We start from the raw sequence: 115,343 nt of genomic DNA on the forward strand, positions 1-115,343 counted from the left end.
TTGAAGATAATGATTGTAAGCTCTATCAAAGACAATAATGCTGAATTCTGGCAGATTTAGGTATTTCAGAAAATTTTTATCGTGCAGTTTGGCTTCGCTAATTTTTACAAATGTTGAAGTTTGTGAATGAGCATCGATAAGCATATGAACTTTTAAGCCACCTTTCTTCTTGCATTCGCCTTTTTGGTTGCGTCCAGCTCCTTTCATCACTTGAGAAAATAGGCTGATTGTACTGGAATCAAATATGAAAAGTTTATCAAATGAAATATTATCAATTCGGCTGACCGACAAAAGAGGTTCAAAGTGTTTGAGCAATAAAAAATAATATTCTTTAAAAAATTCATTGTCTCTTTCCCGGAGACCATTGTCAGCAGTACTTTTTGCAGGAGAATTATCAAACCCTAAATGGTTTAGTTTTCCATGCATTGCCAACATTCCATCGCAAATTTTTCCCATAGAATTACAACGACTAAAAACTCTGAAAAGCATCGTTACAAGTTGTGTTCAAGCACAAAAAGACTTGTAATATCGGTCTGTTTGATGCTTTTTTGCAAGAATCTCAAATTTGATTTTGGGAATAAAATCAATCAATTGTTTAAAATCGGCTGACCGACAAACTTTTTTCAATATCTTTGGAACTCATGTTTTTTTGATTTGGTAACCAAAAGATATGAAAAAAAAGGACTTACTGTTAAAAGTAGCCCTTTATCTTGAATTTATTTAGTCGGTTAGTAGTGATTTAAAATCTATATTCAATGACAAAAAAAGCAATCTGGATAGTCGATGATGATGCCATTTACCAAATTATTGTAAATAAAATAATTCAAAGGTCCGAAATATTTTCGAGGGTATCGTCATTCAAAAATGGAAAAGAAGCAATTGACTATCTTCATTTTGCTGTAGAAAAGAATGCTGCCCTTCCGGATATCATTTTATTGGATATTAATATGCCAATAATGGACGGCTGGGAATTTATGGAAGAAATAAGACTGATAAAACCTTTATTTGATAAACAAATCATTGTGTATATCGTGAGTTCCTCCATTGCAGTTGAAGATAAAAACAAATCTAAATCATATGAAAATATTCTAGGATACCTGTCTAAGCCTATCACTACTAATGATTTATTATTGATTTCTTTAAATGATTAAAAACACGAAGTAGTCTATTAAGTAAGTCGAAAGTTTAACAGTCGTAAAGTCAAAAGAATTAACTTTAAGTAAAACGACTTTAAATCAAATTGTTACATAATTTTATCCTGATTTTAAAACACGACATTATACCATGGTTATTACTTAAAAGGCGAAAAATCAAGATTTTTCAGATGATTCCGTGGCTGGCATCAAATGAATTCTTTTTTTATTTCCTCTAACGTTTTAGTAGTAAAAATTAATTGATTGATAATTTTCTCTCTCAAAAGATCAATATCGTCGCAATCAAAATAGTTCGCCCACGAAGTCAGATTGAATAAATTCCGGATCTGCTTGATACGTTTAGTGGTTTCAAAACTGGTTCTCAAGATCGCTTTTTTATCATACTTTGGATTATTTCTGTGTTGATAATGGACCGTTTTCTTTAGATAATTTGCTTCTAAATAATAGAGTTCTTCTGCAGCATTATCTGGATAAAAACGATTCCAAGAAGCATAACCCAATTTAATTTTAAAAATTGTTTCTGGTTCTAAAGGTTCTAATCGCCATTTACTATTAGCTAATCGTCCCCAATGATTGGACAACCGATACATTCCCGTTTTAGTATAATAATATTTACTGCCCGATTTGCTGTCATACTGAATTTTCAGTCCATTTATAGCATCAATAGAAATCTCATCAAATACACAAAAAGTGTTTTTGAAAGAATTAGGGTTGGGACGAAAAAAATTTTTCATGATGCAAAGGTAATCAGATCAATTCAAAACTTACACAACAAGAAGTTACTTGACTTGCATAATCGTAAAAAACGATTTTGATCCAGACAACAGCGAAATTGTTGTTCCTGCTGCCGCTCCAAAAAAGATTTTATCCCCTGCATTTAACTTTACTAACGTACTTGTTTTTCTGGTTGGGGGAGATACATTCACATTTACAGTAAGCACAGAAATATTTATACTGTCAAATATTTCCTCCGCTTCTAGAGTGTTTGTGCCGCTGCGTTGCACAAAGATCGCTACTCCAACTCCCGTAGTCGCGACAAGTGTAGTCAATTCATATTGCACATACACATTATAAATCCCATTTTGAGGTGCTGTAAATTGGTAAGTAGTTGTGTTGTAATCACTATTTTCATCAAATTCCTCAGTGCTAAAAGGAATCGTTTTATAAGCTGTAGCGCTTATTGTCGTACCAAGATTTATTGTACCGCTTGCAGACCCTTTTACAAAAGACTTGATATGACTGTCATAAATTTGTTTTGAAGTGACTCTCTTGACAACTCCCTTATAATTAATTACCAGAATAGAGTCTTTGGCGGCCTCTAACCCAGTACCTAAAGTGGTTGCTCTCACTCTTAAATCCCCATTGACATCTAACTGTGATGTGGGAGTTGTTGTTCCTATACCTATTTGGGCATGTGTAAGAAATGAACTAAAAACTAAAAAACCAACTATATATTTTTTCATATTAATGTATTTTAAACGTTACGTTTTGTGGATTTACCCATCTAAACTTATATTTTTTTTTAAGATGTATAACCCAGCTGGGATTAATAAAAAATTCCTTATAATTTCAATAAAAGATTAATTTTTATCTATAAAAAGCTAACTATAAAAACTATTTTACCAGGATAAATTCACTTCTTCTATTGGTCTGATGTTCTAATTCTGTGCAGATGATACCATCAGCGCATATGTTTATCAACTGATTTTCGCCATACCCTTCTGCGGTCAGGCGAGAAGGATGAATTCCGTTCTTGATTAACCATTCCATAGATGATTGAGCCCTTCGTTCCGATAATTTCTGGTTATAGGAATGACTTTGTCTGCTGTCCGTATGAGAGCGAATATCAATTTTCATATTCGGATTTTGTTCCATAGCATCTAAAATTTTTGATAATTCTAACATTGCATCAGGGCGAACAGTGAACTTATCTAAATCAAAATAGATCATTTTAATATTTAAAGCTTTAGCTAAATCATCTCCTGCTTTGAGTTTTTTGATTGTTTTATCTAAAACTATAGGTACGATTGTTTTTCCGTTGTCGTTAGCGACACTTACTGTTACTTCATCTGTGTTATATTCTGTTTTCACAATCTTGATGTAAAATATAGCCTCACAATCCACCTGTCCAAAATCAAAATAACCTTCAGCATTTGTTATTATTTCTTTTCCTAATTTATAATTACTGTCTGATAAACTCACTTTTGCCCCTGCAATTGGGGATCCTGTTTCTTTGTCGGTTACTGCTACTACTAGAAATTGCTCACAGGGATATTCTATTTTTTTAATTTCTTTTAACATGTAAATATCATCTCCACCTTGTCCTCCCGCTCTATTAGAAGTGACATATCCTATTTTAGTTGAAGTGTCGATAATCAAAGAAAAATCATCTTGTGGACTGTTCAAAGGCTCCCCAACATTTAACACGTTCTTAAAAATACCTTCTTTAGAAGCTTTGGCTACAAAAATATCCAGTCCGCCCAATCCGGGATGCCCATCTGAAGCAAAGTAAAGTTCATTATCAGCGGTAAGAAAAGGGAAGGTTTCTCTTCCTTCAGTATTGATCTCTTTGCCTAAATTTATGGGCGTTCCAAAAGTATCGTCTTCATTAATACTAACTTTAAAAAGATCTGATTGCCCTAATGTACCCGGCATATCAGAGGAGAAATAGAGCGTCTTTTCATCTGGACTTAGCGCAGGATGGGCAACACTATAATTCGCATCATTAAAAGGTAACTCCGTAATTGCAGTCCATTCATTAGCTACAAATGAGGCTTTGTAAATCTTTAACAAAGTTGTTTTATTGGTATTTTCCCCTACTTTATGATTCAAAAAATTATTTCTTGTGAAGTAAACGGTTTGTCCATCCTTAGTAAATACAGCGGTAGATTCATGGAATTTCGAATTCAACTTTTTAGAAAATAATTTTGCTCCAGTAAGAGTTCCATCCGGATTTTTATCCGACTGATACAGATTTGTATATCCTTCTCCTGTCCAAGAATATTTTCTATTCACAAGTCCATTTTTAAATCTTGCCGAGCCAAAAACTATTTTATCTCCAAAAAAAGAACTCCCATAATCCGAATATTCGGAATTGATTCCGGCATTCTGCATAGTATAGCGCCCTGAATTTTTCTTGATAATTAATAGGTAATCTTTCTGGCTGGCGGCAAGTTTTGCCCTAGTATCATTGCCATTTAGTTGATTGAATTTGGTCATCATAGCATCGGCTTTAGCATATTCTTTCTTCGATTTTAAAGATTGTGCATACCGATAATAGTATTCCGGAGCGACATTTTCTGTCAAGACAAATAGCTCCCCATACCATTTGGCTGCGCTTTTTAACTCTGCATTAAAATAGAACGAATTTCCCAGTTTTTGCAACATGTCTGCTGTTTTGTATCCTTTATCAAAAAGCCGTTCGTATGTTTTTATAGCATCAACATAGGCAAAATTTTCATATTCCTTTTCTGCTTTTTCCAAGGCCATCTTTTGTGAATAGCCATTCAATGAAACAATCATTAATAAGATATAAATACTATTTTTTTTCATGGTGTCTCTTTTTAGAAAAATCTTGGTGTTAATTTTTTATCTACGCTTTTAAAAATTTCAAAACGTAAAAATATTTCGTGAGATCCTGAATTATAATTGGCTAATTGGGTGGTTTCAAAATCATATCCATACCCAATAAATAAGCCATCACTTATTTGAAAACCTGCCATTGCAGTTAATGCTGCATCAATTCGCCATGCTGCTCCCAAAACAAATTTTTCATTGAATAAAAAATTAGCAGACAGATCCATTTGCAAAGGCGCACCCGCAACTATCTTAGATAAAAAAGACGGTTTAAATTGTACACTCGGGGTTAAATCAAAGACATACCCCCCTATCAAATAGTAATGCATTTTAGTACTTTCAGATGCAGATTTAGTATCGTTATAATGTTGTACTTCTATAAAATTAGGAATTGAAGCCCCTACATAAAATTTATCCGAATAATAAAAAATACCAGCTCCAATATTTGGAGAAAACTGATTGTTGATGTTATTTTGAAATTGGGGATCAGTCAAATCAAATCGATCTAATTTTGTGTAATCTACATTTAACAAATTAGCCGTAGCTTTTAATCCAAGGGATAGTTTATAGGTATCCGAAGTTTGAATAGTATACGACATATCCGCGGATATCGCAGTTTGATCAGCGGGTCCAATTTTATCATTTACAAAGGAGAGTCCTATCCCTAAATTAGTGTTTTCTATAGGAGCATTAATAGACGCGGCATTCGTTATAGGAGCTCCTTCAAATCCCACCCATTGCGTTCTATGCAATCCAAAAATACTTATTGCACCCCGACTACCCGCATAGGCAGGATTGATGTTTGTGGTGTTATACATGTACTGGGTGTATTGAGCATCCTGTTGCGCAAAACTCGAGATAGTAACGAACAGTAAACTAATTATTATACCTTTTGTTTTCATAATCTTTATTTGTTTATTCCAGTAAACTAAAATAGTTGTTCAGAAGTTTTTAAATTAGTTTCTACTCAGTTGTAGATACCCGGTTTTATCAATTCCAATCCCGTTTAAGTCAACATATTTAATGATATAAAAGTAAGTGCCACTGGGCAAACCATTGCTTTCTTTGATGGATACCCTTCCTTCAGAAAATCCCTTAAACGATTTACTATCATTATCATACCCCTGTATGTCATACACCTTAATTCCCCAGCGATTATAAATCTCAACTGTATTGTTTGGGAAACAATCAATGCCTTTAATTAAAAAGAAGTCGTTTAAACCATCCCCATTTGGTGACACTGCATTAAAAACGATTAGGATACATCCCTTCACACCAAGTACAATGGCATCATCCTCGAAAGGATTACTCTCGTGTGACAAATCTTGTACTATTGTCCCTAATGGGCTTGTTCCATAAGCTATAGTCTGATCCGTTACAAATCCTCTAATTAGATCTTGTTGTGTCAAAGTATAAATACCCACAAATGCAGTACTATTAGTCTCACCTACCGACAAACGTATTGGTCCACCTACAATAGTAATTCCAAGCATAATATCTGATAACGTAACTGAATTAAGGGTTACATTTCCCATATTCATTACTGTGTATGAATACCTTATTGTTTCTCCTACTTGGGCAAAACCATCTCCATTACGATCTTCAAACACACCCCTTTGTGTTAAAGTAATACTTGGATTTTCTTTTAACAAAATCACCGTTGGTGTATCATTGGTCATCGTGGTTCCTGATACATCCCTTACCGCGTTCCCTCTTGGATCTTGTCCTGTGGCCAAAGCACTGTTGGTGACTTGTCCTGCATCAACATCGGATTGGGTGATCGTGTAGGTGCCTTTAACTGTGCTGTTGCTCGCTCCAGGTGCTAATGTAGCAATCGGATTGTTGCTGATCGTTAATCCAACCATGGGATCGGTGATTACTATATTTGTTAGGGTTGTGTTTCCCGTATTGGTAACAGCAAATGTGTACGTGATAACATCGCCTACGCGTCCGGTTCCTGAAACGATTCCGGTTTTTACCAAAGCAATGCTTGGACTGGATGCTACTGGCGTTACCGTTGGTGTATCATTGGTCATCGTGGTTCCTGATACATCCCTTACCGCGTTCCCTCTTGGATCTTGTCCCGTGGCCAAAGCACTGTTGGTGACTTGTCCTGCATCTACATCGGATTGGGTGATTGTGTAGGTGCCTTTAACGGTGCTGTTGCTCGCTCCTGGTGCCAATGTAGCAATCGGATTGTTGCTGATCGTTAATCCAACCATTGGATCTGTGATTACAATATTCGTGATTGTTGTATTTCCGGTATTGGTCACGGCAAATGTGTACGTGATGACATCTCCTATACTTCCAGTTCCTGAAACGGTTCCGGTTTTTACCAAAGCAATGCTTGGACTGGATGCTACTGGTGTTACCGTTGGTGTATCATTGGTCATCGTGGTTCCTGATACATCCCTTACCGCGTTCCCTTTTGGATCTTGTCCTGTGGCCAAAGCACTGTTGGTGACTTGTCCTGCATCTACATCGGATTGGGTGATTGTGTATGTTCCTTTAACGGTGCTGTTGCTCGCTCCTGGTGCCAATGTAGCAATCGGATTGTTGCTGATCGTTAATCCAACCATTGGATCTGTGATTACAATATTCGTGATTGTTGTATTTCCGGTATTGGTCACGGCAAATGTGTACGTGATGACATCTCCTATACTTCCAGTTCCTGAAACGGTTCCGGTTTTTACCAAAGCAATGCTTGGACTTGGTGTCAAAGGAGTTACTGTACAAGTAAGACATCTTGGATCTACTGGACATGTGGTACATGGCGTTGGATCTGTTGAAGTACCGGTTACGTTAGCACCAGTAGGAGGAGTTCCAACAACAGTCGCTAAATTATATACTACCGCTGCATCAATATCAGATTGTGAAATAGTGTGTATTCCGGTAAACGTTGTGCTGTCAGACGCCCCAGCTGCTAATGTTGCTAGAGGTCCTCCAGTTATGACTGCATTAGGATCGGTTACGGTTATCGCACTAAGATCAGTATCGCCCGTGTTGGTCACTACGAAAGCATAAGTGATGGTATCACCAATATTTGTAATTCCATCGCCATTGTTATCTAAATACGTTCCTTTCTTAGTAATAGAAATTGATGAGACAGAACATAACAAAGTCCCACCATCACTATTTGTTGTATTTACAAATGCTCCATAAACATTTATATTGTTTATAGCACTAGCGAGCGATCCTACACTTATCTTGATTGCATCAAAAGGTAAAGTTGCTTGAAATCCGACATTATAAAAACCGGTTCCAGAACCCACAGGAGGTATCGTAATGAGTAATTTAAGTAGTTGAGAACCTCCTTTAGCTTCCTGCAGCTGACCATCTAAATAAGTGGATAGCGTTAATGATTGAAATAAATCCAATTCGATTAAATTATTCAGGTCTTTGATGGTGAATCCAGCAAAAGTACCTACTGGATACGTAAATAATTGATCCGCTACTGCTATAGCGGCGGACGAAATAACTCCCGCTGTTACTCTGATTTCAGCAAAATCAGTACTGTCAGGAGTTAACACATTATTAGTATTATTAACCGCACAAGCCACACAAGCTACTCCATCAATACCGGTATTATCCCCATCTATAATGACAGGAAAGTCAGGATTAGTCCAAACATAAGTAGTATCACATGCTACTGTGGGTGGACAAAAATTTTCGAATACGGCACTATAAATTTTAGTGGTTCCAAGAGAAACTAAAGCGGTATTAATCAATGTAATTTTGACTTCATCAAAAGGTAATGCAGTAACAAACCCTATTGTTTTTCTACTTCCCCCAACCAAAAGATTAGTTCCTACAGACACCAAAGCCGAATTACCTGTTTTGGATTCTTGCAACACCCCATTTAAATACGTAGTCAATACAACTGCATTCAGCACATTGATATCTAATAAAACAGTATTTTCTATATCAAAACCAGCAAAAGAACCGGCAGGATAATCTGTTATTTGATCTTTAATTGAAATACTTCCTGCAGATCCAACACTGGCAGTTAAATTAATTTGAGCAAAATTTAAAAGATCTGCGTCAATCAGGTTTTCGGAATCACTAACGGAGCAAAAGGCACAAACTAATCCATCAATACCAGTATTTATAGCATTTACAAATACAGGATACGTTGGAGAAGTAACTGCAACCGGGGTATTACAGGGTAATGCAGGACCTGCACAAAAATTTTCGAAAACAGCATTATAGACCCTTGTTGTCCCTAAGGTGACACCTGCTGTTTGATTGATAATAATTTGTACTTCATCAAAAGATTGAGTTGTTATAAAACCTATTTTGTAGCGACCTGAACCATTCAGCAATACAGCATTTACTGCTAGGCTATTTGCTAAAAATTGCTCGCTTACAATCCCATTCAAATACGTTTTTATCTCAATATTTGCTAATGTGGCAATACTTAGTAAATTAGAATTTTCTATTTCAAAACCAGTATAAGTGCCTGCTGGGTAATCAACAACCTGATCTTTGACGGCTAAGCTTCCGGAACCCAACACACTCAAAAGTAAATTAATTGATGCAAAATCAGTCGTACTCGCCGTTATCACATTCCCTGCATTGGAAACACTGCCAATACTTAAACCCGAAACTCCTGTATGGCCGTTTTCTATTGTTGTTGGGAATAATGGATAATTCATCGCCGTAGGAGCATTACAATCTAATTGAGGGCCTGCACAATAATTCACAATAACGGGGTAATATACAGCAGTTGAAGCTGAAACACTTAACAGACTACCTATTGAGATTTCGATAGCATCAAAAGATTGATTAGAATTGAATCCCACTAAGAAATTACCCGGATTAGACAGTAAATTTAGGCTTACGAGTGCTGAACCGGTGTGAGTTTCTTTTAAAACGCCTCCAAGATAGGTTTTAATTGAAATTCCGTTTAGTAAATCCAATGATAATAAACCTCCAGATGGAGCAATTCTATATCCGGCAAAAGTACCACTAGCATAAGTCGAATTTCCATCTGTTACTCTCAAATTATGAGTAACCCCGGCACCTAAAGTAGTGCTGGCTGTTGCAAAATTAGTCAAATCAGCATCAATGAGTGCCGAAACATTTGAAATAACGCAACCCAAAAGAGGATTACACACACCAGCTGAGGATGAACTTGTTGTAAGGCCATTAAATGTAGCTGACACTAAAGGTATTGGATCTACAGTATTACACTGTCCATATATATTTGGTTTACTTAATGCTGAAAAGAAGAGTAGAAAGAATAGTATTCTAAAAAAATAAGTACTTTTAAACATAACTGTATCGATTAAATAAAACTTAAAAATGGTATTGGATTAATTTATACTTTTTAACGAAGCTAAAAAGACTTAAAAGTAATTAGGTATTAGCGTTTTAACTGCCTCTAGTATGAAAATTAAATACTGCTACAAAACGTAATTAATGTATCTTCGCATAGGAAATATTTGGTTCATGATGAAAAAATAAAATTGAAAATTCACCCTTTTTTCAGACTTGAAAAGTTTTTTTTATATAATATTTTTTTACTACAAATAAAATTTTATTGTTATTTTCGCCATTCATTCTTCAGTAAAGTAAGAAATAACTTTATTTAAATTTGTTAAAAAAAATGTTTTTTTTTAACACTTATTAAAAGCCCAAAACTAAGATTTAACAAAGCTATAAGGCCTCTACTTCTTGTAGTATTAAAGCGATTTTATTGTAGAATTACTACTACATCATGTAGGTATTCTAAAAAATAGTGAGTACGTTTGAAAAAAGATATAAAACCTTTTCAAAAAAAATGAAACGATCCTCTCCTATTTATTATTTTTTTAATTGTATCCTATTAACGCTGTTATCAAATAGTAGTTTTAGTCAAAATAATTTCACTTATCGCTGGTATAGCTCGGATAACAATGAATTACCCCAAAGTAGCGTCAAAACTATTGTATCTGATAAATATGATTTTATATGGTTAAGCACTGAGAATGGTTTGGTACGCTATGATGGAAATCAATTTTTAACTTTTAATTCAGCTAACACTAAATTAAAGGGAAGTCGGTTTGGAGATATTTTAGGAAATGTCAAAAAGGATAGTTTATATGCTTTTAATGAAGATAAAAAAGAATTAATCCTCATTCATAATAGACGAATACAAATAATAAATAATAAAAAGGTTAAACATAATAGCGAAAAAAACGGGAAAGTGTTTTTCCCTCACGGAGGACTCCCTTCTTTAAAAACTGTAGGATTTAAAGATCAATTATATGTAGAATTATCGAACAACAACACGTATTACTTAAATACTACAGCAATTGAATTACGCGATTCTAAAATGAAACGCATTTTTAAAATTCCGTATACAAATAAATCTGTTTTAAATTTTTTCACTCTTGATGATACGCTGTATTATTTGAAAGAAAATGGAGACTATGATTTTATTTCCAATAACAAAATTTACTCCGGAAAACTAAATTCAATTCTTAAAGAAAATTTTAAAATTTACTGGAATACCACTGCAAATCAAGTTTTTTTGTATGCTAAAAATAAAATTTACCGATTAACGGCGCAAAATAAGCGTTTATCAGCTGAATGTATCGCTGAATTTAAAGATTTTGATTACAGTAATATTATTTCTGTTTTTCATGACCCCAAAAACTTAAAACTATTCCTTGGCAGCAGTACTAACGGACTTTGTATAATTACGTTCTCTAGTTTTAAATCCGTAAAGAAAAATCCGCTAAAAGCAGAACTGTACTATTCCAGTCTGCCTTTTACAAAAAACACTATCATTACAAATGAGGGACTAATCCTAAACTCGACAAAAATAATTGATAGCATACCTTTTATTAGTGGGAAGTACTTTAATGCTAAAACAACTATGACCAAGGATGCTTCTGGCGGAATTTGGATTGTACATAAGAAAAATCTGTATCGGTACTCCAAGGAATCAAATTACAAAAAATACAAACAGTATACTTTTGATCAGGAAATAAAAGTGATTTATACAGACTTGGATAATACTATTTGGGTAAGTTTACGACGGGAGGAAGGAAATAAAGCCAAACTTTATGTGATCGCAAACGAAGACAATCAAAAACCGAAATTATTACTTAGTCTTAACGTAAACATTAATTATATAGCCCAAAACGAACATAAAACTGTTTATCTAGGAACCGACAAAGGACTCTTTCAATATGACTGTAGAACTTATTTGTTGGACCTTATAAAAAACACAGCCCAATTAAACGTGCGAAGTATTTTTATAGACCGCGATAAAAAAATATGGATTACAACTTATGAGCAAGGTTTTTTTCTGTCTGAAAATAACACCCTACACACGTTTCCTAAAGATCAAAACAAATATCTAAATTCATCCCACTGTATCGTTGAAGACAAAAAAGGTTTTTTTTGGATCAGTACAAATAAAGGTCTTTTTCAGGCTTCAAAGAAATCATTACTTCAATATACGCAGGATAAAACAACTACGATCTATTACCATTTTTATAATAAAACAAATGGTTTCTTGACCAATGAGTTTAATGGAGGCTGCCAACCTTGCGGAAATTATCTCGAAAATGATTCTATCACTTTTCCTTCTATTAACGGGATGGTTTTTTTTAATCCTAACACAATAGAACCCATTCTTCCAGACAAAACCTTATTCATAGATGAAGTTATTATCGATCATAAAAGCACTTATTTTAAAGATACAATTGTCTTACAGAATAATTTTGAAAGAGTAACTTTTTTTATTGATTCCCCTTATTACGGAAACCCCTATAATCTAAATTTAGAAGCCAGACTTAATGGGGTAAACAAAAGTCTCTGGGAAAAAATAAGCGCTAATAAACGTATTTCGTACACCGCTTTACCGCCAGGAGAATATACATTGGTCATAAGACATCTTCCGGGTTTTAATTCAAAATACCATTATAAAAAAATAACGCTGATCGTATTAGCTGCTTTTTATCAGACCTTATGGTTTAAAGCCCTTATGTATTTTATAGGCCTTGCGATAATTTTCTATTTATCAAGAATCCGCTTCTTGTACATAAAAAATAAAAATAAAGAATTAGAGCAAATAATTGTAGCCAGAACCCAAAAATTAGCAACCGTAATTACAGCATTAGAGATTTCAAAAACCAATCTGACACAAGAAATTCTTCAACAAAAAAGGTTAATAGAAACAATAAGCCATGACATCAAGAGCCCATTAAAATACCTCGTTCTAACAGTCCATCATCTGTATAAAGATTTAGATAAAATGAACAGTATATCCCTTCAAGAACAGGCTAAATCAGCTTATAAATCGTCATTTCAATTGTATGTTTATGTTGAAAATCTCGTGAAATACTCCAAAATATTTATTGAAGACAAAAAATTAGAAGAAAATAGTTATTCCTTATATGATTTGGTTGCTATAGAAATTCAGCTTTTTGAAAAAATGGCATTGTCTGAAAATACAATCATAATTAATAGCGTGAATAGAACCGAATCCTTAAAAACGAACAAAAAAATAGTATCTATAATTATTCATAATCTTTTTGACAATGCGTTAAAAAACACCACAAACGGTACTATCGAATTACGATCCGAGACTAAGGGTAAAAAACTCTCTTTCAGCATAAAAGATAACGGAATTGGGATGGATAAAGAACTAATTGATTACTACACGACTCTTTATGAAAAACAAACTCTACAAAAAGAAATTTCCAGAAATTATGGACAGGGTTTACCCATGATTATCGAATTACTTGGTATAATTGAGGGAGAAATAAAAATTACTAGTCCACCTGACAGTGGAACAAGCATCGAAATAATTATTGATACAATCTAATTTTTATTGATTTTAAAAACATCGATCAAGGCAACAACATTCTTAATTTTAAGTTTTTCGAAAACTCGGTTTTTATACGTACTAACAGTTGACATTTGAATTTTCAACGTATTAGAAATCTCTAGATTACCCAATCCTTCAACTAATAATCCTGCAATCTCAAATTCTCTTTTAGACAATTTTTCTAGGGGATTCAATGGTGTTTTATTTAGTGCGGAAGCTACTATTTTGTTCATTACGGCATCCGTAATGTATTTTCCGTTTTCTAAAATAGACAGAACAACCTGAACAATTTTTTTTTCGCTACTCAATTTATTCAAATAGCCGTTAGCCCCGGAAATAATATACCGACAAGCATATAGATCTTCTTCATAAGCTGAAAAAATAAGTATTTTAATATTAGGTCGTATCAACCTGATATCATGGATCATATCTGTCTTTTTAGAACCAGGAATATTTATGTCCAAAATAACCAAATCAAAATAATTTTCTTTTAAAATTAAAATTGTTTCTAAAAAATTTTCAGCGTTAAATATTTTTAAATTTTCAATCTCTTGTTTTAAAACAATAGAAATTCCAGTTCTTACAACCAAGTGATCATCAACTAATAGAATTTTATAGGGCATAATTTGTTTAACTTTTATATTAAACTAATTTATTTACGAAAACAATTTAGTATAAAATTATTTTTTTTGTTTAAACACTGAAATACAATATTTTAAGTTAGTAAACAGTTACAAAGATAGCTTAATTTATCTTAAAATCTAAAATACTTCTGCCTTGAGCTCTTTCCTAAAAACTACTACTATTGTTAAAAATAATAGAAATAAATGACTTATCGTCAATTAAAATACTAATATTATAAATCTTAAAATAAAATTTTAATACTATTGTCACTTTTTTAATAAATTAAAACAACTACTATTAACCGATATTTTTAAAAAAAAAAGTAATAAACTAAAATAAATAGATGAAATATAAAATTCTGCTTTCAAAAAATCCTTTAATATCTAAAAAAACAAATATCTCACCAAGTGCTCTTTTATAAGCCTCACCCCGTAATTACACAAAAAAAAGCCGCTAAAAAACCGAAATATATCGGTTTTTTAGCGGCTTTTTTTTTAACTTATTTTTACAAAGTAGCCATGTCGATTACAAAACGATACCGGACATCTCCCTTTGTCATTCGGTCATACGCTTCATGTATATTTTTGATATCAATCATTTCTATTTCAGAAACAATATCATGTTCCGCACAATAATCTAACATTTCCTGAGTTTCAGGCAAGCCTCCTATAAGTGAACCTGCAAGACTTCTTCGTCCGCCTATGAGACTAAAAGCTTGAATTTCATAAGGTGTTGGTGGTACGCCCACACAAATATGCACGCCGTTTACTCTCAATAATGACAAATACAAATTTAAGTCGTGTGGCGCAGAAACAGTATCCAGAATAAAGTCAAAAGAACCAGCTACACTTTCGAGTTGTTTAGCATCTTTAGTAACGATAAAATTATGTGCTCCTAATTTTCTGGCATCGGCTTCTTTATTTGCTGATGTACTTAAAACGGTAACTTCAGCTCCAAAAGAAACTCCAAATTTAACCGCCATATGTCCCAAACCTCCCAAACCAAGAACGGCTAATTTATGCCCTTTCCCAACTTTCCAATGTCTCAATGGAGAATAGGTTGTGATTCCGGCACATAATAAAGGCGCTACAGCAGCCAAAGGCAATTTATCTGAAACTTGCAAAACAAAATCTTCGTGTACTACAATGGTGTTCGAATACCCACCATAAGTAGGTGTTTTTCCGTCTTGTCCCAAAGCATTATAGGTGTCTGTTCTTCCTTTCAAACAAAATTGCTCTAATCCCTCTTTACAGTTTTCACAACTTTTACAAGAGTCTACTAGGCAACCTGTCCCTGCTATGTCCCCTATTTTAAACTTCTTTACGTGGCTTCCTACCTTTACCACTTTACCTACAATCTCATGTCCCGGAACCATTGGGTAGATCGATCCTCCCCAATCGTCTTTGATTTGGTGCAAATCACTGTGACAAACGCCACAAAACTCAATGTCGAATTGTACGTCATGTGGTCCTACTTCTCTTCTTTCGAAATCCCAAGGTGCTAAATCTGTCTTGGCATCTTGAACTGCGTATCCTTTTGTAGCTATCATTTTCTTTATTTTCATTAAAATTATTAAATTTATCTTGAAAAATAAGTTGTCAAAATGTTAAATAAATCGAAAGAAATTATAAATGTCTCCTCCAGAAAAGAATACCTTGTAGTAATTGGATAGCCAATAATGCTTTAAGTCGATAGTTTTATTTATTTTTAAGTTTTTTTAATCGACATCCATCAAAGCACAATCTTATAAAAATCACACTCGATACTATCGGCCTTATCATTTTGGTTACTATCCAATAATCATGACATTGCTGGCCTTCGGTATTTATTTTAGTTGTACCAAAAAAGATTCTTTAATATGAATATTTATTAGTGCACTCTTTGTAATGCTTTTTTGCTTAACCTTTATGTTGCGCTAACATTATGCGTTGACCTTACAAAACCGAACTGTCCATTTAGAACTTCGGTACCGTTATTTTTCTTTTACTGAAAAAAGATTGGAAGATTTTGAATTTCAATTAAATATCTATCAACTGTTTGCGTTGCATTTTGTCTCAGATTATTAATTTCCAGCGTTAACACAAAGAGCACAGAATGAAAATCTTTCGGCAAAGGAAATTAAAAAAACGACCAGGCACTGGAAAGCGGCTGATAAAAGAGTTTAAAATTCTAAAAATAATAAGACTAATTTATCCAATCTAACAATTTCGAATTTTGTTTCTTTGTGGTGAAAAGAAAACAATAAAACTGAATTCAAAACCTAAAATGGCAGAATATTATCTAGATACTGAATACAAATACATTACTTACGAGGAAAAAGAAGTCAATTTTAAGGAATTTGAATGCTGTACTTTTACCAATTGTAATTTCTCCCAATGCGTTTTTGTGGCGGTTACTTTCATTGATTGCACCTTCAATGATTGCACTTTTAGTAATGCCAAAATAAATTATGTTGCCTTTAGAACCGTAACTTTTAATCGGTGTGAAATCAAAGATGTCAATTTTGCCATGTGCGATAAATTAATTTTCGAAATCGCTTTTAAGGATTGTATTTTGGATTTCTCTAAATTTTATACGTTAAATATAAAAGGAACCTCCTTCTCCAATTGCAGTCTTATTGCAGTCGATTTTATGAGCACTGATTTGACCACAGTTGTTTTTGAAAACTGCGATTTATACCGTTCTGAGTTTGCAAAAGCAATTGCCAATAAAGCTGATTTTAGAACCAGCTATAATTATACAATTGATCCCCAAACTACAAAATTAAAAAAAGCCATTTTCGCTTTAGAAGGTGTGAAGGGATTGCTATACAAACATGAAATCATAGTTAAGTAGTAATTATAAAATTATTATTCCGTATTCTATAGTAATGATTCTATTAATTTATTGGGCAAAATCAGTATCGTAGGTAACCACCAATAAAGTTTGATTTTTCTCCTGAGTCAATTTATTGAAAACATCAAAAACCAAGTCACTGTTTTTCTTGTCTAAATTCCCTGTAGGCTCATCCCTATTATAATGAACGGATCATTCATCAAAGCACGTGCAATTGCCACGCGCTACTTCTATCCACTACTTAATTGATTAGGCATTTTCAAAGCTTGGTCTTCCATGTTCAGTGTTTTCAAATGTTCCATAGCGTAATGCTCTTATGCTGTATCTGTATCTTTGGCTAATTTCATCCCCGGAAGCATTACATTTTTCAACACATTATATTCTGCCAATAAGTAATGAAACTGAAGCATATAACCAATTTTTTCATTTCGGATTACTGCTAATTCTTTGTCGGTTTCCCCCGTACTAAGTTCGTTATGAATTATTCTGTTGTACTTCATCACCTCTTAGTTCAAATAGTGAATACCCTTTATTGATAGGTCGTCCGGCGATACTAATTACTTTTTGCAGTGTATCATTTACGGTAGCATAAACCGTGTACTATCCATCTGCTTTTATAACTCCCGATGCGTGCACAATTTCCATAACTTCTGCTACTGAGGGTTTAATTGCTGCTACTTTATTTTTAGAACAAGAAGCCAAGTGATCACTAATACATTAAATATGGATGGTAAATTCAAACCCATTTCGCTTCTTATTTAACTTTAAAGTTGTTGCAAATTAGTTCTATAAATAAACGACAATATCTATTTTGAAAGACCATTATTGCTTATCGCAAATTATCAACTAAAAAGCGTTGTTCAATAAGCAATCTGTGGTGATTAGAGCTTTTTTTCCATTCTGTAGTCTTCCATTTTATACCCGAATTCTAGTTCAATATCTTCTTCGGCAACAATTTCAAACCCTATTTTTTTATAAAAAGACAATGCGTTGTTGAATTTATTTACGTTCAAAGAGACCGCAACCGAATTATTTTCTCTAGCCAAATTTTCAATTGTATCAATCAGTAACTTCCCTGCTCCTTTTCCCTGTGCTTCAGGAAGCAAATAAATCTTGTGCAGCCGCGTTAGGTTTTGATCTAAATAATTGTGTGAATAGGAGGCAAAACCAAGGCAAAATTCATCCTGATGTACCAAAAGAAAACGATGTCCTTTTTGGATCAAATTTTCAAGTAATGTGTGCTCTGAATAAAAGAGTTCAAGCATATAGTCAATCTGCTCTTTTGACAATATGGCTCCATAGGTTTGAGGCCAAGTTTTATAGGCAATCTCCTGAATGGTTTTTAAATCTTTCGTAGTAGCTTCTGCTATTGTTACCATTCTGTTTTTTAGTAATATAATTAAATCACATCGGTTTTTGGAATAAAAATATAAAATTTAGCTCCTACATTTGGCTTTCCTTTTACTTGTATAAAACCATTGTGGTTGTCTAAAATTCTGCTGCAAATAGCCAGTCCCAGTCCGGTTCCTGAATATTTAGAATCAGTTTCCAAGCGCTTGAACAAAAGAAATATTTTTTCGGCATATTCCTGTTTGAAGCCTATTCCGTTATCAGTAACAACAATCTTATAATAATCCTCTTTATTGCTTATTTTATACTCACGGACTTCTTTATCCGTAATGTTTTTCGAGGTGACACTGATTTCAGGAGCACTATCTTCCTTACTGTATTTAAGTGAATTGGAAATCAAATTTATGAAGAGCTGTTTAATTTGAAAAGGTATTGCGGTAATGGTTGGTAATTTACCTATTTGAATTTCGGCTTTTTTCTCTTCAATGTTTGATGATAAATCCTGGAGTATTTCGCCCAAAACTACATTCAAATCCGTTGTTACAAAAACTTTATCGCCTTTTATGGTTCTGGAATAATTGACTAAATCAATTAATAACGTTTGCATTCTGTTAGCTGCCACACGTACTTTAGAAAAATATTCCTTCCCTTGTCTTGAAATCAAGTCCAATTCTTTTTCTTCCAGTCTGGAAATGAACATTTGAATCTTACGAAGCGGTTCTTGCAAATCATGACTTACAATGTTATTAAAAGCTTCCAGTTCTGTATTAATATATTTTAGTTCTTTATTATTTTCTTCTAATTCAAGTGTCTTTTTATACTGATTAGTGATGTCATAATTTACTCCAATTTTTATTAAATCTCCTTTTCCATTAGTAGTAAAACTTCCAACACCCATAATATATTTGACATCACCGCTTGGTGTTAAAAACCGGAATATCATAGAGGTCGACTGGTGGTTTATCAAAGAATCCTGGTGTACTTTAGTTACATATTCTAAATCATCGGGATGTATGTATGGAATCGAATTTTCTATATTAGGTTCGAAAGCTTTAGGCTCAACTCCCATTAAACGGAATAAATTATCTGAAAAAGTATACTTTTTTGTTTCTATATTAACCATCCAATGTCCAAAACCTGCTGTTTTTTCTGCAGCGTTGTAAGATTCGTTTAGTAAATTTAAGGCGTCATTTGCTTTTTTGAGTTCGTCAATATCAACATTCATTTTTTGAAAGGAAAGCAATAAAATCAAAAGCGAGAGGATGACTAATAGAAAAGCCGTAATTAAGGAGTCCTGCAATTCAAATTGATGGTTATCATTTTGAAATTTTGTTTTTCTACTTTCCGAAAATATAATTTCAGTCACAAAGGATTTCATTTCTTCAGTGACTTTACTACTTTCGAGTAACTTTGCATTTAAATCAATCGGGCCGGAATTTTTACTTTTAGCAATAATGTAGGTTTGTCTGAATAACTTAAAGCGGTAATCGATGATTTTTTCGAGCTGTTCAATATCTTTATTTCTCAAAGCGTTATTAGCGGTCAACTCTTTTAACTTTTTGATGCTTTCCTCTATTTTTCCTCTGCTCAAAAACCGATTTTCAATATAGCTGTCCTCTTTTGTTATGATGAAACTCCGCAAACTCGTTTCGTAAATACTGATAATAGACAAAAGTTTCTCTAATTCGATTTGGGTTTCATTTGAATTTGCAATTAATTCAACTGTTGAATCCAGTTTTTCCATTTGAGAATAAAACATCGATGCAATATAACAAACCACAACGATTGCGATGGTCAAAGCTATTTTAAATACTTGAGAATTTTTATAGATTGTTAAAATTTTCATTTATTCTTTTTTATATGCTAAAGAAAAAAGTTTCTATGTTGAGTCCTGAAGAATGAAATTGCCAATTCATGTGTACTACTTCCTTGATTACTTTTTTCAACTTTATAAAGTCATTTGGCTTTTTAATATAAATATTGGCTCCTTTAATAAAAGTATCTTCAATATCTTTCTCTGAGGAAGAAGTAGAATATATCGCAATTGAAACCTCTTTAAAGCGGCTGTTGGCTCTAATCTCATTCAAACAATCCAGTCCTGTTTTTCCGGGCATATTCAAATCCAGAAATAAAACATGGGGCAACTTACTTAATGGATTTTCTAAATAATCCATCAGGTCTTTACCATCTTTAAACAGCGTTAAATCATTATTCATTTTGAGTTCTTGCAAAGCTTCACTAAAAAAAGTGCGATCATCTTCATCATCATCAGCCAGAAGAATATGCATTGAATCTTGGTGTGCAATCATAAAATAGGGAATTATTTTTTAAATTTTATTTATTCTTTGTTTGATAATTTCCTTCTTTTACCTACAATTCTTTTAAACAAGGAAGGAGTTAATCCGGTTACTTTTTTAAATTGCGTAGACAAATAGGCTACACTGCTATAGTTTAACTCATACGAAATCTCCGTTAAAGTCAGTTTCTCTTCAATTATTAATTTTTTTGCTCTTTCAATCTTTTGAATAATAATAAAATTCTCAATAGAGGTATGGGTATATTCAGAAAAAACATTAGTGATATAACCGTATCTGAAGTTCAGTTTGTCTGCTAAATATTGAGATATCGTTACGTCCGGAAATTTATCTTTATCGTACACTATTTCTATAATAGCATCTTTAATTTTTTGAATTAATTGTGCTTTTGGATTATTGATAATTTGAATCCCATATTTTTTTAAAACATCCTGAAGTGCGTTCAAATCCTCTTCTGAAATAGCATCCACAATTTCAATTTGCCCTAAGTCTAAAAGTTGATAATTAATCTCTAATTTTTCTAATTGCTCTTGCAATATAGCCCTGCAAGCTATGTTTCCATCATAATTAAAATTGAGCTTCATAGCAATAGATAATTGTTAGAATTAAATTTAAAAACATAAATATAAATCAAAAAATATGAATTTACAGCAAAAAAAAGTAGTTTAGAATTAAAACAGCACTCTTTAAAAAGAAATAAAACACAAATTACTGATTACTAGTGTAATTACGCGAATATAAATTTATTTACAATAAAAATATAAACACAAAAATAGATTTTATCCATGGATTGTTTCACTATTTCCATAATTTGTTATAACATTTTCCTCAAATTCCAACCATTCTCTCCATCGTTTTTCAACATCGATTCCTACCCCATATTTACGTGCATAGGTTATAAAAGTGGTATAATGTCCTGCTTCACTTTCCATTAAATTCCTATAAAAAACAGCTAATTCTTCATCGTTGATATTCTCTGAAAGCACCTTGAAACGCTCACAGCTTCTGGCCTCTATCATAGCTGAAAACAATAACCGTTCCACTAAAGCAGAAATCCTGTTTCCGGTAGCGTTTTTTTTCATGTACAGATACAGTTCATTGACATAATCATCCTTACGCTCGCGTCCCAACTTTAGGCCGCGTTTGATGATAATGTTATGTACTTGCTCAAAATGATCAATTTCTTCTTTGGCCAAAGCCAATAAATCCTTCACTAGATCCTGATGCTCGGAGTTATTGGTGATTATTGTGATCGCATTTGTGGCTGCTTTCTGTTCGCACCAAGCGTGATCTGTGAGGATTTCCTCAATATTTTTTTCTACAATATTGACCCATCTGGGATCTGTTGGTAATTTTAATCGTAGTACGGACATTTTTTTAGTCTTAAAGTTAGAAAGTCTTAAAGTTAGAAAGTCATAAAGTTAGAAAGTCATAAAGCCGAAAGTCAAAAACTAAGACAGAATATTAAATTCTAATCAAGGACTTTCGACTTTCGACTTTAAAAACTTTAAGACGTATTTTTTAGTATACGAAGATAGCTCTTTCGCTCATCATTTCGTTTACTTTATTGGCTACTTCTTCGATAATGTTTTCATCCGTATGGTTCATTAATACCCGGTCTATTAATGCCACAATGGTTTCCATATCTTCCTCAACCAGACCACGAGTGGTAATAGCTGGCGTTCCTACACGAATACCTGAGGTTACAAATGGTGATTTATCATCAAAAGGTACCATGTTTTTATTCACAGTAATTTCTGCTTTTACCAATGCATTTTCAGCATCTTTTCCAGAAATATTTTTATTTCTTAAATCAATAAGCATCATGTGATTGTCTGTGCCGCCAGAAATAATTTCGTACCCTCTTTTTACAAAAGCATCAGCCATAGCATTAGCATTTTTTTGCAATTGTAACGCATAGGTAAAAAATTCATCTTTCAAAGCTTCGCCAAACGCGACTGCTTTTGCAGCAATAATATGCATTAACGGACCACCTTGATTTCCTGGGAAAACGGCCAAGTCTAATAAGGAAGACATCATTCTGATTTCTCCTTTTGGAGTGGTTAAACCAAATGGATTTTCGAAATCTTTACCCATCAAAATTAATCCTCCACGAGGGCCACGCAATGTTTTGTGAGTTGTGGTAGTTACAATATGGCAATGGGGCAATGGATCATTCATCAAGCCTTTGGCGATTAGCCCAGCAGGGTGAGAAATATCTGCCAATAAAATAGCGCCAACACTATCAGCAATTACTCTGAATCGCTCAAAATCCATATCACGAGAATAAGCCGAAGCGCCTGCAATGATTAGTTTTGGTTGCTCTTTAGTGGCTATTTCTTGAATCTTATCGTAATTTAACCGTCCCGTTTCTTTGTCAACACCATAAAAAGACGGAGTATACAAACGACCAGAGAAGTTTACAGGAGAACCATGCGTTAAGTGCCCACCATGAGACAAGTCAAAACCTAAAATTTTATCTCCTGGTTTAATACAAGCGTGGTAAACCGCTGTATTGGCTTGAGAACCAGAATGTGGCTGTACATTTGCATATGCAGCACCAAATAATTCTTTAGCTCGATCAATAGCAATTTGTTCCACAACATCAACTACTTCACAACCGCCGTAGTATCTTTTGCCGGGATACCCTTCAGCATATTTGTTAGTTAAAACAGACCCAGCTGCTTCCATTACTTCATCACTTACGAAGTTTTCCGAAGCGATAAGTTCTAATCCGTGAATTTGTCTTTCTTGTTCTTCCAGAATAAGGTCGAAAATTTGTTCGTCGCGTTGCATTTCTTTGATTTTCGTTAATTTTGATGCAAAAATACAAAAAAACGTTTGGTTAATAGTTAGATTATAATATATTTGATGAGTAATTTTTTAACAAAATAATTAACAAAATATGCCGATAACAGCTAACGATACCAATAGAAAGTCCTGGCTAGAAGTACCATTCAATAATGATTTTCCCATTCAAAATATTCCTTTTGGTGTTTTTTTAACCAAAGAAAACATCGTAACAGTTGGAACTAGAATTGGAGATTTTGCAATCGATTTGGGAGCTTTACAACAATTAAATTATTTTGAAGGGATAGAACTGACCGATGATATGTTCATGCAGGATACCTTGAATGATTTTATATCTGATGGTCAAAAAACATGGCGTTTAGTACGAAACCGAATTGCGGAGCTTTTCGATATAACCAATTCAAAATTACAAGACAATCCAAAAGACCGTGATATTGTAATTTTTAAAATGGAAGATGTCGAAATGCAGTTGCCCGTTTTAATTGGTGATTACACGGACTTTTACTCCAGTAAAGAACATGCCACAAATGTCGGGAAGATGTTTCGCGACCCTGAAAATGCATTACTTCCCAATTGGCTTCATATTCCTGTTGGATATCACGGCAGAAGTTCTACGATCGTTCCTTCTGGAATACCTGTGCACAGGCCTATGGGACAAACTTTACCTACTGGGGAAACCACACCAGTTTTTGGTTCTTCCCGGTCTGTTGATTTTGAACTCGAAACCGCTTTTATAACAACAGATGTTAATATTATGGGAGAGAATATTTCTGTAAGCGAAGCAGAAGATTATATTTTCGGAATGGTTTTATTGAATGATTGGAGTGCTCGTGATATTCAAAAATGGGAATACGTGCCGCTAGGCCCCTTTTTAGCAAAAAACTTTGCCACTTCTATTTCACCCTGGATTGTTACCATGGATGCTTTGGAACCCTTTAGAACAAGGGGACCCAAACAAGAACCAACGCCACTTCCCTATCTGCAACAAAAAGGAAAACATTCTTTTGACATTAATTTAGAAGTAGCCATTCAACCTGAAAAATCAGAAGCAACTGTGATTTCACGTTCGAATTTCAAATATATGTATTGGACCATGAGCCAGCAATTAGCACACCATACCTCTAATGGTTGCCGAGTAAATTCTGGCGACATGATGGGTTCAGGCACCATTTCGGGCCCTACACCAGACAGTTACGGTTCCATGTTAGAACTATCATGGGGCGGAAAAAATCCCATCAAGTTAAAGGATGGAACTGAACGTAAATTCATTAATGATAATGATACTGTTATTATGAAAGGATATTGTCTAAACGGACGAGTACGTATTGGCTTTGGTGAAGTTTCCAGCAAACTGCTCCCTCCTTTTGTTCGCAAATAAAAAATAAAATACTCTATCAAAAACCTAACAATTGTACGCTTTTTGTTGGGTTTTTTATAGCTTTTTTTTAAGCTTTAAACTAAAAACCAAAAAAACCGCTTAAAATAAACTGCCGGAACAACACCATTATTTAATACTAAACCACAGGAAAAAAATCATCTTTTTATTCTCTTTTTTTGTACTACTCTCTTCACGTATCGTAAAGCAAACCCAAAACTTGTTAAGCTCCGGAAATTACGATCAGGCAATTGATAATGCGATTTCGAATTTGAATACCAATAAAGGCAAAAAAAGCAAGCAGGAATATGTTTACCTGCTAGATGATGCTAAATTTTAAAGGTTTTGATTATGTTTCGGTTTACACTAAAAACGAAACAAATATGATTATTCCGGTTCGTCTTCAAAATGATTTGTTGGACTTCAGCACATTGGAATTAAACACTAAATGGACTGATTACCTCAGCAACAAACAAAAAGGAATTGGGTATGATTATGGAATGGCAATCCATTTTAGATAAATTTATATTTCGTCAGCACAAATTAAAGAAAGAGAAATTGTAAAATAACGCATCATCAAAGACGGTGTCAAGAAACTGATTGATACTACTGGGAAAGAAGTTTTAGACTAAAAAGGAAAAGTGGTTACGGTGGATAACCTCAAAACTATAAATGCCTCTTACAAAGGAGACCGACTCGCCACTGATGATAATTATTCTTATTTTGACAGAAGTCCAATTCCTTTTCCTAGTAGCGAACAAATGGTTTATGATACCGGAAAAGATTTAAAACCTAAAATTAGAGAAATCATCAACCAAAACGAGTTTAGAAACTGATGTTCTCAGGACTTTACGATTCGATAAACGCCTTGACACTTATACCTGTAAATGCGTTTTTCTTGGATTAAAAAAAAACAACAATCCATTAAAATTTTGTTACAAAAGACAAAATTAGCGCTGTGTTATCAAAATATGTGTACTTTTGTACTAATGAATAAATTAAGTTTACATATCATTTCTTTGTTACGGACAAACAGTCGTTCTACTTCTCCCGAAGTACGGATACTATCAATATAGTACCCAAAAGCTGTTTCGTATCTTTATTCATTTTATTTTTTTGTTTTGAAATCATCGCCATTTTCCACTGGATCAATCTATCCACAAATTAAAACTAAGGCATCATTAGTGTACTTTAATCCATTTTATCGTACTGCCCTGAACCGTTTTGATAAAATAATAGATTTTAGAAAAAATGCATTTCAAAAAAGACCCCTAAATCATTTTATAACTCAAAATCCAGCTTTTGAAATGAACATTTCTATCATAACAACTCAGGAAGAACATTATAAGTATTCGCAGGAAATATGCGAAACCATAGAATTATCCGCACTATTGAGAGGCACAGGAATTGCTAAAAGAACTCCTGAATACATCCAAAAAAAAATGGAAAACAAAGATGCTGTTATCGCATTAATCGATGGAAAATTTGCTGGTTTTTGTTATATCGAAAGTTGGGAACACGGTAAATATGTGGCCCATTCGGGATTAATTGTTCATCCTGAATATAGAAATTTAGGTTTGGCAAAAAAAATAAAATCATTTGTTTTTGACTATTCTTTAGAGAAATATCCGAATGCCAAAATATTCGGAATTACAACTGGACTAGCCGTTATGAAAATCAATTCTGATTTAGGTTACAAACCAGTTCCCTTTTCGGAATTGACGACTGACCCTACCTTTTGGGCCGGTTGTAAAACCTGTACCAATTATGAAATTCTAAAAAGTAAAGACAACAAAATGTGTTTATGCACCGGAATGTTGTTTGATCCAAAAGAAAAGCTAAAACATCCGCCAAAACATCCATTTAACATAAGAGTTCTCAATAGATTAAAATCAATTAAACAAGCGCTTTTCTTAAAAAAATAATCCCCTCCCCAGCCCTCCCCGAAGGGGAAGGAGCCGAAGAGAAAAATAAAATAATCATAACAAAAAATTCCCCTTTGCCAGTTTCGGCTTCCCCGCCTTCGGAGGGGCTGGGGGGAAGAAAAAACAATAATTATGAAAAAAGTTGTATTAGCTTTTAGCGGAGGATTAGATACCTCATATTGCCTAAAATATTTAAAAAACGAAAAAGGATATGAAGTTCATACCGTTCTTATAAATACAGGCGGATTTGATGATGCCGAACTAGCTGCTATTGAAGAAAGAGCCTACGAATTAGGAAGTGCGCAACATGCAAATCTTACCATCGTTGATAAATATTATGACAAAGCCATTAAATATTTGATTTATGGAAATGTATTAAAAAACAATACCTATCCATTATCAGTGAGTGCCGAACGTGTTTTTCAAGCAATTGAAGCGATTAAATATGCAAAATCTGTGGGTGCCGAAGCGATTGCCCACGGAAGTACTGGTGCAGGAAATGATCAAATCCGTTTTGATTTAATTTTCCAAACCATTGCTCCCGAAATTGAAATCATAACTCCTATTAGAGATTTAAAATTATCAAGACAAGAAGAAGTTGATTACTTGGCTAAAAATGGAGTTCATTATTCTTGGGAAAAAGCACAATATTCCATTAATAAAGGATTATGGGGAACCAGCGTAGGTGGTAAAGAAACATTGACCTCAAATCAAACTTTGCCAAGTGAAGCGTACCCTTCTCAACTGCAAAAAACTGGAGAAGAAAAAGTGACTCTACAATTTGAAAAAGGACAATTAGTAGGCATCAACGGGACATTGGATACCCCAACAAAAAACATCGTTGCCTTAGAAAAACTGGCAAATGCATATGCTATAGGTAGAGACACGCACGTGGGCGACACCATTATCGGAATTAAAGGAAGAGTTGGTTTTGAAGCCGCTGCACCTTTAATCATCATCAAAGCACACCATTTGTTAGAGAAACATACGCTAGGTAAATGGCAACAATACTGGAAAGAACAACTGGGAAACTGGTACGGAATGTTGTTTCATGAAGGACAATTTCTAGATCCTGTGATGAGAAACATCGAGGCATTTCTGGAAGATACCCAAACCACAGTTAACGGAACTGTTATCGTTTCTCTAAAACCATATCACTTTACATTGGACGGTATTGAATCTGAAAATGATTTAATGAATACCACGTTTGGTCAATACGGAGAAATGAACAACGCATGGACCTCAGACGATGCCAAAGGATTTATAAAAATTCTGGGAAATGCCCAAAACATATTTTCATCAGTAAACAAACTAACCCATGATTAATATTGGAATAATTGGCGGTTCAGGTTACACTGCGGGAGAACTCATCAGAATATTGATGTTTCATCCCAATGCTACACTTGATTTTGTTTACAGCACGACAAACGCCGGAAAACCACTTCATGTCGCGCATCACGATTTAATGGGTGATATCGAAATGAATTTTACCGATACTGTAAATCCAAATGTGAATGTAGTTTTCTTATGTTTAGGACACGGTAAATCAAAATCGTTTTTAGAGAACAATCAATTTGCGAGTCATACCAAAATTATCGATTTAGGAAATGATTTCAGATTAACAAAAGATGCAGCTTTTGATAGTAAAACTTTTGTTTACGGTTTGCCTGAATTGAATAAAGCGGTTATCAAAAACGCTCAATTTATCGCTAATCCAGGTTGTTTTGCGACAGCAATTCAACTAGCATTATTGCCATTGACCAAAAATGAAATGCTTACGACTGATGTTCATATCAATGCCACAACCGGAAGCACGGGAGCTGGAGTCTCGCCTTCGGCAACAACACATTTTAGTTGGAGATCTAACAATATGTCACATTATAAAGCTTTTGAACACCAACATTTAGGCGAAATAAACCAAAGTGTCAACCAATTGCAGGCGGATTATACCAGTGAATTGATTTTTGTTCCCAACAGAGGGGATTTTGCCAGAGGGATTTTCGCAACATTATACACTACAATCGAAGAAAGTCTAGAAGATATAGTTTCAAAATATGAAGCTTTTTACAAAGACCACCCTTTTGTAACAGTTACAACCACTGAAATTAACATGAAACAAGTAGTTCAAACAAACAAATGTATTATTAGTTTAATGAAAAAAGGAAACCGGTTATTGATTACTTCAGTAATTGATAATTTGACAAAAGGAGCCTCAGGTCAAGCCGTACAAAACATGAATCTACTATTTGGACTGGATGAAACCACAGGTTTACATTTGAAACCAAGCGGTTTCTAGAGGTTTATTTGGTTAATCGTTAATTCGGTTAATCGATTAAACAAATAACCAATTAACCGATTAAACTTAAAAAAAATGAACTTATTTGACGTTTACCCATTATACAACATCACACCTGTAAAAGCACTAGATTGCACTATTACAGATAAAAAAGGAGTAGAATATTTAGATTTATATGGCGGTCATGGGGTAATTTCCATTGGACACACCCAACCGGAATATGTTGCCAAATTAAAAAATCAATTGGATAATATTGGTTTTTATTCGAATGCGATTCAGAATCCATTGCAAGTAGAATTAGCAGAGAAATTAGGAAAACTCTCCGGATTAGAAGACTACGATTTATTCTTGTGCAGTTCTGGAGCTGAAGCCAATGAAAACGCTTTGAAATTAGCCTCTTTTCACAACAATAAAACAAGAGTAATCGCTTTTGATAACTCTTTTCACGGAAGAACTTCGGCAGCAGTTGCGGTAACAGATAACAAAAAAATTATTGCTCCAATCAATGCACAACAAATCGTTACTTTTTTGCCATTGAATAGCATCGAGTTGGTAGAAAACGAACTAAAAAAAGGAGATGTTTCTTCTGTTATAATTGAAGGAATTCAAGGAGTTGGAGGTTTAGACCAAGGTACAACTGAATTTTTCCAGGCTTTAGAAAAAATATGTGCAGCATACGATGCCGTTTTAATTTTGGATGAAGTGCAATCAGGATACGGAAGAAGCGGAAAGTTTTTTGCACACCTACATCATGATATCAAAGCAGATATTATTTGTCTGGCCAAAGGAATGGGTAACGGATTTCCTATTGGCGGAATCTTGATTTCTCCAAAATTCACAGCGAGTTATGGATTATTGGGAACTACTTTCGGTGGAAACCATTTGGCTTGCGCCGCTGGAATTGCTGTTTTGGATGTGATTGAAAGCCAAAAATTAATGGATAATGTAAATGACGTTTACGCCTATTTTTTAGAAGCAATTAAACAAGTTCCTGAAGTTATCCAAGTAAAAGGAAGGGGATTAATGCTAGGAGTAGAATTTGATTTTGACGTAAGTGCACTTCGTAAAAAAATGATTATAGACAAGCATATTTTTACCGGAAATGCGAACAATAAAAACTTATTAAGAATCCTTCCTCCATTGACAATCAAGAAAGAAGCAATTGATACTTTTATTGTAGCTTTACAAGAAACATTGGCAGAATTGAAATGATTTTTTAAACATATAAGTCATCTAACCTCTTAAACTTTGGTGCCTTATATGTTTATATTTTTTTAAAATAGTAAACCAAAAACTAATGAACCACGTATTAGCAATAGAAAAACGAAATGCCGTTTTAAGCCATATGGCTAAACTTCTTGAACTAGAAAGAGCCAACCTTAAAACGGTGAATCAACAGGATATCAATAATTATTCTGGGGATGATTTGGCTATGGAAAAACGTTTACTCGTTGATGACGCCAAAATTGACGGTATGATTTTGTCCCTGCAACAATTAACCAGTCAGGAAGATCCTATTGGCGTAGAACGTTTTAATTTCGACCATGAAAACGGAATGAAAATCATCAATAAAACAGCGGCTTTTGGAACCATAATGATTATTTATGAATCCAGACCCGATGTTACTGTTGAAGCTGGCGGAATCGCTTTTAAATCCGGAAATAAAATTCTATTGAAAGGCGGAAAAGAATCTTTGCAATCCAACTTGAAAATTGTGGAATTGTGGCATCAGGCTTTAATAACAAACAATGTATCAAAGGAATGGGTGGAATATTTGAATTACAATCGGGAAGAAACACAAACGTTTTTAGAAAAACCAACGCAAAAAGTGGACTTAATCGTTCCTCGTGGTGGCGAGAACTTAATCGCTTTTGTAAAAAAACACGCTACTTGTCCCGTAATAATTAGTGGTCGAGGTAATAATTTTGTGTATGTAAATGCTGATGCAGATTTAGAACAAGCACTTGCTATTATAATTAACGGAAAAACCTCAAATATTTCGGTTTGCAATGCTTTGGATAAAGTTTTAATTGATACAAATCTTGAAAACTGGGAAGCTTTTGCAAAAAAAATAACTACCGAATTACAACAAAGAAACGTTACGATTTTGGGAGATGAAAGCATTTCCAGAGCAACAGCTGTTCCTCAGATTGAATCGGATTTAATTTGGTATGAAGAGTTTTTAGATTATAAAATTGTTATTGGAACAACGAATTCGGATCAAGAAGCGATTGACAAAATAAATAAATATTGTGGTGGACATTCCGCTTCGATAATCACAAAAAATGATGCAATTGCCCAGGAATTCATGGAAAATATAGATACGGCGGCCGTATATCAAAACGCCTCTACCCGATTCACGGATGGAGGACAGTTTGGTTTAGGTGGCGAATTGGCGATAAGCACGGACAAATTACACCAACGTGGGCCAATGGGCTTGCAACATCTAGTTACTAATAAGTGGTATATTTACGGAAATGGACAAATCAGGTAAAAATTAGTAGAGACAAGTTGCGACTTGTCTAAACAAAAAATAAAAATGGCCAAAAAAAGAATTTTATTAAAGTTAGGAAGCAATACATTAACCAAAGAAACCAATCACATTTCGAGAGGAAAGATTGAAGATATTGGAATGCAAATAGCAGTTTTACAAGACGAGTACGAGTTTATCATTGTGAGTTCGGGCGCGATTGCTGCGGCCAAACAATTTGTAAAACTGGACAACCACGACAAAGATGTTTTTGTAAAACAAGCACTAGCTTCGATTGGTCAGCCACATTTAATGCGGATTTATCATGAAAATTTCCGCGATTTAGGATTGCTGATTTCGCAATGTTTACTTTCTTATTCTGATTTTGAAAAAGAACAATCTAAAGTAAATATCGTAAACACCATCAATGTGTTAGTCAAAAATAATTACATCCCAATTATCAATGAAAATGATACCGTGGCAACGGATGAGATTCGGTTTGGTGATAATGATAAATTAGCTGCTCTAACAGCCGTTTTATTAAATGTTGACCTTCTGATTATCGCCACCAATACGAATGGGATTTATACCAAAGCATCCATCCATGATGCCGTTCCTGAAACCATTTCTTTGGTAACTGATTTAAAAGTATTGGAAAAAGAAATCGGCGATTCAAAATCCTCACACGGAACTGGCGGAATGCAGTCTAAAATTGAAGCATCGGCAATCGCCAAAGCCGCTACTATCGAAACCTGGATTGTAAATGGCTTGGAAGACAATTTTATTTTGAAAGCTTTAAAAAACGAAATACCATTTACTAAAATTGTATAAATGTTGATGCGGTTAATCGTTAATTCGGTTAATTTATTAAACACACGAGCAAAGCGAACTGACGAAGTAAATAACCGATTAAACAAATTAAGATAATGAACTACATATCCATACAAAACATAGATTCGCTCGACGAATGGGTGAAACAAGCCTTAAAAATCAAAAAAAAACCACTTAAAAATAAAAAACTGGGTAAGAACAAAACCTTAGGAATGTTGTTTTTTAATTCCAGTTTAAGAACACGTTTGAGTACACAAAAAGCAGCTTTAAATTTGGGAATGAACGTCATGGTAATGAATTTCACCAGCGAAGGTTGGACATTAGAATTTGAAGATGGAGCCATCATGAACTCCGGTGCTTCGGAACATATTAAAGAAGCGGCTGCAGTAGTTTCTCAATATTGCGATATAATTGCCATCAGGGCTTTTGCCGGATTGGTAGACAAAGAAAAAGACAATGCCGAAACCGTTCTTATGGGTTTCTTAAAATACGCCACGGTACCGGTTGTCAATATGGAAAGTGCTACAGGACATCCATTACAATCACTAGCCGATGCAATTACAATGGCTGAACACAAAACGGAACACCGTCCAAAAGTAGTTTTGACTTGGGCACCACATCCTAAAGCTTTACCTCAAGCGGTACCCAATTCCTTTGTGGAAATGATGCAATTACAAGAGGCTGATTTTGTAATTACGCATCCTGAAGGCTACGAATTGAATCCTGAAATCACGAAAGACTCCAAGATTGAATACGACCAAGACAAAGCTTTCGAAAACGCCGATTTTATCTATGCCAAAAACTGGAGCAATTATAACGAGTATGGTCAGATTACAAATTCCGACCCAAATTGGACCGTAACGACCGACAAAATGAAACTGACCAACAACGCTAAATTTATGCACTGTTTGCCAGTAAGACGTAACGTAATTGTAACGGATGAAGTGATTGACAGCGAAAATTCAATTGTTATCGAACAAGCCAATAATAGAACCTATGCCGCGCAATTAGTGTTGCAGAAGATTTTAGAAAGTGGAAAATAGAGAAAAGATTTTTAAAATATTAAAAATGAGTCCAAAACCCAAAACCCATAACCTAAAATCCCTTTCAATCATAAAAATTGGTGGAAATATTATTGACAACCCAACGGAATTAGCACAATTTTTATCCGATTTTTCTAAGATTGAAGGCTATAAAGTACTCGTTCATGGTGGTGGAAAATCAGCTACCAAAATGGCTGAAAGTATTGGTTTAATTCCTCAAATGATTGATGGAAGACGCATCACCGATGCCGCTATGCTTGATGTAGTTGTGATGATTTATGCAGGTCAGATCAACAAAAATATTGTTGCCCAATTACAATCAAAATTAACCAATGCGATGGGGTTCTCTGGTGCTGATGGAAATTTAATTCAATCGGATAAAAGAAACCATCCTACAATCAATTATGGTTTTGTGGGCGATGTAAAAAAAGTGAATACGGAATTGTTGGAAACATTGCTTTCAACTGGAATAGTTCCTGTATTTTGCGCGATAACACACGATGGAAAAGGACAATTATTAAACACGAATGCCGATACCATTGCCAGTGAATTGGCGATTGCTTTATCGGAAGTTTTTGATGTCACTTTGAATTATTGCTTCGAAAAACCCGGCGTTTTATATGATGCCGAAGATGATTCTTCCGTAATCGAGAACATAAATCAAGAGTTGTATTCTAAATTAAAAGTCGAAGGCGCCATACATTCTGGCATGATCCCGAAATTAGACAACTGTTTCAACAGTTTATCCAAGGGAGTTCAAAAAATAAAAATTGGTCATCACCGAATGTTGAAAGATTCAAAGGCAATTTGCACACGCATCAAATTATAAAAAAAGTTGAACACAAATTTCACAGATTTGCACAAAATTTTTTATTTCAATTAAAAAAAAATCTGTGAATCCGTGGCTAAAATAAGTATGAAAAATATAGAAATCCTTACACAAGAAGCCATTTCGCTATTAAAAGCACTGATTGAAACGCCTTCATTTTCAAGTGAAGAAGACCAAACTGCACTTTTAATCGAAAATTGGTTTACACAAAATAGTATTCCTTTCGAAAGAGAGAATAACAATATTTGGGCTTTCAATAAACATTTTGATACCACCAAACCTACGCTATTACTCAATTCGCACCACGATACTGTAAAACCAAACCAAGGTTATACTAATGATCCATTTGAAGCTATCGTAAAAGACGGCAAATTATTTGGACTGGGAAGCAATGATGCGGGAGGTTGTCTGGTTTCACTTTTAGCCACTTTTGTACATTTTTATTTGAATGAAAATCTGCCTTACAATATTGTGATAGTCGCTTCGGCCGAAGAAGAAAGCAGTGGAAAAAATGGATTAAACAGCGTATTGAAACATTTACCGGAACTTGAATGTGCCATTGTTGGAGAACCTACTTTGATGCAATTGGCCGTAGCCGAAAAAGGATTATTGGTACTCGATGTCATCGTAAAAGGCACTGCAAGTCACGCTGCACACAACAATCCTGACAATCCTATTTACAATGCGATACCCGTTATCGAATGGTTTAACAGCTATCAATTCGAAAAAATATCGGAGGTTTTAGGTCCTGTAAAAATGACCGTAACACAAGTCACTGCAGGTAAACAACACAACGTAGTTCCCGCCGAATGTCATTTGGTTGTCGATATCAGAGTGAATGATCGATATAATAATCAAGAAATATTAGATATTGTAAAAAAACTTTTGACTGCCGAAGTCAATCCCCGTTCGATGCATTTAAATGCGTCATCAATTCCTGTTGCACACGAATTAGTACAAGCCGGAATCGCATTGGGAAGAACCACGTACGGCTCGCCTACCCTTTCGGATCAATCGGTTTTGAGTTGTCAATCCTTGAAATTAGGACCTGGTGAAACCCTGCGGTCACACTCGGCAGACGAATTTATATTTATAAACGAAATAGAAGAAGGAATTCAATTGTATATCAAAATACTAACTGATTTTTTTAAATAATAATTATAATCTGAAGGGACAAGTCGCGACTTGTCCCTACGAAAAAAAAATAAAAATCATGAAACTTTGGGAAAAAGGAATACCAACAGATAAACAAATAGAACATTTCACCGTTGGTAACGACAGAGAACTGGATTTAGTGCTGGCAAAATACGATGCTTTAGGTTCTATAGCACATGCAAAAATGCTGAGACAAATTGGTCTTCTAACAGACTCCGAAACCGTTTCTCTGGTTTTGGCTTTGGAAGAAATTATAAGAGACGTTGAAAACGGTAAATTCGAAATCGAAGACAGTTTCGAGGACGTACATTCTAAAATCGAGTATCTATTAACGGTAAAATTAGGCGATGCCGGAAAAAAAATTCATACTGCTCGTTCTCGTAACGACCAAGTTTTGGTAGACGTTAATTTGTATCTAAAAGACGTGGTTAAAGAACTAAAGCAACAAGTAAAAAGTCTTTTTGATTTGCTAATGGAGTCGGCCGAAAAACATCAAAATATTTTATTGCCAGGATATACTCACCTTCAAATTGCGATGCCTTCTTCTTTTGGAATGTGGTTTTCTGCTTACGCCGAAACCTTAATTGATGATGTAACGATGCTGAATGCCGCTTTGAAAATTGTAGACCAAAATCCATTAGGTTCGGCCGCAGGTTACGGAAGTTCGTTTCCTATCGATAGAACATTTACAACAGAGGAATTAGGATTTGAGACCTTAAAATTCAATTCGGTTGCCGCACAAATGAGCCGTGGAAAATCAGAAAAAACAGTTGCTTTCGCCATGAGTAGTGTAGCAGCTACTCTAGCTAAATTTTCTATGGATGTTTGTTTGTATATGAGTCAGAATTTTGATTTCATCACTTTGCCTGCCCATCTTACAACAGGCTCGAGTATCATGCCGCATAAGAAAAATCCGGATGTTTTTGAATTGATTCGTGGAAAATGCAACAAGATTCAAGCATTGCCATACGAAATTACTTTAATTACCAACAACCTTCCTAGTGGTTATCACAGAGATTTACAATTATTGAAAGAAGGTTTATTTCCAGCAATTCAAAACCTGAAAGCATGTTTAGATATCGCTATTTTTGCGATTAAAGACATTAAAGTCAAAGAACACATTTTAGACGATAAAAAATACGATTATTTGTTTACGGTAGATTCCTTAAACGAAATGGTTGTTGCAGGAATGCCTTTTAGAGATGCGTATAAAGCCGTTGCTGAGCAATTAGAAAATGGTACTTTTCAATCTCCAAAAGAAACTAAACATACGCATGAAGGAAGTATTAATAATTTGTGTTTAACAGAAATTAAAGAAAAAATGACTAGAGCCTATTAAAAGCATTAACGTCATCATATCAAAAAGCACTATAAATAACAGTGTTTTTTTACTTGTAACTTCAGCATGAAACTAAATTTAAAGCGTTGGATTTATAGAATCAAAATATAGTTTGACAACTTGTTTGGTCCGGCAAATAAATTCAATTTCTAAAAATTAAAACTTGATTATATTTAAAAAAAAGTTTTTCAACTTGTAAAATTTACGACTGCGTTTATCTAATGCTCCCCTTTATTTGCGTTCTAAAATATAAGTAGCAAAATAAACTTTGCTGTCTGTTATTCTATTTTTAATAATAAAATCGGTTTTGCTTAAAATTACGTTTAAGATTGTATCATTATACTTTCTAGATATTTCCATCAAAATCCTTTCACCTTCATAAAAATCAAATCTTTTATTGATTTTAGTAATGTAAACTTGTTGCGCTTTGGTACTAACCAAAAAGCTTTTGGCAATTCCTTCTCTCTCCTTATATTCGGATTGATGTTTGAAAAATTTTAAATCAAAATTAGCTCCTAGTTCTTTATTTATTCTCTCTAATAGATTTAGATTGAAGGCGGCAGTAATTCCTTGACTATCATTGTAAGCTGGAAGCACAATGGAGGCCGGTTTAATTAAATCAACACCTAAGAACAATTTATCCTTCTTTTGTAAATTATCACTTAACTTCAACATAAAATTGGTAGCGACCTCATCAGACATATTTCCAATATTTGACCCTAAAAACAGAATCACTTTAGGTTTACGATTTTCTTTTAATAATTCTAAAACCTCAAAATAATCACCTTGTTTTGTACTGATAGAAAGGGATGGCATTTCTTTATTCAAATCTTTCTCTAAGTTGTCTAATGCATTTTGAGAAATATCAATAGGCATATAATCAAACTTATAATTTAATCGGTTTAATTCTCGTAAGAGCTCTTTAGTTTTTAAACCATCTCCAGCACCTAATTCTATCAACTCAAAATAGGTGTCACGATTCAGTTGTAAAGCGTCAATAATAGACTGACTTTTTGTTTTAAAAATTTCATGTTCTGCCCGTGTTACATAATATTCCGGTAAATGCATGATTTTAACAAATAGGGCATCGCCTTTCTTATCATAAAAATATTTTGATGGCAATGACTTTTTAATATTGCTTAATCCTTCATCAATTTCTTTTTTAAAATAATCAACAGTAATGCTGTCGTTCATAATTTTCTTTATCGTTTTTGCTTCAGTCATCTCTATTTGATTTAATATTTCTAATTTTAATGTGTTAGTACTTAATCAGTTCTCGTGTATGTTAATTGTTGATCCTTTGTTCGTAATTATATTTTTAAAAAATGTAAAAACTATACTGCAGTATAAAAAGCTAAAAGGTAAAGCCATAATGATTAATAAATTGCTAACACCATTTAGGAGTTCACCGGTTCCCAGAGCAGTAAGTCCAAGAGCTGTAGAAGTGATTATAAGTCCCCAGCCCAGTTTATGACTCTTAGAAGGATTTTCAGTTTCATTATCGCTAAACATTCCCAAAACAAATATTGCCGAATCAATAGAATTGATAATAGAAATAAGCACCAATAATCCTGCAACAAAAAAGGTAATAGAGTAAAACGGAAAATGCTCTAGAAAAACAAATAATGAAATGAAAACATTATCAAACTGCGTTTTATCCCCTAAAGCAATAATCTCAAAAGCTGAGTTTGCAAATATCGAAAACCATATAATAGTTGCGATTGTTGGAATAAAAATTGTTGTAATTAAAAACTCTTTTATCGTTCTACCTTTAGATATTCTTGCGATAAATATTCCGGTAAATGGTACCCAAGCTAACCAAAAAGCCCAATAAAAAACGGTCCATTCTTCTGTAAAACTTGGAGCAGTTTTGTAACTTCCAAGTGACAAACTCATTTCTACAAAATGAATAACATAATTATAAAAAGCAGCGGCACTTTGATACAAAAAAGTTTTAAAATTCAGAAACAAACCAATAAACAACATAAGTATAATAGAAAATGTGAAGTCGAAATCAGCTAAAAATTTAATAACCTTGTTTAATCCTGTCAATGCCGAATATGTAGAAACAATTCCGATAAGAACGACCATTAACAATAAAAAATTTGTTCCATAATTTACTTTAAAAGCATATTCAATACCATTTACAACTTGCGCAGTTCCTAATCCTAATGAAGCTACAACACCAGTTATTGTGATCAATACAATGAATATTGTAGCGATGAATTTTACGGTTTTATTTTTAGTATAAGGAACTATGGCATCCAATAAATTGGGCGTTTTTTTCACATAAAGATTATATGCCACAATTAAACCAAACAAACTATACATGGCCCAAGGCGTGAAACCCCAATGAAAAAAAGTATATTGCAAAGCAGTAACCTTACCATTTACTGTTGCAACGGGAGGATTGTTTAAATAGTAAGTTGGCTCTTGCACTGCACGTAACAATAATCCTGAACCCATGCCCGTGCTATATAATAGGGCAACCCAACTGAAATACGAGAAAGCGGGTTTTTCATTACCTAAACGTTGCTTTCGCAAAGGCATAAACAAAATAACCAGTGCTGCGATAACGCTTATCAATCCCACCCACAAATAATAAGTACTAAAAAGAGATAATAAAACTTTGTTCACATTGTTCCAAACTTGCGTTAAAAAAGTGGGAGCAAATAAACCAGTAAGAAAGAAGAATAAGCCAAATAACGCTCCATAAAATAGCAAGCTGCTTTGACTTGAATGATCATATAATTTTTTAATCAAAACTTTATTCTTTAGTGATTAATTTCAAATTTTCTAGCATAGTGGGTATAAGTTCACTAACAGTAGGATGCAGGTGAATGACATCTCTTAAAACCGTGTAAGGCTGTTTAGCATACATTAAATTAGTAATTCCGCTAATAATTTCATCACCACCAACACCTAAAACACAAGCTCCTAAAAACTGATTTGTTTCTGCATCAATTATCGCTTCCATAAATCCTTTAGTTTCTCCTTTTTCTTTGGCCCGACCTATTTTATCCATCGATCTATGCCCAATTAAAACAGAAAAACCTTTCTCCTTAGCTTCCCCTTTTGTCATACCTACTCTTCCTAATGGTGGATCAATAAATAATCCATAAGTAATAATTCTGTCACTAATTTTACGTTTTTTAGCTCCCAGAACATAGTCTTCTACAATTTGGAAATCATTATATGAAGTATGAGTAAACGCTCCTTTTCCGTTGCAATCTCCTATCGCAAAAATACCTTCTACATTAGTTCTACAATAATTATCAATTGTAATGTATCCTTTCTCATCACAAATAATTGAAGTTTTTTTTAAATATAATGTATCTGTATTTGGTAACCGACCTACAGCCAGCAGTAAATGGGAACCACTAATTTCTTTATTTGCTCCATTTATCTGTACTGAAATTAGTTTATCATTTTGAGATACACTTACTTCTTTGGCATTAAATTCTATCGCTATTTGTTCTTCTTGCAAAATTTCGGCAATAGCGTTGCTTACATTTTCATCTTCCTTGCTAATAAGTCGATCACCGCTTTCAATGATGGTTACTTTGCTACCAAAACGCTTAAACATCTGACCAAATTCTAATCCTATGTAGCTTCCGCCAATGATTATTAAGTGCTCCGGTAGCTTTGTCAACTGTAAAATATCGACATTGGTTAAATAATCTACCTTCAAATACTCTTTAGGAATAATCGCTCTTGCTCCCACATTTATAAAGATTTGTTTTGCAGTAATTTTACAATCATCAACTTCAATTTGATAATTTGAAATAAAGTTAGCTTCACCCCTAAAAAGAGTAATTTTATCATTTTCAGCAATACTTTTCTCAATACCTTCTCGTGAAGCGTTCACTAAAATCTCTTTTCTTGCTTTTATTTTCTCAAGATTGGCTTTTGCACCAGCTGGAATTTCGACCCCCATTTCTTCACCGTGTAAGCTATCCCATATTCGCCGTGCACTTGCAACATACGCTTTTGTAGGAACACAACCTGTATTAACACAAGTTCCACCAATAAAACTTTTTTCTATTAGTGCAACTGTTCCTTTTTTAGAAAGGCTAAAAGCCAAAGGTACTCCCGCTTGCCCGCTGCCAATAATGATGAAATCAAACTCTTTCATAAGTTTATTTTAAGTAAAAAATTTATTCTTCGATTGTGACATTTTTCCAAAATGCTAGGTGCTCTTTTATTCCCATAGCTGCCTCTTTTGGTTCCTTATAGCACCAAGCAGCATTTTCACCTATTTCATCGTCAACTTTTACGGTGTAATAAGAAGCCGTCCCTTTCCATGGGCAAGTTGAATGGTGATTCGTTTCTGTAAAACAATCCCAATTCACGCTTGTAAAAGGAAAATAGTAATTTCCTTCAACGACCACAGTTTCTTGACTTTCAGCGATCACTACTTTGTTAAATATTGCTTTCATACTATTGATATTTAATTATTTTGCTAGTCGCAATCCGCTAAATTGCCAACGCATGTCTGGCGGGAAAAAATTACGATATGTTTTCCTGCTATGTCCCTCGGGCGTTGCAACTGAACCGCCGCGAAGAATCATTTGATTTATCATAAACTTACCATTGTATTCGCCTAACGCGCCCGGTAATTTACTGAATCCCGGATAAGCTAAATAAGCGCTGTTTGTCCATTCCCATAGTTGCCCCCACTTAAATTTATCACTTGCGATTTCCCATTCAAATTCGGTTGGTAAACGGCAACCCTTCCATTCGCTAAAGGCAAAAGCTTCATAGAAACTAAGGTGCATTACCGGTAAATCTAGATCTAATTTCTCTAAACCATTCAAAGTATAGTTCCACCATTCCTTATCTATTTTATGCCAATACAATGGCGCTTCAATCTTATTGCTATTTATCCAACTCCAGCCGTCATCGTGCCAAAAATTAAAGTTTATATAACCTCCAGCCATAATAAAATCTAAATATTCACGATTTGAAACTAGCTTTGCACTTATTCCAAAATCACCAACATAAACTTTGTGACGACCCAATTCATTATCAAAACAAAAACCATTTCCTTGATGCCCTATTTCATATAAGCCTGCATTAATGGAGATAAAATCGTCTGCTTGAGTTTCAAGTTTAGTTTTCAAACTATCTTGATAGATGGGCAAAGTAGGTTGGTTTCCAAAAATATACTTAATGTCATATACTAAAAGTTCTTGATGCTGCTCCTCATGATTTATTCCGATTTCTACTATAGCTAAAATAACTTCACTTGGAATAGTATTTAAAAAAGTAACCATAGAATCAGTAACGTACTTTCTATAGCTGTAAACTTCAGCTACAGAAGGCCTAGACATTAAACCTCTTGACGGGCGTAAAACCCGTTTTCCTACATTATTGTAATAGCTGTTGAACATAAAATGATAGTCTTCATTGTAGAGAACGTAATTTGTATCATATTTTGTAAGTACAAACTCTTCCCAAAACCAAGTAGAATGAGCTAAATGCCATTTTGGAGGCGATACAAATTCACTGGCTTGAAGAGAATAATCTTCAATATATAAAGGTTTACAAAGTTGCTCTGAATTTTCTCTGATTCTTAAAAAACGATCTATCATACTGAGTTAACTTATCTATTAAATTTATTTCACAAGTTACTCAATTGACTTTGCACAAAAGTTACATTATTAAAGTCATTTATTATATAATTATGATCAAATTTTATGGATTACTGAGTGTGAATTATTATCAGCGATGATTCTGTCGTGTGAATTTAACATGAACTTTTCAAGAATTGAAAGCGCTGTATCATGCAAATAATTATCTAAATGGATTGGAGTAATCAGGATTAGAAATATAATTTTTTAAGAATAATTGAAATAAAAATCGTGAGTGGAGTAGATGAAAAACGAATCTAAAATAATTCACATCGGGTAAAACTCTTCGATTTAGAATTTTAAAATGCCACGAACTCCCTTAAAATACTATATTAAGGGAATTCATGGCAAATTGTGTAACTTACAATAAAATTATACTTTAGCTTTCAACGATTCAGCGTCAATATCGCTATGGGAAACATTATAAATAGCTTTTCCGTCTTTTATTAAAATCAATTGTGGAGATTGATGGGTCACGCCAAAACGATTCGCAATTTCATTAGAAATATCACGATGCGTTATTAAATCTAAAAAATAAGGCGTAACTTTATCTGAACTATTGAACTCATTTTCAAACTGTTTTAGCGCCATTCTACTTATACTGCATCGCGCACTGTGTTTGAAAATGGCTACCGGTTTTTCATTTGAAATAGCGATAATTTCATCCAGTTGTACCAAATCAGTTAATTCATTCCAGTTGATTTTTTTTTCTTTAAAATCCTTGTTGTCTGAACTATTAAAAATATTTTTGAAAAAACTCATAATTGTCTTTTTTTAAGACATTTTGACTTTAAAGTATGATACCAATCATAAATTTTCTGTCAATTTGTCTGTATTATTGTATTGGAATATATATTGAATATAATTCGTAAAGTTAAGTAAAAGCTACAAAACAATGTACCATCATGAACATAAATAAATTCACCATCAAATCCCAGGAAGCCATTCAGCTTTCGCAACAATTGGCACAAAGCTATGGGCAACAACAAATAGAAAATGAACATATTTTTAAAGCTATTTTTGAAGTCGACGAAAATGTGGCACCTTTTATTTTAAAAAAACTGAATGTAAATGTGCCCTTGTTTCTTCAAATATTAAACAGTACAATCCAGAGTTTCCCAAAAGTTTCTGGTAGCGAAATTATGCTTTCCAGAACTGCAAACACCACGTTGAACGAAGCCGAAATTATTGCCAAAAAAATGAATGATGAATTCGTTTCTGTGGAGCATTTAATTTTAGCAATTTTTGATTCTAAAACTAAGGCTGCCCAAATCTTAAAAGACCAAGGCGTGACCGGAAAAGGGTTGAAAGCTGCTATCGAAGAATTGCGAAAAGGAGAAAGAGTGACTTCTGCCTCTGCTGAAGAAACCTATAATTCCTTAAATAAATATGCCAAAAATCTTAATGAATTAGCTCGAGCAGGGAAACTCGATCCAGTAATTGGTCGTGACGAGGAAATACGCAGGGTATTACAAATTCTAACCCGAAGAACTAAAAACAACCCAATGCTCGTGGGAGAACCAGGAGTGGGAAAAACCGCCATTGCTGAAGGATTGGCACACCGAATTGTAGATGGAGATGTTCCAGATAATTTGAAAGATAAAATCGTTTACTCGCTTGATATGGGAGCTTTGATTGCTGGCGCCAAATACAAAGGAGAATTTGAAGAACGATTAAAATCCGTGGTGAAAGAAGTGACTTCTGCCGAAGGCGATATAGTTTTATTCATTGACGAAATCCATACCCTTGTAGGAGCCGGCGGTGGCGAAGGCGCTATGGATGCGGCTAATATTCTGAAACCGGCTTTGGCTCGTGGAGAACTTCGTGCCATTGGAGCCACAACATTGGACGAATATCAAAAATATTTTGAAAAAGACAAAGCGCTCGAAAGACGTTTCCAAAAAATTGTGGTCGAAGAACCGGATACCGAAAGTGCTATTTCTATTTTGCGCGGAATTAAAGAAAAATACGAAACGCATCATAAAGTCCAAATCAAAGACGATGCTATTATTGCCGCTGTCGAACTATCGCAACGGTATATTACCAACCGTTTTCTTCCAGATAAAGCCATCGATTTAATGGATGAAGCCGCTTCAAAACTACGTATGGAAATCAATTCGAAACCCGAAGAACTGGATGTTTTGGATCGAAAAATCATGCAATTGGAAATTGAAATTGAAGCCATTAAACGAGAAAAAGACGAAAGCAAACTTAAAATTTTGGGAATGGATTTGGCCAATCTCAAAGAAGATCGCAACGAAATCTACGCCAAATGGAAATCAGAGAAAGACGTTGTCGATAATATTCAAGCCGTAAAAACGGAGATTGAAGACTTTAAATACGAAGCTGAACGTGCAGAACGTGAAGGCGATTATGGAAAAGTAGCTGAAATTCGGTATGGTAAAATCAAAGAAGCACAAGAACGTTTAGCCATTTTACTCAAGGAATTACAAGAAAACCAATCCGGAACTTCGTTGATAAAAGAAGAAGTCACTCGTGAGGACATTGCCGAAGTAGTGGCTAAATGGACCGGAATTCCAGTAATGAAAATGCTTCAGGGCGAACGAGAAAAACTACTGAAACTGGAAGATGAATTGCATCACAGAGTCGTAGGACAGGAAGAAGCCATTGAAGCCGTAAGTGATGCCGTACGCAGAAGCCGCGCGGGATTGCAGGACATGAAAAAACCGGTAGGAACCTTTCTTTTCCTTGGAACTACGGGAGTTGGTAAAACCGAATTGGCGAAAGCATTGGCCGAATACCTGTTTGACGATGAAAATGCGATGACCCGTATTGACATGAGTGAATATCAAGAACGCCACAGCGTAAGTCGTTTGGTGGGTGCGCCGCCGGGATATGTAGGTTATGATGAAGGCGGACAATTGACCGAAGCCGTGCGTAGAAAACCGTATTCTGTAATCTTATTGGATGAGATTGAAAAAGCCCATCCGGATACGTTTAATATCTTGCTACAAGTTTTGGATGAAGGACGTTTGACAGATAACAAAGGGCGTTTAGCCGATTTTAAAAACACGATTATCATCATGACTTCAAATATGGGAAGTCAAATTATTCAGGAAAAATTTGAAAATCTAAAAGGAAGTGTGGAAGCGGCAACCGAATTGGCCAAGATAGAAGTTCTAGGGTTGCTAAAACAAACGGTGCGTCCTGAATTTATCAATCGTATTGATGAAATCGTAATGTTCACGCCATTGACTACTAAAAATATAGCTCAAATTGTAGGTTTACAGCTAAAAAGCGTAAGCAAAATGTTGGCACAACAAGGCATCACGATGGACGCGACTCCGGAAGCTATTGCCTACTTATCAGAGAAAGGATACGATCCACAATTTGGAGCCAGACCCGTGAAAAGAGTGATTCAAAGAGACGTGCTCAGTGAATTATCCAAAGAAATTCTATCCGGAAAAATAACAACCGACAGCATTGTGTTGATAGATGCTTTTGATGGAAAACTGGTTTTTAGAAATCAAAGTGAGTGAGTTTCTTAAGTTTCTAGAAACATTTAAACTTATGAAAACACTGGTCGAAAGGCTAGTGTTTTTTTATACTTTACAGTTTTTTTGAAGTAAACCCGCTGATTTAATTGCTATTTTATAATTATTCTCCAAAAAAAGTAAAAACGACATTCCAACTTTAATTTATACCTGCAACTTCACAAGTTGGAAAGTGTACAATTGGAAAATTACACGAATTGGCTATAAAACAGAGTTTGTTTGCTTTTTTATGCAAGCTAAGTGCCTCTTCTACTTTTTCTTTGTTAGTAATACGAACTTTTGGATTCAGTTTAATCACAATAAAGCGCCCGCTACCGTCGTCCGAAACCTCCAGAGTTGCCTCTGCCTCGTCCGTATAGGTTATCACGTCGATACCCTTTTGTTTACAAACATACAAGTAAGACATCATGTGACAGGATACCACGCTACTCAATAACAGGTCTTCAGGATTGTACAAAGCAGGATCTCCTTTGAAAGCTTTAGCAGCCGAAACATTTAAAACAGCCTTACCATCAATAGTTATGGTATGACTTTTAGTATACGTCGCCGCTTCCTTCTTGGAAAAAAGCCAATCTAATTTAGCTTTAAATACATGTTTGAATTCCATTCTTATTTTTATTTCAAATGTAATTAAAAACAGTATCGCTACTACAGAAAGATTTTGGGTGAATATTAACTAAAAATTTACCTGTTTTATAAATAGAGTAAATCAAAAAGTAGTAGCTTCGCATCACTAAACAATCAATATGCGCAGATTAGATTTGGGTACAACAATACCAAAATCCGCGCTGTAAAAAACAATCAAAATGGCATCAGGTTTTTTCGCACTATTAGATGATATCGCAGCAATCATGGATGATGTTGCAGTAATGAGTAAAATTGCAGCCAAAAAAACGGCTGGTATTTTAGGTGATGATTTAGCCGTAAATGCCGAGAAAGCTTCCGGATTTATTTCGTCAAGAGAACTCCCCGTATTATGGGCAATTACAAAAGGTTCTTTCCTAAATAAAGTAATCATTTTACCCATCGCCTTTCTACTGAGTGCCTTTTTACCGGTAGCTGTTATCATAATTTTAGTACTTGGCGGACTTTATTTAGCTTACGAAGGCGCCGAAAAAATATACGAATACTTCTTCCCGCACGAACATGCAAAACACGAAATTTTAATGGAACTGTTGACCGAGGAACAAATTTTAGCTTTCGAAAAAGAAAAAATCAAATCAGCTATAGTAACCGATTTTATTTTATCAGTAGAAATCGTAATTATTGCATTGGGAACTGTAATTGGTAAACCCATTTCATCACAAATAATGGTAGTTTCCATCATTGCAATCATAGCAACCGTTGGTGTTTACGGCATTGTGGCCCTAATTGTCCGAATGGATGAAGCAGGTTTAAAACTGATGCAACTGAGTTCCAAAGAGAAAAGTTTTTCAAAAACGTTAGGAAATATTCTGGTACAAGCCTTGCCAAAAGTCATCAAAAGTTTATCCGTAATAGGTACAATCGCTTTATTATTAGTGGCTGGCGGCATATTTGTACATGAAATTCCGTTCCTGCACGACATACTACCACAAATACCGTCCATAATAACTGAATTTATAATCGGCCTTGTATTTGGTGCTATTGTCTTGGGAATTGTAACCCTGTTTAAAAAGATAATTGGCAAAAAGTAAAGACACTTTAGTCTCACTCATGAATATCAACAAAAACTGACTACTATAAATTTGTAACGGCAAGAGCAGAACACTTGCTTGCACAGAAAGTGATCTAAAGAACTGCACCAAAGAATTAAAGAATACCAATATACTAAAACAACTTATATATTCTGTGAATTGGAATCATCACACCTTGCTTTAAGATCACATTTTTGTCTGTAACACCCCAAACCGTTGTGTCAACTATTTTTTTTGATTCGTTATCCTCAAAGTAAATTTTAATTTTTGAATGTTCTAAATTACCCAATGCTAAAGCCCTGTTGATCTCACTTATTCTAGTTTTTATTTCGTCAACATCGTTAAGGACGTCTGTTTGTGGAAATTTAAGAAGAGTTATGTCTTCTTTATCGATGATTTTGAATTCTTCTTTCATAATTGTAAAAATTTAATAAATACTAAATTACAGTATTTTGGTAAAGTAAAAACTTGACCCCTTTTATTCGCTGTAATACTACCTACAAAAATAAAACCTCCTTGTTTTGTTAGTGCCAATTTTATATTAATTTTTTCTATGGCTCAAAATCTGGATGTTTAAAGTAAATGTTCTCTATATCCATGTACAAATTCTTTAAAAGTAAGTGTAAATCTAAAAAAACCAATAAATATGAACAACGACTAATTAAAATCCTAAAAAAAACACATTATCTCTATTTTCTACTCTTTATAAAATTCACTATTTTTGCAGTCTAAAATTTTAGTCATGCCAAACAAGAAATACAAAATAGCAGTCATCCAATTAAACCTTAATGATATTGCCGAAAACAATCTAAAAAAATGTTTAAGTTGGGTTCGTGATGCAGCAAATCAAGGTGCCGAAGTCATTTCGTTGCCAGAATTATATAGCAGTCATTATTTTTGTCAAAGTGAAGATGTAGATAACTTTGCTTTAGCAGAACCTTTGTATAGTACTTCTTTTATCGCTTTTAGTGCTTTGGCAAAAGAATTAGGAGTAGTAATTATTGTTCCTTTCTTCGAAAAAAGAATGGCAGGAATCTACCACAATAGCGCCTACATTATTGATACCGATGGTTCAGAGGCAGGATTATACCGCAAAATGCACATTCCGGACGATCCTCATTTTTATGAAAAATTCTATTTCACCCCCGGTGATTTGGGCTTTAAAACGATTCCAACTAAAAAAGGAAAAGTTGGAACGCTGATTTGTTGGGATCAATGGTATCCGGAAGCAGCTCGTTTGACGGCTCTACAAGGTGCTGAAGTATTGTTTTACCCAACCGCAATTGGATGGCATCCACAAGAAAAAGAACAATACGGCGAAAACCAACATGGCGCTTGGATGAGTGTGATGAAGGGACATGCGGTTGCGAATGGCGTTTATGTTGCTGCTGCAAATAGAATTGGCTTAGAACAGTACTTGCCTGATACGGCGGGAATTCAGTTTTGGGGATCTTCATTTATTGCTGGACCACAAGGCGAAATTTTGGCGCAAGCCTCACACGACAAAGAAGAAATCCTGATTGCTGAAGTAGATTTAGACTTACAGGAAAATGTGCGTCAGAACTGGCCATTTTTCAGAGACAGAAGAATTGATGCTTTTGGTGATATTACAAAAAGAGCCATCGACTAAATCGTCATTATATAATTAAAAAATCCCTGCTAAGAAATTATTCTAAGCAGGGATTTTATTTAAAACTTCTACTTTTAATTTAAATCTGGTTGAAATATTTTAACGGTACCGTCACCTTCACTGCTCACCACTACTAAACTTCTTTTGGTTGGACTTTTCGAAGCTGGAATAAAAAGTAAACCTTCTGGTGCATCACCTGTTTTTAAAATCTGTAAAAATTTTGGAGTTGCTGGAATAGTGACATCATACACCATAAGAGCATCTGCTCTTTCCAATCCAACGAAAAGAATAGTTTTTTGTCCCATTTTAGCAACAACAACTGATTCTGGTTCTACTGATTTATCATCACTTCGATTGTCATCATAGACACCAAACTCCTGCACTTTCTTGTCTAATTCATTTTTACTATCATAAACCATTTCTCCTGTGTTTCCATTCCAAATAGAGAACGAACGGGCTCCAAAAGAAACTAATTCATCAAAATCACCATCGCCATCCGTATCACCCATTTTGGTATTGATATTCAATCTTCCCATACTTGCCTCAGCTTTTAAAGCCGCCGCATTAGGAAACGCTAATGGATCCAGAACAACCGAAGAGCTGCTAATTCTTTTTACATCAACAAAAGCACTATATTCTCTAGCATCTCCTTCATTTGCAGTAACAAAATAAGGAATATTATTTATTTCAAAATTACTAATTGCATCGGGTTGAAACATTCCTTTAACTTTCCATGTATTAGCCAAAACACCTCCATCTTTATCACTAATATCAATAGCGTTTTCGGCAAGATTGTAGTCTTTAAAACCTAAAGGAAAAATCGTAGTGATCGTTTTGGTTGCCAAATCAATTTTAGCTACTCCGTTATTTTCCTGTAAAGTTACCCAAGCCGTTTTTGAATCAGCAGAAATCGTGATGTATTCCGGTTCAATATCTGAGGCAAAATTATTAGTTGGACTTGCAATTCTGAATCCTTTGGTTTTCAATGTACTCAATTGATTGCTAAAACTTCCGAAATTTAAAGTCGTCACTGCATAATTATTATTGACTGCGATAATCGAAACAGAACCGTCGGGATCTATAGAATACGTATCATTTGGCTCACCTTCATTGGCAGTCATGATATAATTTCCGTCAGGAGAGAAAGTAATCATATCCGGTAAAGCACCAACCGTAATTTCTTTGATGACACTGTACTTAGCCGTATCAAAAACGACCACCTTTCCTGCATCTTGCTTATTTGGTTTTGCTTCTAATGCAACTGCTAATTTGCCATTAAAAGTTGCAACGCTATTTGAAGTTCCATTAAACGGCGTTAAATCGATACTTGCTACAAAAACCGGACTTGATGGATTAGATAAGTCGATAACATCAATTCTATTCGTATTACTGTTGTTTACGGTAAATAACTTTTTAGAAACCTCATCATACGAACTTATTTCAGCAGCTCCAGCACCACCAATCACAATTGAACCAATTTCTTTGAAAGTGGCAGCGTTTTCATTGATCACCAACTCAGGAGATCCCTCTTTATCAGAGTCCTTTTCGCAACTTGACAATATCATAATTGCCGCTAATAGTGTAATCCCATATTTCTTCATAAGTGTATTTTTAATTTTTATCAAAAATAACTAGCTGAAGACCAACAAGAATTAACTAAATATTATATAATCATTACCAAAACTATTCTTATAAATTTATGAAATATCGGAAATGAATGGTTGCAAACTATTTTAAAATCCTACTGAATGTTTATATTTGCAGACTTTAAAATTAGATACGCTGTATGACTACAAATAATAGAAGATTTCCAGCTGAATGGGAAAAGCAACAAGGTATTTTACTTTGTTTTCCGCATAACGGTAAAGACTGGCCTGGGAAATACGAGACTGTTCAATGGGCTTTTGTAGAATTCATTAAAAAAGCAGCTTCTTTTGAGCAAGTCTTTTTAGTAGTTGCTGATGAAAACCAAAAAGAGAAAGTCAATATGATGCTGGAAACAGCTCATGTTGTGCTAACAAATGTTTCCTACATCATTCATAAAACCAACAGAAGTTGGATGCGTGATTCAGGTCCGATAATTGTCAAAAACGGAGCCGAAAGAGAAGCTTTGAACTTTAATTTTAATGGTTGGGCAAAATATAAAAACATTCAATTAGATAAATTTGTTCCTGCCAAAGTGGGAGAATTTCTGAATATTCCTATTACTCAAGTTTTATACAAAGGAAAACCGGTAATTTTAGAAGGCGGTGCGATTGATACTAACGGAAGAGGAACTTTATTGACTTCAGAAGAATGCTTGATGCATCCGGATATTCAGGTTCGGAATCCCAATTTCACTAAAGCCGATTACGAAGCCGTCTTCAAGGAATATCTTGGGATAACCAATGTAATTTGGTTAGGCAATGGAATTGAAGGTGATGATACGCACGGCCATATTGATGATTTATGCCGATTTGTGAATGAAGATACTATTGTGACTATTGTAGAAACAGATCCAACGGATAATAATTACAAACCGTTGCAAGACAATTTAAAACGCTTGCAAAATGCCAAACTAGAAAATGGAAAATCACCTATAATTGTGACTCTACCAATGCCAAAACGGCTGGAATTTGATGGCTTGCGATTGCCTGCCAGTTATGCCAATTTTCTGATTTTGAACAATTGTGTTTTGATACCTACTTTTAACGACAGTAACGACCGAAAAGCATTGAACATCCTTGCAGAATGTTTTCCTGATCGAGAAATCATTGGGATCAGTGCTACTGATTTTATTTGGGGTTTTGGAACATTGCATTGCCTAAGCCAGCAAATTCCTGAGTAAATTTAGAATAGAAAAATATAACACATAAAAAAGACTTGTGGATCTAATTCCTACAAGTCTTTTCTTTTTTTAATATTTTATGACTATTTATGTAATAACCATGGTATAATGTCGTATTTTAAAATCAGGATAAAATTATATAACAATCTGATTTAAAGCTGTTTTAATTAAAGTTAATTCTTTTGACTTTACGACTTTTAAACTTTCGACTTACTTATCTCTTGTAAACGGTATTTTTTGTCCATCAGGAATCAACATATCAAATCCCATTAGACTGTCATTAAATTCAAATTTAAGTCCCGCAAGTTTCGATGCAAACGTATTTTTTCCAGTTGGCTCCACGGAAAAGCTTGGATAATTGGTAATCAAAACATTTAACAACCCATTTTTCTCTGAAAAAACAATTTTTACAGGCGCCATTGATGTAGAAAAAGTTCCTAAATACCCATCCAGAATCACATCTTTTTCAATCAATCCTTTGTCTGCTGTCCAGGTGTTATTTGCTGTGTTGCTGTCCGGTAAAACATGATCCGGATCTAGTGTGATACTTTCGATTTCTTCCTTCGAATTGTGTTTAAAAGACCACGCTTTATTTTTTTGCCAAACTTCTACCGGCAATTGAACGCGCGTTATTTCTCCGCTTTTCGTTTTTACGTCTAAACTTACCGGCATAGCCATTTTTTCGAAGTTTTCAATCGAAATTACAACTCCTTGTTTTGGGTCGTTTTTCACGTATTTGATTGAATTAATCCCTTGGTCTAAACGCCAATTGTATTGAAACCAACCACGCCAGAACCAACTCAAATCTTCTCCAGCAACATTTTCTATTGTTCGAAAGAAATCGTCCGGTTGCGGATGTTTGTATGCCCAACGCTCAATATAAGTTTTCAAAGCCAGATCAAATCGTTCCGGCCCAAGAACTTGCTCTCTTAAAATCACTAATCCTGAACTTGGTTTCGAATACGCCAAAAGACCTATATTAGACTCTTTCATGTTATCCGGAGAACTCATTATGGTTTCCAGATTTGGACTCGTGTACACTTCCGCCCTTTGATGCATATCCGCACGCGGCTCTTTATATTCCCCATTATTAAAATCTACTGAACTCAATGAATTAATAAAAGTATTAAAACCCTCATCCATCCAAGCGAACAGTCTTTCATTGGAACCCACAATCATAGGAAACCAAATGTGTCCGAATTCATGATCTGTAACACCCCATAAATCTGCTCCTTTTGACTCCCAGCTACAAAAAACAATTCCAGGATATTCCATTCCGCCTTCATTTCCGGCAACATTTGTAGCCGCTGGATACGGATATTCTAACCATCTTTTTGAATAATTTTCTATAGTAGCCTTTGTATATTCTGTGGAACGTCCCCATGCGGCATCTCCGGCACTTTCTATCGGATAAACGGAAATTGCCAATGATTTTTTACCGCTAGGTAAATTGATTTTTGCTGCGTCTAAAATAAATGCTGCTGAAGAGGACCAAGAGAAATCACGGGCATTTGTGATTTTGTAATTCCACGTTTTAGTAGTTGCAGTAATCATTTTTGATGAATTTTTAACTTCGGCAGCAGTACGGATAAAAACTGTTTTATCACTTTGTTTTGCTTGCGCTAAACGCTTTTGCTCTTCGGTAGAATAGACTGTGGCAGAATTCAGTAAATCGCCGGAAGCCACCACAATATGATTGGATGGTGCTGTAATACTGACATCAAAATCACCATATTCTAAATAAAATTCCGACGCTCCAAGATACGGATTCGTATTCCAGCCTCGTACATCATCATACACACACATACGCGGATACCACTGTGCTATGGTAAAAATTTTTCCATTTTTAGTTTCTAAAACTCCCATTCTGTCTGACCCTTCAAAAGGAGCTATAAACGAAAAGTCGATTTTTATTTTAACTGAACCGCCTTTGGCATTTAATACTTGCGGGAGAAATACCTGCATTCTAGTATCCGTAATAATGTACTTAACTTCTACTTCAGTAGATTTTCCTTTTACAGTAGTAATTACTTTGACTGATTTTATTTTATGTCCGCCATCAAAAATTTGGCCTTGAGCCCCATTTCTACTTCCTGTAATTGGGACAACTGCATTTCCTCGGGAATCCGCTTTGAATAAATTCTGGTCTACATTCATCCAAACGAAAGCCATTTTATCCGGACTGTTGTTCGTATAGGTGATGATTCCTGTGCCAGAAATTTCGTTGTTTTTTTCATCCAGTTTTGCCGTTAATTTATAATCAGCGCTATTTTGCCAATATTCAGCTCCAGGCTGACCACTCGCAGATCGTGCACTTGTTCCGTTTTTGGAATAAAAAAACGGAGCAAAAGCATCGTGATAATCGTAGTTAGAAACTGCATTACCGGATGCATTTGCTGGGGTTTGCTGTGCCCAAATAGATGTAAATCCCAATAATAAAGCCAAATGCAGCATGACTCCGAGGCGAATTTTTTTCATTTTCTAATTGTTTATATCACAAATTAATGAAAAAAAAGAGGATTATGAACTATTGAGATCGAATTGATTCCATTTTAAATCAATAAAATCATGCATAAAGCGTATCAGAATTAAAAATTATAAAATATATTTACCCCAGAAAACCATTTTTAAAGTAATCCGGAAAAATAATTTTGACAACTCTAATTAAAAACTCGAATCTCACTGCCGAAATTAAACATTTTGGAGCTGAATTAATTTCTTTAAAAACAAACCACGATAGAGAATACATCTGGGAAGGAAATCCGGTATTTTGGGGCAAGCACGCTCCTGTTTTATTCCCAATTGTTGGGACTTTAAAAAATAATTCCTTTCACTGTAATGCAATGGAATATTATTTATCGCGACACGGTTTTGCCAGAAATATGGAGTTTGAATTGATTAATGCAACAGAAAACAGTGCTGTTTTCTCCTTACACTCTTCTGAAGAAACTTTAAAAGCATATCCGTTTGACTTTGAATTGCAAATCATTTACACATTACACGGGCATAATTTATCGATTGCATATAAAGTAATCAACAACGGAAAAACTGCAATGCCGTTTGCTATTGGCGCACATCCTGCTTTTGCTTTGCCAAATCAATTCGAGAGTTATGCTATTGCTTTTGAAAAAGAAGAACCATTGAAATATCATCTTTTGGAGGATGATTTAATTTCAAATAAAACGAAGAAATTAGACGTTCATAATAAATATATTCCGCTGACATATGAGTTGTTTAAAAACGATGCTTTGATTTTCAAAACATTAAAATCCAATTCGTTGACTATTTTAGAAAATAAAAATCCAATCCTAAAAATACATTTTGATGATTTTCCAAGCTTAGGAATTTGGACCAAAATAGATGCGGCATTTATTTGTATTGAACCTTGGTTTGGTTATTCTGATACCATTGAAAGTTCCGGAAATCTATTTGAAAAAGAAGGCATTCAAATTCTAGAACCCAAGGAAACGTTCCGATCAAAATACAGTATCGAAATACTTTAATTACCAAGTTATGTTAGCTATAAATTTCAGTCCATTTCCTGAATTAGAAACCGAACGCTTGCTTTTGAGAAGAGTAAACACAAATGACATTAAAGAAATATTCGAATTGCGATCCAATCCGGAAACTATGAAATATATTCCAAGACCTTTGATAAAAACAAACGAAGATGCCTTGGAATACATTGCAATGATTGATAGTAAAATAGATAATAACGAAGGTATTAATTGGGCAATTACGTTGAAAGACAACCCCAAACTTATTGGAGTTATTGGTCATTACAGCATAAAACCCGAACATTATCGTGCCGAAATTGGCTATATATTATTACCTGAATATCATGGAAAAGGAATTGTATCTGAAGCAGTAAAAGAAGCTGTTAATTATGGTTTTCAATTCATGAAATTACATAGCATTGAAGCTATGATTGATCCAGATAACGATGCATCTGCAAAAGTTTTAGAAAAAAATGGGTTTGTCAGAGAAGGATATTTAAAAGAAAATGAATTTTATGAGGGACATTTTTTTGATACTGTAATTTATTCTCTTTTGAACAAATACTAATTTTACATCCTTTTTATTTAAATTTTAGTTGCGTGACCAATATAAATTAAAAACATAAAAACCTTACAGATAAATATTTTACATTTGTATTTGATTTTCCCCAATAAGCCATTGGTCTAAGTAATAGAAAACACTTTTTATGAAAAAATTATTTATTGTTTCTTCTCTTCTTTTCTGTATTGTATCCCATGGTCAAACGTATGTAAAAGCAAATGCTGTAACTACTTTATTTACCATTCCTAATGTAGGTATTGAAACTAGTATTGGAAAAAAATCTACTTTTCAATTTGATATTACAGCCTCATTCTGGAAATCAATAAATGGCAATCCCAGCCAATTTTTTATTTTTATACCGGAATATCGCTATCATTTTAAAGAAAAATTCAATGGCTTTTATGTTGGAGCCCATTTAGGAGCAACGGTATATAATTTTCAAAAGTGGAATTATTTTAATACCGATATGTATGAAAAAGGCATCGGGTACATGGCTGGTGCGACAATAGGATATCAAAAAAAGATTAAGAACCGTTTTCTTTTGGATTTTTTTATAGGGGGAGGAAATCATCAAGGATTTTATAAAGGGTACCTAATTAGCACAAATAAACGTGTTGATGGTGCCAAAAATTATAATAAAAGTGGCGAATGGTTGCCATATCGCGGTGGCATTATGGTTTCCTATAAGTTAAACTAGATTTATTTGAGTAATTTAGCTTCTGATTTTATATACAAATCTTCCACTTGTTTTCTTGCCCAATCTGTTTTTCGTAAAAAAGTCAAACTGGATTTTACACTTGGTTTATCTGTAAAGCATTTTACTTTAATGAGTTCCCCCAAAGTATCAAATCCGTAATGATCCACTAGCTGCTCTACTATTTTTTGGAGTGTAATTCCGTGAAGCGGATCTTTCGATTTTAAGTGTTCCATTTTGCAAAGATATTAAAATCACAAATACTTTTTTTTAAAATTGATTCAAATGAAAAAATTTCTCTCACTACTTGCGCTACTATTTTTAAATATCAGTTTTGGACAAAGTACCGCCACAACCTATTACTTTATTCGTCATGCCGAGAAAGTAGATAATTCTCAAAATCCAAATTTATCTGAAAAAGGGTTGAAAAGAGCTGAAAAATGGAATACAATATTCTCAGAAATTAGTTTGGATGAAATCTATTCAACGGATTACAAAAGAACTTTACAAACTGCAAGTCCAACCGCGACAACAAAGAAGATGAAGGTTAAGCTGTATGATCCTAAATATATACCTATTGAAGTTTTCAAAAAAGAAGCGATAGGAAAAAAAATTTTAATTGTGGGACATAGTAACACAATACCAAAATTTGTCAATCAAATGATAAATCAAAACTCATTTACTGACATTCAAGATAAAACTTTTGGTAATCTTTATATCGTAACTATGGTTGATGAAGCAATCACATTCCAATTGCTGAAATTGGACTAAATAATTGCTAAACCTTTAATTTTTGTTACCTTTGCACGCTATGTTAAAAACAATAAATATATTCAATAAGAGAGCCCGATTTGACTATGAAATAATCGAAACCTTCAATGCAGGAATTGTTTTGGCTGGAACGGAAATCAAATCCATTAGATTAGGAAAAGCAAACATCACAGAAAGTTTTTGTGAATTTAGCAATAACGAACTTTTTGCGATAAACACCTATATTGAAGAATATACTTTTGGTAATCAGTTCAACCACAAGGCAAGAAGCGAGCGCAAATTACTTTTAAAAAAAAAGGAATTAAAAGGTTTGCTGAAAAGTGTTCAAGCAAAAGGATTGACAATAGTTCCTTTGAAATTGTTTACCAATGAAAAAGGACTGGCCAAACTCCAAATTGGTCTTTGTAAAGGGAAGAAAACCTATGACAAACGCGAATCTCTCAAAGAACAAGATACCAAACGTGACTTAGACCGAATCAAAAAATCATTTTAAATTGAAAAAAAGATGTATTAATTAATTACTTTTTATTTAAATAAATGACTATATTTGTCAAGACAATTTAAATCATTTTTTAAATGAAAACACTACTCAAAAACGCAAGAGAACAAAAAGGACTCAAAACCAGAGAAGTCGCACAACTTTTAGCAATTGATCAAGCCTTAATCAGTAAGTTTGAAAGTGGAACTAGAAAACCTACAAGAGACCAAGTCGTAAAATTAGCATCTTTACTAGAAATAGATTTAGAAACAATCATGGTCGCCTGGCTTAAAGAAAAAATTATTTATGAAATTGGTCAGGATGAATTTGCTCTAAAAGCATTATTGGTTGCAGAGCAAGAAATTAGGTATCAAAGCAAACCAATAAAGAAAAAATTATCGGTAACTCTTCAGAAAATTTTAGATGAAATAGATACTTTGAAGATACAACTGGATGGGTTTCGCCAATTTGACAGCTATCGTATTGCACAAGCATTAGAGCTAGAATATACGTTTGAAAGTAATCGCATCGAGGGAAACACAATGACTTTACGCGAAACGGATTTAGTTATCAATGAAGGTTTGACGATTTCTGGAAAAAGTATGCGGGAACATCTGGAAGTCATTAATCATCAGGAAGCCATCGCTTATATCAAAGATTTAATGCAGAAAAATACTGCTATAAAGGAACGAGAAGTGCTTTCTATCCACAATCTTATTTTGAGAGGAATTCAACCCGAAGATGCAGGTCGGTATAGAAAAGTCCAGGTGATGATTCAAGGAAGCAATTACGTGCCTCCACAACCTTTTTTAGTCACCAAAGCAATGGAAGATTTTTTTATTTGGTATGAAACTAATAAATCAACCTTACATCCGATAATTTTAGCTGCTGAAATGCATGAACGCATGGTTACTATTCATCCATTTATTGATGGAAATGGCAGGACTTCGCGCTTAATCATGAACTTGGTTTTATTGCAGCATGGTTACATAATTGCCAATATAAAAGGGGATTATGAAAATAGAATGCGCTATTATCAAACACTTGAAACTGCACAAACTAAAAACAACAAAGAAGATTTTTTGTTATTCATTGCTCAAATAGAAAAAGAAAGTTTAGAGCGGTATCTAACCATTATTGGTCAATAAAATTCATCTTCTGCTCCCTTCCCCTTGGGAAGGGTTGGGGATGGGATTTTAATTTTTATCTTCTAATAAAGGAACAAATCGAAACTCCCCAAACTCATGTTTCTCAAATTGAGTTTCATTTTTTCTGATTAATAAGGTCATAATCTGCACCTCTGTACCTAGTGGAATAACAAGCCTTCCTCCTATTTTGAGTTGCGCCATCAACGGTTGCGGAATAAACGGAGCGCCTGCAGTTACTATAATACTATCAAAAGGAGCGTAATTTGGTAATCCTTTGTATCCATCTCCAAAAGAGAGATATTTGGGCCTAATATTCAGTTTTGGAAATAAAAGTGAGGTTTGCTTAAACAATTCTTTCTGTCTTTCTACACTAAATACTTTGGCACCTAAAAGGCATAGAACAGCTGTTTGATACCCTGAACCTGTTCCTATTTCTAAAATTTTGTGTTCTTTTTTGACTTCTAACAATTGGGATTGAAAAGCAACAGTGTACGGTTGCGATATCGTTTGGCCTGCAGCAATAGGAAATGCTTTGTCTTGATAGGCATAATCTTCAAAACTGGAATTTAAAAATAAATGTCTTGGAATCTTTTTTATCGCCTCCAAAACACTTTTATCAGTAATCCCTTTTTGCTCTAAAACGCTTACTAATTGATTCCGAAGTCCTTGATGTTTACCTGTGTCTTTCAAAGTTTATTATTTTATTTTGGTAAAAATAGAAAACAATTTCTGAATTCAAATGTTGGATTTTAAATTTTAAATTAACTAAAGAATTGTCCAGCATCAATAATAGATTAATCATTTTATTGCTATTTTTGTAAAAATTACATCATTATGCTGAAAATTGGAGTATTAGGTGCTGGCCATCTAGGAAAAATACATTTGCGTTTATTACAACAATCTAAAAAATATGAATTAGTGGGATTTTATGATCCAAATCAAGAGAACGCCGAAAAGGTTTCTAAAGAATTTGGATACAAACATTTTAGCACAATTGCCACCCTTATTCATGCCGTTGATGTAATCGATATTGTTACCCCAACTCTTTCTCACTACAAATGTGCCAAAGTAGCCATCAAATCCGGTAAGCATGTTTTTATTGAAAAACCTATTTCAAATACGGTCGAAGAGGCCGAAGAAATTATCGCTTTATCAAAAGAATATAATGTTAAAGGTCAGGTGGGGCATGTGGAACGTTTCAATCCAGCATTCATCGCTACCAAAAACATGATCGAAAACCCTATGTTTATTGAATCGCATCGTCTGGCTGAATTCAATCCTCGCGGAACTGATGTTCCTGTAGTCTTAGATTTGATGATTCATGATATTGATGCCATTTTGAGTGTTGTACAATCAAAAGTAAAAAATATTAGTGCAAGTGGCGTTTCAGTTATCAGTGACACACCCGATATTGCTAATGCAAGAATCGAATTCGAAAACGGTTGTGTTGCTAATTTAACAGCTAGCCGAATTTCGATGAAAAACATGCGAAAATCTCGTTTTTTCCAGAAAGACGCCTACATCTCAGTAGATTTCTTAGAAAAGAAATGCGAGGTTGTAAAAATGAAAGATGCTCCGGAAGTTCCAGGCGATTTTGACATGATTTTACAAAATGCGGAAGGTGTAAAAAAACAAATCTACTTTTCCAATCCAGATGTAGAACAAAACAATGCTATTCTGGATGAACTGGAATCATTTGCAGATGCTATCAATACTAACTCAACTCCAGTGGTTACTTTAGAACAAGCAACAGAAGCACTTCGTGTAGCCTATCAAATCATAGATTGTTTTAAGAGATAATTTTTAATCTTAAACTCTAAAATATTTAAATCCAACATAAATAATGAAAACAATAGCCGTAATTGGAGCAGGAACAATGGGCAATGGAATTGCACACACCTTTGCACAAAGTGGTTTTACCGTAAAATTAATAGATGTTTCAGAACAATCATTGGATAAAGGAATGGCAACTATCGCCGCTAATTTAGACCGAATGATTGCAAAAGGAAGTATCAGCCAAGAAGACAAGGCAAAGACGATTACTAACATCATAACCTATACGGATATCAAAGATGGCGTTGTAGGGGTTGATTTAGTGATTGAAGCGGCCACTGAAAATGTAGCTTTAAAACTGAATATCTTCAAGCAATTAAACGAAGCTTGTTCTCATAATACAATTTTGGCAACTAATACTTCTTCTATCTCAATTACTCAAATTGGAGCCGTTGTGGCGCATCCGGAACGCGTTATCGGTATGCACTTTATGAATCCGGTGCCAATAATGAAACTAGTGGAAATTATTCGTGGTTATAATACTTCTGATGAAGTGACAAAAATCATCATGAATCTTTCCGAGAAGTTAGGAAAAACGCCTGTTGAAGTCAACGATTATCCTGGTTTTGTTGCCAATAGAATCTTGATGCCCATGATTAACGAAGCTGTCGAAACTTTATACAACAAAGTGGCTGGTGTTTATGAAATTGACACGGTGATGAAACTTGGAATGGGACACCCTATGGGACCTTTGCAACTAGCAGATTTTATTGGTCTTGATGTGTGTTTAGCCATTTTGAACGTGATGTACGACGGTTTTAAAAACCCAAAATATGCACCTTGTCCGTTATTGGTAAATATGGTTCGTGCCGGAAAAATGGGTGTGAAATCAGGGGAAGGTTTTTACGATTATTCTGAAAGCAAAAAAGCCGAGAAGATTTCTAAACAATTTATATAGTTGTACTATTTAAAAATTGAGGGCCTAAAGTTAATACCTTTAAATTCTCAGATTTTCACTTTTCACTTTTTATATTATTATGGCTAAAATTGTCCCTTTCAAAGCTGTTCGTCCCACTCGTGATAAGGTTTGCCTTGTTACTTGCCGTTCGTATGAAGAATATGTCAATGCGGAATTAGCGGCGCAATTGGATTTCAATCCGTTGTCTTTTTTGCACATACTAAAACCTGCTTACACCAATCAGGAAACTGTTTCTTTTGAAAAAAGATACCGCCAAGTACATCAAAAATATCAGGATTTCAAAAATGAAATAATTTTAGTAAAAGACAAAAAACTCGCGATTTATATTCATAAAATTGTTACCAAAACACAATCATTCACAGGTATCATTGCAGGTACAAGTGTAGAAGATTATCGCAATGATATCATCAAAAAACATGAAGATATTATTGCCTTCAGAGTCCGATTATTAAAAGACTATATGAAATATTCTGAGTTCAATACGGAACCGGTTTTGATGACCTATCCCGATAATAAAACGATTGAAAACTGGATTTTTAATTGTACCCAAAAATTAGCCGATTTTGAGTTTTCAACCACCAAAAAAGAAATTCACTACTTATGGAAAATTGAAGATGCGTTAGAAATCAATTGGCTTCAGAACATTTTTGAAAAAACAGATAGTCTTTATATTGCAGATGGCCATCACCGTACCGAAGCCTTAAAATTATTATCCGAGGAAAATGATGATCCAGACAACACAGCCAAAAATCATATTCTGAGCTATTTAATTTCTGAAAACAATGTCAAAATATATGAATTCAATCGCTTGGTAAAAGATTTAAACGGTTTCTCGAAAGAAAATTTGATAAAGGAATTAGAAAAGAATTTCATTGTTACAAACAAATTTCAGCAGCCTTTTCAGCCTTCTCAAAAGCATCAATTCGGAATGTATCTGGACAATGAATTTTATAGCTTAATTTTACGAAAAGAAAATAAAGTTTTCTTAACGGCTTTGGATAGTTTAGACACACAAATTTTATACAAAAAAGTGTTATTGCCTATTCTTGCCATCGAAGATTTACGCAATGATGAGCGAATAGAATACCTTTCAGGAAAACAATCCGTATTGGAAGTAAAAAACAAAATTGATCAAGGAGAATTTGCAATCGGTTTCATATTATTTCCATCCAATATTGGAGAAATAAAAGCCTTGGCCGATGCCAATTTAATAATGCCTCCAAAAAGTACGTATATTGAACCAAAGTTTAGAAGCGGTTTAGTCGTGTATGAACTTTAACACATCAAAATTTAAACATTAAAATGTCTGTAAAAAATAATTTACTCCAAATAAAATCCACTTTACCGGAACATATAAACTTAGTTGCGGTTTCAAAGACCAAACCTGTTTCGGATTTAATGGAAGGGTATGAGGCCGGTCAACGCATTTTTGGAGAAAATAAAATCCAGGAAATGGCGGAGAAATGGGAACAAATGCCCAAAGATATTCAATGGCACATGATAGGCCATGTTCAGAGCAATAAAGTCAAATTTATGGCGCCATTTGTGAGCTTGATTCACGGTGTGGATAGTTTGAAATTGCTACAGGAAATAAACAAACAAGCACTAAAAAGCAATAGAATTATTGATTGTTTATTACAAATGCATATTGCCGAAGAAGAAACTAAATTTGGTCTTGACCAAGAAGAACTTGCTTCAATCCTATCCTCAAACGAATTCCAGGAATTAAAAAACATTAGAATCGTTGGATTAATGGGAATGGCAACTTTTACAGACAAGAAAGATCAAATCAAGAAAGAATTCACCCATCTGAAATCTATTTTTGATCAATTCAAAATTCACAATTCACAATTTACCATTCTTTCTATGGGAATGTCCGGTGATTATCAACTTGCAATTGAATGTGGAAGTACGATGGTTCGCATTGGAAGTAGTATCTTTGGAGGAAGAAATTGACTTTTGATTTGAGATTAACGAATATTGACCCGAGCGGTAGCGAATTGGCGAAGCATTTCAGATTTAAAAATCTCTACTTCAAAACTGAATACTAAAAACTGAACACTGAATACTTATTTTGTACGCAATACTAGACATAGAAACCACTGGAGGACAATTCAACGAAGAGGGAATCACGGAAATCGCTATCTATAAATTTGATGGACATGAGGTCGTGGATCAGTTCATTAGTTTGGTAAATCCGGAAATCCCAATTCAGCCCTTTGTAGTTAAACTTACTGGTATTAATAATGCCATGTTGCAATCTGCTCCCAAGTTTTTTGAAGTAGCAAAACGCATCATCGAAATGACAAACGATTGTATTATCGTGGCTCATAATGCTTCTTTTGATTACAGAATCTTGAGAACCGAATTCAGACGATTAGGATATGATTTTGAAGCCAGAACACTTTGTACGGTTGAATTATCAAAAAAATTATTGCCGGAACAACCATCCCATAGCCTAGGAAAACTCGTTCGTGCGCTTGGAATCCCAATGGCAGACCGCCACAGAGCCAGTGGTGATGCTTTAGCAACAGTCAAATTATTCAAAATTCTTTTAGAAAAAGATTTAGAGAAAGAAATTGTAAAAGATTTTATAAAGCTGGAAATCGAAAAAGGAATCGCTCCAAAATTACTGGATATTGTGTCCGGATTACCGGCAAAAACAGGTGTCTATTACATTCATAATGAGAAAGGAAATCTAATTTACATTGGCAAAAGCCGAAACATAAAAAAACGAATCAATCAGCATTTTACAGGAACCTCTACAAAATGCAAGAAAATTCAAACAGAAGTGTTTTCCGTAACCTATGATGAAACGGGAAGTGAGTTGATCGCATTATTAAAAGAAAGCGAGGAAATAAAAATCAACAAACCCATATATAACAGAGCACAGCGAAAAAGTATTTTTCAATTGGCACTCTATGCCGAAAAAGATAAAAATGGGTATCTCAACCTAAAGCTTCAAAAAGCAGATGGACGCAAAAAAGAAATCACCTCCTTTTCCTCCCTGCAAGAAGGTAAAAACGCATTATTCAGAATTACTTCTCATTATAATTTATGCCAAAAACTAACCGGTTTATATGTTTCTAAAACTAACTGTTTTCAATACACGATAAAAGAATGTGACGGCGCTTGTATTAGCAAAGTTTCACCTGAAGAATACAATGTCAGAGTTCTTGCTTTTATCGAGAAAAACAGTTTCGAAAATCAAAATATGGTGTTGATTGACAAAGGCAGAACCATCAGCGAACGATCAGCCGTTTTGATAGAAAACGGAATTTACAAAGGCTATGCTTTTTACGATTTAAATTATCAAATCAACAATATCGAAATACTGAGAAACATCCTCATTCCGATGCAAAATAACCGGGACACTAAAAATATTATACAAGGGCACATACGAAGCAATAAAACCTTGAAAACGTTAAAATTCTAATCGTATGCTATCAATCCATCCATAATTATGCACCGAATAAAGTCAAAATTTGACACTTTCAGACAAAAAACCAATGTCATTATTTATGGCACAAACACGGCTTCCGGGCGCATGTTTGACCTAGTACTTTTAGGAGTAATTTTGTTAAGTGTTGTAATTGTGATGCTTGAAACCGTAAAAGGTTTCGATACAAAATACCATCAAGAACTCATTATCCTAGAGTGGGTCATTACAATCTTCTTTACCTTAGAATACATTCTTCGAATTATATCTATAAAAAGACCTGTCAAATATGTTCTCAGTTTCTATGGAATCATTGATTTGATTGCCACTTTGCCTATGTATTTGTCCTTGTTTTATTTTGGAACAAGCGTTTTAACTGTGGTAAGGGCTCTGAGATTACTGCGATTGTTTAAAATATTGAAACATCCAAAATTCTCCAGTCAATCCACTCACCTAAAAGAAGCCCTAATTGCCAGTAGAGGAAAAATATTAATTTTTATCTATTTCATGTTGATCAGCAGCATCCTGATAGGCTCCGTTATGTATGTGGTAGAGGGTAAAGAAAGCGGTTTTACCAGCATTCCCACCAGCATTTATTGGACCATTGTAACACTCACGACCGTTGGCTACGGTGATATCTCGCCCATCACACCATTGGGCCAGGCGATTGCATCAGTAGTAATGATCATGGGATATGGAATAATAGCCGTTCCTACGGGTATCGTTTCAGCTGAATTTGCAAACAGTAACCGTAAAAAATCAAGAGCCGAAAGAATCAATCCATGCACCGTTTGCGGAACTGACGGTCATGAATATAATGCAAAATACTGCTACCATTGTGGCACCGAATTATAATTTATTAATTTGAAGCAATTCCAGCTGTACACTGCAACTCCTCGTTATTCCAGTTGTTTTTCTAAGGCATAAATGGAGCTTCCTCCGGTCGCTCTTTTACACCAAGAAAAACAAACTGCAATACCTCCGGGGTTTGCGTTTCCATCTGGGCTAAAAACTATGAAATACCTAATCACCATCATCGGACCCACAGCAATAGGAAAAACTTCTTTGAGCATCATTTTGGCTAATTATTTTAAATGCGATATCCTGTCATGTGACAGCCGCCAGTTTTTCAAGGAAATGACCATCGGAACCGCAGTTCCAAACCAAGCCGAGCTAGCAACAGCTACCCATCATTTTATCCAAAACAAATCCATATTCGAGAATTATACCGTAGGTGATTTCGAGAAAGAAGCCATTGCAAAACTGGACGAATTATTTCTGACCAATGATTATGCTATACTAGTTGGTGGTTCGGGATTATATGTAGACGCAATCCTAAAAGGTTTTGATGAATTTCCAGAAATAGACCCTACAGTTCGCTCAGCAATAACACTGAATTATGAAAAACTGGGAATTGGGTATTTGCAACAAAAACTCGAAGTTTTAGATCCTAATTATTACAAAACTTTGACTGTCGAGAATTCTCAAACCTTACAAAATCCACAACGCATGATGCGTTTCGTAGAAGTATGTATTGGTGCCGGAAAACCATATTCTTCTTTTTTAAATCAAAAGCAAAACAGTCGCAACTTCACTCCTATTTTAATTGGTTTAGAAGCCGACAGAAAGAGTATCTATAACCGAATTAATCAACGTGTAGATGCCATGATGAAAGAGGGTTTATTAGCGGAAGCAAAAACGTTATTCCAGAATAAAGAATTGAACGCCTTGCAAACAGTGGGTTACAGAGAACTATTCCGTTATTTTGACAGGGAAATTTCATTGGAATTTGCCATCGAAGAAATAAAGAAAAATACCCGCCGATTCTCAAAACGTCAACTCACTTGGTTCAAAAGAAATGAAAACACCAAATGGTTTGATTTTGAAACTCCGTATGAAACGATTGTGAAGTACATCAATTCAAAAAATAAAAATATCATTATTGATGAAGATCAAAGAAATTAACCACTAATTCGCTAATAAAAAACCTATACTTCGAATATAATTAGCGGTCATTATTATTATTTATAAAAATGTTTTATTTTAACAATTTTGATAAACAAAAGAAGTACAACAAAAAAGCTTTTTTAAACCTTTTACTAATAATTACAATCTATAAATATGCCCATTTCACCTAACTTCACATCTATTCTTAGCAAAGACTGGGAAATCAATTTTACACAATGTGCTCCAAACGGGTTTTTAAAATACACTGATTTGTGTTCTATATTACAATTAACAGCAGCTGCACATTCAGAAATTGGTGGAATCAGTTTTACGGACATGCAGGAATTTAATCAAGCGTGGGTTTTGAGCAGAATGCGTGTTGAAGTTACTAAATTACCTAAATCCGGAGATGTCGTAACGGTAAAAACCTGGATTAATTCCTTAGAGAATTCCCGTTCAGTACGGGCGCTGGAAATGCATGTAAATGGAGAAAAAATTGTGGGCTCAGAGACTTTCTGGGCTGTATTCAATACTAAAAAAAGACGGCCGGAAGCATTGGCGTTGCCGTTCGAGCATTTTGAAGTATATCCCGAAAAAAAAGCTACTCATGAAAGTTTTTCTAAAATTAATTTCAATCAGGAGAAAGAAATAGTTTTTGAAAAAACCGTTTTCTTATCGGATTTAGACATTGTAAATCATGTTAATAATGTCAAATATCTGGAATGGTGTTTGGATCTAGTTGATGAAAAATTAATCCTAAATCAGAAAATTATTAGTTTAGAAATGAATTTCTTAAAAGAATTATCGCTAAAGGATCACATCATTATTCATGAAAATATTTCTAAAAATAAAACTATTTTTAGTATTACAAAAGAAGAAAAAACCAATTTCGCTTTGCAATTAAACTGGAAATAAATATTTTTCAAATAAAAAAGCCTCAATTTCTTGAGGCTTATGGCTACTTATTCTGCTACTTTATTTTTTACTACTAATCTGAATCCTTCTCCGTGGATATTCAAAATTTCAACATCTTCATCCAGTTTAAGGTATTTCCTCAGTTTTGCGATATAAACATCCATACTTCTTGATGTAAAGTAATTATCATCTCTCCATATTTTTGTCAAGGCTAATTCTCTTGGCATCAAATCATTTTCATGAAGAATCAACATCTTCAACAAATCATTTTCTTTTGGAGATAATTTAATTGGCTCTTCAGTATTAAAAGTTAAAAAACGAAGTTTTGAATTTAAATAAAACTTCCCAATATTAAATTCAAATTGTACTTGTTCTGCTCTGGTATCTGATGATTTTCTTTGAATTATTGCTTTGATTTTCATCAACAATACTTCTGAATCAAAAGGTTTGTTTAAGTAATCATCAGCACCCGCTTTGTAGCCTTTCAACACATCCTCTTTCATCGATTTTGCAGTTAGAAAGATAATTGGAACTTCGTTGTTTTTTTCTCTGATTTCTTTTGCTAAAGTATAACCGTCTTTGTAAGGCATCATTACATCAAGAATACACAAATCATAAGTATCCTTTTTAAATTTTTCGAAACCTTCCATTCCATTTTTGGCTAAAGTGACGTCAAAATCATTTAGCATTAAATAATCTTTCAAAACCGCACCAAAATTCAGGTCATCTTCCACTAAAAGTATTTTCTTATTTACATTTTCCATATTCTAATTTATTAATGGTAATTTTATTATGAAGGTACTCCCTTTTCCCTTTTCACTTTCTACATATACTTGACCGTTGTGGTCATCTACAATTCTTTTTACATACGCTAAACCTAATCCATGTCCTTTGACATTATGAATGTCACCGGTATGTTCTCTATAAAATTTCTCAAAAATTCTTTTTTGCGCTATTTTACTCATTCCTAAACCGTTATCTTTAACTTTGATAATAACTATATCTTTTACATTTTCAGTAAAAATGTCTATTTCTGGCACATTAGGTGAATATTTTATAGCATTTTCTAAAATATTGACAATCACATTGGTAAAATGAACATCGTTGAGTAATACGGTAGTTCTTAAAGCGCCAAAGTGGCTTCTAATAGTTCCTTCTCTATCTTCTAAAATTAGATTTACATGTTCAATAGCATCATTGATAATGTCATGCACATTAAACGATTCTTTAATAATATCCAATTCTTTCTTTTCTAGTTTAGAAATTCTTAAAACATTCTCTACCTGGGCGTGCATGCGTTTATTCTCGTCTTTAATCATCTGAAGGTATCGTAATACCTTCTCCTTATCATCTATTATTTTTGGATTTCGTATCGCATCTAATGCTAAATTAATCGTGGCTATTGGAGTTTTAAACTCGTGCGTCATGTTGTTAATAAAATCATTTTTAATTTCAGAAATTTGACGTTGTCGAATCAATTGATTCAATGCACTTGAATACGCAATCAAAATAATCAAAGTAAAAACAATTGAAAGTACGGTAATGCTTACGAGTTCTGACAATAAAAACTTCTTTTTAAGCGGAAATGTAACCAACAAATCATACTTACTGCCTCCTTCATTATCAATAAATACAGGAATAGAATAGGTGGCATCTTTATCATATTTAAACTCATTTGATTTGATTTTAGTCGCTAAATTATTGCTGTAAATACCAAATTCAAATTTTGTTTCAATACCGTGTTCTTCTAATTCTTTCTTGATTAATTTTTGTAAAACACTGCTCGAAACACGTTCTTCAAGCGGCATTGCTGACAATACATCTTTTGCCGAAATTTTAAATAGAGCATTGTCTAAAATATCTAAATTTCCTTCTTTTTCAATTCTAACATCTGGAATCAAACTTTGATTCCCACCTAATTTATCAATAGAATTATTGTTGTATACTTCTGTAACGCGTTTAGAACTGAAATTTTTAAATTTTTCACTATCAAATTTCTTATCAAAGAACGTAGAAGAAATATTATAATTCTCAGACATGATACTATTTGAATATATTATGGTTTTGTTTGTTCTTGGGTTTTTCTGAACGTAATAAAACTCTAATATATCATCCTTTTCAGGAACTTTTCCGGTACTATCCTTGTAATGATTTATTTTATCATAAAAATTATACTCTTCTTGTTTTTGAAGATTATTTGCCACATTACCAATAACTTGCTTAACATTAAACTTAAATTGCTCATCATTATTTTTAAACGAGGTATTGAACCAATATACCTGAACTAAAATTATCCCTATTAAGGACAAGCTCATTAATAAAACAAGTAATCTAAAAAAAAGTTTATTCATCAAAACAAATTTAGTATTTTAACAATATATTAAATAATAGATTAACCAAACATTAACAACTATGCTTGTTTTTATACAATCTTTAATATTTTAAGAATTTCATTTGCCTCCTGCTTTGCTGTTTCAAGTGAAACATTATGAATAACAAAATCACTTTTATCAATTCTCTGTTTATCAGTCAATTGTGTATTTATTCGTTTCAAAACAAGATCTCGATTTGATTTATCTCTGTCGATTACCCTTTGAATTCTCAATTCTAACGGTGCTGTAACCGTTATAATAAAATCACATTCTTTATCACGCCCACTTTCAAATAAAATAGCCGCTTCATAGATAATAAACGGCGCCGTCTCTTGTTGTAAAATCCATTGATCAAAATGTTTTTTTACTGCCGGATGAATAATAGCATTGAGTTTTTCTAATTTTTCAGGTTCCTCAAATACGATTTTAGCTAATTTTTCTCTATTTAACAGGTTAATTTCAAAAACAGAACTCCCAAATTCGTTTTTTATGGCTTTTAAAATTACAGCAGATTCCATCATTTTTCTGGCCTCCGCATCCGCAATATAAACGGGAATCCCAAATGATTCAAAATATTTTGCAAGGGTTGTTTTGCCACTTCCTATGCCTCCGGTTAAACCAATGATTTTTGTCATCTTACACTTTAAAAAATAATTCTGGAAAAGCCTCTTGTGGTTTTTGCCTTAAAATAATAACTTTATAATAGGATTTTATGAAACCTAAACCGTAACCATAAAACTGTTTCCAAACCGCTATTAATGATAAATAACCTATTTTAAGGCTCTTATTCTGGTAAGAAGAGACCAAGAACAATACCAAAAAGTAAATAAAATACAACTGAAGCAGATAATCAAAATTAAAAATTAACAACAATACAATTGAAAAGAAAAATCCAATGATGAAAACCGAAGGAAAGAAAAAAGTAAGCTTATTGTATTTTGGATACCAACTGTTAAGAATTGGTCGTGCTTTTCCAAATTTATTTACCTGAGTTGAAAACTTATCCCAGTCGATTCTTCGTTTGTGATATACAAATGCTTGTGGGAAAAGTGTGGTTTCAAAACCTAAGTTCCACAAACGAATTGACAAATCAGGATCTTCTCCTGGATGAATATTTCCAAAACCTTTGGATGCTTCAAAAGCTTTGCGAGACAGCCCCATGTTAAAACTTCGGGGCTGAAATTTATCGATTTTTTCAGAACCTCCTCTAATTCCTCCTGTGGTTAAAAAAGAAGTCATTGCAAAATTAATTGCTTTTTGGATGTCTGAAAAACTATCTAAAGCCTTGTCCGGTCCTCCAAAACAGTCTACATAATTTTGCTTTAAAGCCGTATCAACTTCAGACAAGTACTGCTCAGGTATAATACAATCCGAATCAAAAATAATAAAGTAATCCCCTCTGGCTTTTTTCATTCCATAATTTCTGGAATCGCCAGGTCCTGAATTCTCTTTGTAATAATAGGAAATATCAAGTCTGTCTCCATATTTTTGAGCAACATCCTGACACACTAAAGCAGAACCGTCTTCTACGATTACAATTTCAAATATCTCTTTATAGGTTGTATGAGACAAACTTTCTAAAAGTTCATCTACTTCGTCCGGGCGATTGTAAACTGGGATTATTAAGGAAAATAACATAAATCAAAATGAGGTATTAGTAGTCTGTTTTTAGGTCTTTAAAATTTTAACAAATATAATAGTTATCCATAAAAAAACCATCAACTATTAATTGATGGTTTTATAAATACTATTTTAAGGTACAATAATTAAGAAATACTTTTAATGTTTATCACTTCGTTTGTATCCGCTTTGTAATCTACACCATCCACGTCAAAACCAAATAAATTATAAAAATCTTTTCTGTATCCTACTAAATCTCCTATTTCGGATAAATTTTCAGTTACAGCCTCCATCCACAATTTAGCTACTTTTTCCTGAACATCAGGACGCATCTCTAAATCATCAATCCTAATTCTTCCTTTTTCGTCAACAGGAACTTCATTGCCGGTAAACAATCGTTCTTGATACAAACGCTGAATTTGCTCAATACATCCTTCGTGTATACCTTCTTCCTTCATTATTTGATATAATAAAGAAATATACAATGGAATAACCGGAATTGCAGAACTTGCTTGTGTAACCAATGCCTTATTTACAGAAACAAATGCTTTTCCATCAATAGCTGCTAAACTGTCCGTGATTGCAAATGCAGTCGATTCAAGATGATCTTTGGCACGACCAATTGTACCTTTTCTATACACTGCCTCAGTCAATGATGGCCCAATATAGGAATAAGCAACAGTTGTAGCGCCTTGAGCTAATAGATTTTGAGCTTTTAGAGCATCAATCCACATCTCCCAATCTTCCCCGCCCATAACGGCGACTGTGTTTTCTATATCATCACCAGTGCAAGGCTCAATTGAAATTTCAGAAACTTTACCAGAATGAAAATCAACTGTTTTATTGGTAAAAGTACCACCAATTGGTTTCAAAACAGAACGATGTAATATTCCTGTTACAGGATGCATACGAACGGGAGAAGCTAAACTGTAGATTATTAAGTCCACTTGACCTAAATCAGCTTTTATAAGATCTAATGTTTGTTGCTTTACTTGATTCGAAAAAGCATCTCCATTGATACTTTTTGCATACAAACCTGCTTTATGCGCTTCATTTTCAAAAGCTGCAGAATTGTACCAACCTGGTGAAGCTGTTTTTCCTTCAGAAGGAGCTTTTTCAAAAAATACACCAATAGTTGCTGCATTAGAACCAAAAGCACTTGTAATTCTGGAAGCCAAACCAAAACCGGTTGAAGCACCAATTACTAATACATTTTTAGCACCGTCAATTGCGCCTTTTGATTGTATGTATTCTATTTGATTTTTTACATTTTGCTCGCATCCTTTTGGGTGTGATGTCGTACAAATAAATCCTCTCATTCTAGGTTCTATAATCATAATTCTATTGTTTATTTGGTTAAACGTTTAATCGGTAATAGATTAAGCACATAACTAAGTTTATCTTTATTTATTTATCTTTTTAAGTTGACAAATATAAGGCATTTCTTTAGTTCAACAAGGCTTTGGCATGATTTAAGGCTGAGTCGGAAACGATTGTTCCAGATAACATTTGCGCGATTTCAACCACTCTTTCTTCTCTAGTTAATAATTTCAATTCAGATTGCGTATCCTCGCCAACAGTCGATTTAAATACTTTGAAATGAGCATTCCCTTTTGCCGCAATTTGGGGTAAATGCGTGATAGCAAAAATTTGCATTTGCTGACTCATTTCCTTCATAATTTCCCCCATTCTTATGGCTATTTCTCCGGAAACACCAGTGTCAATTTCATCAAAAATCAATGTTGGTAATTTTGAATAGTGTGCCAATATCGCCTTAACAGCAAGCATAATCCTTGACATTTCTCCACCAGAAGCTACTTTTTTTAACAAACCAAAATCCGTCCCTTTATTGGCCGAAAATAAAAACTGAAGCTCATCTTTTCCGTTTTGAAAATAGGTTTCAGTTGATTTTACATCCATTTTAAAGCGCACATTAGGCATTCCTAAAGTTTCTAAAATCGCAATCAACTTTTGGGATAAAACTGGAATCGAATTCAATCTATTCGTATGAATTGTAGTTGAAAAAACATCTAATTCAACGGTTTTTTGCTTTAGAGAAAGCGTCAGTGCAGCAATCTCTTCTTCCATATTTCCTAATTCTAATACTGAATTTTCTAGATTCATCTGAATTTGAAGTAGTTCATCCACAGATGACACCTGATGTTTCTTTTGCAAGGTAAAAATCACCTGAAGCTTTTGACTAATTAAATCCAATTGTTCCGGATCATTGATCAATTTTTCAGAACAACGATTCATTTCTTCCAAAACATCTTCAAATTCAATCGTTACGCTTGTAATTCTTTCTAACAAAGATTGGTAATCCGCTGAAAAAACAGCAATTTTTTGTAATGAAACCTTAATTTCATTCAAATTATGCATCACACCCATTTGTTCTTCATTGGCTATAGCCAAAGATTTATCAATAGATTCCTTGATAATTTCAACATTATTTAATTTTTCAAAATCAGCCTCAAGAGATTCTTGTTCACCTGATTTTAATTGCGCTGCTACCAATTCTTCCAATAAAAAAGTATTGTATTCCTGCTCTTTCTTAGATTCGCTTTGTCTTTTCAGTAACGAATTTAATTTGGATCTATCCGATTTATATTTTTTTAAAAGCGACTGATACTCCAGAATTATATTTTTATTTGTGGCAATAGCATCTATAATTTCAAACTGTACATTTTCATCCGAAAGTTCTTGAGTTTGTTGTTGCGAATGAATATCAATCAAGAATAAGCTCAATTCCTGCAATTCCTGAAGATTTACAGGGCTGTCATTAACAAACGCTCTTGATTTTCCTGAAGGCAGGATTTCGCGTCTAATTATAGTGTCATTTTCATAGTCTAAATCATTTGTTTCAAAAAAAGGAAGTAAATTATACTTAGAAATTTCAAAATGAGCCTCAATAATACACTTTTCTTCTTTGTTTTTTAGAGAAGTCAAATCGGCTCTTTTTCCTAAAACCAGCCCCAATGCACCTAAAATTATTGATTTTCCTGCACCAGTTTCTCCAGTGATTGTTGAGAAACCTTTTGAAAAATCGATTGTCAATTTTTCTATTAAAGCATAGTTTTTTATCGAAAGTGACGTTATCATTTATTTGTTTTTTTATTGGAACCGGGGATTAAATTAAAATCTGGCCGCTAATTAATAGTGTATCAGTGCCCATTTGCTAGAATTCAAAGGAGAAATTTTATTTAGATTATCAACTAAATCTGAAATTGTGATACTAGGACCACCTGAAAATACAGCTACAATTTCATCTGATTTAGCATCAAAAAAGACACGGGTTAAAAACGCATTAGGTCTTGAAGCATTTAACTTAGCTAAATCAATTAAAGATCTTTTTATTTTTTCTTTAGCCTCTTTTAAATCCTGATTCATCAAATCTAATCCGGAATGGTACTCAAACATCGTTTGTCGAACTTGTTTGAATGCCGGGGATAAAATATCATTTATCAAAAAATAACGGTTTTGATTTCCATCGGCCTGACTCCATCCTTTTGATCCTCCTTGTTGTGCTACATTCAAAATATTCTGAGCAGTTTCAAAATAAGGATTTCCGGATTCCATCACAAAAGTATCCGCATCCATTCCTAAAATGACATAACTGTAAAAAGAAAGAACCGAAACTAAATTAGAATCAAAACTGGTAAGGTTAAAAATTAAATTTTCAAACTCAGTATACCGAAAACTAAAATCTTTGTCGTTATAATTTAAAACTGGTGAAGTGTACGATGAATTAAAAACCGGACGGGATGATTGTACCTGGATGGTGGCTATAAATTGATCGGAATTATTAGCAGAAACAGTAATATAAATTGAGCAATTAATTTTTTCATTTTGCTTCACTGTTTGACCGGTCCAATCTGTTTTGTTTACAAACTCACTGATCGAGGTTTGCAAGGTTTTAAAAACTTGTTGATTGGTAACACTCAATCGCTGTGCATCAACCGTTACAGTACAATTCAATTGTTGTGCTTGGACACCTCCAAAAATAAAAAGCAGCAAAAAAGTAAATATTTTATTCATCTGTAGATTTCTGTTTTTTTATCTGTCACCATAAATCACAACCGTTATTACCTCATAGAGTGTCATGTACTACCTTAGTTTTTCAAAATGCGCTATCACTTTATTTAGTATATCATCCGCAACAGCCTCTTTCGATTTTAATTCCATTGGTTCAAGATTAAAAAACTGGTCTATAAAAGTAACTTTATTCGTTGGTTTTCCAAAACCGGCACCCTGATCTTGAAGGGAATTCAAAACGATCAAATCTAAGTTTTTTTTCTGAATTTTCAGCTTTGCATTTTCGATTTCATTTTCTGTTTCTAAAGCAAAACCAATCAGAAACTGATTTTTCTTCAGCGTTCCCAAAGAAGCTAAAATATCCTTGGTTTTCTCGAGTTCAATTACAAAATTATCAGCTGCCTTTTTAATTTTTTGTTTAGCTACATTCTTGGGCTTATAATCCGCAACTGCTGCTGCTGCAATGGCGACATCTACATCACCGTACCTCTGGTGGCAGGCTAGATACATCTCTTCGGCAGAGACTACATTAATAACTTCAATCAAGGGATTTGAAACTGTAAAAAGCGTTGGTCCACTTACTAAAAATACTGAAGCACCTAGATTAGCAGCGCTAATTGCTATATCAAAACCCATTTTACCTGAAGAATGATTTCCTATAAAACGCACGGGATCGATTGCTTCATAAGTAGGACCAGCAGTAATTAATATTTTTTTTCCTTTAAGAGGTAATTTATTGTTTAAATCCGCCTCAATAAAAGCCACTATATTCTCTGGTTCCGCCATTCTGCCTTCTCCAGACAATCCACTTGCCAATTCGCCTGTTTCGGCAGGAATTATTGTATTACCAAATTGTGTCAAAGAGGAAAAATTAGCAATAGTTGAAGGATGTTTGTACATATCTAAATCCATTGCAGGAGCAAAATACACGGGACATTTTGCGGATAAATAGGCTGCAATCAATAGATTATCACAAATACCATTTGTCATTTTAGACAATGTATTTGCTGTAGCTGGCGCAATAATCATCAAATCAGCCCAAAGTGCCAATTCAACATGATTGTTCCATTTTTCATCTTCATTGTCTTGGTTATAAAAACTAGAATAAACCGGATTTTTGGATAACGTAGATAATGTAAGAGGGGTTACAAAATCCTTAGAAGCAGGTGTCATTATCACTTGGACATGTGCACCTGCTTTTATGAAAAGTCGTACTAATGAAGCGGTTTTATAGGCTGCAATTCCACCAGAAATTCCTAGTAAAATTTTCTTACCGTTTAAAACTGACATAGCATTTATTATTTATTAGAGTCTCTGTGGTAAATCTTACCATCTAACCATTCTTGAACTGCTAAAGCGTGTGGTTTAGGCAGTTTTTCGTAAAATTTTGAAACCTCAATTTGTTCTTTGTTTTCAAAAACTTCTTCAAGACTATCATTATATGTTGCAAACTCTTCTAATTTCTCTGTCAATTCTTTTTTAATTTCTGAATTGATTTGGTTTGCTCTTTTAGCCATAATGGTTATTGCTTCATACACATTACCAGTAGGTTCTTCAATAACAGTTTTATTATATGTTATTGTATTTACTGGAGCATTCGTCTTTTTTAAATCCATGACTTTATTTATTTAGTAAATTTTTGTAAATCTTTTTCTATTTGAGCTAACATTTGGTTCGCTACTTTTATATATTTCGTTTCAGCATTAAATTTTATCAAATTTGCTTGCGCTGTTTTTGCAACATTCAAACGTTCTTCCATTTTTGCAGGAACACTATTTATTGCCAGTTGGTAAGCTGAATCTAATTTAAAAAACAATGCATCCTCTTTTAGTGGTGTTCCTGGATAATCTGCAACAAAATTATCTAAAGCAATTATCGCTGATTTGAAATCAGAAATCGTATGGTATCCTTTAGCATTTTCAAATACTTTTTTTTGTATTTTCTCGCTAAGCACTTTAACGGAACTATTGGCGTCAGCCATATATTCTGAGTTTGGATAACTATCAATAAACAGTTGTAATTTATCCAATGCTTTGTTCGTGTCCGTTTGATCTAGACTATAAGAAGGAGAAAGCATAGAGTAACTTTTTGCCCCTAAATAAGCTGCTTCTTGTATTTTTTCACTTTTAGGATATCCTGAAACAAAGCTTTCAAATTGATATCCTGCTAAATAATATTGCTTTGTCTTGTAATAGGATTGCGCAAACATATAAAACAATTTTTCTGCTTGAGGCTTTCCTCTGTATGCTGGGCCAATCTGCTCAAAAATACGAATCGCTTTAGAAAATTTTCCTGTATCGTATAATTTAGTCGCCATTTCAAACTTGACAGCTACATCTTCGGTTTTTAGTGCTCTTTGGTATTCGTTACAAGAACTAAAAAAAACTACAAGAAGCAATAGAGATATTATTTTTTTACTCAACATTTAATATTGTTTTTTAGATTTCGTGAATCTTTGATTTCATTTTTTTACTTTTTTCATGATTCCTTTGGCTGAAACAACCTACCAAATCATACCGAAGTTTCGGTGGCAAATTTAGTTATTAATTTAGCGACTTCAAAATATATTTTTTGTTTAAAAAAATGCTACTTTTTCATCCTTATTTATTCATTTTTTTTACAAACTGATCAATTCTATTTGCTAGTGAATCATCTACTTTTACCAGTGGCAAACGCACTGTATTTTCAGAAATCCCTAGTGACAGAAAGACTTGTTTGATTCCTGCTGGATTTCCCTGCTCAAAAATCATGTCAATACAATCTGATAAAAGATACTGTGTTTTGAACGCTTCATCTGTCTTTCTGTTTAAGCCCAATCGAATCATTTCAGAAAATTCTTTAGGGAAACCTTGACCAATAACTGATATCACACCTGCTCCACCTGCTAAAACCATTGGTAAAGCTATCATATCATCACCAGAAATTACAAGAAAATCTTTTGGTTTGTTTTTCAATAATTGCATTGCCTGAACAAGATCTCCTGCTGCTTCCTTTATGGCTACGATATTTTCGAAATCATTTGCCAAACGCAAAACAGTCGAAGGCAACATATTACTTGCCGTTCTTCCCGGAACATTATATAAAATCACTGGAATGGGAGAGGCTTCAGCAACAGCCTTGAAATGCTGGTAAATCCCTTCCTGAGTAGGTTTGTTATAGTACGGAGAAACGGAAAGTATTGCCGTAAACGCAGTTAAATCTCTTGTTTTTAACTCTTCAACAACTTTTAAGGTATTATTACCTCCTACTCCAAGCACTAAGGGCAAAGTGCCATTATTAGCTTCGATTACAGTACGGATGACCAATTCTTTTTCCTCTGGAGACAAAGTTGCGTTTTCTGCAGTGGTACCCAATACTACCAAATATTCAATTCCTCCATCGATAGAAAAATGTACAATTCTTTTTAAAGCTTCGGTATCTATTGAAAAATCTTGTTTAAAAGGAGTTACAAGAGCAACACCTGTTCCTATTAATAATTGCATATTATTTTATATTTTGTTTAATAATTTTAAATATTTGAATAACTCACTTGAAAAAATGCGGTAACTATTAACCTCTGTTTTAATCATGAAATGATTTAATCTTTGGTCTATGGATGAAAAACCAACCTTGAATTGTGCTTTTGAATTATGGGTAACTTGCAATAAAATTGCTTTTTCTATATCGTAATAGCTTATTAATAAATCGAATTTTTCATTGCTAAAAGCATTAACCTCCGTGGATGCAATTTGTCCTTTCCAATTGAGATCTCGAGCACTAAATATAGGATATTTTTTTTCGCTAATTTGTTTTAATTTATCGTTATAAACAATAATTTTGATGTTTTCAGGCAAAATTCCATAGGATAAAATTTCCTTTACCAGCAATTCAGTCTCAGCAAAACCAGTAGTATCAACGACTAAACCAATTGTTTGCACACCAGCCACAGATCCATTACTTTTTAAATTTTGAAAGCTGTTTTTTAATGTTTTTTTTACAAAAAAATTCTTTATATAATTTAAAAACATAGTACTTTTACTTGATTACAAAATTAATTAATTAAGTTGCATTTAAAATGGTAAATCTAAAAAAGTATAACGACGTTTCTAAACTTTTTGTTATATTCTTAACATTTTTATTTGTTGCTTCGTGCAGCAAACAAAATTACTATGTTACTAAAATTGAAGGAAAACGAATTCCTGTCACTGAAAAAGAAAATCAAGTCTCTACTACAGACCCCATAGGAAAACAAGCCCTGCAAATTGAAAATTTCATCAAACCGTATCGGGAACACATCAATAAAGATTTAGATAGTGTCCTTGCGTATTGTCCGGAAACATTAGACAAGAGTTCTGGAAAATGGCAAACTACAATTGGTAATCTGATGGCCGATGTCACATTAAAACGAGGTAATGTTGTGTTTCAAGCTAGAGAAAAAAAGAATATCGACATTTGTTTGCTGAATAGCGGAGGGATTCGCTCTATACTTCCAAAAGGGAATGTCACCGCCCGAACGGCTTTTGAAATTATGCCTTTTGAAAACAGTCTGGTCGTTATTGCGCTAAAAGGAGAACAAATCCTTGAAATCGTTTCCTACTTTATTGCTGAAAAAAAACCGCATCCATTAGCTGGATTAACCTTTACTATTGACAAAAACAATCTTCCAAAAAATATATTGGTTCAAGGAAACCCTGTTCAGCAAGAAACTATTTATTATGTAGGAACCAATGATTATTTATCAAATGGTGGTGACAATATGAATTTCTTTAAAAAAGGAGTTCAAAAATTTGATTTAGAGTACAAACTACGAAATATACTGATTGATTATTTTAAAGAAGTGGATACTATTCCTGTGATAAATGATGTTCGGATTACGGTTGAATAAAAAAGGGTAATAAACAATCCAAAGTAATTTTGAAAACATAAAGCATAGCCCCGATTAAAGTGAAAATCCTTTTTTATCGTTTTTTAACGATAAAAAAGATTGCAACGAAAAGCGGGAAATAGCTCCAAAAAAATATAAAATGAAAAGAAGAGAATTTATTGAGAAAACAGCTGCTGGATCAGCTTTATTAGGTTTAGGTGTATCCTTGAGCAGTTTTGAGTGGTCTAAAACCAAACAACTAACAATTTTACACACCAATGATGTGCACAGTTATATTGATCCTTTCCCAGCAGATCATCCCAGAAATGCTAATATGGGCGGTGTGGCCCGAAGAGCCGCTTTGATTGAAACGATTCGGAAAGAAAATCCAAATGTATTATTGCTGGATGCAGGCGATATTTTTCAGGGAACCCCTTATTTTAATTATTACGGAGGTGAATTAGAATTCAAATTGATGAGCATGATGGAGTACGACGCTTCTGCAATAGGGAATCATGATTTTGACAATGGTGTAGAAGGTTTGCATGCGCAAATGCCACACGCTAAATTTGAGTTCCTATCTGCCAATTATGATTTTAAAAACACGGTGATGGATGGTTTTGTAAAACCCTATAAAATATTCAACAAAAACGGAATAAAAGTAGGTGTTTTTGGACTCGGGATAGAGCTTGCTGGCTTAGTAGACAAGGCAATGTATAAGGAAACGGTGTACAATGATCCGATTGAAACGGCTCAAGATATGGTTCGGATTTTAAAGAAAGAGCAGCAATGTGATATCATAATTTGTTTGTCTCATTTAGGGTATAAATACAGAGACGAACCTGCCAAAATATCTGATTTAAAATTGGCCGAGCTGACTCAAGATATAGATTTGATTATTGGTGGGCATACCCATACTTTTCTGGACAAACCAACGGTTATAAAAAATCTTGTAGGCAAAGAAGTTTTAGTAAATCAGGTAGGTTGCTACGGAATTAATCTGGGAAGAATTGATTTTTATTTCGATAACAATAAAGCAAAAGCTTTTGAAGGAAAATCGATCATAGTGTAACTGTAATCGATTTTTTCTATGAAATTAAACCATTTAATACCAATTATTTTTTGAACAAAACCAACCGGTATTCTATTCATTGTTTATTTTTAAGTCCGGATTTAAACTTTGGGCATTAATTCCAAATTTATAAAAACAGATTAGCGTGCTATAAATAAGACCAATTGTTTAATAACATAGAACATTACTGTGTAAAAACACCTTTACAAGAATTTCAAACAATACATCAAAAAACAGACAATTAATATTCATGCAAAAAAATATATTTTTAATCAGTCTCTGCAGTAGAACTATGAATTAAATTGATGAAATCATCTTCTGAAATTATTGGGACATTTAGTTTATTGGCTTTATCTAATTTAGCAGGCCCCATATTGTCTCCAGCTACAACATAATCCGTTTTTGCTGAAATAGAATTCCCTATTTTGCCTCCATTATCTTCAATTGCTTTTTTCAAATCGTCTCTGGAAAATTTCTCAAAAACTCCTGAAACTACAAAAGTCTTTCCTGAAAGTTTATCCGTGGCATTTGGATTTATTTTTTCGAAAATTTCAAATTGTACGCCATGTTCTTTTAATCTTTCAATTATAATTCTATTTTCTTGATTTTCGAAAAAATCAATTACGCTTTGTGCAATTCGGTCTCCAATTTCATCCACTAAAATCAAATCCATCAAAGTCGCCTGACCCAAGGTATCAATGTTTTTATAATGTTTAGCCAATTTCTTCGCTACTGTTTCTCCTACAAAGCGAATTCCAAGTGCGAACAAAACGCGTTCGAAAGGAATATTTTTCGAATTAGCGACACCATTCACTAAATTTTCAGCCGATTTTTGTGCCATTCGCTCCAATGGTAAAATCTGATCTACCGTCAATTCATATAAATCGGCATAATTATGCACTAATCCATTATTAAAAAGTAAAGCTATCGTTTCTCCGCCAAGACCTTCAATATCCATGGCTTTTCTAGAAATAAAATGCTGAATTCTTCCAATGATCTGCGGTGGGCAACCATAAAAATTTGGACAATAATGATTGGCTTCACCTTCAATTCTCACTAATTTTGTATTGCATTCCGGGCAATGGCTAATGTATTTTGTAGGCTCCGAGACATCGGATCGTTTTGTTAAATCGACTGCTATAATTTTGGGAATAATCTCTCCTCCTTTTTCTACAAAAACAGTATCTCCTTCACGAATATCTAGCTTTTCTATTTGATCTGCATTGTGTAAAGAAGCCCTTTTTACAATGGTTCCAGCTAATTGAACGGGTTCAAGGTTAGCCACGGGAGTTATAGAACCAGTGCGTCCTACCTGATACGAAATAGAATTTAATTTTGTTGAAACTTGTTCTGATTTGAATTTATAAGCGATGGCCCAACGAGGCGATTTAGCAGTAAAACCCAGTTCCTCTTGATAATGAAAAGAATTTATTTTAACTACTACGCCATCCGTTTCATAAGGAAGAGTATGTCTGTGTGTGTCCCAATGATTAATGAATTCAAAAACTTCTTCTAGATTATGAGCCAATTTTGCTTCTTTGGGTGCTTTAAAACCCCAATTTCTTGCCGTTTCTAATCCTTCAAATTGCGATTTAAAAGGCAAATTATTGCCAATTAAAAAATACAACAAACAATCCAAAGGTCGTTTTGCCACTTCAGCACTATCTTGCAATTTTAGACTTCCTGAAGCCGTATTTCGAGGATTTGAATAGGGAGTTTCTCCAATTTCTATTAGTTCCTGATTCATTTTTTCGAAACCGGCAAAAGGCAAAATTATTTCACCGCGAACGTCAAATGTCGCAGGGAAATTTCCTTTAAGCTTGAGCGGAATTGATTTTATGGTTTTAATATTATTAGTCACATCGTCCCCTTGAAAACCATCGCCACGCGTAACAGCACGTTTTAATTTTCCGTTTTCATACGTAATACTGATAGAAGCTCCATCGTATTTTAACTCGCAGGTGTATTCTAATGGAACATCTCCTAAAACCTTTTGAACACGTTTTTCCCAATCGATTAATTCTTCTTTGGAATAGGAATTATCCAAAGAATACATGCGGTGTTGGTGTGGTACGGTTTGAAAATTTTTCGTTATCGTTCCTCCTACTCGTTGCGTAGAAGAATTTTCATCGAAGTATTCCGGACATTGACCTTCCAACTCTTGTAGTTTTTTTAATTTCAAATCAAAATCATAATCAGAAATTATTGCATTATCTAACACATAATAATTATAGTTGTGCTGATTTAATTCCTCCCTTAATTTTTGAATTGTATTCTGAATATCCATAGAAAATAAATTGGCTATTTTAGTTTTGAAAAAGTGTACTAAAATAACCAATTAAAAACAAATAGCAATACAATTACGATGCTATAATAGTATTTATTTGTTGATACAATAGACCATCACTCAAAAACGAACCTTGCTGTATTAATTCAAAAATTGAAGAATTTCGTTCTTCTGTAAACTCTTTTTTACCCACTTTCATTTCAATAGTATCCGTAAACATATTATCGCTAAGCCATTGCAATCCTTGTTTGGTCAAGAAATCAGTTTCTGGAACTAAAGATTTCAAGACAATTGATTGCACATGAGTATCAAAACAATGAAAAAGGAAAATATGATTTTTAGAAAAATGTTCTAAGTAGGTTGCTTTTGAAAGTACTCCTTCCCAAACCAAATCAGAAAACACATCTAATTCTTGTTCGGCAACTTCCGGTTTTTCTGCTTTTATTTTATCCCACTCGGCTTTATCGATAGTCTGCGTTGCTAAAAAAGTACTGAATTCCTGATTCAATTCCTCAAATTGTTCTTTTGTTAATCTTGAGTATTTCATTATTGCGTTTTAATATTTAACTTTTGTTTTTTAGCTATTTTTTGAATTTATAAAACAAAAAAAGCCCTCTCAAACGAGAGGGCAAATTTAATCTATATTTTTATCTTTTTTTAGAAAATATATCTAATTCCAAACTGTGCCTGCCATCTTGATAATAAACTTGCATCATAGTTGAAGGTTTTGGTTTGAGTACCGTTAAAAGTATAGGTTGGTATTTTTGTAGTTTGATCAACAGATACTCCAATTGGCTGTACACTTGTTGGTACTTGAACCAATCCCCAATCCGAATTAATCAAATTACCCAAGTTCAGTACATCAATACTAAATTGGATGGTATTCGTTTTATTAGAAGCTGAAGAAATTTTAAAATTATAATCTTGCATTATTTTAAAATCCCATTTTCCTCTCCATGGAGACAACGCACCATAACGCGCTGCGTACTGACCTCTTCTATCACTCAAATAGTTATCCTGCTTGATAAAGGCATCAAATGCGGCACCTTGACTAACTCCTCCTGTAAATAGCATAGTACTTATTTCGGCTGAAGTTGGTATATAAATTAAATCATTTAAATCAGATCCATCATTATTTATATCGCCTCCATACGTATAATTAAAACGGCCTCCTTGTGCGTATTCAAAGAAAGTCGATACAGTAGTAGCCCATTTGTCATTAGTACCATACTTCCATTTTTTTGAAGCTACGCCTATAAAACGGTGCGTATCGCCATACTTAGAATCAGATAAAACTGCATCATTCACATTTCCTAATGCTGGATTAAATCTAAAAGCATCACCCGTAATTTCTGCTTCAATAGAATTAACATCCTGTGACTTCAAATAGTTGTAAGCTAAACTTGCGAACAATCCATTGTCAAAAGTCTTTTGTACTTTGATAGAAGAGTTGAATGCACTTCCTTTATTGGTATTCGTCAATACATATCCATTAGTTCTCGCCGGAAAACCATAATCTGTCCAAGTACCATAATCCGAACTACCGTATATTGCTCTATTATCAACACCTGTCAATTGACTTGTTGGTCTTTTTAACCCCCAATTTTGTATATGAACCCCATTTAAATCTTTATTATAAGACATGTCTATGGTTACAATATAATTATTTTCGAATTTGTGATCAAATCCTAAACTCGTTCTCCAAACCTGTGGAAATTTAAAATCTTCATCTACTACTTGATAGAAAAATGGATCTATACCGCCTACTTGATTTCCAATCCAAACAAAAGGTAGTTTACCGGTGAAAATTCCAGTACCTCCGCGCAACTGTTGTTTTTTATCTCCATTAATATCCCAATTGAAGCCAACTCTTGGTGACCAAAGTAAATTATTATTAGGTAATTTAGTTGAATCAAAATTCTTTACACTTCCATCAGCTGGGTTGTAATAATCAATATTTGGCAAATATCCTTCTGAATTATCTGTATCAATAAATTTTTGAGCTAATTCAGATGTATTGAAATACAATGGTTTATCAGCTCTTAATCCATAAATTAATTTAAAATTATCACTGATATTCCATTCATCCTGAACGTAAAAAGCTAATTGTCCTACTGTCGTTTCAGCTAAATTCCAACCCCCATCAACACCGTCTTTCAATGCATTTTTTGTGTCAAAAGTTGTTTGTGCGTTTTTTATTGCAGTGCTGTAATAACCATTTGCAATATTCGCATCAAAACCAGCCATATTTGTACTTCCAAAAACATCAAAACCATAACCTTTTAAGTTAAATGAATTTTTAAAAATGAACTTTTCGAATGAGAAGCCTACTGTATAGGTATGATTTCCTCTGACAATATTTAAATTATCAGTAATTTGAATTACTTTTTGATCTAATTTATTATTGATAGAGAAAGGCTCATGACCTGCTATAATGTAAGGAGAACCATCTTTAGTGATAGTAATTACCGGCGCAGGAGTAGAAAAAGGATTTCTAAAATCATTAAAATGAGTATAACCCGCTTGTAATTTATTAGAAACCGTCTCACTAAATTTAGAATTTAATTCTACTAAAAAAGAGCTAATTTGGTTGTTAATTTGGTACCCTGAATTTTCAAATTGTAACGTATTTGCATCAATTCCTCTACGAATAATAGCAGTAGGATGTGCAGGCTTATCTTTTGAAGCATCTAAAAAATTATAAATAACAGCTAGTTTATGGTTGTCATTAATATTCCAATCCAACTTTACAATTCCTTTACTTGAATTAGAATTATGTGTAAATCCTTGATAAGCACCTGTATTATAACCTAGCTTTCCTAACTCAGTAGATACATGCATTAAATCAGTTTCTAATACTCTGGATTCATTCACTCCAGTAGTTCCATTTCCATCATTAGCAACAAAATTTGATCCTGAATCGCTTCTTTTATCAATTTCAAAATTGGTAAAGAAAAACAATTTGTTTTTAACAATTGGGCCACCAAGACTAAAACCGGTTTGTGTTTGCTCTAATGCGGGCACAAATATTTTTTCTCCTTTAATTTTACTACCTGTCATATCCTGATTTCTATAAAAACTATAGGCAGTACCATGGAATTCATTTGATCCTGATTTAGTGACTGCATTTACAGAAGCTCCAGTAAAACCTGATAATGTAACATCATAAGGAGCGGTGGCAACCTGAATTTGTTCGATTGCATCCAATGAAATAGGCTGAGAGCCGGTTTGTCCACCCGGAGTTGCTGCATCTAAACCAAAAGGATTGTTAAAAATAGCACCATTAAGCGAGTAACTATTGTATTGATCGTTTCTACCTCCAAAAGAACCTCCACTTGCTGTTGGTTCTAAACGGGTAAAATCATCAGCTGATCTTGAAATAGATGGCAATGCTGATAATTCTCTTCTACCGATAGTGGTTTCTGCACCAGTTCTTCCACTTTGAAAAACTCTATTTTTAGAACCAACTACTTTTACTTCGTCTAAATTCTGACTTTCATCTTTCAAGACAACATCTAAACTGAATACTTTACCTAAATCAAGGTAAACATCATTGTATTCTTCACTTCTATATCCTACAAAGGATACGACAATTTTGTAAGGACCACCAATTCTCATATTCAACATACTGATTCTTCCATCCGCATTGGATAAAGCGGAATACTTAGAACCTGTAGGAATATGAATTGCCTGAACCGTCGCTCCGGGAAGCGTCTCATTGTCAGAACCTCGCACAATCCCTTTGATACTAGAAGTTGTAGTTTGCCCAATGGCAGCACTGAAACTGCATAAAATTAATAATAAAGTAATGATTCTTTTCATTTGTTTAAATTTGTTATTTGTGGCGCAAAATTAAACAAAAAAAAATCACTCCTAAGAGTGATTTTAATAATGTATTAACAAAATGTTAACAAATTTATGCTTTTTCAGCAATAATTTCATAAGGCAATTCTATAATTACATCTCTGTGTAATCGCACGGTAGCAGCATATTTCCCTGTACGTTTTACGATTCCGCTTGTGATGAATTTTCTGTCAATTACTTGACCACCTTTAACTAAAGCTGCAGCGATATCAATATTTGTGATTGAACCAAATAGTTTTTCACCTCCTGCTTTTGCGAAGATCTTAATTTCGATCGCTTTCAAAGCTTCTGCTAAGGCTTGCGCATCTGCAACTACTTTAGCTTCTTTATGAGCTCTTTGTTTTAGGTTTTCAGCTAATACTTTCTTTGCAGAAGATGTTGCTAAATGAGCGTGTCCTTGTGGAATTAGAAAATTACGTCCGTATCCGTTTTTTACAGAAACGATATCATCTTTAAATCCTAAATTTTGAACGTCTTGTCTTAAAATAAGTTCCATGTTGTTGTCCTTTTATATAGAAGTTAGGTTTCGTATTTCAGAAAACCAACAACTGTTAATTTTTTATTATTTTAGTAAATCAGCCACATATGGCATTAATGCTAAGTGACGTGCTCTTTTTACAGCAACAGACACTTTTCTTTGGTACTTCAATGAAGTTCCTGTTAAACGACGAGGAAGTATTTTTCCTTGCTCATTAACAAATTTCAATAAGAAATCAGCATCTTTATAATCAATATATTTGATGCCTGATTTTTTGAAACGACAATACTTTTTAGTTTTGTTTGTTTCTATATTTAAAGGCGTAAGATATCTGATATCACCGTCTTTTTTTCCTGAAGCTGATTGTTGTAATGTTGCCATAATAATTAAGCTTTTGTAGATTTTAATTTAGTTCTTCTTCTTTCAGCCCACGAAATAGCATGTTTATCAAGACTTACAGTCAAGAAACGCATTACTCTTTCGTCACGTCTAAATTCAGTTTCAAAAGCAATAAGCACTTCTCCAGCTACCTTGAATTCGAATAAATGGTAAAAACCACTTTTTTTGTTTTGAATTTCGTACGCCATTTTTTTTAGGCCCCAGTCTTCTTTCGACACCATTTCTGCTCCTCTACTAGTAAGAAAATCTTCAAATTTGCTTACTGTTTCCTTTACCTGGACTTCAGATAAAACGGGATTTAAAATGAAAACAGTTTCATAATGATTCATAAATATAAATTTATTTGTTATTTGGGTGCAAAAGTAATCAATATTTTTTGTTTCACAAATCTTATTTCGTTTTTTTGCTCTACATTTAAAAAAATCGATAAAATTATTTTTTTTTGTAAATAAAAAAGTAGTAGATTTACTTAACAAAATCTAATACTGAAATTTTATGAAACTAAACTGTGTTATAGTTGATGATAGTTCTATCCAGAGGATGATTATTACAAAGTTAGTTAATATTCATCAAAATTTACACCTAATAGCAGATTTTTCTAACGCCATAGAAGCAAAAAGCTGTATGTCTGTTCACAATGTAGACTTAATATTTCTAGACATAGAAATGCCAGTGATCAGTGGTTTTGATTTTCTAGATGGCTTAAAAGTACAACCTCAAATTATTTTCATTACTTCCAAGGCAGAATACGCCATGAAAGCGTTTGATTATGACGCAACAGACTACCTTCAAAAACCAATTACAATTGATCGATTTAACGCCTCTGTCAAAAGAGCCATTGATTTTCACTTACTCAAAAAAGAGAATAAAGAAGATGAAGGCGAGCATATTTTTATAAAAAGTAATTTGAAAAAATTGAAAATTTTTACTTCAAAAATAAAATGGATTGAAGCCTTTGGAGATTATGTCAGAGTCGTTACCGAAGAGGATAGTAATCTGGTACTCTCTACAATGAAATCTTTTGAAAATGATCTGTCCAAAGATAAATTTGTCAGAGTTCATAAATCTTATATTATTAATATCGATAAGGTAGAACGCTTCAATAGCAAATATGCCGAAATTGGGATGACAAAAATTCCTTTGAGCCGACACAAAAAAGAAGATCTAGTACGAGCCCTTTCCTTTTCTTAATTCCCATTAATCAATAAAAATCTACATTTGAAGTTACTTTTATAGCTCTGAACTGAGCAACAGCCTCAAAACTATTTAGCATTTTCTGAATCGTTCTCTTCGTGTTCCCAATAGACACATTTTGAGGTATTTTGATAATAATCATACGAATGTATTCGTTTCTAATCCTGCTGATAGCCGGTTCTTCCGGACCCAATACTGGCATATTTAAGTTTTGACTTATCACTTGATACAGCCACATAGCACCTTCCTTTAACTTATCAAAATCACGTTGTTTTAGCGTTAGTTTTATAAGCCTGAAATACGGTGGATATTTATAAATTTGTCGGTCATACAATTGTTCGTTATACATTCCAAAATAATCGTTCTTAGTCACTTGTTGTATTGTATTGTGATTGGGATTGTAGGTTTGTATGATCACTTTCCCTTGTTTTTGAGAACGTCCTGCTCTACCGGCAACTTGAGTCATCATCTGAAAACTTCTCTCAAAAGCCCTAAAATCAGGATGATATAACATATTATCCGCATTCATTATTCCTACTAAACTCACGTTGTCAAAATCCAACCCTTTGGCCAGCATTTGGGTCCCTACTAATATGTCCATTTCTCTGTTCTTAAAACTATCAATGATTTTTTCGAAACCAAATTTTCCTCGGGTCGTATCCTGATCCATTCTCCCTATTTTTGAATTTGGAAAAATAGACAGTAATTCTTGTTCAATTTGTTCGGTTCCAAAGCCTTTTGTAGTCAAATCAACACTAAAACATTCGTGACAATGAGTAGGTTTAGCCATGGTGTATCCACAATAATGACAACGCAACTGGTTTTTATGCTTGTGATAGGTCAAACTTACGTCGCACTGTTGGCATTGAGGTACATGACCGCAAGTAATACATTCAATTACAGGAGAATATCCTCTACGGTTTTGAAACAAAATCACTTGTTCTCCTAAAGACAACGCGTTTGTAATTTCTTCAATTAAAACGTCACTAAAATGTCCTGTCATTTTTTTTCGAAAGTATTTGTCTTTCAAATCCACCAATTCAATATTGGGCATCCTGACATTCCCGAAACGTTCCGAAATTTCGACCAGGCCAAATTTATCTGATTTGGCATTAAAATACGTTTCTATACTTGGCGTAGCAGAACCCAAAAGCACTTTTGCCTTGTGTGAATGTGCTAAAACTATAGCCGCATCCCGGGCGTGATATCGCGGAGCCGGATCTGCCTGCTTGAAGGTTTGCTCGTGTTCTTCATCTACAATTATGAACCCTAAATTATGAAAAGGCAAAAACAACGCTGACCTTGCTCCAATTACCACTTGTGCTTTCTCAGAATTTTGCAAAACTTGATTCCACACTTCAATCCGTTCATTATTGCTGTATTTCGAATGAAACACCGCTACTTTATTTCCAAAATAACTTCTTAATCGGCCTACTAATTGAGTCGTCAAGGCAATTTCAGGTAGTAAATACAGGATTTGTTTTCCCGTTGCCAAATATTCTTCAATGAGTTTGATGTAAATTTCCGTTTTTCCACTGGATGTTACTCCGTGTAATAAACAGACTTCTTTTAGAATAAAACGATCTTTAATTTCTTCGAAAGCAGCTTGTTGCGCCTGACTCAACTGTAATTCTTCATCACGAATTTTTCCGTTGAAATGTACTCTGTCTTCCTGCAAAAAATAATCTTCGAATATTTCTTTCTCGATTAAAGCTTTAACAATTGCCGAAGAAGAATTAGCTTGCTCCACTAATTTTTTTACGGTAATGGGTTTAGCTCCGTTCTTTTCGGCCTCGCCTTGGGACTTTTGCGTTGCGCTCAATTGAAAATAGTGCATTACAACTTCCTTTTGTTTGTTGGCATTTTTCAGCGTCTCAAGTAATTCGCTTAAGCCTTGATTGGATTCGTATTTGGGGTGCAGCCGCACGTAGCGAACTAATTTAGGTTTGTAGCTTTCCTGTATTTCTTCCTGAAGCACCAAGATGTTCTTATCAACTAGTTTTTGAATAACAGGAAAGATATTTTTCTTGTTTAAAATAGCAATAATATCTTGAATTTTTAGCGAATTCTGCTGTTGCAAAGCTTCGTAAACCAGGAACTCATCATCGGAAAGGAGATTGGTATCTACAAATAAATTCGTTTTTTGAGAAATCAGGGTTTCGCTTTCCAGCAAAAGAGCACTTGGCATGGCACCACGATACACATCTCCAATGGCACACATATAATAGGAAGCGATCCACTGCCAATGTGCAATCTGGATTTCAGTTACGATGGGCTTTTCATCCAGAATTTGATGGATTTCCTTCGCATCATACAACTCTGGTTTGTTTTGATGAGTTTCAATAACTAAAGCCGTAAAAATTTTACTTTTCCCAAAAGGAACAGCTACCCGCATTCCTTTTTTGATGTACAGAAACTCTGTTTCGGAAACGCTATACGTGAATGTTTTAGCTAAGGAAAGAGGTAAAATTACTTCTGCAAAATACATTTATAATCAATTATGAGTTATCAATTTGAGTGATGTGTTGAATTTTTACTTTGAACCCATAACTGCTAATTTTACACTTATTTTACTCTGTTCCAAGTTTGTGTTCTTCCAAATAAGGCCACGCCAATATATCCTCGAACGTCCAGTTTATCACTACCATTCAAAACCAGAAAACATTTGTAGAGCTTCCCCGTAGTTGGATCCAAAATTTTTCCTGAATTGTATTCTTTACCATCTTTAGTAAGGCCTTTGATAATCACAAGCCCCATAATAGGCTTATTTTTTTCATCACCGGAACATGCTGTACATACACTTTTTTTCTTTTCGGAGTCTAATATGTCAACGATTTTTCCGTAAATTTTACCGGAACGTTCGTAGATTTCGACTATTGATTTGGCTTTGCCAGTTTTGTCGTCAATGGTTTTCCATTTTCCGATAACGCTATGCGTTTGTCCATAAAAGGCCATCGAAATAAATAATGCCAGAATTGTAATTGTATTTTTCATTTTTTTTCTTTTTAGAGCCCTTATAGCCTTGAAAATCTTGCCACGGCAAGAAACGAATAGCAGGAAATAACTCTTAATTTTGATACTGTTTTGATTTGAAAATTATACTTTTTTTGCTTTCAGTTTATTTACTGTGGCATTCAATTCAAAACCCAACAGTAATATCATGCAGTTGATCCAAATATAAAACATCAAGACCAATAATGTTCCTATTGAGCCATATAATTCATTGTATTGTGAAAATTTTGTGACCCAAATTCCAAAACCGTATGAATCCAGCAGAATCAATATTGTTGTAAATATAGAGCCAATAGAGATAAAAGCTCTGTTTTTATAATATTTAGTTCCAAACTTAAAAAGTATAGATGTAGTAGTTAAAATCATCAAAATCACGAATGCATATCGTCCTAAAACAATTAGTTGCAGCTGATCGCTAAATACTGTTTTCTGTATAAATACCTCAAAAACAACAATTATTGCAACCGTTACAATTAAAAGGAAAGACAGCAATAATGACATTCCTAGTGCGACTAAATACTGACGGATAAACCCTCGCTTGATCAGGACGTGTCTGGAAGATTCAAAACCTCCAAGAATTCCATTTAACCCGTTTGCCATTAATAAAATGGAGAGTAAAAACCCATAGGAAACTAATCCTGAGTGGCTGTTATTAAGAATATCATTGATGATTTTATAAATAGCATCATAGGTATTGGGCGGAACTCCATCCTTTACAAATTGAAGAAAATCATTCTGAAAACCTTCAATAGGTATATAAGGAATAAGATTTAAGATGAACAGCGCAAAAGGAAATAAGGCCATAAAAAAACTAAATGCAATTGCACTGGCGTGATAGGTCAACGCACTCTCCACAATCCCAAGTCCGTATAGTTCTAACAAATCGTATAATGACAAGCCTTCTAGCCAAGGAAGCTTGATCTTTTTTAACACATGAACCAGATTCCGAATTATCGGGATTTTTTCGAGCTTAACCTCTATCTCTTTACTCATATTGCTTTTAAACTCAAATCCATGTTGTAAACGGAATGCGTTAAGGCACCTGACGAAATATAATCTACTCCACATTCTGCATACTTGCGAATGGTATTTTCATTTATATTTCCGGAAGATTCAGTCCGGCATTTATCCCCAATCAAAGCTACTGCTTTTATCGTATCTTCATAATTAAAATTATCAATCAAAATCCGATATATTCCTTCACTTTCGAGAATTTCTTTTATTTCAGCTAAGTTTCTGGCTTCGACAATGATTTTAAGATCCAGATTATTTTCCTTGAGGTAGGCTTTGGTTTTGGCAATGGCCAAGGTAATTCCGCCCGCAAAATCAATATGATTGTCCTTGAGCATTATCATATCGTACAAAGCATACCGGTGGTTTTCGCCGCCGCCAATTTTGACCGCCCATTTCTCACAGGCCCTGAATCCCGGTGTTGTTTTGCGGGTATCGAGAATTTTTGTATTTAGCCCTGCTACTAAACGAACGTATTCTTTGGTTTTAGTTGCTATAGCTGACATTCTTTGCATTGAATTCAAAACTACACGTTCTGATTTTAAAATAGATTGTGAACTTCCCGAAACATGAAAAACAACATCTCCCTTTTTTACTGAAGTTCCATCCTCAATGAAAGTCTCTATTTGTAAGTTAGAGTCTATGTAATCAAAAATCATTTTGGCAAAAGCCACGCCTGCAATAATACCGTCCTCTTTTACCAATAATTTTGCCTTTCCTGTGGCCGATGCAGGAATACTCGCCAAAGAGCTATAATCTCCAGGGCCCACATCCTCCCGAATGGCGTTTTGTATTAGTATTTGTAACTCGTTATTGAATTGTGCTTCGCTAATCATTTTATAGAAAATTTATGGAATGCTAAGGTAGCATATATTTTATGGATTTGAAAATTTGCGGGTTGGCTTCTTTGGATAAAGAGACAAATGAATCCATTTTACCAAGAAAAAAACTAGACGTATTAAAGATTCAATTGTAGAAAACAACACAGTTCCCATACGCAATTACAGCTTTGCAAATTGATTTTAGGCTCCCTAGCTATTTAAACCCATAAATCAATTGTTTGTTTAGGGCAGTACTATTTAAAATCCTATATTTGAATTTAGTAACTAAATCACTATTTTATGAAATCTTATTTTAGCGTGCTTTTTGTATCGTCACTACTTTTTATTTCTTGTAAAAAGGAAGTAGACACACAAAATACTACCCCAACAAATATCGTTCCTTTTACTGAGGTTGGCAGACAAATGCAGAACCAATCGCAAACTGCCACTCAGCAACAACAAAATAAGGATCCTACTGCTGTTGCCACTGGCGCGAATCCAGCTCATGGTCAACCTGGTCACCGATGTGATATAGCCGTTGGTGCTCCTTTGAACTCCCCGGCTGCTACAAATGCTTCTGCTACGCCACAACAAAACGCGCCTGTTCAGGCCAATACTGTCTCAACTGCAACAACGCAAGACCAGGGAACTCCAACGGCTGAAGGAATGAATCCGCCACACGGACAAACCAATCACCGCTGTGATATTGCTGTGGGTGCTCCGTTGCCTAAATAGGAATTTGAATCCTCCTCAAAAATAAAAAATGGGCGCAAATCCTCAAGTGTTTAGGCCCGTTTTAGTTTTTGAATCCTACCGCGTGATAGTAATTTGTTCAGCGTAAATATGTTACAATACCAACCAACAATGACACCTGTACTAATTTTTGATTTTAATTTAAATAGCGATCTAAGCAATTGGAAAATTGTAAATGATGCTGTAATGGGAGGAATGTCAGAAAGTACATGCTATCGGAACTCAAATGGAAAAGGAACTTTTGAAGGTACTGTTTCATTAGAAAACAATGGCGGATTTTGTGCTGTGAAATATGTTTTTGAACCAATGTATCTAAAACCTGCTAAACATATTTGCATCCACATTAAAGGAGACGGCAAACAATACCAATTTAGAGTGAAGATAAATCGTACAGATTCCCATTCGTACGTATTCCCTTTTCAGACTACCACAGATTGGCAAACAATTGAAATTCCATTCACCCAGTTGTATCCAGCTTTCAGAGGACGAAAATTAGATCAGTCTAATTATGACGGATCAAAATTAGAGGAAATTGCTTTCCTGATAGGCAATAAGATAGAAGAGTCCTTTCAATTACTAATTGATCGCATTGAGGTAAAATAAATAGCATCTTAGCTTTCGTAATTTTATAAATTTAAAAATCAGATTATTAATTTCCATTAAAGAGAATGTAATGTAAAACTGCTAATTTTTCTATCTTTGCATCTCTGAAATCTAACAAAAATGAACATCAAATTGATTGCTATCGGTAAAACTGATAACAAAGCGCTAGAATCCTTGATCGACGATTACAACAAGCGTTTGTCTTTTTACATTAAATTCGATTTAGATATTATTCCTGATATCAAGAACGTAAAAAACTTATCGGAAAGTCAACAAAAAGAAAAGGAAGGCGAATTGATTTTGGCAAAAATTACGCCTACAGATCAACTTATTTTGTTGGATGAAAACGGGAAAAATTTTTCTAGCGTTGGCTTCTCAGAAGAATTACAAAAGAAAATGAATTCCGGGGTAAAGACTTTAGTTTTTGTAATTGGTGGTCCTTATGGTTTTTCGGATACGGTTTATGCTAAAGCACAAGGAAAAATATCGTTGTCTTTAATGACTTTTTCGCATCAGATGGTTCGATTATTCTTTATCGAACAATTGTATCGTGGATTCACAATCTTGAAAAACGAACCATATCATCATCAGTAGAGATTACAAGATTAATTATTGAACTATTTAATAGATATATTTTTCCGGAACTTCTTTATTAAAAGTAACCCGTTGGGTGCAATTATTCAAAACGTCAGTTCGAGTATTTTTTGTGTAGTAAAACGGAACAAAAAATGTATCGAGAACAGTTTTTAATACTAATTTTCTAGTTCTCGATATAATTTTCTGTCGAAAATCACTCGAACTGACGAAAATTATCATCAAAAATTAATTGCACCCAACGGGTTAAAAGTATCTAATTCTCTCGTCAAAATCTTAATTTATAAATACTCTTCAAAACTGATGTTTTTATCAAAAACTAATACTATTTTGGGATTAATAGCAAAATTAAAACTATACAGGTAATTTAAAAATTCACTTCTTTTTATTTTACTGGTATTAATTAAAACTAAATCAGATCCCTTTTTAAAATAAAACATAAAGCCTCCATTTGAAGGCTTTATGTTTTATAATACACAGTAGTAAAAGGTATAAAAGCCAGATTTTTACCAATTGTATCTGCGTAAGAATAATAATTTTCGGTCTTTTCATTCTTGTGTGCTTTTTCTTAGCGCTTCTTTTGTTGCAACCTCATGATATCCGGAATTGCAAGTCGTAACGGTAAACGTTTGTCTACATTGAGAATCCAATTGGTCTAAATAATACTGTTTTTACGGTTTACTTCAGCCAGCGTATCCAAGTCTTTTGTTCTAAAAAAAAAATAGATTGGCGAAAGATCCTCTACCACTTTGACAATTGAAATATTTGATTTTGGCAATAAAACCGCTTCTTTATTTCCACAGGAAAAAAGAGTAAAAAGAACAATCAACATAAAATATTTCATCGTTATAAATTGATTTTATTGAATAATGTAACGCATTCCACAGCTTCTTTTACATCGTGAACACGAAGTATTTTTGCGCCTTTGGTCAATGCCAAAGTATTTAAAACTGTAGTTCCATTTAATGCATTTTCGATTGAAGTATCTAGGGTTTTATAAATCATGGATTTTCTGGAGACTCCTACAAGAAGTGGTAATTTCAAGATGTTAAACAAGTCCATTTTTTGAAAAACTTCATAATTTTGTGCTATTGTTTTGGCAAAGCCAAAGCCCGGATCGATAATCAAATCATTGATTCCAAAACTTCTGGCCATAGCTACTTTTTCAGAAAAATAGAACACCATTTCTTTTACAATATCATCGTAACCCGTAAGTGTTTGCATCGTTTGCGGATTGCCTCGCATGTGCATCATAATATACGGAACATTGTATTTTGCAATTATCTCCAGCATTTTGTCGTCCAGATTTCCGGCTGCAATATCATTGATGATAGCCGCACCACTTTCAATCGATGCTTTTGCTACTTCGCTTCGAAAGGTATCAATAGAGATTATTGTATCTGGAAACTGCTTTAGAATCAAATCAATAACAGGAACAATTCTGGAAATTTCATCTTGTTCCGAAACGAATTCTGCATTTGGTTTGCTGGAATAAGTACCTACATCTATAAAAGTTGCACCATAAAGCAGCATTTTTTCAGTATGAGAAAGGATTTCGGTTTCATTCTTATACTTTCCTCCATCAAAAAAAGAGTTGGGTGTCACATTCAAAATTCCCATTACTTTGGGAGTTGATAGATCAATGAGTATTCCTTTACAATTAATTGTCATTCTTTTTTAGTTTTAAAACTACTACTTTCAACATTATTTACCCTTCATTCTACATTCAAAAAAATTATTCTTATTTTTGAAAAAATTTGAATACAAATATACACCAATAATGAAGAATACTTCAAAGGAATATGATGCTGTGATTGCGACTTGTCGGGCACTGTATATCAACAAAATGAGAGATTACGGATGTGCTTGGCGCATTTTGAGACTGCCTTCATTAACGGATCAAATCTATATTAAGGCCCAAAGAATCCGAAGTTTACAAGAAAATGAAATCCGCAAAATTGATGAAGATGAAACGGGTGAATTCATTGGGATCATCAATTATGCTCTCATGGCGTTGATTCAATTGGAATTAGGCGTTGCAGATCAGCCTGATTTAAGTGTGGAAAAGGCAACCAAATTATACGATGCCAAAATCAAACTAACCAAGGAATTAATGGAAGACAAAAATCATGATTACGGGGAAGCTTGGCGCGAAATGCGTGTAAGTTCACTAACAGATTTAATTTTGCAAAAACTACTTCGTGTCAAACAAATTGAAGACAACAAAGGAAGAACATTAGTTTCTGAAGGAATCGATGCTAATTATCAGGACATGATAAATTATTCGATTTTTGCCTTGATTCTAATGGGTTTTGGAAACAAATAATAAAAAGCAATAACTAAACATGAAATTGCCAAGGTTTTAAAATCACAAACTGTAATCAAGAATGGCGATACCATATTCCATTAAAACATAAATATTATCTTCATATGAAAAATATAATTACTCAATTTTCTAGAATTTTCGTTGGAATCCTATTCATTATCTCCGGATTAATCAAACTGAATGACCCTGTTGGTTTTTCTTATAAATTGGCGGAGTATTTCAGTGAACCTGTATTCAATATGCCCTTTTTTGTTCCGTTTGCACTAGGAATCGCCCTGTTTTTAGTAATTCTTGAAGTGGTTTTGGGGATTATGTTACTCATTGGATACAAGACTAAAGTCACGGTTTGGAGTTTATTGGTTTTGATTGTAATGTTTACCTTCCTAACTTTTTATTCCGCTTATTTCAATGTAGTAAAAGATTGTGGCTGTTTTGGCGATGCGCTAAAACTAACACCATGGCAATCGTTTACAAAGGATATTGTGTTGTTGTTCTTTATTCTGGTATTGTTCTTTAACAAAAAATTAATCCAACCCTTATTTAGAACTACAGTTCAAAACATAATTATTTATGCCAGTATCGTTTTATCAGCCTTTATGGGCGTTATCGTTTTAAACCATTTGCCATTAATAGATTTTAGACCATTCAAGGTAGGAAATAATATTCAACAAGGAATGCAAATCCCTGACGGCGCTGATAAATCAGTGGTAGAAATGGTGTTTATATACAAAGTGAATGGTGTAGACAAAGAATTTACCGAAAAAGACCTAATGTCGATTCCTGAAGGCGCCGTATTTGTAGACCGAAAAGACAAAGTCATCACAGAAGGATATGTTCCTCCTATTCATGACTTCACGATGGAAAAAGACGGATCAGATTTTAAAGATCAGTTCTTGCGAGAACCAAAATTGATGTTGATTGTAGCCTATGATTTAGTGAATGCCGATAAAGCGGGAATGGGCAAAATGGAAAAACTGTATTTAGATGCAAAAACAAAAGGATACAAGGTAATTGGAATGACATCTTCCTTACCGGAAGAGATCGCTGCAGCAAAAAAACAATATGGATTGATATTTGACTTTTATTTTTGTGATGCAATCACATTAAAAACAATTGAAAGAGCCAATCCAAGTATTGTATTGCTCGAGAAAGGAACAATCATACAAAAACTTCATCATAACGACGTCAAAGACTTAAGATTATAAGAATAGGACGGTTCAGATTTACGGTATTCCAGAACTTTAACCGCTAATTATTTTTTCCTATGAAAAGCATTTATGTTAAAATATTTTCTTGGTAAATTTGGATCTGCACTGCTTACTCTTTTTGGAGTGTTTACAGTGATATTATTTTTGTTTACTGTTTTCCCGGGGATCCTGCACGCATGATGCTGGATCAAAATGAAAATTCAGAACAACTGGCCATTGTAAAAAAGAAATATGGTTATGATAAACCTATTGCTACTCAATACTTGTATTATCTGAATGACCTGTTGCCTATTTCTTTGCACAGTGATACCCAATCCGATTATACTTTTCTGAGCGAGGGAAAATACAATGCGGTACCCCTTTTTGGAATTGGTACAAATGAATTGGTTTTGAAAAACCCTTATTTAAGAGAAAGTTTTCAAAAAAGCGGAAAAAAAGTTTCTCAAATTATTGGACATACATTGCCAAGCACAGCCGTATTAGCCATATTTGCCATAGGTATCGCTATTGTTTTTGGTATTATTTCTGCCTTATACAAAGATACCTGGATCCATCGCCTAATTGCTTTAATCAGTACTTTAGGGATGAGCATTCCTTCTTTTTTCAGTGCAATCCTATTTGCCAGGCTCTTTGGATTTGTATTACAAAAATAAACGCAGTTTAATATGCCCGGAAGCCTATAAAAAGTGCATAATTTCGTTGAAGGAAGTTATATTCAATGGATTTTGTATATGCATATTTAGATCCCAAAATAAGACTGGGATAATCACTGTATTTTGACAAGAAATAGATTTCCAAAGTAACAACAGGTTTGATGTTGTCTAAATCTCATCAACTATAACGATATTCTTTAAGCATTTTTGAATTCTGCTTTCAAAATATGGTATTCTGCACAACTCAATCCAATAGTTTGTTTAACTTTGTTTAAAAAACAACCATATAATGAAATATATACTACTACTTCTAATGTCTATTGTAGCCTTTTCTTGTGCAAAAGAGGGAAAAACTGAATTTTCTAAAACTGCTTTGTCTGAAACCCTACTAGCCACTGACGGAAGTCAAGTTGCTTTTCAGGATATTTTAAAAAAACACAAAGGCAAAACTATAGTAATTGAAGTTTGGGCCTCTTGGTGTGGGGATTGTGTCAAAGCAATGCCAAAAATCAAAGAATTACAAGCGAACAATCCTGATGTTTCTTATTTATTTATTTCAATGGACAAAACTGCAGATAAATGGAAAGTTGGAATTGAAAAACACGAATTGAAAGGCGATCATTTCATGGCAAATGACCAAATGGGAGGTGTATTTGCAAAAGCCATTGACCTAGATTGGATTCCAAGATATATCATTGTGGACAAAACCGGAAAAATTGCTTTATACCGCGCTATTGAAACTGATTTTGACACGATTAACGAGACTTTAGAAAATTTAAAATAAAGCATTCAAACACCATTTGAGATGCAGTTCTTATCATTTTAAAAACTTCAAAAAAACGAAACCAAAAACTAAATATAACACGACAAAATGAGAAAGAAGATTGTTGCAGGAAACTGGAAAATGCATAAAAATGCAGAGCAAACAGAAGATTTATTAAATGAATTAATAGCAAAAATCCCTACAGATACTGATGTGCAAATAATTGTAGCGCCAACATTTGTAAACCTGGCTTCTGCTGTAGATCATTTAGAATTTACCAATATAGATGTTGCTGCACAAAACGTTCATCAAGCAGAAAGCGGTGCTTTCACGGGTGAAATTTCGGCAGATATGTTAAAAAGTGTAGGTGTAGACATTGTCATTTTAGGACACTCCGAACGCAGAGCCATTTTTCAGGAAACAGATGCTTTAATTGCGAATAAAGTAAATACGGCTTTGGAACATGACATAAGAGTTATTTTTTGTTTTGGTGAAGAATTAAAAGACCGCCAATCAAAAAATCATTTTAATGTAGTTGAAAACCAATTACGAGATGGTTTATTTCATATTGAGGCTAAAGACTGGGACAGTATCGTTTTAGCCTATGAGCCAGTTTGGGCAATAGGAACAGGAGAAACAGCTTCTCCGGAGCAAGCACAGGAAATGCATGAATTTATAAGAGAAACCGTTCGTAAAGCTTTTGGAAGCGATATTGCTGAAAACGTATCTATCCTATATGGAGGAAGCGTGAAACCGGATAATGCTAAAGAAATTTTCTCAAAACCAGATGTAGACGGAGGCCTCATTGGGGGTGCCGCACTAAAAGCTGATGATTTTGTAGCAATTGTAAAGGCTCTCTAAATTTCAATTTTAAACGTCATAAAAAAGCGGTGATTCATTTTACCGCTTTTTTTATATTCCTATTTCAACCTGAAAACGCAGGTACCAGTTGTTCTTTGTATTACCGTCAAAATAATGTAGGGTATCAAAAGTCAATTCCGTTTGCAATTTAAAAGTGTGTTCCCAAATATATTTCGTCAAACCAATGGTATACTGTTTTGTGTTTGGTGCTAAAAGCTTAATGTCCTCGCCCACTTTTTGAGTAGAATACCGTCCGATAATCTCATAATTTGATAACAAATTATAACTCAATTGATGATCAAATCCGTTACCAACGTAAGCAAAATTAGATTGTGAAATATCATCCGGATTTATTGTAACTGCATTTCTTGGAGTAATTCTGGACATATAACTTGACATAGCGGCCCACCCGTTGTATTTAATCAAAACATCAAGCATCACTGATTTCATAGTGCGAGCTTCAAATAAATCATTTCCTAATTGACCTTGGGTTCTTTTGGCATGATTATTTTGCTGAAAAGCACCCGAAAGCATTAATTTCGGCTTTTTTTCTCTTACAATATCCCCTTCAAAATAGGTTCCGTCTCTTGAAAATGCTCCAAACGGTAACAACTCTACCTTCCCTGTTAAGGCAACACCTTCATCTGTATTCCCCGTGATATTTCGACCTTCTCCTGTTGAAATAGCTGTTTTGAAATTATAGGAAAATTTATCCCGAAATTCATTCATATTGTGAACTTGAAAACCAAAATCCCTGTCAATTGTAAATCTGGCATTGTTAATCGACCGGTCCGTTAACTGTAATCCGCCTGAAGAATTCACACGTTGGCGATTTCCTGGTAATTTTGTTTGTCCAAAACTGATATTCCAGTGTCTATTAGGTCTGTAAAAAACAACTGCATCTCTGATAATATTTATGTTCTCACCTTCTCTAATTTCACCAACATCGCCCGGAGCAAATGACAATTGAACTGCATATAAAAATTTTGGATTTCCCACATATCCGTCAAATCGCAAACGTAATCTTCGGATTTGTCCGTCATATCCCCTTTTTTCATCTTCATTTTCAATATAAGTCACCCTATTTTGCATTCGGAACCGAATATTCAATTGGTATAAACTATCCGGAGAAGTGATTCCAATTCCTTTACCAAAACTATAGTACGGAAGCGCCGATAATCTTAAGTCATTATCTTGTTTGCTTTGCTTGATATTAACCTGCGCATTGCTGGAAATGCAACTTACAAAGATCCAAAATAAAATTATTTTTTTCATGGTGTACTACTGTGTTTTGGGTACAAATGTAAAATAAAATTTGATTTACAAATACTCTTTAATATGCGATTGTTACCTTTGCAAAAAAAACAAGCATGTCAAATATTTATATAGCGTACCATTTTACTATTGAACCTAAAGAATTGGGGTCTGAAATCTTAATCGCGGAATTGGGAGAAAGAGCTTTTGAGAGTTTTACAGAAACTGAAACCGGGATTTCAGCTTTTGTGCAAAAGGATTTATGGAATGAAACCATCTTAGCGGATATCCATATTTTACAATCCGAAGAATTTACGATTGATTATACATTTGAAGAAATCGAACAAGTCAACTGGAATGAGGAATGGGAAAAGAATTTTGAAGCCATTGATGTCGACGGAAACTGTCATGTACGAGCACCATTCCATCCAAAAACAGATGCCGAATTTGATATTATAATTGAACCAAAAATGAGTTTTGGAACAGGGCACCATGAGACCACTCACATGATGATTCAGCATTTATTAGAAATAGATGTAACTGCGATGAAAACGCTCGATATGGGATGTGGAACAGCAATATTAGCAATTCTTGCCGAAAAGAAAGGAGCGCAACCAATTGATGCTATTGATATTGACAATTGGTGTTACTTGAATTCTATAGAAAATGCAGCACGTAATAACTGCAAACACATTACTGTTTATGAAGGGGAAGCCGCTTTATTAGAAGGTAAAAAATACGATTTGATTATAGCTAACATCAATAGGAATATTTTGTTGAACGATATGCAGAGTTACATAGACTGTTTAAACCCTAATGGAACGTTACTTTTAAGTGGTTTCTATCAGGAAGATATACCATTTATAGATGCCTCTTGTACCGAAAAAGGACTAACTTATGTTAAAAAATTTGAAAGAAACAATTGGGTATCTTTAAAATATGTAAATTAGTAGTATTATTTTTTTATTAATTACGAAAGTACAAAAAAACTACAAAATGAGTACTAAAGAAAAAGTAAGAGAAAGAGTCCATGTCAAAGAAGCCACCCGGCTGGATAACGAAATCATCGTTTACAATGATGATGTAAATACATTTGACCATGTTATTGACACCTTAATTCGCGTATGCAATCACACACCGGAACAAGCTGAACAATGTTCGTTAATTGTACATTATAACGGAAAATGTACTGTAAAAACAGGGCCTTACGACAAATTAAAACCACAATGCACACAATTATTAGAAGCAGGATTAAATGCAGAAATAATTTAAGAATAATAAAAACTTCCTTTGAGAAATAAATTACTGTGAATAATTCAAAAACATTTTCTTTTATTCTATATTTGAATAAAAAAAAGTGTTCTTATGGAAGAATATGGTAAAATTTTAGTTTTTGTAATGCCTATTTTTTTGATATTAATTAGCATCGAAAAAATTTATGGGCATTACAAAGGGGAAGATACTGCACCTAACATGGATGCTGTATCCAGCGTCAGCTCTGGAATGGTCAACTCCCTAAAAGATGTTTTAGGACTCAGTATCACACTGGTTTCTTATGATTGGATTGTATCAAAAATAGCTTTATTAAATCTTGAAGCTACCTTTTTAACCTATTTTATTGGATTTATAGCTATTGATTTTTATGGCTATTGGAGTCATCGTTTGTCGCATCAAATAAACTTTTTATGGAACAAACATGCAATACATCACAGTAGCGAAGAATTCAATTTGGCGTGTGCCCTACGCCAGCCTGTTTCAAGTTTTGTCAATCTGTTTACCTTTTTATTAATTCCAGCCGCACTTTTAGGAGTTCCCTCCAAAGTGATTGCGATTACCTTACCGATTCATTTATTCCTTCAATTTTGGTACCATACAAAGCACATTAAGAAAATTGGTTTTCTAGAAAAAATACTGGTTTCACCATCTCATCATAGGGTGCATCATGCCATCAATCCAGAATACATGGACAAGAACCATTCGCAAATATTCATCATTTGGGATAAATTGTTTGGTACTTTTCAAGCAGAATTAGAAAGCGTTTCACCTGTTTTTGGAATCACAAGACCGGCCAGAACCTGGAATCCGATCCGGATTAATTTTCAGCATTTATGGTTATTAATTACAGATGCTTGGCACGCTGAAAACTGGAAAGATAAGTTTACCATTTGGTTTAAACCTACAGGTTGGCGTCCAGAAAATTTTGAAGAAAAATATCCCGTTGTCAAAATTACCAATGTTTATGATTTTGAAAAATACGGCGTTAAACATTCTAAAAAGCTAATGTACTGGTCCTTATTTCAAGCAATAATAACGTTGTTACTTATTAGTTATATGTATAATTCTATCGCGGTGATAGGGCTGCCAAATGTGTTTATTTACGGCTTATTCATCTTCTTGACCGTTTACAGTTACACAGAATTAATGGATACCCGCAAAATTTCCATCTTCTGGGAAAGTATCCGTTTTGTTTTTGGAATTGGACTAATCATCTATTTTGGAGATTGGTTTGGAATGAATCAACTTTTTCCTTTTTCCAGTTATATTATTGGTGGTTATCTCCTTTTATCCTTGGCTGTAACTGTATATTTTGTCAGCACTAATTTTGAAAAAGATGCCATGATTACCGTTCAATCTTAAAAAAAATATGAAACACAACATTAAAGTAAAGAGTTTTATTGGGTTTAGTCTTGTTTATCTATTTCTAATTCTTTTGGGTTGGGAAACTATAGCATGGTTTTTTAAACCGTTTTTACTGCCGTTTCTAATTCTGCACGTTTTTTTACAGGAACCGTTTATTACCAAAAAAATTCTTTTAACGGCTTTGACTTTGTCGTGGATAGGCGATATTATTTTGATGTTTGCTGACAAAGGAGAGTTGTATTTTATTGCAGGGCTGATTGCCTTTCTACTTTCGCACATTTCGTATATAATACTATTCAACAAACAATTGAAAATTTATTTAAATAAAAGTAAAATTATTTTCTGGGTTGGAGTTACAGTGATCGCCATTTATTTAATCGTAATAATGTTGCTTTTATTACCAAGTTTAGGGGACTTAAAAATTCCTGTTCTATTATATGCCCTTACTATTTCAATCATGTTGTTATTTGCGCTCAAGGGTTTTTTAAACTGGCAAAAACCTGCCAACAGCTATATATTAATTGGTGCTACTATTTTTGTAGCTTCAGATAGTCTTTTGGCTTTTGATAAATTTTATGCACCGTTACAATACAGCTCCTTTCTTATTATGGCAACCTATTTACTTGCGCAATATCTGATTGTTGTCGGTATTTTGAAATTAAACAAAAAAAAATAGCATTCCCACAAGAGAATGCTATTTTGATGTCAAGTGTTTTCCGATTAATGAGGCAATTTATTTTTCAATAGTCCATATAGATAGGTCCCTAAAAGAGACCCGAAAAGCACTATCAAAATGGTCCAAAAACCAGCCCCAAGCAAGATGAATATTGGACCCGGACAAGAACCTACCAATGCCCAACCCAATCCAAAAAACAATCCGCCAATCCAGTATCTGGCAGAGCCTTTTTCTTTATCCGGAATTTCTATAGATTCTCCCTTGATGTCTTTTATATTGTTTCGTTTAATGATTTGAATGCCAATAATTCCCGTCAAGATAGCCACCGAAATAATTCCGTACATGTGAAACGACTGAAATTGGAACATTTCATAAATGCGATACCAAGAAACGGCTTCTGATTTAGTCAAAACAATTCCGAAAACAAATCCAACCAATAAATATTTTAGTATATTTTTCATGCTTTTTATTTTATATTAAGAGTCAATGATCGCTTATCTACTTTACAATTAATGGCAATAAAAAATGCGCCATTATCAATCCACCAATGAAAAATCCAATTACGGCTTTCAACGAAGGAATTTGTAAATTACTCAAGCCTGAAATAGCATGTCCTGAAGTACAACCTCCTGCATAACGAGAACCAAAACCTACCAAAACGCCACCAATAAGCAGTATAAAAATATGCTTTGGGGATTCTAAAATGGAGATTCCGAAAAGCGCATCCGGCATTAATTTTCCGTTTGGGGCATCGATACCAAGTTGTGCTAATTGTTCAATTGTTTTGGGATTAATAGTTACATTTGAAGCATCACTCATAAAATGAACGGCAACAAAACCACCTAACATTGCACCAAGAACAACCACTAAATTCCAGCGTTGTGCTTTCCAGTCAAAATCAAAAAAAGAAACTCGTTTTCCTAAACCAGCCATCGAACAAAGCGAACGCAAATTAGAAGACATTCCAAAAGACTTTCCGAAATAAATAAGTGCCAGCATAATCAAGCCGATCAAAAAACCGGAAACAGACCAAGACCATGTTTTAAAAATAATATCCATATTGTTTTTTGTACAAAGATAAGAAGCATTTAGCTTGATCTATGTGAGAAATGTTACATTCGATAAAAGAGGCTCTATATTTATTATTGGAACTAGCACTAAGGTCTAAAGTTCTGTTTATATTTGTGTCGAAGTACTTCCTTGCAATTAAAAGTGCCGTTTAAATTTTGACATTATAAATCTACCTTAAATATGAAAAAATCAATCCTTTTTATTGCTTTGCTAATAGGTACTACTTCTTGTATAAGCACACAATCTACTTTGAAAAACACGGACGATAATGCTCCCGATTTATTGCTGTCACAAGACTACACTTTTGTGATTACTCAGTACAGTACAAACAAAAAATATGGATATGATAAGGATTATCCCGTCAATATATTCTTTAATAATACTAAAAACGAAACGATCAACCAAGAACGGTTTTTGAACGCATTAGCGGGACCAAATGGTGAAAACATCACGTTTATCAAACGAGAAAGCTGCTGTCCGTTTCCAACGAAAAGAAGTGAAATGGGTGCTGGATTTCTGGATGTTTATGAATTAAAATGGAACGGTCAGAAAGAACCGCTACTACTCTACCTGAACATCTATGAAAAAGGAATATTGATGGTTCCGGTGGGACTTACATTGAAAAAAAAATAGTTTTTAAAATCCCAAAAGTCCTTATAAACCAAATTCCTAGCCCTGATGGCAGTGAAAATCCTCCCGTTTTTCAGGGAGATTGCAACATACAGCAGGAAATAGCTCCTAAAAAAAGTTAATGCCCGAAATTAATTGGGAAACGTAAATTGGAAATCGTAAATCATAACTACCTTTGCACCTTTAAAAATTCATACTATGAACTTACAACATATTCCACAAATCAAATATACTGATAGTGGCAATTTCTTTTTGTTAGCTGGGCCTTGCGCCATTGAGGGGGAAGAAATGGCGATGCGAATTGCCGAAAAACTAGTTGGTATTACTGATAATTTACAAATTCCTTTCGTTTTCAAAGGTTCCTTCAAGAAAGCAAACCGCTCTAGAATTGACAGTTTTTCAGGAATCGGTGACGAGAAAGCATTGAAAATCCTCAGAAAAATTTCGGAAACATTTAAAGTTCCTACCGTTACGGATATTCATACAAATGAAGATGCGGATATGGCTTCTCAATATGTTGATGTATTGCAAATTCCAGCTTTTTTAGTGCGTCAAACGGATTTAGTAATGGCTGCTGCCAATACCGGAAAAGTAGTCAACTTGAAAAAAGGACAATTCATGAGTCCGGAGAGCATGAAACATGCAGTTCAAAAAGTATTGGATTGTCACAATGAAAAAGTGATGATTACCGATAGAGGTACGATGTTTGGCTACCAGGACATGATTGTTGATTTTAGAGGAATTCCTACAATGCAACAATATGCTACAACCGTTCTTGATGTGACGCACTCACTACAACAACCCAACCAAACAGCTGGCGTAACTGGTGGAAGACCTGATATGATTGAAACTATAGCCAAAGCTGGTATCGCTGTAGGCGTAGACGGAATTTTTATTGAAACTCATTTTGATCCTGCTAATGCAAAAAGCGATGGTGCTAATATGTTGCATTTGGATTATTTTGAATCCTTAATGACCAAGTTAGTTGCCATCAGAAAAACAATACACACATTTTAAATTTAGGCCTCAAATACATTGAAATATCTTTTATATTACGCATTTCTTATTATTTTATTTACCAATAGTACAATTGCACAGGAAATTACAGAAATTCACACTAAATATACAACTCATAACAAAGGAAAGTTTTTTATCTCATGGGGAGGAAACAGGGAGACTTACTCCATGTCGGACATAACCTTTCGAGGTAAAGATTACAATTTTACCTTAGAAAATGTCCAAGCGCAGGACAAGCCAAAAGGATGGCATGTAGATTATATCAATCCGGCAAAAATGACTATTCCTCAAACTAATTTTAGAATGGGATATTTCATAAGTGACCATTATAGCGTTGCTGTAGGTGTAGATCACATGAAATATGTAATGCTACAAGACAAGGCGGTAACGATCAATGGGTATTATCCCAATCCGGGATCTTATGATGAGCTATTAGCCAATAATCAAGTTCTTTTGACAGCAGAATTTCTCAAATATGAACATACGGATGGTTTAAATTATGTGAATACTGAGTTTTCTCGACATGATGATATTTCGTCATTATTCAAAATTAAAAATACAGACAAAATTCAAGTTAATCTAACTGAGGGAGTTGGTTTTGGTCTTTTATATCCGAAAACTAACACCACTTTATTGGGGAAAGATCGTCATGATGATTTTCATGTTTCAGGTTTTGGAACTTCCTTGAAAGCAGGTTTGAATGTTACTTTTTTAAAACACTTTTATATCCAAGGAGAACTCAAAGGGGGGTACATCAATATGCAAGATATACGAACTACACAAAGCACCGAAGACAGTGCTTCACAAGATTTTTTCTTTTTTCAGAGAATTATTGCCGTGGGAGGAATTTTTAGAATTTAATTCATTCTTAATCAAAAATTATAAAAGCTGTCATTTATGACGGCTTTTATAATGAATTTATATTTAAAATTACCAAAATCTACAGAATCAATAACAGTAGAATTGTTTTAATTTTTTTCTTTTTTTTAATTATAATTAGCTAAATTTATCGACTAGACTTATTTATTTAAAGTCGGATTTCTTTAGCCCTAAATAATTTTTTAAAATTATAAATGACCGAAAATAACGCCTCAATTTCTTCTTTAAAAACGGACTATCACTTTGATAATTTCTTTAACATCTCAGCAGATTTTATTTGCATTGCAGGATTTGATGGCTATTTCAAAAGAATAAACCCCGCTGTTTCAAAATTATTAGGGTTTTCAGAAGAGGAATTGTATGCTAAACCCATCAGCAGTTTTGTGTATGCATCTGACCTTAAAATTACAATAGAAACTAGAGAACAAGTATATAAAAACAAGCCTCTTTTAAATTTTGAAAATCGGTATTTAACTAAGACGGGGGAAATTGTATGGTTATCCTGGACATCGATGCCTGTCGAGTCCGAAAAATTAGTGTATGCGATTGCAAAAAACATCACCCATAAAAAAAGAATCGAAGAAGAACGCAATTTACTTCTTGCCAATCTTACCCAAATTAATAAGGACCTTACTGTTTTTTCACACAAAACATCCCATGATTTAAAGTCTCCCATTAACAATATCCTTTCGGTCATCAGTTTGATCGACAGTACTAAAATCAATGATCCAGAAACGTTGGAGTTAGTAGAAATTCTTAAATTGTCTAGTAAAAATTTAAAACAAACCTTAAACGATTCGATTAATGAATTAATTGATAACGAAAACATCAACACTCAAATAGAAGAAATAAACCTAAATGAAGCATTGAAAGAAGTCCTGATTTCGATAAATTCTTTAATCCAAGATTCAAAAGCAGAAATTAATGTCGACTTTTCAGCTTTTGAAAATGTAACTTTTAACAAAGCGTACATCAAAAGTATTTTTCTGAATTTATTGACCAATTCTATTAAATATGCAAAACCGGGGGCTAATCCAGTTATTTTCATTCAATCTAAAAAAGTAAATGGAATCAATCAATTAATTTTTTCTGATAATGGGCGAGGTTTTGATCTAGACAAAGTAAAAGACAGGATTTTTGGATTGTATGAAAAATTTCACAGCAACAACGACAGCAACGGTATAGGGTTGTATTTAGTGTACAACCACATCACTAGTTTGGGAGGCCGAATTGCTGTTGAAAGTAAAATAAATGAAGGTACTACATTTACTATTTGTTTCAAATATTGAATGTAGTACCTTCTAAGATTTTGGTTTTTTAATTGACAATCCCTTGCTGATCCACCAAATAAAGTAAGGAAGCCATAGCCGCTGCACCTAGTTCCAACTCTCTTTTATTGACAGCATCAAATGTGTCATTAGCGGCATGATGGTAATCAAAATAACGTTGCGAATCCGGTTGCAATCCCACCTTTACGATATGATTGGATTTTAAAGGACCAATATCAACTCCAGAATGTCCTTTTACAAATTTGTGGATTAGGTATGGTTCAAATAACGTTTCCCAACTACTGATTTTGTTGAAATTAGCTTCATCAGCATCAATTGAAAATCCTCTTGGGGAAAATCCTCCCGAATCACTTTCTAAAGCAAAAATATGGTTTTCATTGTTTTTATTGGATTGTACTTCATATTCTTTGCCGCCTCGAACTCCGTTTTCTTCGTTCATAAACAATACCACACGCAACGTGTTTTTAGGTTTATACCCAATGTTTTTGAAGATGTTTAATACTTCCATACTTTGCACACATCCAGCACCATCATCATGAGATCCGTCTCCTAAATCCCAGGAATCAAGATGCCCCCCAACAACCATTATTCTTTCAGGATGTTCAGAACCCGTTATTTCACCAACCACATTGTAGGATAAAACATCATCAAATGTTTCACAAGATTGTTTGAAATAGAATAGCGAATTTGGATTTTGTTTTAAACTTTTGCTCAACAGTTCGGCTCCATTTGTACTAATGGCAGCAGCTGGAATTCGTTGTTCTTTGGAAATTTCTCCATAATTAGTTGCACCGGTATGCGGTAAATCATCCAATCGCAAATTCATGGATCTTACAATTACAGCTAAAGCACCAAGTTTTCCAGCTTCTCTGGCTCCTGATGATCTTTGGTCAACACAACTCCCATAGGCTTTGAAAGTTTCGATAAATTCAGGATTCATCGCTCTGTTGAAGAAAATGATTTTCCCTTTTACTTTTGCTTCCCCTAATGCGGTTAATTCTTCCAGGCTGTTTACTTCAATTATAGTTGCTTGTACTCCTTTTTTTGGAGTGGCCACTGAACCTCCCAGCGCGCAAATGGGGAAATTAATTTTTTGTTTCCCTACTTGTAAATATGCGATTTCTTTTTCGCCACGAACCCATTTTGGCACCATTACTTCCTGGAGATAGACTTTATCTAAACCCAGGGTTTCTAATTGTGCTTTGGTATACAAAACTGCTTTTTCAGCTCCTATAGAACCTGATAATCGGGATCCAATGGTATTGGATAAATGGTCCAGCCAAGGATAACATTTGGCATTGGTTAAGGATAATTTGTAAATTTCTTTTAACATTTGTTCCTCCTTAGCTTGCGCAAAAGCAGTAATTCCACCAAAGAAAAGTGCGGCTAAAACAATTGATTTTTTCATAATAAATTTGGGCTTTTTTAAGTATTCTGCTTTATATTTTGGTTTTGGTTGCCGTCGCAATTTCGTAATTCTTATCGAGTATTTGAGCTAAGATTCAAAAAAAACCTGCAAGTTATGCGTTCTTGCAGGTTTTGAGTATTACTGGATTGGTTCGAAACTGATTGCCGTTCCTCCTCCTGGAGCTAAATTCAATTTGATTTTTGATTTGCTGGTCACTACTATCGTTCTTATTTTATAAGCAATTGGATTGTTTTTCCAATCGGCATCTTTAGCATCTTCATAAATGATGGCTTTGTATTTCATTCCTTTGGTCAGAAAATCTAATTTAATTTCTGATTTTCTGGCATTCTCATCTGTAATAGCTCCCAAAAACCAGGTTTCCTTTCCTTTTGTTTTTCTGGCTACTGTAACATAATCGCCTGGTTCCGCTTCTAAATATTTGCTTTCATCCCAATCTGTTTCTACATCTTTGATAAACTGAAAAGCATCCGGGTATTTCTCATAATTTTCTAATAAATCGGCCGCCATTTGCAACGGAGAATACATTGTTACATACAAAGCTAGTTGCTTTGCTAAAGTCGTATGAACCTGCTCCGTTTTATTTTTATCATAATAACTCATTTTAATTTCAAATATACCCGGTGTATAATCCATAGGTCCTCCCAGTTGTCTGGTAAACGGCAAAATAGTTTCATGCATAGGCGGATTCCCAAAACTCCAAGCATTGAATTCATTCCCTCGAGCCGCTTCGGCAGCGATATAATTAGGATATGTTCGTCCGTAACCGGTGGGTCTTGATGATTCGTGGGAGTTAATCATAATCTTGTAATCCGCGGCACGTCTAACAACAAAATTGAAATGATTCACCATAGATTGCCCGTCATGAAATTCACCACGCGGAATAATTTTACCCACATAACCGGTTTTTACCGCTGGATATTCGTGTTTTTTCATCAAATCAAAAGCGCGATCCAAGTGTCTTTCATAATTACTGACAGAACCCGATGTTTCATGATGCATGATCATCTGTACATTTTTTGCTTTGGCATAAGCCGAAATTGCAGCAATATCAAAATCCGGATACGGAGTGGTAAAATCAAAAACTTCCTCTTTCCAGTTTCCGTTCCAATCTTCCCAACCTACATTCCAACCTTCAACAAGTACCCCACCGAAACCATTTTTTGCGGCAAAATCAATGTATCTTTTCGTGTTTTCCGTGGTAGCACCATGTTTTCCTGAAGCTTTTGGGGCATCTGCAAAATTAGTGGCATTTTGAGAACCGGCATAATCCCAAGTTGAATTCCCAACATGCATTTCCCACCAAATTCCAACATATTTCATAGGTTTGATCCAAGACGTATCGTCTAATTTTGACGGTTCATTGAGGTTCAAAATCATTTTAGAAGCCACAATATCTCTGGCATCATCGCTAATCATTATGGTTCTCCAAGGCGATACGCAAGGCGTTTGTAAATAG

108 protein-coding genes and 3 pseudogenes (2 of these 111 only partly in view) are annotated in these 115,343 nt (G+C 34.1%); 55 read left to right on the top strand and 56 right to left on the bottom strand.

The window, feature by feature from the left end; translation table 11 throughout:
• Nucleotides 1-627: pseudogene (locus tag EKM00_RS01530) on the bottom strand (IS4 family transposase) (it extends 288 nt beyond the left edge of the window).
• 128 nt (nt 628-755) lie between these two features.
• Between EKM00_RS01530 and EKM00_RS01540 the strand changes: the two are divergent.
• Nucleotides 756-1,151, top strand: a complete 396-nt coding sequence (locus EKM00_RS01540) for a response regulator (protein WP_126515000.1) — start codon at nt 756-758, stop codon at nt 1,149-1,151.
• Between the two features lie 191 nt (nt 1,152-1,342).
• Here the strand turns inward: EKM00_RS01540 and EKM00_RS01545 are convergent, their stop codons facing one another.
• From EKM00_RS01545 to EKM00_RS01565, 5 genes are all read right to left on the bottom strand, one after another.
• Nucleotides 1,343-1,888, bottom strand: coding sequence for a hypothetical protein (locus tag EKM00_RS01545; RefSeq protein WP_126515001.1), 546 nt, complete (start codon nt 1,886-1,888; stop codon nt 1,343-1,345).
• A 45-nt stretch (nt 1,889-1,933) separates the two neighbouring features.
• Nucleotides 1,934-2,617, bottom strand: a complete 684-nt coding sequence (locus EKM00_RS01550; protein WP_126515002.1) for a C1q-like domain-containing protein — start codon at nt 2,615-2,617, stop codon at nt 1,934-1,936.
• 151 nt (nt 2,618-2,768) lie between these two features.
• Nucleotides 2,769-4,706, bottom strand: coding sequence for an OmpA family protein (locus EKM00_RS01555; RefSeq protein ID WP_126515003.1), 1,938 nt, complete (start codon nt 4,704-4,706; stop codon nt 2,769-2,771).
• A gap of 11 nt (nt 4,707-4,717) precedes the next feature.
• Nucleotides 4,718-5,632, bottom strand: a complete 915-nt coding sequence (locus tag EKM00_RS01560; protein ID WP_126451714.1) for a PorP/SprF family type IX secretion system membrane protein — start codon at nt 5,630-5,632, stop codon at nt 4,718-4,720.
• Nucleotides 5,633-5,686: 54 nt separating this feature from the next.
• Complete coding sequence (locus EKM00_RS01565; RefSeq protein WP_126515004.1) at nt 5,687-10,006, bottom strand: gliding motility-associated C-terminal domain-containing protein; 4,320 nt, start codon at nt 10,004-10,006, stop codon at nt 5,687-5,689.
• 506 nt (nt 10,007-10,512) lie between these two features.
• Here EKM00_RS01565 and EKM00_RS01570 point away from each other — a divergent pair.
• On the top strand, nt 10,513-13,551 hold the full coding sequence (locus tag EKM00_RS01570) for a ligand-binding sensor domain-containing protein (protein ID WP_126515005.1): 3,039 nt from the start codon (nt 10,513-10,515) through the stop codon (nt 13,549-13,551).
• Here the strand turns inward: EKM00_RS01570 and EKM00_RS01575 are convergent.
• Together EKM00_RS01575 and EKM00_RS01580 are read right to left on the bottom strand one after the other, a co-directional pair.
• Entirely contained in the window at nt 13,548-14,177 is a 630-nt protein-coding gene (locus tag EKM00_RS01575) for a response regulator (RefSeq protein WP_126515006.1), read from the bottom strand. The two genes, EKM00_RS01570 and EKM00_RS01575, sit on opposite strands and share 4 nt — an antisense overlap.
• A 506-nt stretch (nt 14,178-14,683) precedes the next feature.
• Nucleotides 14,684-15,727, bottom strand: coding sequence for an NAD(P)-dependent alcohol dehydrogenase (locus tag EKM00_RS01580; protein WP_126452340.1), 1,044 nt, complete (start codon nt 15,725-15,727; stop codon nt 14,684-14,686).
• A gap of 181 nt (nt 15,728-15,908) precedes the next feature.
• Between EKM00_RS01580 and EKM00_RS14865 the strand changes: the two are divergent.
• Nucleotides 15,909-16,343 (top strand): annotated as a pseudogene (locus EKM00_RS14865) (DUF6526 family protein).
• A gap of 100 nt (nt 16,344-16,443) precedes the next feature.
• On the top strand, nt 16,444-17,013 hold the full coding sequence (locus EKM00_RS01590) for a pentapeptide repeat-containing protein (protein WP_126452342.1): 570 nt from the start codon (nt 16,444-16,446) through the stop codon (nt 17,011-17,013).
• A 314-nt stretch (nt 17,014-17,327) separates the two neighbouring features.
• Here the strand turns inward: EKM00_RS01590 and EKM00_RS01595 are convergent, their stop codons facing one another.
• The 7 genes from EKM00_RS01595 to glyA form a co-directional block, all read right to left on the bottom strand.
• Nucleotides 17,328-17,513, bottom strand: a complete 186-nt coding sequence (locus tag EKM00_RS01595) for a hypothetical protein (RefSeq protein WP_126515007.1) — start codon at nt 17,511-17,513, stop codon at nt 17,328-17,330.
• A gap of 381 nt (nt 17,514-17,894) precedes the next feature.
• Complete coding sequence (locus EKM00_RS01600; protein ID WP_126515008.1) at nt 17,895-18,392, bottom strand: GNAT family N-acetyltransferase; 498 nt, start codon at nt 18,390-18,392, stop codon at nt 17,895-17,897.
• Between the two features lie 20 nt (nt 18,393-18,412).
• Nucleotides 18,413-20,209: an ATP-binding protein gene (locus EKM00_RS01605; protein ID WP_126515009.1), complete on the bottom strand. Its 1,797-nt coding sequence runs from the start codon at nt 20,207-20,209 to the stop codon at nt 18,413-18,415.
• Nucleotides 20,210-20,219: 10 nt separating this feature from the next.
• The gene (locus tag EKM00_RS01610) at nt 20,220-20,672 is read right to left on the bottom strand and encodes a response regulator (protein ID WP_233592225.1); all 453 of its coding nucleotides are present in this window, start codon (nt 20,670-20,672) and stop codon (nt 20,220-20,222) included.
• 29 nt (nt 20,673-20,701) lie between these two features.
• Entirely contained in the window at nt 20,702-21,262 is a 561-nt protein-coding gene (locus tag EKM00_RS01615; protein WP_126452350.1) for a helix-turn-helix domain-containing protein, read from the bottom strand.
• A 195-nt stretch (nt 21,263-21,457) separates the two neighbouring features.
• Complete coding sequence (locus tag EKM00_RS01620) at nt 21,458-22,051, bottom strand: tRNA-(ms[2]io[6]A)-hydroxylase (protein ID WP_126452352.1); 594 nt, start codon at nt 22,049-22,051, stop codon at nt 21,458-21,460.
• 148 nt (nt 22,052-22,199) lie between these two features.
• Nucleotides 22,200-23,474, bottom strand: coding sequence for a serine hydroxymethyltransferase (gene glyA, locus EKM00_RS01625; RefSeq protein WP_126515010.1), 1,275 nt, complete (start codon nt 23,472-23,474; stop codon nt 22,200-22,202).
• A 109-nt stretch (nt 23,475-23,583) separates the two neighbouring features.
• Here glyA and fahA point away from each other — a divergent pair, with 109 nt between their 5' ends.
• The 13 genes from fahA to argH all read left to right on the top strand — a co-directional run bounded on the left by fahA (nt 23,584) and on the right by argH (nt 36,752).
• Nucleotides 23,584-24,867, top strand: a complete 1,284-nt coding sequence (gene fahA, locus EKM00_RS01630; RefSeq protein ID WP_126452356.1) for a fumarylacetoacetase — start codon at nt 23,584-23,586, stop codon at nt 24,865-24,867.
• A 320-nt stretch (nt 24,868-25,187) separates the two neighbouring features.
• Nucleotides 25,188-25,385 (top strand): hypothetical protein, encoded by a 198-nt coding sequence (locus tag EKM00_RS15120; RefSeq protein WP_370453914.1) that lies wholly within the window; start codon nt 25,188-25,190, stop codon nt 25,383-25,385.
• A gap of 129 nt (nt 25,386-25,514) precedes the next feature.
• Entirely contained in the window at nt 25,515-25,700 is a 186-nt protein-coding gene (locus tag EKM00_RS15125; RefSeq protein WP_370453915.1) for a hypothetical protein, read from the top strand.
• Nucleotides 25,701-26,171: 471 nt separating this feature from the next.
• Nucleotides 26,172-26,789 (top strand): GNAT family N-acetyltransferase, encoded by a 618-nt coding sequence (locus EKM00_RS01640; RefSeq protein ID WP_126515104.1) that lies wholly within the window; start codon nt 26,172-26,174, stop codon nt 26,787-26,789.
• 132 nt (nt 26,790-26,921) lie between these two features.
• Nucleotides 26,922-28,115 carry an argininosuccinate synthase gene (locus tag EKM00_RS01645; protein ID WP_126515011.1) on the top strand — a complete coding sequence of 398 codons (1,194 nt, stop codon included), beginning with the start codon at nt 26,922-26,924 and terminating at the stop codon, nt 28,113-28,115.
• Nucleotides 28,108-29,085: an N-acetyl-gamma-glutamyl-phosphate reductase gene (argC, locus tag EKM00_RS01650; protein WP_126515012.1), complete on the top strand. Its 978-nt coding sequence runs from the start codon at nt 28,108-28,110 to the stop codon at nt 29,083-29,085. The genes EKM00_RS01645 and argC overlap by 8 nt, the downstream gene beginning before the upstream one ends.
• A 75-nt stretch (nt 29,086-29,160) precedes the next feature.
• A complete protein-coding gene (locus tag EKM00_RS01655) occupies nt 29,161-30,297 on the top strand; it encodes an aspartate aminotransferase family protein (RefSeq protein WP_126515013.1) in 1,137 nt (378 codons plus the stop codon).
• A gap of 85 nt (nt 30,298-30,382) precedes the next feature.
• Nucleotides 30,383-31,579, top strand: coding sequence for a glutamate-5-semialdehyde dehydrogenase (locus EKM00_RS01660; RefSeq protein ID WP_126515014.1), 1,197 nt, complete (start codon nt 30,383-30,385; stop codon nt 31,577-31,579).
• 45 nt (nt 31,580-31,624) lie between these two features.
• Complete coding sequence (proB, locus tag EKM00_RS01665) at nt 31,625-32,386, top strand: glutamate 5-kinase (RefSeq protein WP_126452366.1); 762 nt, start codon at nt 31,625-31,627, stop codon at nt 32,384-32,386.
• A gap of 95 nt (nt 32,387-32,481) precedes the next feature.
• A complete protein-coding gene (locus tag EKM00_RS01670; protein WP_126452368.1) occupies nt 32,482-33,429 on the top strand; it encodes an N-acetylornithine carbamoyltransferase in 948 nt (315 codons plus the stop codon).
• Nucleotides 33,430-33,454: 25 nt separating this feature from the next.
• Nucleotides 33,455-34,258: an acetylglutamate kinase gene (argB, locus tag EKM00_RS01675; RefSeq protein ID WP_126515015.1), complete on the top strand. Its 804-nt coding sequence runs from the start codon at nt 33,455-33,457 to the stop codon at nt 34,256-34,258.
• 87 nt (nt 34,259-34,345) lie between these two features.
• Complete coding sequence (locus EKM00_RS01680) at nt 34,346-35,413, top strand: M20 family metallo-hydrolase (protein WP_126515016.1); 1,068 nt, start codon at nt 34,346-34,348, stop codon at nt 35,411-35,413.
• A gap of 58 nt (nt 35,414-35,471) precedes the next feature.
• On the top strand, nt 35,472-36,752 hold the full coding sequence (gene argH, locus EKM00_RS01685; RefSeq protein WP_126515017.1) for an argininosuccinate lyase: 1,281 nt from the start codon (nt 35,472-35,474) through the stop codon (nt 36,750-36,752).
• A gap of 231 nt (nt 36,753-36,983) precedes the next feature.
• On the opposite strand, the gene EKM00_RS01690 is transcribed toward argH, so the two are convergent.
• The 6 genes from EKM00_RS01690 to ytxJ form a co-directional block, all read right to left on the bottom strand.
• Nucleotides 36,984-37,976, bottom strand: coding sequence for an L-histidine N(alpha)-methyltransferase (locus tag EKM00_RS01690; RefSeq protein WP_233592226.1), 993 nt, complete (start codon nt 37,974-37,976; stop codon nt 36,984-36,986).
• Between the two features lie 45 nt (nt 37,977-38,021).
• Complete coding sequence (locus EKM00_RS01695; protein ID WP_126515018.1) at nt 38,022-39,515, bottom strand: BCCT family transporter; 1,494 nt, start codon at nt 39,513-39,515, stop codon at nt 38,022-38,024.
• A 4-nt stretch (nt 39,516-39,519) separates the two neighbouring features.
• Complete coding sequence (locus EKM00_RS01700) at nt 39,520-40,887, bottom strand: mercuric reductase (protein WP_126515019.1); 1,368 nt, start codon at nt 40,885-40,887, stop codon at nt 39,520-39,522.
• A 22-nt stretch (nt 40,888-40,909) separates the two neighbouring features.
• Nucleotides 40,910-41,191, bottom strand: a complete 282-nt coding sequence (locus tag EKM00_RS01705; protein ID WP_126515020.1) for a DUF427 domain-containing protein — start codon at nt 41,189-41,191, stop codon at nt 40,910-40,912.
• A 15-nt stretch (nt 41,192-41,206) separates the two neighbouring features.
• Complete coding sequence (egtB, locus tag EKM00_RS01710; protein ID WP_126515021.1) at nt 41,207-42,346, bottom strand: ergothioneine biosynthesis protein EgtB; 1,140 nt, start codon at nt 42,344-42,346, stop codon at nt 41,207-41,209.
• Between the two features lie 411 nt (nt 42,347-42,757).
• A complete protein-coding gene (ytxJ, locus tag EKM00_RS01715) occupies nt 42,758-43,147 on the bottom strand; it encodes a bacillithiol system redox-active protein YtxJ (RefSeq protein WP_126515022.1) in 390 nt (129 codons plus the stop codon).
• A gap of 143 nt (nt 43,148-43,290) precedes the next feature.
• Here ytxJ and clpB point away from each other — a divergent pair, with 143 nt between their 5' ends.
• Complete coding sequence (clpB, locus tag EKM00_RS01720; protein ID WP_126515023.1) at nt 43,291-45,885, top strand: ATP-dependent chaperone ClpB; 2,595 nt, start codon at nt 43,291-43,293, stop codon at nt 45,883-45,885.
• Between the two features lie 154 nt (nt 45,886-46,039).
• On the opposite strand, the gene EKM00_RS01725 is transcribed toward clpB, so the two are convergent.
• On the bottom strand, nt 46,040-46,507 hold the full coding sequence (locus EKM00_RS01725; RefSeq protein ID WP_126515024.1) for an OsmC family protein: 468 nt from the start codon (nt 46,505-46,507) through the stop codon (nt 46,040-46,042).
• Between the two features lie 199 nt (nt 46,508-46,706).
• Between EKM00_RS01725 and EKM00_RS01730 the strand changes: the two genes are divergently transcribed.
• Nucleotides 46,707-47,576 carry a DUF808 domain-containing protein gene (locus tag EKM00_RS01730; protein ID WP_126515025.1) on the top strand — a complete coding sequence of 290 codons (870 nt, stop codon included), beginning with the start codon at nt 46,707-46,709 and terminating at the stop codon, nt 47,574-47,576.
• A gap of 133 nt (nt 47,577-47,709) precedes the next feature.
• Here the strand turns inward: EKM00_RS01730 and EKM00_RS01735 are convergent, their stop codons facing one another.
• Nucleotides 47,710-47,991, bottom strand: a complete 282-nt coding sequence (locus EKM00_RS01735) for a hypothetical protein (RefSeq protein ID WP_126452385.1) — start codon at nt 47,989-47,991, stop codon at nt 47,710-47,712.
• 327 nt (nt 47,992-48,318) lie between these two features.
• On the opposite strand from EKM00_RS01735, the gene EKM00_RS01740 reads away from it, so the two are divergent.
• Nucleotides 48,319-49,206: a carbon-nitrogen hydrolase gene (locus EKM00_RS01740; RefSeq protein WP_126462866.1), complete on the top strand. Its 888-nt coding sequence runs from the start codon at nt 48,319-48,321 to the stop codon at nt 49,204-49,206.
• Nucleotides 49,207-49,280: 74 nt separating this feature from the next.
• On the opposite strand, the gene EKM00_RS01745 is transcribed toward EKM00_RS01740, so the two are convergent.
• A complete protein-coding gene (locus EKM00_RS01745) occupies nt 49,281-50,807 on the bottom strand; it encodes a choice-of-anchor I family protein (protein ID WP_126515026.1) in 1,527 nt (508 codons plus the stop codon).
• Nucleotides 50,808-50,992: 185 nt separating this feature from the next.
• Here EKM00_RS01745 and EKM00_RS01750 point away from each other — a divergent pair, with 185 nt between their 5' ends.
• On the top strand, nt 50,993-52,033 hold the full coding sequence (locus tag EKM00_RS01750) for an agmatine deiminase family protein (protein WP_126515027.1): 1,041 nt from the start codon (nt 50,993-50,995) through the stop codon (nt 52,031-52,033).
• A 210-nt stretch (nt 52,034-52,243) separates the two neighbouring features.
• On the opposite strand, the gene EKM00_RS01755 is transcribed toward EKM00_RS01750, so the two are convergent.
• Nucleotides 52,244-54,511 carry a M1 family metallopeptidase gene (locus tag EKM00_RS01755; RefSeq protein WP_126515028.1) on the bottom strand — a complete coding sequence of 756 codons (2,268 nt, stop codon included), beginning with the start codon at nt 54,509-54,511 and terminating at the stop codon, nt 52,244-52,246.
• A 173-nt stretch (nt 54,512-54,684) separates the two neighbouring features.
• Between EKM00_RS01755 and EKM00_RS01760 the strand changes: the two genes are divergently transcribed.
• The 3 genes from EKM00_RS01760 (at nt 54,685) to EKM00_RS01770 (ending at nt 56,789) form a co-directional block, all read left to right on the top strand.
• The gene (locus EKM00_RS01760) at nt 54,685-55,536 is read left to right on the top strand and encodes an aldose 1-epimerase family protein (protein WP_126515029.1); all 852 of its coding nucleotides are present in this window, start codon (nt 54,685-54,687) and stop codon (nt 55,534-55,536) included.
• Between the two features lie 10 nt (nt 55,537-55,546).
• Nucleotides 55,547-56,098, top strand: coding sequence for a GNAT family N-acetyltransferase (locus EKM00_RS01765; protein ID WP_126452398.1), 552 nt, complete (start codon nt 55,547-55,549; stop codon nt 56,096-56,098).
• A 139-nt stretch (nt 56,099-56,237) separates the two neighbouring features.
• Entirely contained in the window at nt 56,238-56,789 is a 552-nt protein-coding gene (locus EKM00_RS01770) for a DUF3575 domain-containing protein (RefSeq protein ID WP_126515030.1), read from the top strand.
• Between the two features lie 2 nt (nt 56,790-56,791).
• Here the strand turns inward: EKM00_RS01770 and EKM00_RS01775 are convergent, their stop codons facing one another.
• The gene (locus EKM00_RS01775; protein WP_126452402.1) at nt 56,792-57,022 is read right to left on the bottom strand and encodes a VF530 family DNA-binding protein; all 231 of its coding nucleotides are present in this window, start codon (nt 57,020-57,022) and stop codon (nt 56,792-56,794) included.
• Nucleotides 57,023-57,071: 49 nt separating this feature from the next.
• Here EKM00_RS01775 and EKM00_RS01780 point away from each other — a divergent pair, with 49 nt between their 5' ends.
• The 3 genes from EKM00_RS01780 to EKM00_RS01790 all read left to right on the top strand — a co-directional run bounded on the left by EKM00_RS01780 (nt 57,072) and on the right by EKM00_RS01790 (nt 59,183).
• Nucleotides 57,072-57,557: a SixA phosphatase family protein gene (locus EKM00_RS01780; protein WP_126515031.1), complete on the top strand. Its 486-nt coding sequence runs from the start codon at nt 57,072-57,074 to the stop codon at nt 57,555-57,557.
• 40 nt (nt 57,558-57,597) lie between these two features.
• Nucleotides 57,598-58,050, top strand: coding sequence for an SsrA-binding protein SmpB (smpB, locus tag EKM00_RS01785; RefSeq protein ID WP_091204586.1), 453 nt, complete (start codon nt 57,598-57,600; stop codon nt 58,048-58,050).
• A gap of 83 nt (nt 58,051-58,133) precedes the next feature.
• Nucleotides 58,134-59,183 (top strand): Fic family protein, encoded by a 1,050-nt coding sequence (locus EKM00_RS01790; RefSeq protein WP_126452406.1) that lies wholly within the window; start codon nt 58,134-58,136, stop codon nt 59,181-59,183.
• 48 nt (nt 59,184-59,231) lie between these two features.
• Here EKM00_RS01790 and EKM00_RS01795 read toward each other — a convergent pair whose 3' ends face one another.
• Nucleotides 59,232-59,873 carry a protein-L-isoaspartate(D-aspartate) O-methyltransferase gene (locus EKM00_RS01795; protein WP_126452408.1) on the bottom strand — a complete coding sequence of 214 codons (642 nt, stop codon included), beginning with the start codon at nt 59,871-59,873 and terminating at the stop codon, nt 59,232-59,234.
• A 144-nt stretch (nt 59,874-60,017) separates the two neighbouring features.
• On the opposite strand from EKM00_RS01795, the gene EKM00_RS01800 reads away from it, so the two are divergent.
• From EKM00_RS01800 to EKM00_RS01835, 8 genes are all read left to right on the top strand, one after another.
• The gene (locus tag EKM00_RS01800) at nt 60,018-60,983 is read left to right on the top strand and encodes a Gfo/Idh/MocA family protein (protein WP_126515032.1); all 966 of its coding nucleotides are present in this window, start codon (nt 60,018-60,020) and stop codon (nt 60,981-60,983) included.
• A gap of 43 nt (nt 60,984-61,026) precedes the next feature.
• Nucleotides 61,027-61,914, top strand: a complete 888-nt coding sequence (locus EKM00_RS01805; RefSeq protein ID WP_126452412.1) for a 3-hydroxyacyl-CoA dehydrogenase family protein — start codon at nt 61,027-61,029, stop codon at nt 61,912-61,914.
• 79 nt (nt 61,915-61,993) lie between these two features.
• On the top strand, nt 61,994-63,214 hold the full coding sequence (locus EKM00_RS01810) for a DUF1015 domain-containing protein (protein ID WP_126515033.1): 1,221 nt from the start codon (nt 61,994-61,996) through the stop codon (nt 63,212-63,214).
• Nucleotides 63,215-63,237: 23 nt separating this feature from the next.
• A complete protein-coding gene (locus EKM00_RS01815) occupies nt 63,238-63,891 on the top strand; it encodes a YggS family pyridoxal phosphate-dependent enzyme (protein WP_126515034.1) in 654 nt (217 codons plus the stop codon).
• 118 nt (nt 63,892-64,009) lie between these two features.
• A complete protein-coding gene (locus EKM00_RS01820; protein WP_126515035.1) occupies nt 64,010-65,371 on the top strand; it encodes an exonuclease domain-containing protein in 1,362 nt (453 codons plus the stop codon).
• A 27-nt stretch (nt 65,372-65,398) separates the two neighbouring features.
• Nucleotides 65,399-66,229, top strand: coding sequence for an ion transporter (locus tag EKM00_RS01825; RefSeq protein WP_126515036.1), 831 nt, complete (start codon nt 65,399-65,401; stop codon nt 66,227-66,229).
• Nucleotides 66,230-66,388: 159 nt separating this feature from the next.
• On the top strand, nt 66,389-67,339 hold the full coding sequence (gene miaA / locus EKM00_RS01830) for a tRNA (adenosine(37)-N6)-dimethylallyltransferase MiaA (protein ID WP_126452422.1): 951 nt from the start codon (nt 66,389-66,391) through the stop codon (nt 67,337-67,339).
• A 156-nt stretch (nt 67,340-67,495) separates the two neighbouring features.
• Nucleotides 67,496-68,236: an acyl-[acyl-carrier-protein] thioesterase gene (locus tag EKM00_RS01835; protein ID WP_126452424.1), complete on the top strand. Its 741-nt coding sequence runs from the start codon at nt 67,496-67,498 to the stop codon at nt 68,234-68,236.
• 47 nt (nt 68,237-68,283) lie between these two features.
• Here the strand turns inward: EKM00_RS01835 and EKM00_RS01840 are convergent, their stop codons facing one another.
• The 12 genes from EKM00_RS01840 to EKM00_RS01895 form a co-directional block, all read right to left on the bottom strand.
• Nucleotides 68,284-69,000 (bottom strand): response regulator transcription factor, encoded by a 717-nt coding sequence (locus tag EKM00_RS01840; RefSeq protein ID WP_126452426.1) that lies wholly within the window; start codon nt 68,998-69,000, stop codon nt 68,284-68,286.
• A 3-nt stretch (nt 69,001-69,003) separates the two neighbouring features.
• Nucleotides 69,004-70,587, bottom strand: coding sequence for a sensor histidine kinase (locus EKM00_RS01845; protein WP_126452428.1), 1,584 nt, complete (start codon nt 70,585-70,587; stop codon nt 69,004-69,006).
• Between the two features lie 71 nt (nt 70,588-70,658).
• Nucleotides 70,659-71,243, bottom strand: a complete 585-nt coding sequence (gene coaE / locus EKM00_RS01850; protein WP_126452430.1) for a dephospho-CoA kinase — start codon at nt 71,241-71,243, stop codon at nt 70,659-70,661.
• A gap of 1 nt (nt 71,244) precedes the next feature.
• Complete coding sequence (locus EKM00_RS01855) at nt 71,245-72,246, bottom strand: glycosyltransferase (protein WP_126452432.1); 1,002 nt, start codon at nt 72,244-72,246, stop codon at nt 71,245-71,247.
• 128 nt (nt 72,247-72,374) lie between these two features.
• Nucleotides 72,375-73,565: an enoyl-ACP reductase FabV gene (gene fabV / locus EKM00_RS01860; protein WP_126515037.1), complete on the bottom strand. Its 1,191-nt coding sequence runs from the start codon at nt 73,563-73,565 to the stop codon at nt 72,375-72,377.
• Between the two features lie 109 nt (nt 73,566-73,674).
• On the bottom strand, nt 73,675-75,327 hold the full coding sequence (gene recN, locus EKM00_RS01865) for a DNA repair protein RecN (RefSeq protein WP_126515038.1): 1,653 nt from the start codon (nt 75,325-75,327) through the stop codon (nt 73,675-73,677).
• A 51-nt stretch (nt 75,328-75,378) separates the two neighbouring features.
• Nucleotides 75,379-76,263 (bottom strand): DUF4835 family protein, encoded by an 885-nt coding sequence (locus EKM00_RS01870; RefSeq protein WP_126515039.1) that lies wholly within the window; start codon nt 76,261-76,263, stop codon nt 75,379-75,381.
• Between the two features lie 69 nt (nt 76,264-76,332).
• Nucleotides 76,333-77,550, bottom strand: a complete 1,218-nt coding sequence (gene coaBC, locus EKM00_RS01875; RefSeq protein WP_126452440.1) for a bifunctional phosphopantothenoylcysteine decarboxylase/phosphopantothenate--cysteine ligase CoaBC — start codon at nt 77,548-77,550, stop codon at nt 76,333-76,335.
• A gap of 8 nt (nt 77,551-77,558) precedes the next feature.
• On the bottom strand, nt 77,559-77,876 hold the full coding sequence (locus EKM00_RS01880) for a DNA-directed RNA polymerase subunit omega (protein WP_026709525.1): 318 nt from the start codon (nt 77,874-77,876) through the stop codon (nt 77,559-77,561).
• An 8-nt stretch (nt 77,877-77,884) separates the two neighbouring features.
• Nucleotides 77,885-78,685: an outer membrane protein assembly factor BamD gene (locus EKM00_RS01885; RefSeq protein WP_126462931.1), complete on the bottom strand. Its 801-nt coding sequence runs from the start codon at nt 78,683-78,685 to the stop codon at nt 77,885-77,887.
• 175 nt (nt 78,686-78,860) lie between these two features.
• Entirely contained in the window at nt 78,861-79,742 is an 882-nt protein-coding gene (gene dapA, locus EKM00_RS01890) for a 4-hydroxy-tetrahydrodipicolinate synthase (RefSeq protein ID WP_126462933.1), read from the bottom strand.
• Between the two features lie 6 nt (nt 79,743-79,748).
• Nucleotides 79,749-80,267 carry a DUF6913 domain-containing protein gene (locus EKM00_RS01895; RefSeq protein WP_126452446.1) on the bottom strand — a complete coding sequence of 173 codons (519 nt, stop codon included), beginning with the start codon at nt 80,265-80,267 and terminating at the stop codon, nt 79,749-79,751.
• A 47-nt stretch (nt 80,268-80,314) separates the two neighbouring features.
• Between EKM00_RS01895 and EKM00_RS01900 the strand changes: the two genes are divergently transcribed.
• Both EKM00_RS01900 and EKM00_RS01905 read left to right on the top strand, forming a co-directional pair.
• Nucleotides 80,315-81,124: a 5'-nucleotidase C-terminal domain-containing protein gene (locus tag EKM00_RS01900; RefSeq protein WP_126462935.1), complete on the top strand. Its 810-nt coding sequence runs from the start codon at nt 80,315-80,317 to the stop codon at nt 81,122-81,124.
• Between the two features lie 139 nt (nt 81,125-81,263).
• Nucleotides 81,264-82,175, top strand: a complete 912-nt coding sequence (locus EKM00_RS01905) for a bifunctional metallophosphatase/5'-nucleotidase (RefSeq protein ID WP_126452450.1) — start codon at nt 81,264-81,266, stop codon at nt 82,173-82,175.
• A gap of 268 nt (nt 82,176-82,443) precedes the next feature.
• On the opposite strand, the gene ligA is transcribed toward EKM00_RS01905, so the two are convergent.
• The 6 genes from ligA to rpsF all read right to left on the bottom strand — a co-directional run bounded on the left by ligA (nt 82,444) and on the right by rpsF (nt 89,532).
• The gene (gene ligA / locus EKM00_RS01910; RefSeq protein WP_126515040.1) at nt 82,444-84,462 is read right to left on the bottom strand and encodes an NAD-dependent DNA ligase LigA; all 2,019 of its coding nucleotides are present in this window, start codon (nt 84,460-84,462) and stop codon (nt 82,444-82,446) included.
• A 73-nt stretch (nt 84,463-84,535) separates the two neighbouring features.
• Nucleotides 84,536-85,009 (bottom strand): DUF6495 family protein, encoded by a 474-nt coding sequence (locus tag EKM00_RS01915; RefSeq protein ID WP_126452452.1) that lies wholly within the window; start codon nt 85,007-85,009, stop codon nt 84,536-84,538.
• A 110-nt stretch (nt 85,010-85,119) separates the two neighbouring features.
• Nucleotides 85,120-88,284 (bottom strand): TonB-dependent receptor, encoded by a 3,165-nt coding sequence (locus tag EKM00_RS01920; protein WP_126515041.1) that lies wholly within the window; start codon nt 88,282-88,284, stop codon nt 85,120-85,122.
• 94 nt (nt 88,285-88,378) lie between these two features.
• Nucleotides 88,379-88,822, bottom strand: a complete 444-nt coding sequence (gene rplI / locus EKM00_RS01925; protein WP_126452456.1) for a 50S ribosomal protein L9 — start codon at nt 88,820-88,822, stop codon at nt 88,379-88,381.
• 66 nt (nt 88,823-88,888) lie between these two features.
• The gene (gene rpsR, locus EKM00_RS01930) at nt 88,889-89,185 is read right to left on the bottom strand and encodes a 30S ribosomal protein S18 (protein WP_007138295.1); all 297 of its coding nucleotides are present in this window, start codon (nt 89,183-89,185) and stop codon (nt 88,889-88,891) included.
• A 5-nt stretch (nt 89,186-89,190) separates the two neighbouring features.
• On the bottom strand, nt 89,191-89,532 hold the full coding sequence (gene rpsF, locus EKM00_RS01935) for a 30S ribosomal protein S6 (RefSeq protein WP_035671622.1): 342 nt from the start codon (nt 89,530-89,532) through the stop codon (nt 89,191-89,193).
• A 166-nt stretch (nt 89,533-89,698) separates the two neighbouring features.
• Between rpsF and EKM00_RS01940 the strand changes: the two genes are divergently transcribed.
• A complete protein-coding gene (locus EKM00_RS01940; protein ID WP_126515042.1) occupies nt 89,699-90,394 on the top strand; it encodes a LytR/AlgR family response regulator transcription factor in 696 nt (231 codons plus the stop codon).
• Between the two features lie 10 nt (nt 90,395-90,404).
• Here EKM00_RS01940 and priA read toward each other — a convergent pair whose 3' ends face one another.
• The 4 genes from priA to nadC all read right to left on the bottom strand — a co-directional run bounded on the left by priA (nt 90,405) and on the right by nadC (nt 95,256).
• Nucleotides 90,405-92,885 carry a replication restart helicase PriA gene (gene priA / locus EKM00_RS01945; RefSeq protein ID WP_126515043.1) on the bottom strand — a complete coding sequence of 827 codons (2,481 nt, stop codon included), beginning with the start codon at nt 92,883-92,885 and terminating at the stop codon, nt 90,405-90,407.
• Between the two features lie 77 nt (nt 92,886-92,962).
• A complete protein-coding gene (locus EKM00_RS01950; protein ID WP_126515044.1) occupies nt 92,963-93,391 on the bottom strand; it encodes a DUF2147 domain-containing protein in 429 nt (142 codons plus the stop codon).
• Between the two features lie 102 nt (nt 93,392-93,493).
• Nucleotides 93,494-94,402: a YihY/virulence factor BrkB family protein gene (locus EKM00_RS01955; RefSeq protein WP_126452464.1), complete on the bottom strand. Its 909-nt coding sequence runs from the start codon at nt 94,400-94,402 to the stop codon at nt 93,494-93,496.
• Nucleotides 94,399-95,256, bottom strand: a complete 858-nt coding sequence (gene nadC, locus EKM00_RS01960; protein ID WP_126515045.1) for a carboxylating nicotinate-nucleotide diphosphorylase — start codon at nt 95,254-95,256, stop codon at nt 94,399-94,401. The genes EKM00_RS01955 and nadC overlap by 4 nt, the downstream gene beginning before the upstream one ends.
• Nucleotides 95,257-95,541: 285 nt before the next feature.
• Between nadC and EKM00_RS01965 the strand changes: the two genes are divergently transcribed.
• From EKM00_RS01965 to rlmH, 3 genes are all read left to right on the top strand, one after another.
• Complete coding sequence (locus EKM00_RS01965) at nt 95,542-95,976, top strand: hypothetical protein (RefSeq protein WP_126515046.1); 435 nt, start codon at nt 95,542-95,544, stop codon at nt 95,974-95,976.
• A gap of 129 nt (nt 95,977-96,105) precedes the next feature.
• Nucleotides 96,106-96,597: a CIA30 family protein gene (locus tag EKM00_RS01970; protein WP_126515047.1), complete on the top strand. Its 492-nt coding sequence runs from the start codon at nt 96,106-96,108 to the stop codon at nt 96,595-96,597.
• A 120-nt stretch (nt 96,598-96,717) separates the two neighbouring features.
• Nucleotides 96,718-97,191, top strand: coding sequence for a 23S rRNA (pseudouridine(1915)-N(3))-methyltransferase RlmH (gene rlmH, locus EKM00_RS01975; RefSeq protein ID WP_126515048.1), 474 nt, complete (start codon nt 96,718-96,720; stop codon nt 97,189-97,191).
• Between the two features lie 655 nt (nt 97,192-97,846).
• Here rlmH and EKM00_RS14770 read toward each other — a convergent pair.
• Together EKM00_RS14770 and folP are read right to left on the bottom strand one after the other, a co-directional pair.
• A complete protein-coding gene (locus EKM00_RS14770) occupies nt 97,847-98,035 on the bottom strand; it encodes a hypothetical protein (protein ID WP_199734579.1) in 189 nt (62 codons plus the stop codon).
• A gap of 2 nt (nt 98,036-98,037) precedes the next feature.
• Nucleotides 98,038-98,862, bottom strand: coding sequence for a dihydropteroate synthase (gene folP / locus EKM00_RS01985; protein ID WP_126515049.1), 825 nt, complete (start codon nt 98,860-98,862; stop codon nt 98,038-98,040).
• Between the two features lie 109 nt (nt 98,863-98,971).
• Here folP and EKM00_RS01990 point away from each other — a divergent pair, with 109 nt between their 5' ends.
• The 5 genes and pseudogenes from EKM00_RS01990 (at nt 98,972) to tpiA (ending at nt 103,002) form a co-directional block, all read left to right on the top strand.
• A complete protein-coding gene (locus EKM00_RS01990) occupies nt 98,972-99,517 on the top strand; it encodes a DUF1599 domain-containing protein (RefSeq protein WP_126452474.1) in 546 nt (181 codons plus the stop codon).
• 104 nt (nt 99,518-99,621) lie between these two features.
• Nucleotides 99,622-100,722 carry a BT_3928 family protein gene (locus EKM00_RS01995; RefSeq protein ID WP_126515050.1) on the top strand — a complete coding sequence of 367 codons (1,101 nt, stop codon included), beginning with the start codon at nt 99,622-99,624 and terminating at the stop codon, nt 100,720-100,722.
• A gap of 72 nt (nt 100,723-100,794) precedes the next feature.
• Nucleotides 100,795-101,375, top strand: a pseudogene (locus tag EKM00_RS02000) (ABC transporter permease); the annotation flags it as partial.
• Between the two features lie 292 nt (nt 101,376-101,667).
• Nucleotides 101,668-102,162 (top strand): TlpA family protein disulfide reductase, encoded by a 495-nt coding sequence (locus EKM00_RS02005; protein ID WP_126452478.1) that lies wholly within the window; start codon nt 101,668-101,670, stop codon nt 102,160-102,162.
• A gap of 87 nt (nt 102,163-102,249) precedes the next feature.
• A complete protein-coding gene (gene tpiA / locus EKM00_RS02010; RefSeq protein ID WP_126452480.1) occupies nt 102,250-103,002 on the top strand; it encodes a triose-phosphate isomerase in 753 nt (250 codons plus the stop codon).
• A gap of 51 nt (nt 103,003-103,053) precedes the next feature.
• On the opposite strand, the gene EKM00_RS02015 is transcribed toward tpiA, so the two are convergent.
• The gene (locus EKM00_RS02015) at nt 103,054-104,277 is read right to left on the bottom strand and encodes a porin (protein ID WP_126452482.1); all 1,224 of its coding nucleotides are present in this window, start codon (nt 104,275-104,277) and stop codon (nt 103,054-103,056) included.
• 95 nt (nt 104,278-104,372) lie between these two features.
• Between EKM00_RS02015 and prmA the strand changes: the two genes are divergently transcribed.
• From prmA to EKM00_RS02035, 4 genes are all read left to right on the top strand, one after another.
• Entirely contained in the window at nt 104,373-105,206 is an 834-nt protein-coding gene (gene prmA, locus EKM00_RS02020) for a 50S ribosomal protein L11 methyltransferase (RefSeq protein ID WP_126515051.1), read from the top strand.
• Between the two features lie 46 nt (nt 105,207-105,252).
• Nucleotides 105,253-105,528, top strand: a complete 276-nt coding sequence (locus EKM00_RS02025) for an ATP-dependent Clp protease adaptor ClpS (protein ID WP_126515052.1) — start codon at nt 105,253-105,255, stop codon at nt 105,526-105,528.
• 93 nt (nt 105,529-105,621) lie between these two features.
• Nucleotides 105,622-106,893, top strand: coding sequence for a sterol desaturase family protein (locus EKM00_RS02030; RefSeq protein ID WP_126515053.1), 1,272 nt, complete (start codon nt 105,622-105,624; stop codon nt 106,891-106,893).
• A gap of 7 nt (nt 106,894-106,900) precedes the next feature.
• Nucleotides 106,901-107,572 (top strand): lysoplasmalogenase, encoded by a 672-nt coding sequence (locus tag EKM00_RS02035; protein ID WP_126515054.1) that lies wholly within the window; start codon nt 106,901-106,903, stop codon nt 107,570-107,572.
• Between the two features lie 44 nt (nt 107,573-107,616).
• Here the strand turns inward: EKM00_RS02035 and EKM00_RS02040 are convergent, their stop codons facing one another.
• Entirely contained in the window at nt 107,617-108,033 is a 417-nt protein-coding gene (locus EKM00_RS02040; RefSeq protein WP_126462976.1) for a DUF6691 family protein, read from the bottom strand.
• 37 nt (nt 108,034-108,070) lie between these two features.
• Complete coding sequence (locus EKM00_RS02045; protein ID WP_126452492.1) at nt 108,071-108,631, bottom strand: YeeE/YedE family protein; 561 nt, start codon at nt 108,629-108,631, stop codon at nt 108,071-108,073.
• Between the two features lie 34 nt (nt 108,632-108,665).
• Between EKM00_RS02045 and EKM00_RS15130 the strand changes: the two genes are divergently transcribed.
• From EKM00_RS15130 to EKM00_RS02070, 5 genes are all read left to right on the top strand, one after another.
• Nucleotides 108,666-108,740: an SBBP repeat-containing protein gene (locus EKM00_RS15130; protein WP_126452613.1), complete on the top strand. Its 75-nt coding sequence runs from the start codon at nt 108,666-108,668 to the stop codon at nt 108,738-108,740.
• Nucleotides 108,741-108,823: 83 nt separating this feature from the next.
• Nucleotides 108,824-109,276: a 2-dehydro-3-deoxyphosphooctonate aldolase gene (locus tag EKM00_RS02055; RefSeq protein ID WP_126515055.1), complete on the top strand. Its 453-nt coding sequence runs from the start codon at nt 108,824-108,826 to the stop codon at nt 109,274-109,276.
• Between the two features lie 195 nt (nt 109,277-109,471).
• Nucleotides 109,472-110,290: a 3-deoxy-8-phosphooctulonate synthase gene (gene kdsA / locus EKM00_RS02060; protein ID WP_126515056.1), complete on the top strand. Its 819-nt coding sequence runs from the start codon at nt 109,472-109,474 to the stop codon at nt 110,288-110,290.
• An 18-nt stretch (nt 110,291-110,308) separates the two neighbouring features.
• Complete coding sequence (locus EKM00_RS02065) at nt 110,309-111,151, top strand: hypothetical protein (RefSeq protein ID WP_126515057.1); 843 nt, start codon at nt 110,309-110,311, stop codon at nt 111,149-111,151.
• A gap of 212 nt (nt 111,152-111,363) precedes the next feature.
• Nucleotides 111,364-112,458 (top strand): PAS domain-containing sensor histidine kinase, encoded by a 1,095-nt coding sequence (locus tag EKM00_RS02070; protein WP_126515058.1) that lies wholly within the window; start codon nt 111,364-111,366, stop codon nt 112,456-112,458.
• Nucleotides 112,459-112,486: 28 nt separating this feature from the next.
• Here the strand turns inward: EKM00_RS02070 and EKM00_RS02075 are convergent, their stop codons facing one another.
• A complete protein-coding gene (locus EKM00_RS02075; RefSeq protein WP_126515059.1) occupies nt 112,487-113,866 on the bottom strand; it encodes a M28 family peptidase in 1,380 nt (459 codons plus the stop codon).
• A gap of 138 nt (nt 113,867-114,004) precedes the next feature.
• On the bottom strand, nt 114,005-115,343 hold the 3' portion of the coding sequence (locus EKM00_RS02080; protein ID WP_126515060.1) for a glycoside hydrolase family 97 protein. The gene runs 758 nt beyond the window's last position; the window shows 1,339 of its 2,097 coding nt (coding positions 759-2,097); its start codon lies off the right edge, out of view — the gene reads right to left on this strand; the stop codon is at nt 114,005-114,007.

Origin of the sequence: Flavobacterium sp. RSP15 (assembly GCF_003968755.1) — a bacterium.
Lineage (GTDB): Bacteria > Bacteroidota > Bacteroidia > Flavobacteriales > Flavobacteriaceae > Flavobacterium.

What these genes read in the sequence shown, in the direction of transcription:
- EKM00_RS01895 (WP_126452446.1), bottom strand. Translation starts at nt 80,267, where the DNA reads ATGTTTTTAAATTATATAAAGAATTTTTTTGTAAAAAAAACATTAAAA.
- clpB (WP_126515023.1), top strand. Translation starts at nt 43,291, where the DNA reads ATGAACATAAATAAATTCACCATCAAATCCCAGGAAGCCATTCAGCTT.
- EKM00_RS01590 (WP_126452342.1), top strand. Translation starts at nt 16,444, where the DNA reads ATGGCAGAATATTATCTAGATACTGAATACAAATACATTACTTACGAG.
- EKM00_RS01640 (WP_126515104.1), top strand. Translation starts at nt 26,172, where the DNA reads ATGAACATTTCTATCATAACAACTCAGGAAGAACATTATAAGTATTCG.
- EKM00_RS01690 (WP_233592226.1), bottom strand. Translation starts at nt 37,976, where the DNA reads ATGACTGAAGCAAAAACGATAAAGAAAATTATGAACGACAGCATTACT.
- EKM00_RS01750 (WP_126515027.1), top strand. Translation starts at nt 50,993, where the DNA reads ATGACTACAAATAATAGAAGATTTCCAGCTGAATGGGAAAAGCAACAA.
- EKM00_RS01900 (WP_126462935.1), top strand. Translation starts at nt 80,315, where the DNA reads ATGGTAAATCTAAAAAAGTATAACGACGTTTCTAAACTTTTTGTTATA.
- smpB (WP_091204586.1), top strand. Translation starts at nt 57,598, where the DNA reads ATGTTAAAAACAATAAATATATTCAATAAGAGAGCCCGATTTGACTAT.
- EKM00_RS01560 (WP_126451714.1), bottom strand. Translation starts at nt 5,632, where the DNA reads ATGAAAACAAAAGGTATAATAATTAGTTTACTGTTCGTTACTATCTCG.
- EKM00_RS01725 (WP_126515024.1), bottom strand. Translation starts at nt 46,507, where the DNA reads ATGGAATTCAAACATGTATTTAAAGCTAAATTAGATTGGCTTTTTTCC.
- rplI (WP_126452456.1), bottom strand. Translation starts at nt 88,822, where the DNA reads ATGGAACTTATTTTAAGACAAGACGTTCAAAATTTAGGATTTAAAGAT.
- EKM00_RS01920 (WP_126515041.1), bottom strand. Translation starts at nt 88,284, where the DNA reads ATGAAAAGAATCATTACTTTATTATTAATTTTATGCAGTTTCAGTGCT.
- EKM00_RS01805 (WP_126452412.1), top strand. Translation starts at nt 61,027, where the DNA reads ATGAAAACAATAGCCGTAATTGGAGCAGGAACAATGGGCAATGGAATT.
- miaA (WP_126452422.1), top strand. Translation starts at nt 66,389, where the DNA reads ATGAAATACCTAATCACCATCATCGGACCCACAGCAATAGGAAAAACT.
- EKM00_RS01940 (WP_126515042.1), top strand. Translation starts at nt 89,699, where the DNA reads ATGAAACTAAACTGTGTTATAGTTGATGATAGTTCTATCCAGAGGATG.
- folP (WP_126515049.1), bottom strand. Translation starts at nt 98,862, where the DNA reads ATGACAATTAATTGTAAAGGAATACTCATTGATCTATCAACTCCCAAA.
- EKM00_RS02005 (WP_126452478.1), top strand. Translation starts at nt 101,668, where the DNA reads ATGAAATATATACTACTACTTCTAATGTCTATTGTAGCCTTTTCTTGT.
- coaBC (WP_126452440.1), bottom strand. Translation starts at nt 77,550, where the DNA reads ATGTCAGTTTTAAACGGTAAGAAAATTTTACTAGGAATTTCTGGTGGA.
- argC (WP_126515012.1), top strand. Translation starts at nt 28,108, where the DNA reads ATGATTAATATTGGAATAATTGGCGGTTCAGGTTACACTGCGGGAGAA.
- EKM00_RS01825 (WP_126515036.1), top strand. Translation starts at nt 65,399, where the DNA reads ATGCACCGAATAAAGTCAAAATTTGACACTTTCAGACAAAAAACCAAT.
- EKM00_RS01755 (WP_126515028.1), bottom strand. Translation starts at nt 54,511, where the DNA reads ATGAAAAAAATTCGCCTCGGAGTCATGCTGCATTTGGCTTTATTATTG.
- proB (WP_126452366.1), top strand. Translation starts at nt 31,625, where the DNA reads ATGGCCAAAAAAAGAATTTTATTAAAGTTAGGAAGCAATACATTAACC.
- EKM00_RS02075 (WP_126515059.1), bottom strand. Translation starts at nt 113,866, where the DNA reads ATGAAAAAATCAATTGTTTTAGCCGCACTTTTCTTTGGTGGAATTACT.
- EKM00_RS01605 (WP_126515009.1), bottom strand. Translation starts at nt 20,209, where the DNA reads ATGAAAATTTTAACAATCTATAAAAATTCTCAAGTATTTAAAATAGCT.
- EKM00_RS01815 (WP_126515034.1), top strand. Translation starts at nt 63,238, where the DNA reads ATGTCTGTAAAAAATAATTTACTCCAAATAAAATCCACTTTACCGGAA.
- rpsR (WP_007138295.1), bottom strand. Translation starts at nt 89,185, where the DNA reads ATGGCAACATTACAACAATCAGCTTCAGGAAAAAAAGACGGTGATATC.
- EKM00_RS01780 (WP_126515031.1), top strand. Translation starts at nt 57,072, where the DNA reads ATGAAAAAATTTCTCTCACTACTTGCGCTACTATTTTTAAATATCAGT.
- EKM00_RS01995 (WP_126515050.1), top strand. Translation starts at nt 99,622, where the DNA reads ATGAAAAATATAATTACTCAATTTTCTAGAATTTTCGTTGGAATCCTA.
- EKM00_RS01915 (WP_126452452.1), bottom strand. Translation starts at nt 85,009, where the DNA reads ATGAAATACTCAAGATTAACAAAAGAACAATTTGAGGAATTGAATCAG.
- argB (WP_126515015.1), top strand. Translation starts at nt 33,455, where the DNA reads ATGAGTCCAAAACCCAAAACCCATAACCTAAAATCCCTTTCAATCATA.
- EKM00_RS02030 (WP_126515053.1), top strand. Translation starts at nt 105,622, where the DNA reads ATGGAAGAATATGGTAAAATTTTAGTTTTTGTAATGCCTATTTTTTTG.
- EKM00_RS01645 (WP_126515011.1), top strand. Translation starts at nt 26,922, where the DNA reads ATGAAAAAAGTTGTATTAGCTTTTAGCGGAGGATTAGATACCTCATAT.
- EKM00_RS01565 (WP_126515004.1), bottom strand. Translation starts at nt 10,006, where the DNA reads ATGTTTAAAAGTACTTATTTTTTTAGAATACTATTCTTTCTACTCTTC.
- EKM00_RS01660 (WP_126515014.1), top strand. Translation starts at nt 30,383, where the DNA reads ATGAACCACGTATTAGCAATAGAAAAACGAAATGCCGTTTTAAGCCAT.
- EKM00_RS02045 (WP_126452492.1), bottom strand. Translation starts at nt 108,631, where the DNA reads ATGGATATTATTTTTAAAACATGGTCTTGGTCTGTTTCCGGTTTTTTG.
- EKM00_RS01680 (WP_126515016.1), top strand. Translation starts at nt 34,346, where the DNA reads ATGAAAAATATAGAAATCCTTACACAAGAAGCCATTTCGCTATTAAAA.
- EKM00_RS01770 (WP_126515030.1), top strand. Translation starts at nt 56,238, where the DNA reads ATGAAAAAATTATTTATTGTTTCTTCTCTTCTTTTCTGTATTGTATCC.
- EKM00_RS01970 (WP_126515047.1), top strand. Translation starts at nt 96,106, where the DNA reads ATGACACCTGTACTAATTTTTGATTTTAATTTAAATAGCGATCTAAGC.
- EKM00_RS01545 (WP_126515001.1), bottom strand. Translation starts at nt 1,888, where the DNA reads ATGAAAAATTTTTTTCGTCCCAACCCTAATTCTTTCAAAAACACTTTT.
- EKM00_RS01990 (WP_126452474.1), top strand. Translation starts at nt 98,972, where the DNA reads ATGAAGAATACTTCAAAGGAATATGATGCTGTGATTGCGACTTGTCGG.
- coaE (WP_126452430.1), bottom strand. Translation starts at nt 71,243, where the DNA reads ATGACAAAAATCATTGGTTTAACCGGAGGCATAGGAAGTGGCAAAACA.
- EKM00_RS01950 (WP_126515044.1), bottom strand. Translation starts at nt 93,391, where the DNA reads ATGAAAAATACAATTACAATTCTGGCATTATTTATTTCGATGGCCTTT.
- EKM00_RS01885 (WP_126462931.1), bottom strand. Translation starts at nt 78,685, where the DNA reads ATGTTGAGTAAAAAAATAATATCTCTATTGCTTCTTGTAGTTTTTTTT.
- EKM00_RS01790 (WP_126452406.1), top strand. Translation starts at nt 58,134, where the DNA reads ATGAAAACACTACTCAAAAACGCAAGAGAACAAAAAGGACTCAAAACC.
- EKM00_RS01955 (WP_126452464.1), bottom strand. Translation starts at nt 94,402, where the DNA reads ATGAGTAAAGAGATAGAGGTTAAGCTCGAAAAAATCCCGATAATTCGG.
- argH (WP_126515017.1), top strand. Translation starts at nt 35,472, where the DNA reads ATGAAACTTTGGGAAAAAGGAATACCAACAGATAAACAAATAGAACAT.
- EKM00_RS01575 (WP_126515006.1), bottom strand. Translation starts at nt 14,177, where the DNA reads ATGCCCTATAAAATTCTATTAGTTGATGATCACTTGGTTGTAAGAACT.
- EKM00_RS02035 (WP_126515054.1), top strand. Translation starts at nt 106,901, where the DNA reads ATGAAACACAACATTAAAGTAAAGAGTTTTATTGGGTTTAGTCTTGTT.
- tpiA (WP_126452480.1), top strand. Translation starts at nt 102,250, where the DNA reads ATGAGAAAGAAGATTGTTGCAGGAAACTGGAAAATGCATAAAAATGCA.
- EKM00_RS01740 (WP_126462866.1), top strand. Translation starts at nt 48,319, where the DNA reads ATGCCAAACAAGAAATACAAAATAGCAGTCATCCAATTAAACCTTAAT.
- EKM00_RS02055 (WP_126515055.1), top strand. Translation starts at nt 108,824, where the DNA reads ATGAAAAAATCAATCCTTTTTATTGCTTTGCTAATAGGTACTACTTCT.
- EKM00_RS01800 (WP_126515032.1), top strand. Translation starts at nt 60,018, where the DNA reads ATGCTGAAAATTGGAGTATTAGGTGCTGGCCATCTAGGAAAAATACAT.
- EKM00_RS01570 (WP_126515005.1), top strand. Translation starts at nt 10,513, where the DNA reads ATGAAACGATCCTCTCCTATTTATTATTTTTTTAATTGTATCCTATTA.
- ytxJ (WP_126515022.1), bottom strand. Translation starts at nt 43,147, where the DNA reads ATGAGTTTTTTCAAAAATATTTTTAATAGTTCAGACAACAAGGATTTT.
- dapA (WP_126462933.1), bottom strand. Translation starts at nt 79,742, where the DNA reads ATGCAATTATTAATAGGAACAGGTGTTGCTCTTGTAACTCCTTTTAAA.
- priA (WP_126515043.1), bottom strand. Translation starts at nt 92,885, where the DNA reads ATGTATTTTGCAGAAGTAATTTTACCTCTTTCCTTAGCTAAAACATTC.
- EKM00_RS02025 (WP_126515052.1), top strand. Translation starts at nt 105,253, where the DNA reads ATGAGTACTAAAGAAAAAGTAAGAGAAAGAGTCCATGTCAAAGAAGCC.
- EKM00_RS01580 (WP_126452340.1), bottom strand. Translation starts at nt 15,727, where the DNA reads ATGATAGCTACAAAAGGATACGCAGTTCAAGATGCCAAGACAGATTTA.
- fabV (WP_126515037.1), bottom strand. Translation starts at nt 73,565, where the DNA reads ATGATTATAGAACCTAGAATGAGAGGATTTATTTGTACGACATCACAC.
- EKM00_RS01840 (WP_126452426.1), bottom strand. Translation starts at nt 69,000, where the DNA reads ATGGAAAATGTAAATAAGAAAATACTTTTAGTGGAAGATGACCTGAAT.
- EKM00_RS01835 (WP_126452424.1), top strand. Translation starts at nt 67,496, where the DNA reads ATGCCCATTTCACCTAACTTCACATCTATTCTTAGCAAAGACTGGGAA.
- EKM00_RS02040 (WP_126462976.1), bottom strand. Translation starts at nt 108,033, where the DNA reads ATGAAAAATATACTAAAATATTTATTGGTTGGATTTGTTTTCGGAATT.
- egtB (WP_126515021.1), bottom strand. Translation starts at nt 42,346, where the DNA reads ATGATAGATCGTTTTTTAAGAATCAGAGAAAATTCAGAGCAACTTTGT.
- EKM00_RS01705 (WP_126515020.1), bottom strand. Translation starts at nt 41,191, where the DNA reads ATGAAAGCAATATTTAACAAAGTAGTGATCGCTGAAAGTCAAGAAACT.
- rpsF (WP_035671622.1), bottom strand. Translation starts at nt 89,532, where the DNA reads ATGAATCATTATGAAACTGTTTTCATTTTAAATCCCGTTTTATCTGAA.
- recN (WP_126515038.1), bottom strand. Translation starts at nt 75,327, where the DNA reads ATGATAACGTCACTTTCGATAAAAAACTATGCTTTAATAGAAAAATTG.
- EKM00_RS01655 (WP_126515013.1), top strand. Translation starts at nt 29,161, where the DNA reads ATGAACTTATTTGACGTTTACCCATTATACAACATCACACCTGTAAAA.
- ligA (WP_126515040.1), bottom strand. Translation starts at nt 84,462, where the DNA reads ATGGATATTCAGAATACAATTCAAAAATTAAGGGAGGAATTAAATCAG.
- EKM00_RS02015 (WP_126452482.1), bottom strand. Translation starts at nt 104,277, where the DNA reads ATGAAAAAAATAATTTTATTTTGGATCTTTGTAAGTTGCATTTCCAGC.
- EKM00_RS01855 (WP_126452432.1), bottom strand. Translation starts at nt 72,246, where the DNA reads ATGTTATTTTCCTTAATAATCCCAGTTTACAATCGCCCGGACGAAGTA.
- EKM00_RS02070 (WP_126515058.1), top strand. Translation starts at nt 111,364, where the DNA reads ATGACCGAAAATAACGCCTCAATTTCTTCTTTAAAAACGGACTATCAC.
- EKM00_RS01845 (WP_126452428.1), bottom strand. Translation starts at nt 70,587, where the DNA reads ATGAATAAACTTTTTTTTAGATTACTTGTTTTATTAATGAGCTTGTCC.
- EKM00_RS01765 (WP_126452398.1), top strand. Translation starts at nt 55,547, where the DNA reads ATGTTAGCTATAAATTTCAGTCCATTTCCTGAATTAGAAACCGAACGC.
- EKM00_RS01620 (WP_126452352.1), bottom strand. Translation starts at nt 22,051, where the DNA reads ATGTCCGTACTACGATTAAAATTACCAACAGATCCCAGATGGGTCAAT.
- rlmH (WP_126515048.1), top strand. Translation starts at nt 96,718, where the DNA reads ATGAACATCAAATTGATTGCTATCGGTAAAACTGATAACAAAGCGCTA.
- kdsA (WP_126515056.1), top strand. Translation starts at nt 109,472, where the DNA reads ATGAACTTACAACATATTCCACAAATCAAATATACTGATAGTGGCAAT.
- EKM00_RS01615 (WP_126452350.1), bottom strand. Translation starts at nt 21,262, where the DNA reads ATGAAGCTCAATTTTAATTATGATGGAAACATAGCTTGCAGGGCTATA.
- EKM00_RS01540 (WP_126515000.1), top strand. Translation starts at nt 756, where the DNA reads ATGACAAAAAAAGCAATCTGGATAGTCGATGATGATGCCATTTACCAA.
- EKM00_RS01610 (WP_233592225.1), bottom strand. Translation starts at nt 20,672, where the DNA reads ATGATTGCACACCAAGATTCAATGCATATTCTTCTGGCTGATGATGAT.
- fahA (WP_126452356.1), top strand. Translation starts at nt 23,584, where the DNA reads ATGCCGATAACAGCTAACGATACCAATAGAAAGTCCTGGCTAGAAGTA.
- EKM00_RS01595 (WP_126515007.1), bottom strand. Translation starts at nt 17,513, where the DNA reads ATGAAGTACAACAGAATAATTCATAACGAACTTAGTACGGGGGAAACC.
- EKM00_RS01550 (WP_126515002.1), bottom strand. Translation starts at nt 2,617, where the DNA reads ATGAAAAAATATATAGTTGGTTTTTTAGTTTTTAGTTCATTTCTTACA.
- EKM00_RS01775 (WP_126452402.1), bottom strand. Translation starts at nt 57,022, where the DNA reads ATGGAACACTTAAAATCGAAAGATCCGCTTCACGGAATTACACTCCAA.
- EKM00_RS01555 (WP_126515003.1), bottom strand. Translation starts at nt 4,706, where the DNA reads ATGAAAAAAAATAGTATTTATATCTTATTAATGATTGTTTCATTGAAT.
- EKM00_RS01965 (WP_126515046.1), top strand. Translation starts at nt 95,542, where the DNA reads ATGAAATCTTATTTTAGCGTGCTTTTTGTATCGTCACTACTTTTTATT.
- EKM00_RS01745 (WP_126515026.1), bottom strand. Translation starts at nt 50,807, where the DNA reads ATGAAGAAATATGGGATTACACTATTAGCGGCAATTATGATATTGTCA.
- EKM00_RS01810 (WP_126515033.1), top strand. Translation starts at nt 61,994, where the DNA reads ATGGCTAAAATTGTCCCTTTCAAAGCTGTTCGTCCCACTCGTGATAAG.
- EKM00_RS01880 (WP_026709525.1), bottom strand. Translation starts at nt 77,876, where the DNA reads ATGGATTTAAAAAAGACGAATGCTCCAGTAAATACAATAACATATAAT.
- nadC (WP_126515045.1), bottom strand. Translation starts at nt 95,256, where the DNA reads ATGATTAGCGAAGCACAATTCAATAACGAGTTACAAATACTAATACAA.
- EKM00_RS01670 (WP_126452368.1), top strand. Translation starts at nt 32,482, where the DNA reads ATGAACTACATATCCATACAAAACATAGATTCGCTCGACGAATGGGTG.
- EKM00_RS15120 (WP_370453914.1), top strand. Translation starts at nt 25,188, where the DNA reads ATGATGCTAAATTTTAAAGGTTTTGATTATGTTTCGGTTTACACTAAA.
- EKM00_RS01600 (WP_126515008.1), bottom strand. Translation starts at nt 18,392, where the DNA reads ATGGTAACAATAGCAGAAGCTACTACGAAAGATTTAAAAACCATTCAG.
- EKM00_RS01870 (WP_126515039.1), bottom strand. Translation starts at nt 76,263, where the DNA reads ATGAATAAAATATTTACTTTTTTGCTGCTTTTTATTTTTGGAGGTGTC.
- EKM00_RS01735 (WP_126452385.1), bottom strand. Translation starts at nt 47,991, where the DNA reads ATGAAAGAAGAATTCAAAATCATCGATAAAGAAGACATAACTCTTCTT.
- EKM00_RS01730 (WP_126515025.1), top strand. Translation starts at nt 46,707, where the DNA reads ATGGCATCAGGTTTTTTCGCACTATTAGATGATATCGCAGCAATCATG.
- EKM00_RS01905 (WP_126452450.1), top strand. Translation starts at nt 81,264, where the DNA reads ATGAAAAGAAGAGAATTTATTGAGAAAACAGCTGCTGGATCAGCTTTA.
- prmA (WP_126515051.1), top strand. Translation starts at nt 104,373, where the DNA reads ATGTCAAATATTTATATAGCGTACCATTTTACTATTGAACCTAAAGAA.
- EKM00_RS14770 (WP_199734579.1), bottom strand. Translation starts at nt 98,035, where the DNA reads ATGAAATATTTTATGTTGATTGTTCTTTTTACTCTTTTTTCCTGTGGA.
- EKM00_RS01700 (WP_126515019.1), bottom strand. Translation starts at nt 40,887, where the DNA reads ATGAAAGAGTTTGATTTCATCATTATTGGCAGCGGGCAAGCGGGAGTA.
- glyA (WP_126515010.1), bottom strand. Translation starts at nt 23,474, where the DNA reads ATGCAACGCGACGAACAAATTTTCGACCTTATTCTGGAAGAACAAGAA.